Origin of the sequence: Coraliomargarita sinensis (assembly GCF_003185655.1) — a bacterium.
In the GTDB taxonomy this organism is placed as follows: Bacteria; Verrucomicrobiota; Verrucomicrobiia; order Opitutales; family Coraliomargaritaceae; genus Coraliomargarita_B; species Coraliomargarita_B sinensis.
Map to the genome: position 1 here is coordinate 115,081 of NZ_QHJQ01000004.1, position 115,343 is coordinate 230,423.

The 115,343-nt window shown below is 54.7% G+C and carries 91 protein-coding genes and 2 tRNA genes (2 of these 93 only partly in view); 44 read left to right on the plus strand and 49 right to left on the minus strand.

The features are described from left to right. From DDZ13_RS07130 to DDZ13_RS07145, 4 genes are all read left to right on the plus strand, one after another. Positions 1-610, plus strand: partial view of a Gfo/Idh/MocA family oxidoreductase gene (locus DDZ13_RS07130; RefSeq protein WP_110130751.1) — the 3' end only. 830 nt of this gene lie to the left of the window's left edge; the window shows 610 of its 1,440 coding nt (coding positions 831-1,440); its start codon lies beyond the left edge, outside the window; the stop codon is at positions 608-610. Positions 611-627: 17 nt separating this feature from the next. Further along, on the plus strand, positions 628-1,962 hold the full coding sequence (locus tag DDZ13_RS07135; RefSeq protein ID WP_110130752.1) for a 3-keto-disaccharide hydrolase: 1,335 nt from the start codon (positions 628-630) through the stop codon (positions 1,960-1,962). Positions 1,963-2,037: 75 nt separating this feature from the next. After that, the gene (locus DDZ13_RS07140; protein ID WP_110130753.1) at positions 2,038-3,660 is read left to right on the plus strand and encodes a divalent metal cation transporter; all 1,623 of its coding nucleotides are present in this window, start codon (positions 2,038-2,040) and stop codon (positions 3,658-3,660) included. Positions 3,661-3,683: 23 nt separating this feature from the next. Continuing rightward, positions 3,684-4,727: a Gfo/Idh/MocA family protein gene (locus DDZ13_RS07145; RefSeq protein WP_110130754.1), complete on the plus strand. Its 1,044-nt coding sequence runs from the start codon at positions 3,684-3,686 to the stop codon at positions 4,725-4,727. A gap of 224 nt (positions 4,728-4,951) precedes the next feature. Here DDZ13_RS07145 and DDZ13_RS07150 read toward each other — a convergent pair whose 3' ends face one another. Genes DDZ13_RS07150 through DDZ13_RS07180 form a run of 7 tightly spaced genes read right to left on the minus strand, consistent with a single transcriptional unit; the run spans position 4,952 to position 12,562 of the window. Then, positions 4,952-5,929 carry a ThuA domain-containing protein gene (locus DDZ13_RS07150; protein WP_110130755.1) on the minus strand — a complete coding sequence of 326 codons (978 nt, stop codon included), beginning with the start codon at positions 5,927-5,929 and terminating at the stop codon, positions 4,952-4,954. Positions 5,930-5,955: 26 nt separating this feature from the next. Continuing rightward, positions 5,956-6,990 (minus strand): sugar phosphate isomerase/epimerase family protein, encoded by a 1,035-nt coding sequence (locus tag DDZ13_RS07155; protein WP_110130756.1) that lies wholly within the window; start codon positions 6,988-6,990, stop codon positions 5,956-5,958. A 41-nt stretch (positions 6,991-7,031) separates the two neighbouring features. Next, a complete protein-coding gene (locus DDZ13_RS07160) occupies positions 7,032-8,183 on the minus strand; it encodes a 3-keto-disaccharide hydrolase (RefSeq protein WP_110130757.1) in 1,152 nt (383 codons plus the stop codon). Positions 8,184-8,222: 39 nt separating this feature from the next. Continuing rightward, positions 8,223-8,873 (minus strand): ankyrin repeat domain-containing protein, encoded by a 651-nt coding sequence (locus DDZ13_RS07165; protein WP_110130758.1) that lies wholly within the window; start codon positions 8,871-8,873, stop codon positions 8,223-8,225. Between the two features lie 11 nt (positions 8,874-8,884). Further along, positions 8,885-10,072 (minus strand): Gfo/Idh/MocA family protein, encoded by a 1,188-nt coding sequence (locus tag DDZ13_RS07170; protein ID WP_110130759.1) that lies wholly within the window; start codon positions 10,070-10,072, stop codon positions 8,885-8,887. Between the two features lie 27 nt (positions 10,073-10,099). After that, positions 10,100-11,701: an MFS transporter gene (locus tag DDZ13_RS07175; RefSeq protein WP_233246111.1), complete on the minus strand. Its 1,602-nt coding sequence runs from the start codon at positions 11,699-11,701 to the stop codon at positions 10,100-10,102. Positions 11,702-11,725: 24 nt separating this feature from the next. Then, positions 11,726-12,562 carry an AraC family transcriptional regulator gene (locus DDZ13_RS07180; RefSeq protein ID WP_110130761.1) on the minus strand — a complete coding sequence of 279 codons (837 nt, stop codon included), beginning with the start codon at positions 12,560-12,562 and terminating at the stop codon, positions 11,726-11,728. A 269-nt stretch (positions 12,563-12,831) separates the two neighbouring features. On the opposite strand from DDZ13_RS07180, the gene DDZ13_RS07185 reads away from it, so the two are divergent. The 5 genes from DDZ13_RS07185 to DDZ13_RS07205 all read left to right on the plus strand — a co-directional run bounded on the left by DDZ13_RS07185 (position 12,832) and on the right by DDZ13_RS07205 (position 17,683). Then, positions 12,832-13,347 carry a hypothetical protein gene (locus DDZ13_RS07185; RefSeq protein WP_110130762.1) on the plus strand — a complete coding sequence of 172 codons (516 nt, stop codon included), beginning with the start codon at positions 12,832-12,834 and terminating at the stop codon, positions 13,345-13,347. 22 nt (positions 13,348-13,369) lie between these two features. Then, positions 13,370-14,758 (plus strand): Gfo/Idh/MocA family protein, encoded by a 1,389-nt coding sequence (locus tag DDZ13_RS07190; protein ID WP_110130763.1) that lies wholly within the window; start codon positions 13,370-13,372, stop codon positions 14,756-14,758. Between the two features lie 9 nt (positions 14,759-14,767). Beyond that, positions 14,768-15,487: a galactose-binding domain-containing protein gene (locus DDZ13_RS07195; protein WP_110130764.1), complete on the plus strand. Its 720-nt coding sequence runs from the start codon at positions 14,768-14,770 to the stop codon at positions 15,485-15,487. A 446-nt stretch (positions 15,488-15,933) separates the two neighbouring features. Then, positions 15,934-16,009 (plus strand) — tRNA-Thr (locus DDZ13_RS07200). Between the two features lie 174 nt (positions 16,010-16,183). Continuing rightward, positions 16,184-17,683 carry a pyruvate carboxylase subunit B gene (locus tag DDZ13_RS07205; RefSeq protein WP_110130765.1) on the plus strand — a complete coding sequence of 500 codons (1,500 nt, stop codon included), beginning with the start codon at positions 16,184-16,186 and terminating at the stop codon, positions 17,681-17,683. Between the two features lie 170 nt (positions 17,684-17,853). Here DDZ13_RS07205 and DDZ13_RS07210 read toward each other — a convergent pair whose 3' ends face one another. The 3 genes from DDZ13_RS07210 to serA form a co-directional block, all read right to left on the minus strand. Beyond that, positions 17,854-19,185, minus strand: a complete 1,332-nt coding sequence (locus DDZ13_RS07210; protein WP_110130766.1) for a homoserine dehydrogenase — start codon at positions 19,183-19,185, stop codon at positions 17,854-17,856. Next, positions 19,185-19,778, minus strand: coding sequence for a glycerol-3-phosphate 1-O-acyltransferase PlsY (gene plsY, locus DDZ13_RS07215; RefSeq protein WP_110130767.1), 594 nt, complete (start codon positions 19,776-19,778; stop codon positions 19,185-19,187). Before plsY ends, DDZ13_RS07210 begins: the two co-directional genes overlap by 1 nt. A gap of 93 nt (positions 19,779-19,871) precedes the next feature. Next, a complete protein-coding gene (serA, locus tag DDZ13_RS07220; protein WP_110130924.1) occupies positions 19,872-21,458 on the minus strand; it encodes a phosphoglycerate dehydrogenase in 1,587 nt (528 codons plus the stop codon). 184 nt (positions 21,459-21,642) lie between these two features. Here serA and DDZ13_RS07225 point away from each other — a divergent pair, with 184 nt between their 5' ends. Next, positions 21,643-22,524, plus strand: a complete 882-nt coding sequence (locus DDZ13_RS07225) for a YicC/YloC family endoribonuclease (RefSeq protein ID WP_110130768.1) — start codon at positions 21,643-21,645, stop codon at positions 22,522-22,524. A 159-nt stretch (positions 22,525-22,683) separates the two neighbouring features. Here DDZ13_RS07225 and mgrA read toward each other — a convergent pair whose 3' ends face one another. Then, positions 22,684-23,682, minus strand: a complete 999-nt coding sequence (mgrA, locus tag DDZ13_RS07230; protein WP_110130769.1) for an L-glyceraldehyde 3-phosphate reductase — start codon at positions 23,680-23,682, stop codon at positions 22,684-22,686. Positions 23,683-23,773: 91 nt separating this feature from the next. Between mgrA and DDZ13_RS07235 the strand changes: the two genes are divergently transcribed. Together DDZ13_RS07235 and DDZ13_RS07240 are read left to right on the plus strand one after the other, a co-directional pair. Next, the gene (locus tag DDZ13_RS07235) at positions 23,774-24,235 is read left to right on the plus strand and encodes an acetolactate synthase (RefSeq protein ID WP_110130770.1); all 462 of its coding nucleotides are present in this window, start codon (positions 23,774-23,776) and stop codon (positions 24,233-24,235) included. Between the two features lie 12 nt (positions 24,236-24,247). Continuing rightward, positions 24,248-24,865, plus strand: coding sequence for a TetR/AcrR family transcriptional regulator (locus DDZ13_RS07240; protein WP_110130771.1), 618 nt, complete (start codon positions 24,248-24,250; stop codon positions 24,863-24,865). A gap of 117 nt (positions 24,866-24,982) precedes the next feature. Here DDZ13_RS07240 and DDZ13_RS07245 read toward each other — a convergent pair whose 3' ends face one another. Next, positions 24,983-26,533 (minus strand): PhoH family protein, encoded by a 1,551-nt coding sequence (locus DDZ13_RS07245; protein ID WP_110130772.1) that lies wholly within the window; start codon positions 26,531-26,533, stop codon positions 24,983-24,985. Positions 26,534-26,663: 130 nt separating this feature from the next. Between DDZ13_RS07245 and rnc the strand changes: the two genes are divergently transcribed. From rnc to DDZ13_RS07270, 5 genes are read left to right on the plus strand one after another with little or no spacing between them, the layout of a single operon-like run. Beyond that, a complete protein-coding gene (gene rnc / locus DDZ13_RS07250) occupies positions 26,664-27,338 on the plus strand; it encodes a ribonuclease III (protein WP_110130773.1) in 675 nt (224 codons plus the stop codon). Further along, positions 27,331-30,702 carry a transcription-repair coupling factor gene (gene mfd, locus DDZ13_RS07255; RefSeq protein WP_110130774.1) on the plus strand — a complete coding sequence of 1,124 codons (3,372 nt, stop codon included), beginning with the start codon at positions 27,331-27,333 and terminating at the stop codon, positions 30,700-30,702. The genes rnc and mfd overlap by 8 nt, the downstream gene beginning before the upstream one ends. A 47-nt stretch (positions 30,703-30,749) precedes the next feature. After that, positions 30,750-31,679, plus strand: a complete 930-nt coding sequence (locus tag DDZ13_RS07260; protein ID WP_110130775.1) for a Ppx/GppA phosphatase family protein — start codon at positions 30,750-30,752, stop codon at positions 31,677-31,679. 44 nt (positions 31,680-31,723) lie between these two features. Further along, positions 31,724-32,563 carry a class I SAM-dependent methyltransferase gene (locus DDZ13_RS07265; RefSeq protein ID WP_110130776.1) on the plus strand — a complete coding sequence of 280 codons (840 nt, stop codon included), beginning with the start codon at positions 31,724-31,726 and terminating at the stop codon, positions 32,561-32,563. A gap of 40 nt (positions 32,564-32,603) precedes the next feature. Then, positions 32,604-33,323, plus strand: coding sequence for a DUF6901 family protein (locus DDZ13_RS07270; RefSeq protein ID WP_110130777.1), 720 nt, complete (start codon positions 32,604-32,606; stop codon positions 33,321-33,323). On the opposite strand, the gene DDZ13_RS07275 is transcribed toward DDZ13_RS07270, so the two are convergent. The 3 genes from DDZ13_RS07275 to DDZ13_RS07285 all read right to left on the minus strand — a co-directional run bounded on the left by DDZ13_RS07275 (position 33,324) and on the right by DDZ13_RS07285 (position 36,865). Continuing rightward, positions 33,324-35,156: a sodium:solute symporter family protein gene (locus DDZ13_RS07275; protein WP_110130778.1), complete on the minus strand. Its 1,833-nt coding sequence runs from the start codon at positions 35,154-35,156 to the stop codon at positions 33,324-33,326. A 114-nt stretch (positions 35,157-35,270) separates the two neighbouring features. Continuing rightward, positions 35,271-35,537: a DUF4212 domain-containing protein gene (locus DDZ13_RS07280; RefSeq protein WP_110130779.1), complete on the minus strand. Its 267-nt coding sequence runs from the start codon at positions 35,535-35,537 to the stop codon at positions 35,271-35,273. A gap of 62 nt (positions 35,538-35,599) precedes the next feature. Then, positions 35,600-36,865: a diaminopimelate decarboxylase gene (locus DDZ13_RS07285; protein WP_110130780.1), complete on the minus strand. Its 1,266-nt coding sequence runs from the start codon at positions 36,863-36,865 to the stop codon at positions 35,600-35,602. Positions 36,866-37,020: 155 nt separating this feature from the next. Between DDZ13_RS07285 and DDZ13_RS07290 the strand changes: the two genes are divergently transcribed. Together DDZ13_RS07290 and cdd are read left to right on the plus strand one after the other, a co-directional pair. Beyond that, positions 37,021-37,362 carry a DUF4870 domain-containing protein gene (locus tag DDZ13_RS07290; protein WP_233246112.1) on the plus strand — a complete coding sequence of 114 codons (342 nt, stop codon included), beginning with the start codon at positions 37,021-37,023 and terminating at the stop codon, positions 37,360-37,362. A gap of 1 nt (position 37,363) precedes the next feature. Next, positions 37,364-38,248, plus strand: coding sequence for a cytidine deaminase (cdd, locus tag DDZ13_RS07295; protein WP_110130781.1), 885 nt, complete (start codon positions 37,364-37,366; stop codon positions 38,246-38,248). On the opposite strand, the gene DDZ13_RS07300 is transcribed toward cdd, so the two are convergent. Next, complete coding sequence (locus tag DDZ13_RS07300; protein ID WP_110130782.1) at positions 38,245-39,063, minus strand: histidinol-phosphatase; 819 nt, start codon at positions 39,061-39,063, stop codon at positions 38,245-38,247. The genes cdd and DDZ13_RS07300 overlap by 4 nt on opposite strands. Positions 39,064-39,185: 122 nt before the next feature. On the opposite strand from DDZ13_RS07300, the gene DDZ13_RS07305 reads away from it, so the two are divergent. The 4 genes from DDZ13_RS07305 to DDZ13_RS07320 all read left to right on the plus strand — a co-directional run bounded on the left by DDZ13_RS07305 (position 39,186) and on the right by DDZ13_RS07320 (position 46,490). Next, positions 39,186-39,722 (plus strand): DUF5069 domain-containing protein, encoded by a 537-nt coding sequence (locus DDZ13_RS07305; RefSeq protein ID WP_110130783.1) that lies wholly within the window; start codon positions 39,186-39,188, stop codon positions 39,720-39,722. Positions 39,723-39,747: 25 nt separating this feature from the next. Continuing rightward, a complete protein-coding gene (locus tag DDZ13_RS07310) occupies positions 39,748-40,083 on the plus strand; it encodes a glutaredoxin family protein (protein ID WP_110130784.1) in 336 nt (111 codons plus the stop codon). Positions 40,084-40,307: 224 nt separating this feature from the next. Beyond that, positions 40,308-44,963, plus strand: coding sequence for a glutamate synthase large subunit (gene gltB, locus DDZ13_RS07315; RefSeq protein WP_110130785.1), 4,656 nt, complete (start codon positions 40,308-40,310; stop codon positions 44,961-44,963). 39 nt (positions 44,964-45,002) lie between these two features. Beyond that, positions 45,003-46,490 carry a glutamate synthase subunit beta gene (locus tag DDZ13_RS07320; protein WP_110130786.1) on the plus strand — a complete coding sequence of 496 codons (1,488 nt, stop codon included), beginning with the start codon at positions 45,003-45,005 and terminating at the stop codon, positions 46,488-46,490. A 358-nt stretch (positions 46,491-46,848) separates the two neighbouring features. On the opposite strand, the gene DDZ13_RS07325 is transcribed toward DDZ13_RS07320, so the two are convergent. The 14 genes from DDZ13_RS07325 to DDZ13_RS15990 all read right to left on the minus strand — a co-directional run bounded on the left by DDZ13_RS07325 (position 46,849) and on the right by DDZ13_RS15990 (position 59,970). After that, positions 46,849-48,534: an FAD-dependent oxidoreductase gene (locus DDZ13_RS07325; RefSeq protein ID WP_110130787.1), complete on the minus strand. Its 1,686-nt coding sequence runs from the start codon at positions 48,532-48,534 to the stop codon at positions 46,849-46,851. Positions 48,535-49,039: 505 nt separating this feature from the next. Further along, the gene (locus DDZ13_RS07330; protein WP_110130788.1) at positions 49,040-50,650 is read right to left on the minus strand and encodes an AAA family ATPase; all 1,611 of its coding nucleotides are present in this window, start codon (positions 50,648-50,650) and stop codon (positions 49,040-49,042) included. Further along, positions 50,643-53,078 carry a hypothetical protein gene (locus DDZ13_RS07335; protein ID WP_110130789.1) on the minus strand — a complete coding sequence of 812 codons (2,436 nt, stop codon included), beginning with the start codon at positions 53,076-53,078 and terminating at the stop codon, positions 50,643-50,645. Before DDZ13_RS07335 ends, DDZ13_RS07330 begins: the two co-directional genes overlap by 8 nt. After that, positions 53,071-53,397: a helix-turn-helix domain-containing protein gene (locus DDZ13_RS07340; protein WP_110130790.1), complete on the minus strand. Its 327-nt coding sequence runs from the start codon at positions 53,395-53,397 to the stop codon at positions 53,071-53,073. Before DDZ13_RS07340 ends, DDZ13_RS07335 begins: the two co-directional genes overlap by 8 nt. 10 nt (positions 53,398-53,407) lie before the next feature. Further along, positions 53,408-53,926, minus strand: coding sequence for a hypothetical protein (locus DDZ13_RS07345; protein WP_110130791.1), 519 nt, complete (start codon positions 53,924-53,926; stop codon positions 53,408-53,410). Next, on the minus strand, positions 53,923-54,558 hold the full coding sequence (locus DDZ13_RS07350) for a hypothetical protein (protein WP_146209283.1): 636 nt from the start codon (positions 54,556-54,558) through the stop codon (positions 53,923-53,925). The genes DDZ13_RS07345 and DDZ13_RS07350 overlap by 4 nt, the downstream gene beginning before the upstream one ends. A gap of 18 nt (positions 54,559-54,576) precedes the next feature. Then, on the minus strand, positions 54,577-55,011 hold the full coding sequence (locus DDZ13_RS07355; RefSeq protein WP_110130793.1) for a hypothetical protein: 435 nt from the start codon (positions 55,009-55,011) through the stop codon (positions 54,577-54,579). Between the two features lie 5 nt (positions 55,012-55,016). Next, positions 55,017-55,421, minus strand: a complete 405-nt coding sequence (locus tag DDZ13_RS07360) for a hypothetical protein (protein ID WP_146209284.1) — start codon at positions 55,419-55,421, stop codon at positions 55,017-55,019. 116 nt (positions 55,422-55,537) lie between these two features. Continuing rightward, complete coding sequence (locus tag DDZ13_RS07365; RefSeq protein WP_110130795.1) at positions 55,538-56,107, minus strand: hypothetical protein; 570 nt, start codon at positions 56,105-56,107, stop codon at positions 55,538-55,540. Between the two features lie 39 nt (positions 56,108-56,146). Further along, positions 56,147-58,225 carry a tape measure protein gene (locus DDZ13_RS07370; RefSeq protein ID WP_110130796.1) on the minus strand — a complete coding sequence of 693 codons (2,079 nt, stop codon included), beginning with the start codon at positions 58,223-58,225 and terminating at the stop codon, positions 56,147-56,149. Beyond that, on the minus strand, positions 58,226-58,543 hold the full coding sequence (locus tag DDZ13_RS07375; RefSeq protein ID WP_110130797.1) for a hypothetical protein: 318 nt from the start codon (positions 58,541-58,543) through the stop codon (positions 58,226-58,228). Between the two features lie 23 nt (positions 58,544-58,566). Beyond that, positions 58,567-59,025, minus strand: coding sequence for a hypothetical protein (locus DDZ13_RS07380; RefSeq protein WP_110130798.1), 459 nt, complete (start codon positions 59,023-59,025; stop codon positions 58,567-58,569). Positions 59,026-59,030: 5 nt separating this feature from the next. Beyond that, positions 59,031-59,597 (minus strand): hypothetical protein, encoded by a 567-nt coding sequence (locus DDZ13_RS07385; RefSeq protein WP_110130799.1) that lies wholly within the window; start codon positions 59,595-59,597, stop codon positions 59,031-59,033. A gap of 124 nt (positions 59,598-59,721) precedes the next feature. Beyond that, positions 59,722-59,970 carry a helix-turn-helix domain-containing protein gene (locus DDZ13_RS15990; protein WP_110130800.1) on the minus strand — a complete coding sequence of 83 codons (249 nt, stop codon included), beginning with the start codon at positions 59,968-59,970 and terminating at the stop codon, positions 59,722-59,724. Positions 59,971-60,045: 75 nt separating this feature from the next. On the opposite strand from DDZ13_RS15990, the gene DDZ13_RS07395 reads away from it, so the two are divergent. The 3 genes from DDZ13_RS07395 to DDZ13_RS07405 are packed head-to-tail and all read left to right on the plus strand — an operon-like array spanning position 60,046 to position 61,429. Continuing rightward, positions 60,046-60,657: a helix-turn-helix domain-containing protein gene (locus DDZ13_RS07395; RefSeq protein WP_110130801.1), complete on the plus strand. Its 612-nt coding sequence runs from the start codon at positions 60,046-60,048 to the stop codon at positions 60,655-60,657. An 8-nt stretch (positions 60,658-60,665) separates the two neighbouring features. After that, positions 60,666-61,007, plus strand: coding sequence for a hypothetical protein (locus tag DDZ13_RS07400; protein ID WP_110130802.1), 342 nt, complete (start codon positions 60,666-60,668; stop codon positions 61,005-61,007). A gap of 2 nt (positions 61,008-61,009) precedes the next feature. Next, positions 61,010-61,429: a hypothetical protein gene (locus DDZ13_RS07405; RefSeq protein ID WP_110130803.1), complete on the plus strand. Its 420-nt coding sequence runs from the start codon at positions 61,010-61,012 to the stop codon at positions 61,427-61,429. 337 nt (positions 61,430-61,766) lie between these two features. Here the strand turns inward: DDZ13_RS07405 and DDZ13_RS07410 are convergent. Beyond that, positions 61,767-61,842, minus strand: a tRNA-Ile gene (locus DDZ13_RS07410). A gap of 49 nt (positions 61,843-61,891) precedes the next feature. Here DDZ13_RS07410 and DDZ13_RS07415 point away from each other — a divergent pair. From DDZ13_RS07415 to DDZ13_RS07455, 9 genes are all read left to right on the plus strand, one after another. After that, complete coding sequence (locus tag DDZ13_RS07415; RefSeq protein ID WP_146209286.1) at positions 61,892-63,010, plus strand: tyrosine-type recombinase/integrase; 1,119 nt, start codon at positions 61,892-61,894, stop codon at positions 63,008-63,010. Continuing rightward, complete coding sequence (locus DDZ13_RS07420) at positions 63,007-63,681, plus strand: hypothetical protein (RefSeq protein WP_110130805.1); 675 nt, start codon at positions 63,007-63,009, stop codon at positions 63,679-63,681. Before DDZ13_RS07415 ends, DDZ13_RS07420 begins: the two co-directional genes overlap by 4 nt. An 82-nt stretch (positions 63,682-63,763) precedes the next feature. Further along, positions 63,764-63,967: a helix-turn-helix domain-containing protein gene (locus tag DDZ13_RS15995; RefSeq protein ID WP_110130806.1), complete on the plus strand. Its 204-nt coding sequence runs from the start codon at positions 63,764-63,766 to the stop codon at positions 63,965-63,967. A 124-nt stretch (positions 63,968-64,091) separates the two neighbouring features. Next, positions 64,092-64,961, plus strand: coding sequence for a rolling circle replication-associated protein (locus DDZ13_RS07430; RefSeq protein WP_233246113.1), 870 nt, complete (start codon positions 64,092-64,094; stop codon positions 64,959-64,961). Next, positions 64,919-65,254 carry a hypothetical protein gene (locus DDZ13_RS07435; RefSeq protein WP_146209288.1) on the plus strand — a complete coding sequence of 112 codons (336 nt, stop codon included), beginning with the start codon at positions 64,919-64,921 and terminating at the stop codon, positions 65,252-65,254. Before DDZ13_RS07430 ends, DDZ13_RS07435 begins: the two co-directional genes overlap by 43 nt. Before the next feature lie 224 nt (positions 65,255-65,478). After that, positions 65,479-66,513, plus strand: coding sequence for a DUF4062 domain-containing protein (locus DDZ13_RS07440; RefSeq protein WP_110130809.1), 1,035 nt, complete (start codon positions 65,479-65,481; stop codon positions 66,511-66,513). Further along, a complete protein-coding gene (locus tag DDZ13_RS07445) occupies positions 66,503-67,216 on the plus strand; it encodes a hypothetical protein (protein WP_110130810.1) in 714 nt (237 codons plus the stop codon). Before DDZ13_RS07440 ends, DDZ13_RS07445 begins: the two co-directional genes overlap by 11 nt. A 92-nt stretch (positions 67,217-67,308) precedes the next feature. After that, complete coding sequence (locus tag DDZ13_RS07450) at positions 67,309-68,286, plus strand: hypothetical protein (protein WP_146209289.1); 978 nt, start codon at positions 67,309-67,311, stop codon at positions 68,284-68,286. A gap of 71 nt (positions 68,287-68,357) precedes the next feature. Further along, entirely contained in the window at positions 68,358-69,050 is a 693-nt protein-coding gene (locus DDZ13_RS07455) for an SLATT domain-containing protein (protein WP_110130812.1), read from the plus strand. 561 nt (positions 69,051-69,611) lie between these two features. On the opposite strand, the gene DDZ13_RS07460 is transcribed toward DDZ13_RS07455, so the two are convergent. The 4 genes from DDZ13_RS07460 to DDZ13_RS07475 all read right to left on the minus strand — a co-directional run bounded on the left by DDZ13_RS07460 (position 69,612) and on the right by DDZ13_RS07475 (position 73,731). After that, a complete protein-coding gene (locus tag DDZ13_RS07460; protein ID WP_110130813.1) occupies positions 69,612-70,208 on the minus strand; it encodes a thioredoxin family protein in 597 nt (198 codons plus the stop codon). Between the two features lie 219 nt (positions 70,209-70,427). Continuing rightward, positions 70,428-71,162: a uracil-DNA glycosylase family protein gene (locus DDZ13_RS07465; protein WP_110130814.1), complete on the minus strand. Its 735-nt coding sequence runs from the start codon at positions 71,160-71,162 to the stop codon at positions 70,428-70,430. Between the two features lie 114 nt (positions 71,163-71,276). Continuing rightward, a complete protein-coding gene (locus DDZ13_RS07470) occupies positions 71,277-71,564 on the minus strand; it encodes an Rdx family protein (RefSeq protein WP_110130926.1) in 288 nt (95 codons plus the stop codon). A 235-nt stretch (positions 71,565-71,799) separates the two neighbouring features. Then, the gene (locus tag DDZ13_RS07475) at positions 71,800-73,731 is read right to left on the minus strand and encodes a hypothetical protein (protein WP_146209290.1); all 1,932 of its coding nucleotides are present in this window, start codon (positions 73,729-73,731) and stop codon (positions 71,800-71,802) included. Positions 73,732-73,825: 94 nt separating this feature from the next. Between DDZ13_RS07475 and DDZ13_RS07480 the strand changes: the two genes are divergently transcribed. Both DDZ13_RS07480 and DDZ13_RS07485 read left to right on the plus strand, forming a co-directional pair. Further along, the gene (locus DDZ13_RS07480) at positions 73,826-74,437 is read left to right on the plus strand and encodes an inorganic diphosphatase (RefSeq protein WP_110130816.1); all 612 of its coding nucleotides are present in this window, start codon (positions 73,826-73,828) and stop codon (positions 74,435-74,437) included. Positions 74,438-74,570: 133 nt separating this feature from the next. Next, the gene (locus tag DDZ13_RS07485; protein WP_110130817.1) at positions 74,571-76,529 is read left to right on the plus strand and encodes an alpha-amylase family glycosyl hydrolase; all 1,959 of its coding nucleotides are present in this window, start codon (positions 74,571-74,573) and stop codon (positions 76,527-76,529) included. Between the two features lie 128 nt (positions 76,530-76,657). Here DDZ13_RS07485 and DDZ13_RS15630 read toward each other — a convergent pair whose 3' ends face one another. From DDZ13_RS15630 to DDZ13_RS07500, 3 genes are all read right to left on the minus strand, one after another. Then, complete coding sequence (locus DDZ13_RS15630; protein ID WP_199221079.1) at positions 76,658-78,427, minus strand: MFS transporter; 1,770 nt, start codon at positions 78,425-78,427, stop codon at positions 76,658-76,660. Between the two features lie 54 nt (positions 78,428-78,481). Further along, positions 78,482-80,068: a 4-alpha-glucanotransferase gene (gene malQ, locus DDZ13_RS07495; RefSeq protein ID WP_110130818.1), complete on the minus strand. Its 1,587-nt coding sequence runs from the start codon at positions 80,066-80,068 to the stop codon at positions 78,482-78,484. 338 nt (positions 80,069-80,406) lie between these two features. Next, positions 80,407-81,177 (minus strand): PEP-CTERM sorting domain-containing protein, encoded by a 771-nt coding sequence (locus DDZ13_RS07500; protein WP_110130819.1) that lies wholly within the window; start codon positions 81,175-81,177, stop codon positions 80,407-80,409. Positions 81,178-81,497: 320 nt separating this feature from the next. Here DDZ13_RS07500 and DDZ13_RS07505 point away from each other — a divergent pair, with 320 nt between their 5' ends. Continuing rightward, positions 81,498-82,166 (plus strand): PEP-CTERM sorting domain-containing protein, encoded by a 669-nt coding sequence (locus tag DDZ13_RS07505; protein ID WP_233246114.1) that lies wholly within the window; start codon positions 81,498-81,500, stop codon positions 82,164-82,166. A gap of 65 nt (positions 82,167-82,231) precedes the next feature. Here the strand turns inward: DDZ13_RS07505 and DDZ13_RS07510 are convergent, their stop codons facing one another. Beyond that, on the minus strand, positions 82,232-83,269 hold the full coding sequence (locus DDZ13_RS07510) for a LacI family DNA-binding transcriptional regulator (protein WP_110130821.1): 1,038 nt from the start codon (positions 83,267-83,269) through the stop codon (positions 82,232-82,234). Positions 83,270-83,523: 254 nt separating this feature from the next. On the opposite strand from DDZ13_RS07510, the gene DDZ13_RS07515 reads away from it, so the two are divergent. The 3 genes from DDZ13_RS07515 (at position 83,524) to DDZ13_RS07525 (ending at position 97,815) form a co-directional block, all read left to right on the plus strand. Next, positions 83,524-91,959 (plus strand): alpha-amylase family glycosyl hydrolase, encoded by an 8,436-nt coding sequence (locus DDZ13_RS07515; RefSeq protein WP_158279833.1) that lies wholly within the window; start codon positions 83,524-83,526, stop codon positions 91,957-91,959. A 63-nt stretch (positions 91,960-92,022) separates the two neighbouring features. Further along, the gene (locus DDZ13_RS07520; RefSeq protein WP_110130823.1) at positions 92,023-95,919 is read left to right on the plus strand and encodes an alpha-amylase family protein; all 3,897 of its coding nucleotides are present in this window, start codon (positions 92,023-92,025) and stop codon (positions 95,917-95,919) included. 168 nt (positions 95,920-96,087) lie between these two features. Further along, the gene (locus DDZ13_RS07525) at positions 96,088-97,815 is read left to right on the plus strand and encodes a glycoside hydrolase family 13 protein (RefSeq protein WP_110130824.1); all 1,728 of its coding nucleotides are present in this window, start codon (positions 96,088-96,090) and stop codon (positions 97,813-97,815) included. 92 nt (positions 97,816-97,907) lie between these two features. Here the strand turns inward: DDZ13_RS07525 and DDZ13_RS07530 are convergent, their stop codons facing one another. The 7 genes from DDZ13_RS07530 to DDZ13_RS07560 form a co-directional block, all read right to left on the minus strand. After that, positions 97,908-100,304, minus strand: coding sequence for an alpha-amylase family glycosyl hydrolase (locus DDZ13_RS07530; RefSeq protein ID WP_110130825.1), 2,397 nt, complete (start codon positions 100,302-100,304; stop codon positions 97,908-97,910). Between the two features lie 328 nt (positions 100,305-100,632). Then, positions 100,633-101,355, minus strand: coding sequence for a prepilin-type N-terminal cleavage/methylation domain-containing protein (locus tag DDZ13_RS07535; RefSeq protein WP_110130826.1), 723 nt, complete (start codon positions 101,353-101,355; stop codon positions 100,633-100,635). A 216-nt stretch (positions 101,356-101,571) separates the two neighbouring features. Beyond that, positions 101,572-101,886: a hypothetical protein gene (locus DDZ13_RS07540; RefSeq protein WP_146209291.1), complete on the minus strand. Its 315-nt coding sequence runs from the start codon at positions 101,884-101,886 to the stop codon at positions 101,572-101,574. A gap of 348 nt (positions 101,887-102,234) precedes the next feature. Beyond that, positions 102,235-102,642 (minus strand): hypothetical protein, encoded by a 408-nt coding sequence (locus tag DDZ13_RS07545; protein WP_110130828.1) that lies wholly within the window; start codon positions 102,640-102,642, stop codon positions 102,235-102,237. A 346-nt stretch (positions 102,643-102,988) separates the two neighbouring features. After that, positions 102,989-103,429, minus strand: coding sequence for a sulfatase/phosphatase domain-containing protein (locus DDZ13_RS07550; protein WP_110130829.1), 441 nt, complete (start codon positions 103,427-103,429; stop codon positions 102,989-102,991). A gap of 490 nt (positions 103,430-103,919) precedes the next feature. Further along, positions 103,920-104,627, minus strand: coding sequence for a 3-keto-disaccharide hydrolase (locus DDZ13_RS07555; RefSeq protein ID WP_110130830.1), 708 nt, complete (start codon positions 104,625-104,627; stop codon positions 103,920-103,922). Positions 104,628-104,668: 41 nt separating this feature from the next. After that, positions 104,669-105,997, minus strand: a complete 1,329-nt coding sequence (locus tag DDZ13_RS07560; RefSeq protein ID WP_110130831.1) for a Gfo/Idh/MocA family oxidoreductase — start codon at positions 105,995-105,997, stop codon at positions 104,669-104,671. Positions 105,998-106,329: 332 nt separating this feature from the next. On the opposite strand from DDZ13_RS07560, the gene DDZ13_RS07565 reads away from it, so the two are divergent. From DDZ13_RS07565 to DDZ13_RS07575, 3 genes are read left to right on the plus strand one after another with little or no spacing between them, the layout of a single operon-like run. Next, positions 106,330-110,124, plus strand: coding sequence for a hypothetical protein (locus DDZ13_RS07565; RefSeq protein ID WP_233246116.1), 3,795 nt, complete (start codon positions 106,330-106,332; stop codon positions 110,122-110,124). A 10-nt stretch (positions 110,125-110,134) separates the two neighbouring features. Continuing rightward, a complete protein-coding gene (locus DDZ13_RS07570) occupies positions 110,135-110,857 on the plus strand; it encodes a hypothetical protein (protein WP_146209293.1) in 723 nt (240 codons plus the stop codon). A gap of 25 nt (positions 110,858-110,882) precedes the next feature. Further along, a complete protein-coding gene (locus tag DDZ13_RS07575) occupies positions 110,883-111,950 on the plus strand; it encodes a substrate-binding domain-containing protein (protein ID WP_110130834.1) in 1,068 nt (355 codons plus the stop codon). Positions 111,951-112,527: 577 nt separating this feature from the next. Here DDZ13_RS07575 and DDZ13_RS07580 read toward each other — a convergent pair. The 3 genes in view from DDZ13_RS07580 to DDZ13_RS07590 are tightly spaced (at most 31 nt apart) and all read right to left on the minus strand, a layout consistent with a single transcriptional unit that may run on beyond the window. After that, on the minus strand, positions 112,528-113,448 hold the full coding sequence (locus tag DDZ13_RS07580) for a DUF6807 domain-containing protein (RefSeq protein ID WP_110130835.1): 921 nt from the start codon (positions 113,446-113,448) through the stop codon (positions 112,528-112,530). A 31-nt stretch (positions 113,449-113,479) separates the two neighbouring features. After that, the gene (locus tag DDZ13_RS07585) at positions 113,480-114,808 is read right to left on the minus strand and encodes a Gfo/Idh/MocA family protein (RefSeq protein ID WP_233246117.1); all 1,329 of its coding nucleotides are present in this window, start codon (positions 114,806-114,808) and stop codon (positions 113,480-113,482) included. Between the two features lie 16 nt (positions 114,809-114,824). Beyond that, positions 114,825-115,343 carry the 3' portion of a sugar phosphate isomerase/epimerase family protein gene (locus DDZ13_RS07590; protein WP_110130837.1) on the minus strand. Its footprint extends 327 nt past the window's final position, so 519 of the gene's 846 nt are visible here — the last part of the coding sequence; the start codon falls outside the window, past its right edge — the gene reads right to left on this strand; its stop codon occupies positions 114,825-114,827.

The window sequence follows — 115,343 nt, forward strand, 5'->3', positions numbered from 1 at the left end:
GCATATCCTCGATACCTGTCACCACTTCCTCAAGCTCGGCATGCCGACAGCGATTCGTGCACTCGGTTTTGAGGGCATTAATGCCAGTGGCCTGGTCTACCCGCAGGCCAGCACCATTCAGTTTGCCTTCCCCGAACGCGGTCCCGGCCTCCCCGCTTGTGATGTGACCTGGTATGACGGCACGGGCAACAAGCCCAAGCTCGAAGGGGAATACACCGACAGCGGTGAGCCGGAAGAACTCAATACCCCCGGCAAAGTCCTCTACAGCAAGGACCTCGTCTTCATGGGTGCCAGCCATGCCTCGCCTCTGCAAATCGTACCGCGTCAGAAATTCATGGATATGCGCAAGTCACTGCCCCGGTTCCCGCAGAAGAACTCCAATCACTATGAGAACTTCCTGCTGGCCTGTAAGGGCGAAGAAGAATCCCGCTCTCCGTTCGGCATCAGTGGCCCGCTTTCCCAAGTCTTCAATCTGGGAATTCTTGCCCAGCAATTCGGCAGCGACCTCGAATTCGATCCCGAGAGCAAGCAAATCACCAATAACCCGATTGCACAGGAATTGCTGGATCCGGCTCCCCGAAAGGGCTGGGAAGAGTTTTATAACCTTTAAGCCCTGACATGCCTAACATGATCAAACCGATCCTACTTAGCCTCACCGGTCTGCTGGTTTCGCTCAGCGCATTCGGCAACCAAATATCCGAAGATCAACAGCATTTCGTCAAACGCTACGAAAAGCATAAAAAACTGGTGCCGCCGGGCGAGGCTCTAATCAACAAAGATCCGGAGCCGAAACTCTGCTGTGGTTTCACGGAGCTCTACAACGGCAAGGACCTCAGTGGATGGACCGCCCGCGGCGGCGAGTGCACCTTCGAGGCCAGAGGCGATGTCATCGTCGGCACCACGGTCAAGGGCTCCCCCAGCACCTACCTATCGACAGACAAAGAGGACTATGAAGACTTCATCTTCACCGCCGAGCTGAAGTGGGAAGTCGCCGGTAACAGCGGCATTATGTTCCGCGCCCAGCGTAAAGCGGGCAAAAAACACGAGACCGTCTACGGCCCGCAGTGCGAAATGGAGGGCGATTTTGCCGACGATCGCCGGGGCTGGTCCGGCGGCATCTACGGACAAAGCGACGGCGGCTGGATTTATCCCCTTTGGCTGGAAGCTCATGCCGAAGCGCGGCAGGCTTTGAAAAAAGGCGAATGGAATCGCGTCACCATTCAGGCTGTGGGCAATGAATTCAAAACCTGGATCAACGGCGTGCCCGCGGCCCGCTGGATCGATGCAAACGGGGAATATCCGAAAGGGTTTTTCAGCCTGCAGGTGCACTCCGGCAAGCAAGGCGAAATTCACTTTCGAAACGTGAAGGTGAAAGAGCTCGAACCGGGCTGGAAGGACCTCTTTGCGTCCGGCGACTTTTCCCAGTGGACCAAGGTGAACGGTGACCCCGTCCCCCATCAGTGGACCATCAACGACGGGATTGTTCACCGCGAAAAGAATGGCGGTGGTGGCATCATTACCAAAACCCAGTACAAAGACTTCGAACTGCGCTTTGACTGGAAAATCAGCGAAGCGGGTAACTCGGGCATCAAATACCGCACCCGCGGCCGTCTCGGCCTGGAGTATCAGGTACTCGACGACGACAAACACAAGGACGCTAAAGACCCGACACATCGTGCGGGCTCGCTCTACGATATTTTAGCCGCCCCTGACGATAAGCCACTCAACGCCCCCGGCGAGTGGAACAGCGGGCGCATCGTTGCCCATGGCAACCACATCGAGCACTGGCTGAACGGTAGTCTGGTCGCTACCATTGAACTCGGCAGCGACGACTGGAAGCAACGCTTCGAAAAGAGCAAGTATCGCAAGCACGAGGGCTTCGGCACATGGACCGGCCCGATTTTGCTTCAGGATCACTACGATAAAGTTTGGTATCGGAATATCCGGATACGTGAACTGTAGTCCCCAGATCAACAACTCCGTCAGCAGGCTTTCAACCCAACCTGTAACTTATTCCCTAACCTAATATCCCAACAAATGACAGATCAACTCGACCGCATCTCGGAAATTCAACAACGTGGTTTTTTAGGACGCCTCACCGGCTATGCAAAAATGACCGGCCCCGGATGGGTGCAGGCAGCGGTTACCCTGGGCGGAGGTTCTCTGGTTGGGGCACTCTACCTCGGCGTGATCGGTGGCTATCAATTCATGTGGCTCCAGCCCCTCGCTATGCTCTGCGGGGTCATCATGTTGAGCGCGATTTCCTATGTTACCCTTTCCTCGGAAGAGCGGCCCTTTGTCTCGGTTAAGAAAAACATCTCTCCGAGTTTGGCCTGGGGCTGGCTCATTGCCACCGTGGTTGCCAACGTCGTCTTCTGCTCCGCCCAATTTGCTCTGGGTACCGACGCAGCGCAGAACAACCTTGGGGTATTATCCAAGTCCGAAGCCCCTTATTTGATCACTGCAGTGTTCGCAGCCGTCGGCCTGACACTTTTATGGCTCTCCCGCAAAGGCGGCTCCGCATCCCGAGCCATTGACAATGTTCTGAAAGCTCTGGTTGCCGTTGTCGTATTGGCATTCATGGGCGTGGTCGTGGTGTTGGCCAGTAAGGGCGCCATTGCCTGGGGCGCCCTTTTCAAGGGCCTGATCCCCGACTTCAGTGCTCTCTTTAAACCTACGGCGACCTACACCGAAGCGATTGCCGCGACCGGTGAAAGTGCCGGTTTTTGGTCCAAATATATCGCCGAAAATCAGCGTGATGTCATTATCGGGGCATTCGGCTCGGCTGTTGGCATTAACATGACCTTCCTGCTGCCCTACAGCCTAAAGGGCAAGGGTTGGGGCAAGCCCCACCGTGAGCTTTCCTTCTTTGACTTGGCACTCGGTCTTTTCGTCCCCTTTATCCTCGCCACTTCTTTTCTGGTGATTGCCACGTCTTCACAGTTTCATGCACGGGCGGATGGTGTTCACTCCGAGACCGCCTACCGCAATGTCATCGACCAGCGCCTGGCGAATGTAAACGACGAGTTCGACAGCCTGCCCGACGAGGCGAAGCAAGAGCTCCGCGAAACACTGCCACAAGCCGACAAGGACATGGGCGTGATGCTGGCCAAACGGAACGCCCGTGATCTGGCAAGTTCCCTGGAACCGTTTCTCGGAAAGAGCTCTCAACTGATCTTCGGTGTCGGTGTTCTGGCCATGGCGCTCAGTACGATGATCGTGCACATGATGATGAACGGCTATGCGATCTCCGAAGCTTTTGGCCGGCCCGGTGAAAAAGGTATTTTCATGATCGGTGCCGCCATGCCGGCGCTGACGGGCTTCCTCTCCCCCATCCTCTGGAGCGGGGAAACCAAGACCGCACTGGTCGTGCCCGCGGCGGTCATCGCCACCACCCTGCTGCCGATCGCCTACTTTATCTTTATTCTCTTGATGAATTCCAAGAAGGCACTCGGGCCGGAACTCCCCAAGCATCGCGGCCTGATCAATGTATTTATGATCTTCGCGGCCGGTGTCGCCACCTTCGCCTCGGTCTGGAACCTCATGGGCAAAGCTTCCGGAGGCGGCTTGGGAAGCACGATCGGTGTGATCGGTCTCATTGCCCTTCCCTTGCTGATGCTCGTCGGGCTTATCGGCTTTCTCCGGAGTAACCGCGCCTAACATTTTCTCTACAGAAACAAATTATGAAATTCGGAATAATAGGAACAGGAATGATTGGCGGCTTTCACGCCAAAGCAATTGATGCTATGCAGGGCGGTGAGCTCGGCGGCGTCGCCGACCGCGCTGTCGAACGGGCCAACAGCTTTGCCGAGGAATACAACACCAAGGCCTACGAATCCGTGGATGTCATGCTCGCGGATCCCGAAATCGAAGTCGTTACCATCGGCACACCCTCCGGCGCGCACTTTGAACCTGCCATGGCGGCGATCAAAGCGGGCAAGCACGTTATCATCGAAAAGCCGCTGGAAATCACGACCGAGCGTATCGACGAAATGATGGCTGCGGCCAAGAAACAGAGCGTGACCCTGGCTGCCGTCCTCAACCGCCGCTTTCACCCCGGCATGGATGCTTTTAAAGCGGCGGCCGATGCCGGCCGCTTCGGCAAACTCACCTCGGCTTCGGCTTACGTGAAGTGGTATCGTGACCAGGCTTACTACGATTCCGCCGGCTGGCGGGGCACCTGGGCACTCGATGGCGGCGGTGCCCTCATGAATCAATCCATCCACACGATCGATGCGCTCCTCTACCTTGCCGGTCCGGTCAAATCGGTGCAGGCCAATACCGCCTGCCTCGCGCACACCGATATCGAGGTGGAGGATATCGCCGTGGCGATTTTGGAATTTGAGAATGGCGCCCGCGGCGTGATTGAAGGCAGCACCTGCTCGTGGTCCAAGGACGGCCATCCGGCGCGTGTGCAACTCGCCGGCACCGAAGGCTCCGTCTTCCTCGCCGACGAAAGCTTTGAGATCTGGGATTTCATGAACGAAACTCCAGAGGACGACGAGATCCGCGGCAAGTTCATGAAAGGCGCCGATACCGGCCTGGGAGCCAACGATCCAACCGCGATCAACTTCTACCAGCACCAGCGCAACTTCGAAGAAGTCGTCGCCTCCATAAAGGAGGGTCGCGAGCCGAGCACTTCGGCCACGGAAGCGCGCAAGAGTGTCGAACTGATCCAGGCGATCTACGAGTCCGCCCAGAACGACGGCAAGCTGGTTAAGCTTTAGTCAAAAATCGAGTTCACTTATACCGAATTCAGAAAGGTCTGTCTCGGTAGGCTCGCTTTGTAGCGATGGCACGATACATGTCACGCTGTCTTTTCCGGCGTAACCCGGTGAAGAGAGAAGCTTCGTTGAGCGTAGGCGGAGTGTCGTCGATTATCAGCTCGTATAGATCGATCGACCTTGCTCTCGCAAGGTCGGTACGAGGACAAACCTTCTTGGAACTGGTATTAGTGGCCGCCGCAACATGACGGCATGTTGGGCATGGCGATTTTCGCACTGGGTGTGGTGTCGGCTTCCAAGTCGCCACAGGCGAACTGGATACCAGCCAGGTAGTGCTTCAGCAGCATGGGGTTCCAGTAAATGTGGTGGTTGTGGCCAAGGCTGCTGTAAAAGACTTTGCCTTCGCCCACTTGCTGGACCCAGGCAACCGGGTAATCGTTATCCTCGCGCCTCATGCCCTTCACCTCGTCACTCCGTTCGGGGTCCAGATGCAGTAGAATACGCAGTTTTTCCCGCGAGTAGGGCTCGGGCTTGAATTGATAGATCTCCTCGACGATTTGAAAGTCTTTCACCTTGCCGAACGCCGGTTTGTTGGTGGCATGCTCCGGATCCTCGACGACTATCGTCACCTTTGAATTGGCCCCCCAGGGGTGTCCCCAGAAATAGCCGCCGATGGCTTTACCGTAGGCTTCATGATTGTAGCAGCTGTCGGTCGCGGCGTGAATGCCCACCAAACCACCGCCCGCCTTCACGTAGTCGATGAGATTATCCATCAGGCGGTTGTGACGATCTTGCAACCAGGCCAGATCTGCTTCCGAGTAGTTTTTCCGAGCCTTCTTATTCGGCATGAAAAAATCCTGCGTGGTATTGAGCAGGACCACGGAATCAAAGGTCTTCAAGACATCCGGTTCGAAATTTGCCGGATCGTCACTAATAACCGTCTCGTAAGCCCCGGTCGCCGCTCCCATCTTCTCGAGAGCGAATTGACCGGTGGGAATCGACCTGTGACGAAAACCGGCGGTCGCGCTGACCACCAGAATGCGACGCTTCGCAGCGGGCTCGACCACGGGAACCTCGGGTAAAGCAGCCTCTATCTTTTCCGCATGCTCCTCGGACACGGGTTTGTCGTTGAATTTCGGAACAAAATCAACGGCGGCCTGAAGGCAAACGGTCGAGGCAAGAAAAAGAAGAGAGGCTGCTTTCATAAGGATATACTAGACGGTTCGAAGGCTTACTGTTTTTCCTTGTCGAAGGCGGCATCGAAGGCCACGTCACTCGCGGAAAAGTCCATGTCCTTGGTGAAGGCACATGCCTCGGCACCGCCTCTGAAACGGTCCATGCGCGAGTCCTCCCATTCGATGGAAAGCGGACCGTGGTAGCCGATATCGTTGAGCGCCACGATCACTTCCTCGAAGTTCACATCGCCTCTGCCGGGAGAACGGAAGTCCCAGTAGCGGCGATAGTCACCAAAATCAGTGTGACCACCAAAGACCCCGACATCGCCGTTGGAGTGACCCCACCAGGCATCCTTCACGTGAGCGTGGAAGATCTGGTCGCGGAATTCGTAGATAAACTTAATGTAGTCCACCCCCTGATAGCCTAGGTGGCTTGGGTCGTAGTTGAAGCCGAAACGTTTGTGGTTGCCGATTGCTTCGAGCGCACGTCTCGCGCTGGCGATATCAAAGGCGATTTCAGTCGGGTGCACCTCGAGCCCGTAATAGACATCTTCTTTATCAAAAGCGTCCATAATCGGTTTCCAGCGCTTGGCAAAGTCCTCAAAACCGGCGTCGATCTGCCCGGGAACCACTGGCGGGAAGGAGTAGAGCAAGTGCCAGATGGATGAACCGGTAAAGCCGTTCACCACGACACGCTCCGGAGCGCCGCCGGGCTTGGCATCGAAGAATTTACGTGCAGCCTTGGCCGTATCGATCATTTCCTGTGCGGCCCGCTGGCGAACCCCCTCGGGATCGCCGTCACCCCAGATCTCGGGACTCAGAATCGCTTTGTGCCGCTCGTCGATATGATCGCAGACGGCCTGCCCCACAAGGTGATTGGAAATTGAGAAGCAGCTCAGACCATTTGCTTCCAGTTGTTCCCACTTCTTTTCGACGTAGTCAGACTCATTCAGGGCCTTCTGTACGTCAAAGTGATCGCCCCAACAGGCGAGCTCCAGTCCGTCGAAGCCCATTTCCTTCGACTTCGGTGCCAGCTCGGCAATGGGAAGGTCGGCCCACTGGCCGGTGAATAATGTAACATGTCGTGACATAGGTATGATGTTTTTGGGATTTCAGGTTATGGTTATAAAAATCAACGCTTCTTCCAGCCCTGCTCTTTGCAGATCTTGTCGACCTTTTTCAGGAGCTTGTTATCACCATCGATAAACTGATATTTCTTCAGGTAGTGGAATGCACGGTCGAGTTCCAGCATCTTGCCACGATAGGATTCGGCGTCGTCGGCAGAGGCGACCGCGAATTCCTCGAGGTAAGCCTGAATCAGTTGATTCGCATCAGCGCGGGCCTCCTTGTTTTCCAGATAAACGATCGATTCGAGCAGGCGAAGGGCCTTGTCAACTCCTTCCATGCTTTGTGCGTCTTTACGAATGCTGGCGGCAATCTCCGTCCGCTTGTTCATGGTGGCCTCCACACTCAAACGGCCATCCGTACCGCCGTCGAGGGGGCGAGGCCGCAGCGGGCGATACCAGATATTTCGAAACCGAACGGGATTTCCGTGGTCCTGCAGGCGCAGGCTACCTTTTTCCGGAAAGACACGGTCCAGGTCCTGACGTGTCTTGTGTCCGCCGCCACCTTCAAGCGGCGTGCTGTCCTGCACCACGACACCGTTCACCAGAACGGTCAAACGACCGGAATCAAGAACTTCACCATCGCGAACGATCGGACGGCGGAAAATAATATCGTAGCTCTGCCACTCACCGGGAGCCCTTAGAGCGTTGGCGGCAGGCGGCATCACACCGTACACCGAACCGGCGCTGCCGTCCGGATAGGTCGGATTGCGGTAGTTGTCCAGGACCTGAACTTCCACCATTCCGTTCAACAGAAAGACACCACTGTTTCCGCGGCCCTGTCCACTCCCCTGCACTTCTTCGGGAGCCGCCCATTCGACGTGCAACTGGCAATCACCAAATTCCTCCTTGGTCGCGATGTAGCCGGAGCCGCGAACCGCCTGCATGTAATCGTCGGTAAAAATCCAATCGTTCTTACGCTTGTCATCCGGACGCAGGTGCTTCCAATTTTCCTGACTTTGCTTGCCCTCGAACAAGACGATGGCATCGGATGGCGGATCGCCATATTCATCCCCCGGGACCACCAGCGGCGGCTGCGGGCGGTTCATATCATGGACCGCCCAGGGATGATGCTCGTCGGGCGGCTCACCGTAAAAACGGGCGGCATCGAGAGCCGAAAAACCGGCAAGGAGTGTGAGTAAGATCAGGATTTTTTTCATACAGTTATGATGCTAAGAATGAGTCGTGGGTACACGCGTCTACTCTTTTAATAGTTTAATGGCGGCGTCATTTCCAGCTCCGACGGCTACGTCGTAAGCGGAATCACCGTTATCAGCTTCGACAGCGGGATCCACGCCTTGATCCAATAAAAACTGCAACAGCTCAGTATCAGCGCTGGCCGCCGCTTCGTGCAGTGGCGTGCCACCGCGCTCGCTCAATACATTTACGTCCGCACCGCCCGCAACCAATACTTTCGTGATCTCCAATCGATTCTTTGCTGCCGCGTTGTGCAGCGGCGTCCAGCCGGCTTTGTCCCACTCGTTCGGCTTGGCCCCGGCCTTGAGCAATTCGGATGCAACCGTAGGCAAATCGCGATCCACCGCCAGATGCAGCGGCGTGCGCTGGGAAGAATCCTTTACATTTAAATCGGCATCCGCCGCAATCAAAGCCTTGGCGATGTCACCTTTTTTGCGCAGGATCGCCTGGTGGAGGGGGCGCAATTTGGGGTGCTCCCCCTGGTTGGCCCGTTCCGGATAAAGCTCCAGCTGTCGGCGGACATCCTGAAGATCCCCCTGCGCAATCGCCTCGTCTATCGTATCGTATTTTGAACTTTCGGTCGGCGCACAACCGGCGCAGACCAAAAGTCCGACGATCACGAGACAACGGACGACGCACAGGGGGGACTTCATGAATACACCTTCTACCCGAGATCGACCTTGGTCCACTCGTTGTTGTTCTTGTGGGAGGTGACGGCGGCATCGATAAAGGCAAGCCCCATGCGACCGTCGTCGACGTTGGCGTAGCGACTGCCGTCACTGCTCCACTCTTCGCCGGCCTTCCATGCGCGGACGTCTTTTTCGAATTCACGGTGGAGTCGCGCGTAAGCATCGTGGAACGCTTCGACGTGACCGAACGGAATCGTTGGCTCGTCGAGCAACCACTGCGGGACATCGCCGAGGAAGCCGTCGTTGGCCTCGACACAGGCCCGGTAATAGGTGCGGTCCGGTTGACCGGGCAGGCAAATGGTAACCGCCTCGGCATCTTCCTGACGCCACTTGAGCGTACCCTTGGTGCCGATCACGACGATGCCGAGATCATTCTTGGAACCGTGGGAAATCTGGGACGCACGCACCAGGCAGCGACCGCCGTTGGAGAGCTTGCCGTAAACCGTGAAATGGTCGTCGATCGGACGGCCCGGCACCATGCACTCACAGTGCGCGGAAACTTCCGTCACATCCAGACCGGTGACAAAGCGCAGTTGTTCCAGCGCGTGGCTGCCGATGTCGCCACCGGCACCGGATGCGCCGGCCTGTTTGGGGTCGGTGCGCCAGGACGCCTGTTGCTGACCGGTGTCTTCCAGCTTATCGGCCAGCCAGCCCTGCATGTAAGAACTGTCGACCCAGCGGATCTCGCCGAGAAGCCCGCTCTGTACGATGAAGCGGCTGAACCAGCTCGTCCAGTGCCCGACATAGGTGTAGGCCACCGCGAAGGGAATGTTCTTCTCCTTGGCTTTGGCCACGAGCTTGTCGGACTCTTCAAGCTTCAGTGTCAGCGGCTTTTCACAAATAACGGGGATACCTGCTTCGAGCGCCTTGTAGGAGGGATCGAAGTGCACGAAGTTGGGCGTCACGACGACGATGTAATCGAGACGCTCCTCTTCCGGCAGATCCTTCTGCGCTTCGATCATTTGATCATAGCTTTCGTATCCTTTTACCGGATACGGCCAGTTCTCCGCTTCCTCCATCGCGACCTTGGGATCGGGATGCAGGGCCACGGAATGCACCTTACGGGTTCCGTCGAAGTGAATTGCTTTCTGGTGGGGGTTGGCGATGAAAGCGCCGCCTCCGCCGCCAACCATACCGACTTTGAGTGGTTGTTTGGATGCCATAATTTCGTTTCTATTTTTTAGGTTGAATTAAAATGCGGTTTCTTCGTTCGGATCAGGCTTGGCACTTCCCAGCACCTTCGGCTTGTAGCCGCCTTTGCTTTTAAAGTATAGGAACAGAGCGATGTAGCTCAACAGCATGAAGGCCGGGAATATGGTAATTTTCGCCAACGATGACTGGTTGGCCTTTTCCTGGATCACTGTTGCCTGTGCACTTTGCTCTTCCGGCAGAGCAGAGACTCCCAGCTGACTGACGGCAGTGTATTTTGCAATTGAATACCCGCCAAGCTCGAAGTCCTTCTCCTCAACAATCGCGTCATGCACCTCAGGCATTTCCTCGGAAATAGCTTTGTTGGCCGAACTTTCCTGGAAATATCCAATAATAGGGCTGCCGATAATCCCGACACAAAGCATACCAATACCGGCGATTGCATTAAGTGTCAGGGCACCTCCCTTTGGCGTCTGCTCCGCTACCGTGCCGAGCATCGTAGGCCAAAAGTAACTTTTAGCTACCCCGTAAATCGTGGCTGCCGCGAAGATGAAGATCAAGCCATGCGCGAATGACAGAAGGTAAAGACCAATAATAGCTACTGCAGAGCACGCCATCAGCAGACCGAGAGGGGTCATTTTTTGAATAACAGGACCGGCGTTGAAGCGGAGTACCATCATAATAGCGGATGTGTAAATAAGGACGAGCGTCGGGCTCCAGCCCATTTCCTGCAATGGACCAGCCATGAGTCCGGAAATTGCACCATCAGTTCCCAGCTCTGTGATCGCCAGGGGCATCATAATGATAACCAGACAAATCAAAAGAGGATCGCCCAGCTTGCGGCAATAAGCTCCAAAGCCACCTACGCTGACAATGATGAGCACCCAGGTGAGCCATCCCGGCCAATTGGGGATCACCTGACCCAGTTGAAAAAAGATAAGCGTGAAGGCCACGAGCGCACCGACGACACCCAGTTCGCCCAGCATTTCTTTGTAGCTGGAGCCAGCGGCCACACGTTCGTTAACCGGAAACTTTGCTTTCAACAGCATAACCAAGTAGACCAGTGCTGGTGCAAACATAAATGCAATGAGCACACGCCAGTCCGCTTCGATCGCACTACCGAGCACAATGAAGAGGATACCCCCGAAAACCAGACCGGCCGGCCATCCGGCATGAAGAATGTTCAGCCATTTCGATTTTTCGTCTTTGAATAGTGTCGCAACCACCGGGTTGATGAATGCCTCGACCGTGCCATTGCCAAGTCCGAGGACAACCGATCCCCAGTAGAGGTAATTCCAAGCGCTACTCCGAGCCGCTTCGAGGTTTTCCGGAGAGGCCCCGTCAACCAAGCCGTAGGCGATTAAAGCGAGCGCCCCGAAAACGGTGTAGCAGCCAAAACTAAAGAGCATGGCAAACTTGTAACCGACACGGTCGATAATCAGACTGAAAAGAATGATACTTATGGCGAAGGGCCAAATTCCAGCGCCGAAGAGGACACCGGACTGGACTTTATCCAAGCCGAACTCGTTCGCCCAAATGCCGCTGTTGATTAAGTCAGCGCGCATAATAAAGGCCATCGAGGTGGTGATTAGGGCAATAAAGCAGCCCCAGAATACTATCTTGTCGTTTTTACTATGTTCCATGGGTTGGGTTGTAGGTTGAGGTAATTAAGAATGGGCAAAGGCATGGACGCGGGCTTCGCTGTTGAGATAACCGCGCTGCGATGTTTGATTATTTTGGCTACTGAAGCGACGCCGGTAGCGCAACGGTGTAATTTTTAATTCGAGCCGAAATGCGCGTGTCATATTGGTCTGGTCATTAAAACCGCATTGCACCGCGATATCGGAAAGACCGACCTCGGAATCACGCAATAGTTTGCAGGCGGCATTCAAGCGGGTCTTGCGAAGATACATGAGCGGGGTCAGGCCGAAGGTCTTGCGAAAAAGGCGCTCCTGGGAACTCACGGAAATCCCCCCCACCCGGGCCATGTCTGCCACCGATAATTTTTCACGGTAATGCGCACGCACATAGTCCACGATGCGGCGCATTTCCGGGTTATCGGCATAGACCGCATCTGAATCACTGATAATCCGGGCCACGCCTGCCATCCCAACCACTTCTCCCAGCTTGTTACGAAGGGGAAGTTTTGAGGTGCAGAGCCAGTCCAGGGAGCCGTCGGCAGAAGGCACGAGCTCGATTTGATTAAAAATCGACTCGCCGGTGTTCATTACCCTCTGGTCATCTTCAAAAAATGCATCGGCCAGAAAGTCCGGACTGTAATCGTAGTCTGTTTTGCCAATCATGGCTTCGATGCGACTTTCGCCCAAAGTCCGGGCAAAATCCTGACTCCCCCCCATGAATCGGCTTTTCCGGTCCTTCACAAAGAAGTAGGCGCCCGGCACGGTACCGAAGAGTTCCGCTATCCATTCACCCGGTGCCAAAGCGTCAAAGAATGTTTTCTGAACATTCACCGGGTGATCGCTGTCTTGGGGTGTTGGCTCCATTCTAAGCAGAACATTGAAAAAGCATTCATTGACGAAATTTGACAAGAACAAAACTCTTCCTTCGCCACATAAGAATCGATAAGTTCAGATATTTCAGCATAAGTTCTTGTTTTAGGACATAATCATCAACAACTTACAAACAATAGAATCGGCGATAAAACCCGACATGTTCCCAAAAGATCCAGCTTCTTCTCAAAAATTTTGTTTGCAAGAGAGGCAGGATAAATGTCAAATTCAGGCTTTCACACCCAAAATAACACATCCCAGTCATGGCAAACGATAATCAAGAAACAGACCTCGGACTCACCCTCGGCATGCTCACGCTGCGCATTTGGCTCGCCATTCGCGCCATTCAAACCGGCATTGAAAAGTTTGCCGGCACCGGAACCACAGCCAAGGCAGTGACGATGGACGGTGCCCCCAATGACTATGGTTTGACCGAAGCGGCCAGCTACAAGACTTACGCCATCTCGAACTATCAGGGCGTGCCCGGCCCGCTTTACGATAAGTTTGCCAGCGAGCCTCTGATTCCGGATTGGGGCCTTAGCCTGTACAATGTGATTCTCGGACCGGCCCTGCTGATTCTCGGCTTCGCCCTCCTTCTCGGTCTGGCAACCCGCTTTACGCTGTTTGCCATGGGCCTGCTCTACACCAGCCTGACTTTCGGCCTCATCCTCATCAACCAAAGTTCCGGTGTGGCTTGGTTGGGCACACACATTTTGCTGATTGTCGCGGCCCTCGCACTGGCCAAATATAATCGCTTCGCCATCTTGAAAAAGTGGTAATTTCACCTCTTTTATAAGCATTATGAATACCGAGGTTACTTCCACACTCTCCCGCCGCGACTTCATCACCAAGGGGGCCGCAGGTGCCGGCCTCATGATGGGCGCACCATCCATTCTCAAGGCAGGACCCGCCGGAACGGCAGACGATCCGGTTCGCGTTGGTTTTATCGGCTGTGGCAAACAGCACGAAGTTCTTTTCAACGCGATGGTCAACATCCCCGGCATCAAGTATGTCGCTGCGGCCGACATCATGAAAGACCGTCTGGGGCGGACTTTCGGTGCCATTCGCGGTCGCTTCGACACTAGCATCAAACGCTACCTGAGCGTCGAGGAAATGCTGGAAAAAGAAGCGGACAACATGGATGCCGTCTTTGTCGCCACACCTGACTTCTGGCATGCGCCGCATACGGTCATGGCACTTGAAGCCGGGGTGCACGTCTACTGCGAAAAGATGATGTCCAACACCCTCGAGGGTGCCCGCAGCATGGTCGATGCCATGGATCGCACCGGTAAGCTCTGCCAAATTGGACACCAACGCCGGAGCAATCCCCGTTACCAGTTCACTCTGGAGGAACTGATCAAAAAGCACAAAATCTGCGGCCAGATCATCAACATCAACGGTCAGTGGAATCGCGCGCTGAGTTCATCCCAGGATATTGTTTCCAAGCCGTCCATTCTTCCCGAAGCTGACGTGCTCAGGGAGGCAGGCTTCAACAACGGCACGGACAAGAAACTGACACAGGAAGAACTCCGCCACCGCTTCCTCAACTGGCGCTTCTACAAAGCACTTTCCGGCGGTCCGATCTCCGACCTGGGCGCTCACCAGATCGACATCTTCAACTGGTTCCTCGATGCCCGGCCCACCTCGGTCATGGCCTCCGGTGGTCGCAGCTACTTCAAGGACCGCGAACACTTCGATAACGTCATGTGTGTCTTCGACTACGAAACACCACAAGGCAATGCCCGCGCGTTTTATCAGGTGCTCACCACCACCAGTGCCGGTGGCGGTTACTACGAGTCCTTTATGGGCACGGACGGCACCATCGAGATCTCCGAACGCGAAGCCTACACCAACATCTACAAAGAGTCCGGTGCCGACGGCGCAAAGTGGGACGAACTGGTCAGCCGCGGTTATTTGAAGAAGGAAGCAGCCGGTGTCGCCGCCGGTGGCAGCGATGCGATTGCGTCCTACGAATCCGCTCCGCCGGACAAATATGCGCTTCCCGGCGGCCTCTCCAAGCCCCCGCACCAGCCGCACATCGAAAACTTCCTCGACGCGATTCGCGGAAAGGCCAAGTTAACCTGTGATGCGCGCCATGCTCTCGAATCCGAGGCCCCAATCTATTGGGTCAACCCTGCTGCGGAGAGCAAGGAAATCATCAAATTCACCGACGAACATCTACACACCTAAACAACACATATGAAGTATCTGACACCTCTTACACTTGCACTCAGTGCTCTGCTCTTTGCCGCATGCGGCGATAAGGGCGGTGCTTCTGACGAATCCGCTTCTTCCGGCGGCAATGACGGCGCATCCGCCTCATCCGGCGGCAGCACAGCGCTGAAAACTGACATCCCACCGGAACTGATCGAAGGTACACCGCAACCGATTAAAGTGCCTAACCTCGAGCAGGCACCATCCAGCGCGCCCTCGCTCATGGTACCGGAAGGCACGGCCCTGCTCTCCGCAGGCAAGCCGGTTACCGGTTCAGACGACTGGCCTATCATTGGCGACCTCGCCTACATCACCGACGGTGACAAGGAAGCCGGTGAAGGTTACTTCGTGGAGCTTATGGACGGTCTACAGTGGGTTCAAATCGACTTGGAAGCTCCTGCCGACCTGAGCGCGATCTGGATCTGGCACTACCACTCACAAGCCCGCGCTTACCATGACGTCATTGTTCAGGTTTCCAACGATCCTGAGTTCAAGGAAGGTGTCACCACTCTCTTCAACAACGACTATGACAACTCCGCTGAAATGGGTAAAGGCTCCGGCAAACCCTACGTCGAAACCCGCTTTGGTAAGCTGATTGATGCCAAGGGCACAAACGCGCAGTACGTCCGCCTTTACAGCAATGGTAACACATCGAACGACATGAACCACTACATTGAAGTGGAAGTGTTTGGTGTCGCCGAGTAATCGAGTCTTCACGTTATCTTTTCAAAGCCCGCTGTTCGCAGCGGGCTTTTTTGTGTGTCACTGCCCAAAAACTTTTTCAAAACGTTATGATTCTATCTTAACAGCGAACTTGCGCCAGCAAGGTCGAAATAGCTCCCGTGTTGACCAAGAGACGGCACTGGCGTGCCATCACTAAGAGCTATATACCGCCACATCTGGGTAGCGCTAAGTTAAGGACTATAAACGTGTACACGATTCGCCATCGTCGGCAGCCTGCTTTAGCCGGCTGCCCGCACGTGCAAACAATAGAGCCGACTCGATCGATTGCACGGCTAAAGCGGAACGAAGCCATCACACTGTACGTTATTCAAAAAGTGAGTTCTCACAAAATTATTGGACGAGCCTTCATTTAATAATTGATAAGCCGGCCGCTTTTCTTTCTGAAGATAAGTGCAAGACAACAATATGCCGAAGTAGCTCAGCTGGTAGAGCAACTCATTCGTAATGAGTAGGTCGTCGGTTCAAATCCGATCTTCGGCTCCACCTCCCCGACCTTTGATGGAGAGCGCCAGTCGCCCGGTTATACCGGACGACTTTTTTTGTGTCCAAACCGTTCAATTGTCGGTAGTTTTTTGTGCAGTAATCGTTCAAATTCTGTAAAGAATAGACTTGCTCAAAGCAGCTGCTTGTATTAAGAATTACTAATATCTCATAAGAATGGAATCAGTTATACTTAACAACAACGTCCTTCGTGACGGTCACCAGAGCCTCGCCTCCACCCGGATGCGGACTGAGCAGATGCTCCCGATATGCGAACAACTCGACAACTGGGGCTTCGGCGCTTTGGAAACCTGGGGCGGGGCCACCATCGACTCGGGGCTGCGCTTTTTGGATGAGTTTCCCTTCGACCGATTGGATGCTCTAAAGAAAGCCTGTCCGAAAACCCCGCACATGATGCTGTTGCGCGGGCAGAACATTGTGCAATACGCCCACTTCCCCGACGATGTGGTCGAGGCCTTCGTCAAAACCTCGGCCGATCACGGGATGAATATTTTCCGGATCTTCGATGCGCTCAACGACACCCGGAACATGAAGTGTGCGATCGACGCGGCCAAGGCGGCGGGCCAGCAGGCGCACGGCACAATTTGCTACACCAATAGCCCCGTTCATACGGTGGAGAAATTCATCGAGATGGGCGTGGAGCTGGAGAAGATGGGCTGCGATGCCATCGTGATCAAGGACATGGCGGGCCTGATCCCGCCGATGGACGCCTTCTACATCGTCAAAGGACTGAAGGAAAAGCTGAAGATCCCTGTCTGGATTCATACCCACGACACGGCCGGCCTGGGGGCCAGCACCTACATGTCGGCCATCGATGCGGGCGTGGATGCGATCGACCTCTCCATCTCCCCTTTTGCCAATGGCACCGGCCAACCGGACACCACACGGATGTTGGCGCTTCTTAAGGGCCACTCCCGATGCCCGGAAGTCAGCGAGGGGCAAATGGCCTCACTCCGGGAAATGCGCACCCATCTGGAAAAAGCGTATGGTGAGCTCAGCGACTTTACCGGACACAAGAACGAGGTGATCGATGTCGACACCCTTGAATATCAAGTGCCGGGCGGGATGCTCTCCAACTTCCGCACCCAACTCAGGGAGCAGAAGATGGAGGATAAGTTCGAGGAGGTTTTCCGCGAGATCCCGGTGGTGCGTGAAGCGCTCGGCTGGATCCCCCTGGTCACGCCGACCTCCCAGATCGTGGGCATGCAGGCTTTCCTGAATGTGAAATTCGGCCGCTGGAAACAGATCTCGCCACAAGCCGCCGATATTGCACTTGGCTACTACGGGCGCTGCCCTGCACCGGTCGACCCGGAAGTGCAGAAACTTGCGGCCAAGCAGGCCGGCAAGGAGCCAATCACCTGCCGCCCGGTCGAAGCCCCCGGAGCTGAGCACAAGCACATGGACGACCTGAAGAAGGAGCTTGAGGCCAAGAACTTCCCAAGCGATCCCGAGCACTGCGTCATTCACGCCATGTTCCCGCCACAACTTGAAGCTCACCTCAAGGGCACGAACAAGCCGAAGCCGGTCGCCAAACCTGCAGAAACACCAAAACCGACCCCGGCACCTGAAACGGCCACAAGCGCCGGACCGCAGAAGCGATACGGTCTCACGATCAATGGCAAACGTATTGAGGTCGGCGTCGAGGAAGTGATCTAGTGTCACCTAAGCGGAAGCGCTTCGGCTGCGTTGAAGACTTACTGACCAAAGCGTAAGCGCTTCGGCTACAAGATACTACTACCTACTGACCAAAGCGGAAGCGCTTCGGCGACAAGATACTGCGCTCGGGCTCAGGCATGGTGGACAGGAATGTCCACACTCCGTTTTGATCAGCCTTCTTCCGGCTTGAAGATCCGGAAACTGACGGGCTGCCCCACAACGGCACCTTCTGCGGCCAGAGCCTCCTTGGCACTTTGCATGGCCGCCTCGCTGATCTTGTGGGTGGTCACCATGACTGTAGCCATGCCGTCCCCGAACTCCTTCTGGTTCACCGAGGAAATGCTAATGTGTTCCCGGGCCATGATATCGGTGACTTTAGCCAATACCCCTTCCTCGTCCCTGACGCTTATGCGGACATAATAACAGCCTTTAAGGTCTTCAGCCTTGGACAATTCCAAGCCTTCGGCGAGTTGGGCATAAAGTTCCTCATCCTCTTTGGAGATCGCCTGTGGCGGTGCGCCACGGAGCATGAAGACCGCATCTGAGATGTCACTGATCACGGAACTGGAAGTCGCATCCTGCCCCGCACCGCGGCCAATCAAAAAGGTCGTGCCAACCACATCCCCGGTCACACTGACGCCATTGTAAACACCATCCACCCCAGCGATGACTTCTTTCTTGGCAATCAAGGCCGGGTGCAGGCGAACGGACAATTGATTGGCCTCGAAATCGCGCTTAATCACCGCAAGCAATTTGATCTTAAATCCGAGCTGCCCGGCGATCTCGATATCATCGGTGGTGATCTTACGAATCCCCTCGCAGATTATATCCTCGAGCTTCACCCATTTGCCGTGGGCCAGATAAGTCAGAATGACGGTTTTATGGGCCGCATCAATTCCATCAAGATCGAGTGCTTCATCCGCCTCGACATAACCGAGCCGTCGGGCATCCACCAGCGTCTCTTCGAAGCTGATGCCCTCCCGCTCCATTCGTGTCAGGATGTAGTTGGAGGTGCCGTTGAGAATGCCGTAGATGAGGCTAAAGCGATTGGCCACCAGAGCTTCACGTATGGTCTTGATAATCGGGATCCCACCGGCCACCGACGCTTCGAAAAAGTAGTGCGCTCCATTCTCCCGGGCGATACGGAAGAGTTCTTCACCGTGCTCACAAATCAGGGCTTTATTGGCACTGACCACAATCTTGCCCCGTTCGAGCGCACGGCGCGTCAGATCCAGCGCTTCCTTCGTCCCGCCCATTAATTCGCAGACAATATCAATCTCCGGGTTATCCACAACCCGGGCCGCATCGGTTGTCAGCAGTGATTCCGAGACCTCGACTTCGCGCTTACGGGCGAGATCCTTGACCATAATATCGGAAATGACCAACTCGGCACCGAGACGATATTCGAGGGCCTCACGGTTCCTTTCAATATTCTTCCAGACCCCCTGCCCCACGATACCGAAACCAAGCAGTCCGATACGAATTTTGCGTTTTTCTGACATTATTTTTTAAAGCTGTTTTCTTTACCTTGCAGCAGGCGCCTGACGTTGGAGCGGTGACGGAAAAAGATGAGGATGCAGAGCATCAGGGAGAGAGTAAAGCGCGGGTCGGCCGAGCCGTAGAGGTTTAACGCACTGATCGGCAGGCTGAACGCAAAGAGGATCGAGGCGAGCGCAACAAACTTCGTCAGGTAGAAGGCGACCACCCAAACCAGCAAGCCGATCAACAAGCTAAGCGGCATGATGGCCAGCAGCCCACCCATGGTCGTGGCCACGCCTTTGCCCCCGCGGAACTTCAGAAATACGGAAAAGCTGTGCCCGATGATCGCGGCAATCAGACCGATGACGGCGAGACGAATTTCACCCAGAATCAGGACCGGCCAACCGGCGGCGACGAGGCCCTTGAACGCGTCGAGGGCAAAAACTGTGTTGCCCCACTTCGCCCCGAGAATGCGTTTCACATTTGTCGCTCCGGGGTTGCCGCTCCCCTGCGTAAAAATGTCCACGCCCTGCCGCTTCGATAGGATCACCGCAAAGCTGATCGAACCGATCAGATAGCCGGCAATGCTGACGACGATGATTTCTAAGGTGGACATATTATTCAGAAGACCGAGGCACGAAGTCAGAAGCCGGAAAGTTTACGTCGGCCAGATTCAGTTCCCCATGGATTAAGCGGCTATTGAACGTACTTACAGTTTGATGACGCGGTATTTTTCGATCGCGTCGTGATCGGTAATCTTTTTCGCAGCTGCCTCGGAGGGCGCAGTATCCAATTCAAAAACAGAAACGGCAAATCCTTCCCCCTTGTCGCGGCTGAGCGACATGTTGGCAATATTGCAGCCATCCTCGCCGAGGGTCACCCCGATGAAGCCGACGATACCGGGCACGTCCTTGTTCTTGAGCACAAGCAGAGTAGCGTCAGTATTGACTTCGACCCCGTGGCCGTCGATCAACACGATACGTGGCAGTTGATTCTTACCCACGAGTGTCCCGGCGATGGTGCGTGTCTTGCCGCCTTTGCAAACGACCTGCACCTCGATCAATTCATTGAACTCATCGTGGTTGCGGTTCTTGATCTCTTCGCAATCGATCCCGAGGCGCTCGATTTTCTTGGGCGCATTGACGTTATTCACGTTGTCCGAGATCTCGCGGAGATAACCGCGCTGCACCGCATTGGTCAGCGGTAAGGTATCGAGTTCAACCATCTTGCCGTAGTAGCGGATACTGACCTTCTCCACACCTTCAGGAGCGAGTTGTTGTGAGAAGGTGCCGATTTTTTCGCCCAGCGTCATGTAGGGCGCCAGTTTCTCCAGAACCTTGGGATCAACAGAAGGCATGTTCAGGGCATTGATTACTATACCACCCTTCAAAGTATCGATCATCTGCTTGGCCACGTCGATACCAACATTTTCCTGAGCCTCTTTGGTCGAGGCCCCGAGGTGTGGTGTCAGAACCAGATTTTTGATGCTGCGCAGCGGACTGTCTTCCGCGGGCGGCTCGTCTTCGTAAACATCGAGGCCGGCGGCGGCGACTTTACCCGAGTTAAGTGCCTCAATCAGGGCAGCCTCCTCGATGATGCCACCACGCGCACAGTTAAAGACGCGAACCCCGTCCTTCATCCGGCCGAATGCATCGGCATTCAGCATGTGCTTTGTTTCCGCGGTGAGCGGCATGTGGACGGTAATGTAGTCCGCCTGCTCGATGACTTCGTCCAGCGTGGCCAGCTTCACACCTAGATTGTTGGCGCGGGACTCGGTCAGGTAAGGATCGTAAGCCAGCACTTCCATCTGGAAAGCCTGGGCGCGCTTCGCGACTTCGGCACCGATACGCCCCATCCCCAGGACACCGAGGGTCTTCTGGTTGAGCTCCGAACCGGTGTAATCCTTTCGGCCCCAGCCGCCGTCACGCATGGTGGCACAGGCTTGCACGATCGGGCGGGTGCCCGCCAAGAGATGGGTAAACGTCAACTCAGCCGTGGCGATGGTATTACCGGTCGGCGTATTCATGACGATCACGCCGTTGTCGGTGGCGGCTTCGATATCGATATTATCGACACCCACTCCGGCCCGGCCCACGACTTTCAGCTTCGGGGCTGCGGCGATCACATCCGCCGTCACCTTGGTGTCGGAGCGGACAGCAATGGCGTCGACATCCTTGACGAGATCAAGGATCTGCTCCGGTGAGGATCCATAGGCTTCAACAACGTCAAAGCCGTCTTCAGCTTTGAATAGATCAACTCCAATGGGCGAGATGCGGTCTGCGATGAGTACTTTCATGAATAAAAAAGAGCCTGAGTAAGAAGTCCGAATGCCGGATTGCAACGAAAACTTGGTGCCCCCCTGGACGTAGCTTACCGTAGCGGCTCCGCTTGCGGATGCCATGGCTTCGTCCAGAAGCCGATCCTATCTCGATTCAAAAAATAGATCGCGCCAGCCCAAAATCATACCATAGAACTCACCTATGCGCAGTATGACAGGCTATGGCTCCGGAATGACGGAAGCTCCCACCCATAAACTCAAGCTTCAGGTCGAGATCACTTCGGTGAACCGCAAGACGCTCGATTTAAACTTATCGAGCCCGCGGGAGTGGAACGGCCTCGACCAGAAATGTAATGAGTGGCTCAAAGGAAAATTCGAGCGGGGCCGCCTCAACGTCGCGATCAAAGCGCAGTCCATCGACTCGGAGAGCAACGGCCCGGAATGGAACGAAGAACTAATGGAGCAAACGCTCAACCGGTTGAAGGCATTTGCCGTAAAAAACGGTGTCTCCCTGAATGCAGACGGCAGCCTCATACTGAAAATCGCCCAGAGCATTCAGGAAAAAGCCGCCCTTCCCGATTGGCGCGAATTGGAGGAGCCCCTGCAGAAAGCTTTCGAGCAGGCGCTCAACGACCTCAACTCCATGCGGGAGAAAGAGGGCCAAGCCTTGCAATCCGATTTGCAGGCGCGCGTTGCCGATATGAAGACGCTCCGCCAGGAGATCGCCGGCCATGCTGAGGGCACGGTTGCCTCCTATCGGACTGCATTGATGGAACGCCTCAACCAGCTTGAACTCGAACTCGACGCCAGTGATGAACGTGTCCTCAAGGAAGTGGCGCTTTTCGCCGACCGTTGCGACATTTCCGAGGAGATCACCCGTTTGGGCAGTCACTTCGAACAATTCAACGAGCTCAGCCGGTCAAAAGCAGGCAGTGGACGCAAAATGGACTTTCTCTGCCAGGAAATCCACCGCGAGTTCAACACCATTGGCAGTAAAGCCAATCAGATTGAAATCACCCGCGCCGTGATCGAAGGGAAAAACGCCCTCGAGCGAATTCGGGAACAGGTGCAAAATGTGGAATAACCTTTTAGACCGTACACAGAAGCATCAACCTTGGTAGGGGCTTTCTTTCGGGAAGCCCGCGAAAGTTCGGGAAGGCACACGAGACTTTAAGGTTCAAAACATCACTCTCGGGTGGCGACTAGCACCACTCCTACGCAGAAACTATTATAATAATTCCAATTAGCTTAGCCCGCAGGCCTGGTCGATGGCCTGCAGTTCTTCGTCACTGAACTCAGCGGCATCAACCGTTGGCAGGAGATCCTCGATCTGTTCCACCCGGCTCGCCCCGATCACCGCGGACGTTACCGCTGACTGCCGCAGCACCCAGCTGATCGCCATCTGCGCCAGGCTTTGGCCACGATCCCGGGCAATCTGATTCAATTCCCGGACTATCAGCATGGTTTCCTCGACCTTGTCCGGCTGTAAAAACGGGCTATCTGAACGACCGGCCCGCGAATCTTCCGGAATCCCGTCGAGATATCGACCGGTAAGAATCCCCTGCTCCAGCGGTGAAAAGACGATCGAGCCAACCCCGAGTTTTTCCTGGGTCGCCAGCAACTGCCCTTCCACCTTGCGATCCAACATACTGTAGCGGGGCTGATGAATCAGACAGGGCGTGCCGAGCTCCTGCAGGATCCCGACGGCCCGACTGAAGACTTCCGGATCGTAGTAGTTTGAAATTCCGGCGTAGAGCGCCTTGCCCGACCTCACCGCCGTGTCGAGCGCTCCCATCGTCTCCTCCAAAGGCGTCTCAGGGTCGTAACGGTGGCTGTAGAAAATATCAACATAATCCAGCCCCATCCGTTCCAGGCTTTGGTCCAAACTGGCCAACATGTATTTGCGAGAACCCCATTCACCATAAGGACCGGACCACATGTGGTAGCCTGCCTTGCTCGAGATGATCAACTCGTCCCGGTAGGACCCAAAATCCTCCGCCAGAATCCGCCCGAAATTACGTTCTGCCGAACCGGGAGGCGGACCGTAATTATTGGCCAGATCAAAGTGCGTGATGCCAGCATCAAAAGCATAGCGCAAAAGCCGGCGCGAATTCTCGAGCTCGTCCACATCTCCGAAATTGTGCCATAACCCGAGTGAAAGCCTCGGCAGCTTGAGCCCGCTGTGGCCACAACGTTTGTAGGACATAGTCTCGTATCGCTCGTTTTTGGCTTCGTAAGTCATGTAAATGATAACTGCCAGCTAGAGAGAAAACATCAACACGCTTTCATAAAAAGTCGTGCATTGCCCACTCTCAGTCCTATGCTCTTGCAGCATGTCAGCGGAAATTATGCGTGATCCGGGTCGCTTTGAGCCCATCATCCAATTCTCGATTCACGCCGATAACAAAGTCGGTCGCCTCAACGAGATTGTTGGCTTACTCGCGGTACACGAGGTCCACGTCATGGCGATCTCCATTCTCGATACCACGGACAGCTCTATTATACGGGTGATTGTCGATTACCCGCAGGAAGCACAAAAACTGCTTATCGAGCACCAGTTCTCCTACGTTCAAAGCGAGCTGGTTGCCGTGGAACTGAAAGAGGAGTCCGACCTTAAAGTCGTGACCTGCGCTCTCGTTCAGGCCGAAATCAATATTCACTATATTTACCCCTTTCTGGTGCGCCCTCACGGACGCTACGCTCTGGCCATCAGCCTGGAAGATAACGAGCTCGCGGCGGACACCCTAAAGCGCAATCAGCTCCGGGTCATCGGGCAGGACGATATCGCACGCTAACGATCTTTGCTTATGCCCAAAGCTCGAAAACGCTCGCGCAGCGCAACCGAACAACGCTTCCAGGACGCCGCGATTGAACTCGTTGCCGAGTCCGGATTCGCCCAGATCGGGGTCAACAGCGTGGCGGAGCGGGCCGGGTCCGACAAAGTTTTGATCTACCGCTATTTTGGAGATTTTGAAGGACTGCTTCAGAGAGTCGCGCAAAGTCGCAGCTGGCTCCCTGCAGCCGATGAGCTTGTCAACGGTTCCAACGTAGAACCAGCACATGTCTTGAGTCACTTGGCGGGATCACTGTCCCGCCACATACGCGGCGATGCGGCGACCCGGCAAATCTGTCTCTGGCGGCACGTCGCCAACAATCCGCTCACCCGGTCCTTCACGACCGAATGGAAATCACTCTGGAAGGAACTTCCGGAAATTCTCGGCGGAGGACTCGGCTACGAGGCGCGGCAAAAATGGGCTCAAGCCTGCGCCCTCCTCGCATTGACAATCGAAGCCGACCTCGCCGGCGAAACGGTCGACCCGAAAAATCTGGACTCCTTGAGCGCTCAACTGGAACGCCCGATAAGCGCGGAGAGCGACGACAGCAGCGACCAGAAGAGCGACGTCCTCCCGACAAATCTGCTCTAATCTGAGGTAGGACAGGCGTCTCGCCTGTTCCTTATTCCGAAATTAACCGGGTTTACAGGTCATGTTCTCGCCCACCGAAGTTTGTAGCGATGGCACACAGTGCCGTCGATTGCCGTCTCAAAGCAAATCCGCTGCCAGGTCGGCGAGCTCGGAACGCACCCCCGTCGTGAGCTCAAGATGCGCGGTGATATCCGTCCCTTTGAGGCGCTGTGCGGTATGAACGAGACCGTTTGACCAGGCATCGAGAAACATACTGTCCACCTGATAGGGGTCCCCCAGTAGGATCACCTTGGAGCCCTCGGCCATACGACTAACGACGGTCTTGGCCTCGTGCGGCGTGAGATTTTGCGCCTCGTCGATAATGAAGATGGTGTTGGAGAGAGAGCGCCCGCGAATGAAGGTCATGGCCTCGACCTCGACCATCCCATAATCAAAGAGGAACTGGTAAGGTTTGCGTGGCTTGTTGGACTCATCCTCGTCCTGCTCCTGCTGCGAAGGTTGTTTGGCCAGCTTGGCCATGGCCTTCTTGCGCTTGCGGGTCGACGTGATGCGGTCGAGATGAGCCTGATCATCATTGGGCTCGTCCTTCTTCGTAATCTTGCGGTTGCTGAAGAGCACCTCGAGATTGTCGTAGAAGGGTGCGATATAGGGGGCCATCTTCTCGTCGAGCGTACCGGGTAGTGCGCCGGTATCCTTGCCGATGTGAACGAGCGGACGGGTGATAAAAACCCGCTCGTAAAGGTTGTCATCGCCGAGCGTCTGGAAAAGCGCCATGGCAATAGAGACCAGCGTCTTGCCCGTGCCGGCCTTGCCGGAACAGGTGACCAGCTTGATGTCCTCGTCCAGAAGCGCGTCCATCAACATACGCTGCTCGTCGTTCAGCGGGTGAATATTGATTCCCTTGGGAATCTTCACACCGGTCTCGTTTCCGAGAATGAGCGCATCGATTTGCCCGTCACCACGATAGCGCGCCGGTTCGCGGAACTCTCCGTTCGTGATGTAAATGTATTCGTTGATGAAGAGGTGGCTGGTCACGTCCGGCGAGAGATCCACGCCGTGCTCTTCCAGGAACCGCTCATAGTCCTCGTCATCGATAGTGATGGTCTGGACACCGCCGCCGATTTTAGCCCCGGTCACCTTGTCGTTCATGTAGTCCTGAACTTCGAGACCGAGAGCGATCCCCTTCAGGGCCATGTTGGCATCCTTCGTCACGAGAATGACGCGGCAATCCTCGCAAACCTCCTTCAGGAAGAAGACCGACGCGAGTATACGGCTGTCCATTTTCTCCATATCGACCAGCGTGGCCTTGAGGCGGTTCATGCCCTCACTGCCATGATCCTCGCCGATAAAGTAATCGTTGATCACCACGATGAGGCGGCCACCGTTGGGCAGGTCACGACTGAGCGCGGAGCTTCCCTTCCCTTCCAATTCGGGTGGCACGTCGAGTTGGTCGTCGAAAAGCGCGCGGAGGTCGCGGTGCACCTTGCGGGCGGCAAAGCCCAACTCGCCGGGAGCCGACTTCTTCCGGTCCAGCTCCTCCAGTACTTCCACCGGAATAGCAATGGTGTTATCCTCAAACTTGTAGAGACACTGCGGGTCGTGGAGGAGAACGTTGGTATCAAGAACAAATATCTTTGTCTTGGCGGGCTTCGTTTTTTTCTTTGGCAAGGGTCGGAAGGAAAAGATCGGAATACAATCTGGCGTTTGCAGCCAGTGAATTAACAGTTATGCATAGGCTTAATCGTGCAGACTCGACTGGCGCAAGTCGGAAACCTGCCTACCCTGATATTTTACTGAAATGGAAGAAAATCACTCGAAAATCGGCTATAGCTTCAGCGATCCCTCGCTGGAATCGCTCGCCTATACCCATGCCAGTTGCAACGCTGATCACGGCGACAACCAGCGCCTTGAATTCCTGGGGGATGCCGCGCTCGACCTGATTATTGCTGACGCGCTGTACCACCGCCTCCCGGCTCAGGACGAGGGCGCACTCGATCGGACCCGGGCCTCCCTGGTCAACGGACGCAGCCTGGCCGCCAAAGCAAAAGAACTGGATCTGGGCGCACACATTCGGGTCAGCGAAAGCCAGCGCCGGCATCATCCGGAGCCTAGCGAGTCCATGCTGGAGGACGCGTTGGAGGCCCTGATCGGAGCCATCTATCTCGATGGCGGGTTGAAAGCGACGCGGGACTTTGTCAGTCGGATATTCAAGAACGAGCTGGAGTCGATCGAGGCCAGTTCCGATCAACGTAACCCGAAGAGCGAACTACAGGAGTGGGCACAGAAACACTGTGCCGGCGCCCTGCCGGAGTATACACTGGTCCGTTCCGAGGGCCCGGACCACAAACGTCGCTATACCGCCAGTGTTCAACTCGAGGGAAAGCCGATCGGCAAAGGCGAGGGCAGCTCGATCAAAGTAGCTGAAATGGCCGCGGCTGAGATCGCGCTCGAAGCGATTGAGAAAAATGCCTGATTCAGAACGCAGGTTATACAGCGGCGTCTGCGCGGAGGCGCGGGCGGCTCTGCTCTACTCACTCGCCGCCAAGGAGGTCCCATCCACCAGTATCGCCCTGGTGGCGAACCCACGCCGGGCGGCGGAGTTGACTGCGGAAGTCCGAAACTATGCGGACTGGGATGAGGCCGAACTGCAAATCCTGCATTTCCCGGAAGATCCGCCCCCGGACATTGACCCCAACCGTCGCATGGATCGGGTCTGCGAACGCCTCAGCGTATTGAGTGCTCTGCTGCAGGAACAACCCCGCCTGATCATCGCCACTCCGGAGGCCTTAATGGGCCCGTGCCCGGAACGAGAGATTTTCCAGAGCCGGCAGATTGAACTGCGGGTGGGCCATGAAATCGACTATATCGGCCTGCAGGAGCAGCTGACCCGAAAATTGAATTACGATTCGGAGGCTCTTTGCGAACACCCGGGGCAGATCGCCGTACGCGGGGGCCTGATCGACATCTACCCCTTTGACGCCACCCGCCCCTATCGCATTGATTTTTTTGGCGACGAAATCGAGAGCATCCGCAGCTTTGACCCCACCTCCCAGCGCAGCGCGGAAAGTGTCTCATCCATCACGGTCCCGGTAGCCGGCAACTCCGGAGAAACTGAATCCCGTGAAGGCGCCCTCAGCGAGTACCTGCCCGAAACCGGCCTGATCTGGATATTTGAGGAACCCTCCAATCTGGTACGGGAACACCCTTATCGCTTCGAAAAAGTAAAAAAACGACAATCACTCCGTTCCATCTACCAACTGCTGGAGCATCGCAGTGCCAAGAATGATCAATTCAATTGTATTTGCGAGCTGGATACAGAACACGAACTTTTTAGAAGGGCCGAACGTATCCCGCTCGCAACCGAGGCAACCGAGAACTACCGCTTTCATTCGGAAGCCGGACAAATCGGCCAGGACCGCTTCGAATCCGAACAAAATCTTCGTCTGAAATTCGAGCTACAGCTCAAGGACTGGCACAAGGAAGGGCTGGAGCTTATTTTCGTTTCCGCCGGCGAAAGCGAGACCAAGCGTATTCGGGAGCTGTTGGCCGACAATCCGGTCACGGAGGGGCTCAAGCCGACCTATCTTTCGGGCACGATCAGCGGCGGCTTTGTTTACAGGTCCAATGCTCAGTTTCCAGTCTCAGCCTTCCCCTCCGCTGCAAAACAAGGCTTTGTCGTCATCGCTGACACCGAATACTTTGGCAGGGCTCACCGAAAGCTCTCCGCCAGAAGAGAGCGGGCCCGGCCCACCATTTCCCAGGTCGACCAATTACTCGACTTCACCGAGTTGGCGGATGGCGATGCCCTGGTGCACTTGCAGCACGGGGTTTGCCTCTTTCGGGGGCTCACGCAAATCGAGATTAAAGGTGGCACCAAGGAAGTCATCTCGGTCGAGTTTGCCGAGCAAATGACGATTCACGTACCGCTGCACGAATCGCACCTGCTCACGCGCTATGTCGGGCTGACAAAAGCACAACCGAAACTGGGTAAGATCGGCGGCACGACCTGGGAAAAAACCCGCGCCGCCGCCGAGCGGGCGACGCTGGACTACGCCGCTGAAATGCTCCATCTGCATGCCCGGCGCGAGCAGTCGGGGGGCTATGCCTTTCCGCCGGACCACCCATGGCAGAGGGACTTCGAATCGGCCTTTCCTTATAAAGAAACCCCGGACCAACTGCGCGCCATTGAGGCCACCAAGGAAGACATGGAAAAAGATTTGCCCATGGACCGGCTGATCTGTGGCGACGTCGGCTTTGGAAAGACGGAAGTGGCGATTCGCGCGGCACTTAAGGCGGTGCTGGCGGGCAAACAGGTCGCCATGCTCGTACCGACCACCGTGCTCTGCCAGCAGCATTTTGCCACCTTCTGCGAGCGGATGGCGCAATATCCGATCATTATCGAAATGGTCAGCCGCTTCCGGACACCGAAGCAAAACAAGGAAATTATTGCTCAACTGGCCGAAGGGCGGGTCGACATCGTGATCGGCACCCATCGGCTACTCAGCCGCGATGTACACCTGCAGGACCTCGGCCTACTGGTGGTCGACGAGGAACAACGATTCGGCGTCAAACAGAAGGAAGCGATTAAAAAGCTCCGCGCCGATATCGATATTCTCACCCTCAGCGCCACCCCCATCCCCCGCACGCTTTATCTCGCCATGGCAGGTGCGCGTGCCATGAGCGTCATCGAAACCCCGCCCGTCGACCGGCGACCGATTGAAACCATCGTGCGAAGCTACGACGAGGCTCTAATCAAAAGTGCGATTCAGGCTGAAACCGACCGGGGCGGCCAGGTCTTCTACCTGCATAACCGGGTTGCCACGATTGAAGGCGTCGCCCGTAAAATTGAAGAAATGCACCCGAGACTAAAAGTTGCGGTCGGCCACGGCCAGATGGAAGAGCGTCAGCTGGAAAAAATCATGACTCGATTTGTGGCCGGTGAATTCGATGTGCTCGTTTGCACCACGATTATCGAATCGGGCATTGATATCCCGAACTGCAACACCCTCATCATCGAAGGCGCCGACCGATTCGGCCTCGCCCAGCTCTACCAGATTCGGGGGCGGGTCGGACGTTTCAAACGACAGGCCTACGCCTACCTGCTCCTGCACCGACATGCCGCGCTCGTTGACCAAGCCCAAAAGCGCCTCAACGCGCTGAAACAGCACAACCAACTCGGGGCCGGCTTCCGCATCGCCATGCGCGACCTGGAACTACGGGGTGCGGGCAACCTGCTCGGCTCTCAGCAGAGCGGCCACATCGCCGGCATCGGCTTTGAGCTCTACTGCCAGTTGCTGAAGCAAAGTGTGGCCCGCCTCAAAGGCGAAGCGGGTGCCGACCGTATCCGCGCGGAAGTCAAACTCGATTTCATTGCCACCGGCGAGGGCGGCGGCAAATCAAGACAAACTTCGGGCACCTTCAGCTTCGCTGCGATCAAGGAAGCGGAAAACACCGGGACAGGAAAAATCATCGAAGCGGCCCTGCCAGCCGACTACATTGCCGAGCCCAGGCTGCGCATTGATCTTTATCGCCGCCTCGCACTGGCCGAAGAACGGCAGACCGTGCGGGATATTGCCGTGGAATTGAAAGACCGCTTCGGCCCCCTCCCCCTTGCGGTTGAGGCTCTCATTGCCGTCAGCGAAATTCGCGTCCTCGCCGAGTGCGCCGGGGTTCGCCGGGTGGAGAGCGAGGGCGAACGGCTCATCTGTAAACTGGCCCAGCCGGTGAAAGGGAAAGAATTCCTCAAATCCGGCACACGTTTCCCACGCTTGAAATCGAAGGAACCACTGAAGCGCCTTAAAGAAATCCAACGTTTTTTGAGCCAGAAAAAGAAGTAGCACAGCTCAATCCTTGACGGAAATTTCTAGTCGGATTGCATGCTGGCATGTCCGGTGCGGTAGCAGTCATAGATGTGGGGAGTAATTCCATCAAGTTGCTTGTGGCCGCTTCCCGGGGCGAAGCGGGAGTGGAAGGGCTGTTTACCGAAACGATTGAGACCCGGATCAGCACGGGCATCAGCAACGATCTGCCCAATATCAGCGAACACGCGATCGAAGAGGGCTGCAAAACCGTCGTCGAGCTCGTTCGCATCGCCCGCGAATATGAACCGAAGGAAATTGCGGTCGTTGCCACCAGTGCCGTGCGGGACGCCTTGAACGGGCAGGACTTCATCGACTGCGTTTTTGACAAAACCGGCATCAGGATCCGCGTGCTCACAGGCACGGAAGAAGCCACCTACATTGGGCATGGCCTCGCCTGTGATCCACAACTCGCCGGGGCCGAGAATTTCATCCAAATGGATATCGGCGGCGGCAGTCTTGAACTGATTCGCTTCAAAAAGGCGCGGATCGAGCAGGCGATTTCTTTGCGATTGGGGGCCGTACGACTGAGCGAACGATTTGTCACTGACCGGGAAGCCCCTATTTCCAGACACGTGGAAACGGCAATTAATGCCTTCGTGCATGCTGAACTCGCCCAGTGCGATTTCGATTTCAACCCGAAGAAGGACCCCTTGATTGCCACCGGCGGCGCCTTCGTCGTTAGCCGGGCCATCCTGGCCGCCAAACAGGGCCAGAAAATCGATGAGCACTACCCCGTACTCAAAGTTGAGGAACTCAAAGGGCTTAAGGAAGAGCTCTGTGCCATGCCGCTGCATGAGCGTATGGCGGTACCCCACCTTCCGGCTTCCCGGGCGGACATCATTCCGACAGCATTGATTACCATTCTCGCCCTACTGCATCACGCCGGAAGAAATAGCCTGACCCATTCCTTTTGCAACCTCCGCTACGGTATGGCCGCCGAACTGCTCAAGTAATTTCCTCTGCCTTCTGTCTTCTGTCTTCTGTCTTCTCATATAATATGAACGAATACGAACTACTGGATAGCGGACACGGTCGTAAGCTGGAACGTTTTGGGCAAATCGTGCTGGACCGTCCCTGCGCGCAGGCGGTTTGGTCCCCCAAAAACCAAAATCAATGGAAGCAGGCCGATGCTTTCTTTACCCGGAAAAAAGGTCTGGAGTGGCGCGGGCGCGACCAATTGCCCGACTCCTGGATCGCTACGGTGAACGGGATCAAAATGAAGCTCTCGACCACCGACTTCGGCCACCTCGGGGTTTTTCCTGAAACCCGTGCCATGTGGGACTGGATCACGGAAACACTCGTGACTGAGGCTCCCAAGCGTAAAGAGCCGATGAACTTTCTTAACCTGTTCGCCTACTCCGGTGGAGCCACGCTGGCAGGTGCGAAAGGCGGCGCCCATTGCTGCCACGTGGATGCTTCTAAAGGCATGGTTCAGTGGGCTCGTGACAATGCCAAGCTGAACGGACTCGAAGACCACCCGATTCGCTGGATCGTCGACGACGTGAACAAATTTCTGAAGCGCGAGAACCGTCGCGGACGCCGCTATGATGCTATCCTGCTCGACCCACCTTCCTTCGGCCGGGGTAAAGGCGGCGAACTTTACAAGATCGAACATGCACTCCTGGAGACGCTTGACCTCGTTAAGGGCGTTCTGAGTGAGCGCCCCTGCTTCGTTTATTTGACCAGCCACACACCTGGATTCAGCCCGATCGTATTGAAGAATTTGATACAGCAGCTCCTGGGTAAAGGATCTTTCGAGTCCGGGGAAATGCTTTTAACTGGAGCCCCCGAGACCTACCCTGTCCCGAGCGGCACATGGGCACGCTGGAAACCGTGATATAACTTGCGGACCACAACAGCTTGATTAGCTTAAGTAAATGTCCATCGCACCGAACATCGTCCGTTACTCCTACAATATGGGGGAGAAGCAGCTGGATTTTGATATCGGCACATCTGAAAGCGATGTCGTCACACCGGAGGACATGGCAGCCCATAATTATCCGGAATGGACACGGCTCGACCACGAGCAGTGTGCCTGCTGTCCCCTGAAGACGGAGACACACAGCCACTGTCCGGCCGCGATCCGGATGCATGAGGTACTGGAAACGTTTAAAGATTTTCAATCCGTGGAGCGGGTCGAACTGACCGTGGAGACCGAACGGCGCACTTATCTTCAGGAATGTGATCTACAAAGTGGTTTAAACTCCATGCTGGGGCTGCTCATGGCCACCAGTGGCTGCCCGGTCGTCGGGAGGCTGCGTGCCATGGCCACTTTCCACATGCCGTTTTGCTCCTTCGGCGAGACCCTGTTTCGTTCAGTTGGTGCCTATCTGACCAAACAGTATTTCGCCAAACAAGACGGAGAAGAGCCCGACTGGGAACTGGAAGGCCTGAAGCAATTCTACGAGGAACTGGAGCAACTCAACCAGGCTTTTTCGGAACGCATTCGTGGCATTGAACAAAGTGATGCTATCTCGAATGCCATGGTCATGTTCTTCGCCGCATCGATTGTGGTCGCCGACGCACTGGAAGACCGCCTCGATCAATACAAGGACTACTTCACCGGAAACGCGGTGATGCCGCCCAAGGGCGGGTGATTAAATTTCGAAGTCCTGCTTTTCCTTTTCGGTCGAGCTGCTCGGAATGTGGATGTTCTCGACCATTTCGATAATGTGCTCCGGCGGACGCGGGGTGAAGGCGTTGACGGCAAAGGCGACGGCGAAATTAACCAGCATACCGACAAAGCCGATGCCCTCCGGCGTAATACCGAACAGGTATTGGTCCGGGGTCCCGTCGAGAAACTGAAAATAAGTGATGTAGCTGAAGGTAAAGAGTATGCCGGCGATCATACCGCTAATGGCACCCTGCTTGTTCATGCGACTGGAAAAAATACCCATGAGCAGTGTCGGGAAGAAAGAAGACGCCGCCAGACCGAAGGCAAAAGCCACGGTTTTGGCGATAAAAGCCGAGGGCGGATTAATCCCGAAATACACCGCAACAGCCAGAGCGACAAAGGAGGCAAAACGTGCGTAGTTGACCTCCTCCTTATCCGTCAGATCCGGCTTGAGGATTTTCTTCATCAGGTCGTGGGAAATCGAGGTGGAAAGGACGAGAAGCAGCCCCGCAGCCGTGGATAGCGCGGCCGCAATACAGCCGGCCATGAGCAGCGCGATCACCCACATCGGGAGCCCGGCCATGTGTGGATTGGCCATGACCATGATGTCGTTACCGAACCACAGTTCGTTGGGATTGGAGTCGTCGGCCTTGTTTGCGAGCAGACGTTCCCCGTGCTTGCCGATGCGCTGGTTTTCCGGAGCTTCATAGGTCGGATAGTCCGGGTTCTTCCCCTGAAAGACGGAAAAGGTGCCCGCTTCGGACATTCCCGGGCCGTAGTATTGAATTTTGCCGTCGTCGTTCTTGTCGACCCAGGCCATCTGGCCGGTCTCCTCGAACTCCTGGAACCAGGCCGGGGCTTCCGTGTAAGCCGTGTCATGAAGCTTCTCGATCAGATTGACCCGGGAGAAAGCTCCGATGGTCGGGGCGGTCAGGTAAATGACGGCAATAAAGGCAAGCGTCCAGCAGGCCGACTTACGCACCGCGCGTACATCCTTAACCGTAAAGAAGCGCACAATCACGTGCGGTAGTCCGGCGGTACCACACATTAGAGCCGCGGTAATGCAGAACATGTTGAGCGTGCTCATCTTGCCGGAGGTATATTCACTGAAACCAAGCTCAGTGTTGATGTTGTTCATCTTCTGCAGGAAGGGAACGATTTCATCCCCCGCCGTATAGTTTCCGATCAAACCCAGTTGCGGGATGACATTCCCTGTCAGCGCCATAGCAATGAAGATAGCCGGAATCGTATAGGCAAACGCCATGACGCTGTACTGCGCCACCTGCGTGTAGGTAATCCCTTTCATACCGCCGAGCCCGGCATAGAAAAAGACGATCGCACCCCCGGTAATCACACCGGAGGTAATGCTGATCCCGAAGAGCTGGGAGAACACCACGCCGACCCCGCGCATTTGTCCCATAATATAGGTCATGCAAATGAAGATCGCGCAGCCCACCGCGACCCCCCGGGCCAGCTTCGAGTAGTAGCGGTCGCCCACAAAGTCGGGCACGGTCGCCTTGTTAAACTTGCGCAAATAAGGCACCATCAGCACCGTTAGCAGCACGAATCCGCCCGTCCAGCCCATGAGGAAACGCGAGGCGTCGTAACCGGAAATCGCCACCGTACCGGCCATGGAGATGAAAGTCGCCGCCGACATCCAGTCGGCCGCGGTGGCCATGCCGTTGGCAAACGGAGAGACTCCGCCGCCTGCGGTATAATACTCTTTGGTCGAGCCCGCCTTGGAACGGAAGGCGATCCCGATGTAGAGTGCAAAGGAGAGCCCGATAAAAATGAAGTTGAGGGTATCTTGAGTCATGTCGTTTGCAGTGGGAAGGTGGCAGGTAGAAAGGTATGAAGGTGAAAAAGTCGGCAGCTAAAGGGGTGGATTACCTTCCACCTTCACGCCTTTGACCTTCTCACCTGTCGTGCGCTACTTTTCCTTGGTGTAGCCGTGCTTGTTATCCAGACGGTTCATCAGAAAAGCGTAGGTGACCAGAATCAGAATGAACCCGATTATGGAGCCCTGCTGGGCCATCCAAAATCCGAAGGGCGCATTGCCGACACTGGGGAAATTCACATCCAGCCAATCACGGAGCAGGATACTGCAGCCGTAGCTGATAAAAAACCAAACAGCCAGCAGCGCCAGAGTGAGGCGCAGACAGGACTTGCGATGGGCACGAGCGTTATCGTTCTGCATGTTTTGGGGTAGTAATCGGGGTTCGTATGTTAAGCAGTATTAGTTTGATAAAAGATTATCGTCTATGGAAGCGAGACTTCATTCGCCCAGATATCTTCCGGCTGTTGACGCCTACGAATGAGGTGGGCCTGGCCCGCCGTGTCGATCAAAACTTCCGGAGCTTCGGGGAAGGAGTTGTAATGCTTGGTCGACATGGACGCGCAATAGGCCCCGGCCCCGTCGATCACGCAGAGGTCACCAATTTTCGCAAGCGGAAGGCTACGGGTGGAAAGCAACTCCGGGTCCCCCGGGGCCGGCGTAAGTATGTCACCCGACTCACAGCAGTGCCCGGCGATCATGTAGTCTTTCCCCTCCAGTGCTGGCTCTGCCTGTAAAATGGCAATCGGGTGCTGGGCTCCGTAAATCGAGGGCCGCAACACCTCGGTCATGCCCATATCCAGTTTAAGAAACTCGTAACCGTCGGGGCCGGTGGAAACGACATCCTGCACGGAAGCGAGCACGGCACAGGCATTCGCCAATAGATAAGTACCCGGCTCGACTTCGAGATGAATCTCACGTCCGGTCTCCTCGGCAAACTCCCGGAATTTGTCCGCAACCGGCGCGCCACACTCCTGCAGGTCGGTGCCGTCTTCGTTGGCCATACGAGCCACCTTGTAACCGCCACCCAGATTCAGGCGGGTGACATCGGGAAACTGTCGGACAAGCTCCAGGCTCATCGCGGACACCTTCTGCCAGACCGAAGGATCACTCCCGGAACCGATGTGGGTGTGAATGCGCACGGCTTTCAGGTCGGCCGACGCGACAATCGCCTTCACCTGATCGATCCACTCGTGCCAGATACCGAAGCTGGAAGACGTCCCGCCGACGTTTGTGCGGTTGTTGCCGCCTGAGCCCGCACCGGGGTTGAAGCGCAAGCCGATCTCACGCCCCGGGAAAACCTTGGCGAAGCGCTCCAGTTGGTTCAGCGAGCAGGCGTTAATCTCGATCCCGAGTTCATAAAGTTCCGCAAAATCGTCCGGCAACTCCTGGGTGCTCAGACTGATTTTGTGTGGCTCGATTCCGGCGGCAATGGCGCGGCGTACTTCAAATCCCGAACTCGCATCGATCCATAGGCCCAGCTTATTGAAAAGCTTGAGGATGGCCGCGTTGGGCGAAGCCTTCATCGCGTAGCGGGCGGTAAGGCCAAAGGCATTCGGAAAATTGAGCACGTCCTTGGCCGCCGCTTCCAGCGTGGCCTGATCGTAAACAAAGACAGGCGTGCCAAACGCATCGGCAATCTGACGTGCGGATTCGTATTTGAGAAAATTCGGCTGTGGGAAGTTTGCCATGCCCGTAGCAAAGAGCCCTCGCCCGCTCTGGCAAGTGCCATGTAAAAAATAAACCCTGAAAGTCGTTATTGTTTGAACGCTGACACCCGACTGCTTTTATCCGATCCATCATGGATAGCGAGCCGACATCACCTTCAACCGAGTCAAGTCCTCCGGTGGATAGGGACACTCATACGATGGGCATGCTCTGCCATTTGTTGGGATTGTCCGGCTTCCTCGGCGTCCCATTCGGCAATATACTCGGACCACTTGTGATGTGGCTGATCAAGCGCGAAGAATGCGCATTCGCCGATGCCTGCGGTAAAGAGGCCCTGAATTTTCAAATTTCCATGACGATCTACTCAGTCGTCGCACTCTTATCCATATTGGCATTTATCGGTATCGTCCTCTTCCCTGTCATTCTCATTCTGAACATTGTGTACACCATAATTGCCTCAATTCGGGCCAGCGAAGGCACGAATTACCAATATCCTTTCACCATTCGCTTCATCAAATAAAATGGCGCAGGATTGGATCGACGCCGCCCGGAGCGGAATGGGGCTGAAAATTGCCCGGAAGCTGGATGCTGATATTCTGGAAACGCTCGTCCGCCCGCAGTTCACCGGTTATTTTGAACACAAGTTTTGCCGCGAAGAGCCCGCGCGGGAAAAACTGATTACGCTGGCCCGCGAGTTCGCAGTCGTGCCGATTTCGGGCTTTCAGGTTGGCGCCCTTGCCATCGGCAAATCAGGAAACGCCTACCTCGGCGCGAACATGGAATTTACCGGTGTGCCCTTGCATGCCGGCCTGCACGCAGAGCAATCCGCCGTGATCAATGCCTGGATGCATGGCGAGCCGGCGGTCGAGGCGCTGTATGTCTCCGAAATCCCCTGCGGGCACTGCCGTCAATTTCTGCTCGAGTTGCATGCGGCAGAAGAGCTTCCAATCCGCGTCCGGGGCGTCCAAAAAAACCTGGCCGAGCTCATGCCGGAACCATTCGGCCGACGCCGGGCCAAGGGACAGGGACTCCTGGACAGCTCACCCAGTGAAGTCGTCAAGATTCACCCGGACGACGGCAACCAAACCCAGCGTGCGATCAATGCGGCCAGCCGCAGCTACGCCCCCTACAGCAAGTCGCCGGAAGGCTTTATCATTGAGACGATTAACGGCCAGCACTTTGCCGGTCGCATCGCGGAAAGCTTCGCCTTCAACCCAAGTGTACCGGCCGTAACGACAGCCCTGAACCAAATGAACCTTTCGGCGCAGCGCAAAGTTTCCATCAGCAGTTGCACCCAAGCCAGACTTGCCACCGCACTCACTCAATCAACCGCCTTTTCCGAGGCGCTGATGCGAGGTATTTGTAATGTCCCGGTCAAGAGTGTGCTGATGGAAAGTGCCCACTAGTCCGCGGCTTCGGCCGCCCCTTCCGGCATATCGATACGCTGCCGCTGGCGTCCCCGAAAGTAGTGTAAATCCTTAAATCCTTTTTCACGCAGCATCGGTTGCACCCAGTTGAAAAACTGTCCCACCGAGGTTGGGCGGTGTGAGTCGGACCCGATAGTCAGCTTCACGCCCAGATCAGCGGCCCAATCCAGAATCAACGGATCGGGGTGTACTTCGTAGGCCCCTTTGGTCAGGCCACTGGTATTCACCTCCATACAAATGTCTTCATCGACCAGGGCCTGAAGAAATTCACGAATCACATCCTCGTGCTCTGCCGGATTGAACTCCCGGACCACCCCGTAGGTTCGGATTACATCCGGATGTGACATGCTGTCATAACGGCCGGACTGAGCCCCATCCTTTAAATGTCGAAAGTAGCTGTCGATGCGCATGGCGTCATCCTTGACCTTGTGATCGGATAGCCAGCTCAGGTAGCTCTGGCACTGCGCATGCAGGGAACCGAGCACAAAGTCCCAGTCATGAGCCGCCAGCACTTCGTCCATCGATTCCATATGCGCCTCATCGGGAAAGACTTCAGCCTCGATCCCACAGAGCACCTCCACTCCCATCGGCTTGGCGGCCGCAGCGGTCTCCTCAACCAGTGCAATGTAATCATTCAGTTGGTTGCGGTGCATCCGTATGCCTTCCTGTCCGAATGCCGACCAATCCATCGGGATATGACAGGTGATCGTGATTAAATCGAGGCCACGCTCTCTGGCCATCATGGCATATTCGATCGGTTCGCCGATCGCGTGGCCGCAAAGAGGGGTGTGCATATGACAGTCAACTCGCATGCCTCATGTCTAAAACGACCGAAGGCGCCGGAAGGAAACAAAAAATGTAGAACCTTTTCACCAGTTATTTGTTTTTTTACGGCTCTGTGCTAATCTTTTCACATATGGACTGCTACAACTATCAAACATCACTGAAACGCATTTGGAAAGATGCACTAGCCAAGTACGAGGCGGGCCAGCGAGAGCCTGATGAATACTTTGACACCGAAACGCTTGCCGAACTGGCTTCCGTCGGACTGAACGCGATGGATGTCTACGATTACGTGGAAGATTATGCCACCCGCGACGAGCCGGATTTTGAAACTTTTCTCATGATCTGTGAAGCTCGCCGTGACTATTTCCTGACCGAGCAAAATGCCAAACCATCCGATAAACGATTGGACAGTAACACCCTGCCCGCGAAGACCGACGAAGTGGAAGGTATTGTCTGGCTCCCTCGCCTGATGCCGAAGGCCCTGGCCAAGCTGCGCGGAGAACTGCCCCCGGAAACAATGTATTGCTGTGGGGGCGACCGAAAGTTCTTTAAAGAAAACGACATTCACCCGGCTGAATTCCTGCGCGCGATCTGGGCTTACCAGGATAATCCCAGCCGACTCGTGGAATGGGTGATCACTCGCAAAGGCGCAGAGTTGACAACCTGATCATATTCAACAACAGAGACGAATTATGAAGATTATTGCATATTTGAAACCCACTTGTGGCTGGAGCATGGGCGTGCGCGCCATCATGAAGAAATACGGCCTCGAATACGAAGACCGTGACATCATCAACAAACCTGACCAGTATGCCGAGATGGTGGAGAAATCGGGTCAGCCGCTTTCTCCCTGTGTTGAAATCGACGGACACATGCTGGCCGACGTCAGCGGTGAAGAAGTTGAAAACTACATGCTAAGCAACGGGCTGATCGAAGCCAGTGAAGAAGCGCCGGACGCCCCCACCAACGCGCCCTGCACGGATGAAGAGCATGAGGCCATGCGCACAAAGACCATTCGCTTCTTCTGACACGCCGCTGCGCGCCACTTGGGCGGTATAACCTTCAAAAGGCGCATAAACGCTTCAAATTTAGCGCTTTACAAAATACAGTCTATTTAAGGGGCATTTATCTCTAGACAGGTGCCTTTCGATTGCTACTTTCCGCTGTTCCTCTAGATTGGGGGCAGCTCTCTACAAGCTGTTCCTGACCTCTCTGGAGCACTGATCTTGCAAAACTAACAAGCTTTACTGATATGGACAAACAGAACATCCAGCCCAAGGCACAAGGACTTTACGACCCACAGAACGAACACGAAAACTGCGGTATCGGCCTCATCGTCGATATGAAGGGCCGCAAGTCCCATGAAATCGTCAAAGGCGCACTTGAAATCTGCGTGAATCTCGACCACCGCGGTGGTTGCGGCTGCGACCCGATCACGGGGGATGGTGCCGGTCTCTTTATCCAGCTTCCCCACAACTTCTTCAAGAAAGTGTGCCCCCAGGATTGCGGCTTTGAAGTACCTGAAGCCGGTGACTACGGTGTTGGATTTGCTTTTCTTTCCCAGGATGCAGAGGAGCGAAGTAACGAAGAAGACACGATCGCCAAGATCGTTGCCGAAGAAGACCTCGAGCTGCTCGGCTGGCGCGATGTGCCTGTGCGCAGCGAAATATTGGGTAAAGCATCCGCCGCTTGCGAGCCGGTCATGCGCCAATTCTTTATTAAGCGCAGCGAGCAGATCGAGCGCGGCCTACCCTTCGAACGTAAGCTGTACCTGATCCGCCGCCTTGCCACCCACCGCATTCGCTATAGCGGCCAGGATGAAGATTCGCTCTTCTATATCAGCTCGCTCTCCAGCCGTACCATGACGTACAAGGGCATGCTCACCACCGAGCAACTGGAGCAGTATTTCCCGGACCTGGGCGACCCAGCCATGGATTCCGCGCTGGCGCTGACACACTCGCGTTTCTCCACCAACACTTTCCCCAGCTGGCCACGCGCCCAGCCTTTCCGCTACCTTTGCCACAACGGCGAGATCAATACGGTGCGCGGTAACGAAAACTGGCTCTACGCCCGTCAGATGGAAATCGCCAGTGAAGTTTTTGGGGATGACCTGAAGAAGCTTCTGCCCATCATCCGTGAAGACGGTTCCGACTCGCAGAAGTTCGACAATTGCCTGGAATTCCTGATTCTTTCCGGCCGAAGTCTCGCGCACGCCATGATGATGATGATTCCCGAGCCTTGGGAGCGTCACAAAAGCATGCCACAGTGGAAGCGTGACTTCTATGAGTTCCACGCCTGTCTGATGGAGCCTTGGGATGGCCCGGCCTCGATGGCGATCTCCGACGGCGTACAAGTCGGCGCGACACTCGACCGCAACGGCCTGCGCCCCTCCCGCTACTATGTCACTTCCGACGACAAAGTCATCCTGGCGTCTGAAGTCGGTGTCCTCGAAGGTGTCGAGCCCAAGAATGTGATCAAGAAGGGCCGCCTCGAGCCGGGCCGTATGTTCTTGATCGACATGGACAAGGGCCGCATTGTGGGCGACGAGGAATTGAAGAAGCAGATCGCTTCCGAGCAACCTTACGGCGATTGGCTCAAGCAAAACCTGATCGACGCGAAGACACTTCCGGCACCCACCAAGGAGGAAACTCCGGTCGACGACTTCGATACGATCAAAACACGCCACAAGGCCTTCGGTTACACTTTCGAGGACCTGCGCTTCCTCATCGCACCCAGTGCCGAAGCGGGCAAGCAACCGCTTGGTTCCATGGGGAACGATGCCCCGCTTGCGGTGCTCTCCGACCAGCCGCAGCTTCTTTATAATTATTTCAAGCAGCTCTTTGCCCAGGTCACGAATCCGCCGATCGACCCGATCCGCGAGGAACTGGTCACGGCCAGCGTCACTTTTATCGGCTCCGAGGGTGACCTGACCCGCCCCGGACCGCAGAGCTGCCGCATGATCAAGTTCGACTCCCCGCTGATCAACCGTCACCAGCTGGCTCAACTCCGTAACTTGAACGAAGACGGCTTCAAGTCGACGCGACTGTCCATCACTTTCGAAGCGGAAGTCGGCGGTCTGGCCGAAGGACACAACAGCATCGCCGAGCCCCGCATCTCCGGCAAGGGTCTGGAAGCGGCCTTGGAGCAACTCTTCGATAACGCCGATGCCGCGATTCGCGACGGAGTCAACGTCCTCATTCTGTCCGACCGTAAAGTCGGATTCAAGAAGGCGCCGATCCCCGCTCTGCTGGCCGTCGCAGGCCTGCACCACCACCTCGTGCGTCAAGGCACCCGCACCCGCGTCTCGCTGGTGCTGGAATCCGGCGAACCACGCGAGGTCATGCACTTTGCCCTACTACTCGGTTACGGAGCCGATGCGATCAATCCCTACCTCGCGCTCGAAACCGTTCGCCACATGGTGGCGGAAAAGGAAATCGACATGGACGGCGATACCGCCTGCCAGAACTTCCTCAAGGCCAACCTCGGCGGCGTGATCAAGACCATGTCGAAGATGGGTATCTCGACTGTCGCCTCGTACCGTGGCGCCCAGATATTCGAGGCCATTGGCCTGAACCAGTCGGTCATCGACAAGTATTTCACCAAGACCGCTTCCCGCGTTGAGGGTATCGGCCTCGGCACGATTGCCAAGGAGACGGAAGCACGCCACACCAAGGCTTTTGCACCGCGTGACGACGAGCGTGCGGGCGAGCTGGATCCCGGCGGCATCTACCAATGGCGTGCCGGCGGTGAGCGTCACCTCTTCAATCCGGTCACCATCCACAAGCTGCAAAAAGCGACCCGCCTGGGGGACTATGAAGTCTTTAAGGAATACTCTAATGCGATCAACAACCAGTCCAAGGAGATGTTTACCCTCCGCGGCCTGATGGATTTCAAATTCGACGAAGCGAAGTCGATCCCCATCGAGGAAGTTGAACCGGCCTCCGAGATCGTAAAGCGCTTCAAGACCGGTGCCATGTCCTATGGCTCGATTTCCAAAGAGGCCCACGAATCCCTTGCCATCGCCATGAATCGTCTTGGCGGCAAGTCCAATACCGGCGAAGGTGGCGAGGATATCGACCGCTTTACACCGGATGAAAACGGTGATTCACGCCGCTCGGCGATCAAGCAGGTGGCATCCGGCCGTTTCGGTGTGACCAGTTACTACCTCGTCAACTCCGACGAGATCCAAATCAAGATCGTTCAGGGTGCGAAGCCGGGTGAAGGCGGCGAATTGCCGGGCCACAAGGTTCTGCCGCAAATTGCCAAGACCCGCGGCACGACCCCGGGCGTCGGGCTCATCTCCCCGCCTCCGCACCACGATATTTACTCAATTGAGGACCTCGCGGAACTTATCCACGACCTCAAGAATGCCAACGTCAATGCCCGTGTGAACGTGAAGCTCGTTTCCGAAGTCGGCGTCGGCACAATTGCCGCCGGTGTGGCCAAGGCGAAGGCGGACGTCATCCTCGTCTCCGGTTACGACGGTGGCACCGGTGCTTCACCGCGTTCCTCCATCCAGCACGCAGGCGCTCCCTGGGAGCTTGGCCTGGCCGAAACAAATCAAACTCTCCTGCTCAACGACCTGCGCTCACGCGTCGTGGTTGAGACTGACGGCCAGCTCAAGACCGGTCGCGATGTGGCCATTGCTTGCTTGCTCGGTGCGGAAGAATTTGGCTTTGCCACGGCTCCGCTCGTCACGCTCGGCTGCCTCATGATGCGGGTCTGCCACAAGAATACTTGCCCGGTCGGTGTGGCGACGCAAAACCCTGAGCTGCGCAAGAAGTTCAAGGGAGGCGCGGATGCCGTCGTACACTTCATGAACTACGTGGCCGAAGAAATGCGTGAAGTGATGGCTCAGCTCGGCTTCCGCAGCATCAATGAGATGGTCGGTCGCGTCGATAAGCTGGAAATGCGTAGCGCTATCGACCACTGGAAGGCCAAGGGCTTGGACTACAGCAAGATTCTCTACCGCCCACAGGTCGAATCCGATGTCGGCACCTACTGCCAGATGAAGCAGGACCACCTCCTCGACAAGTCCCTCGACATGACGAAACTGCTGGATCTGGCAAAACCTGCCATCGAAGAAGGCAAGTCCGTCGAAATCGATCTGCCGATCGTGAACACCAACCGCGTGGTCGGTACCATTACCGGTTCGGAAATCTCCCGAAACCACGGCCCGGACGGCCTGCCGGAAGATACGGTTAAGATCAACCTCACCGGTTCCGCCGGCCAGTCACTGGGTGCGTTCTGTCCGAATGGGATGACCTTTACCGTGACCGGCGATACCAACGACTATCTCGGTAAAGGGCTCTCCGGCGGCAAGATCATCGTCCGCCCACCGGAAGACTCCCCCTTTGTGGCACACGAAAACATCATCACCGGTAACGTCTGCTTCTACGGCGCGACCAAGGGTGAAGCCTACATCGCGGGCATGGCCGGCGAGCGCTTCTGTGTACGTAATTCGGGTGTCGAAGCCGTCATTGAGGGCGTGGGTGACCACGCACTCGAGTACATGACCGGTGGCATGGTGATCAACCTCGGTTCAACCGGACGCAACCTTGGTGCCGGTATGTCCGGTGGTGTGGCCTACATCTACGACGAACTCGGAGATTTCGTGGAAAACCGCCTCAACCCGGACATGGTCAACGTCTACCAACTCATCGAGTGTGGTGACGATGAAATGGCCAAGGTCAAAGCCAAGATCGAGAAGCACGTCATGCTAACGGGCTCGGCTCGCGGACGCGACATTCTGGCTGACTGGCCTGCCGTTGCCGGCAAGTTCCTCAAGATCATGCCTCAGGACTTTGAGCGTGTCCTCCAAGCCCAAGCTCGTGCCGAAGAGCGCGGTCTCCAGGGCGAAGAAGCCATTCTCGCCGCCTTCGAAGAAAACGTGAAGGCAGGACACTAAACCACCTTCACATACACTTTCACTCTCACTTTAGTAATTATGGGTAAAGCAACAGGATTTTTGGAATTCGAACGAGCACCGATCGCCGACCGCGATCCGATCGAACGTTTGAAGGATTGGGAAGAAACACACGAACACCCCGACTACGAGAAAGTGCAACAGCAGGGTGCCCGCTGCATGGATTGTGGTACGCCCTACTGCCACACCGGCATGGAGCTCAGCAACATGGCGAGCGGCTGCCCGATCAATAACTTGATCCCGGAGTTTAATGACCTCGTTTATCGTGGTCGCTGGCACGATGCCTACCTGCGTCTGGCCAAAACCAACAACTTCCCGGAATTCACCGGTCGTGTCTGCCCCGCTCCCTGTGAGGGCTCCTGCGTACTCGGTGTCATCGAGCCGCCGGTCACGATTAAAAATATCGAGCAGTCCATCATCGACCGCGCCTGGGATGAGGGTTGGGTCAAACCAACGGCTCCGGAAGAGCTTACCGGTAAAAAAGTTGCGGTTGTCGGCTCAGGCCCAGCAGGTCTCTCCGCTGCCGACCAGCTCAATCAAGCCGGGCATCTGGTCACGGTTTACGAGCGTGCCGACCGTATCGGGGGCCTCCTCATGTATGGCATCCCCAACATGAAGTTGCAGAAAGAGATTGTGAACCGCCGCGTCGACTTGATGCGCGAAGAAGGTGTCACCTTCCAGACCAACACCGAAATCGGCAAGGATATCTCTTCGAAGCAGCTGCTCGACGATTTCGATGCCGTTGTCCTTTGCTGTGGCGCCACCAAACCGCGCGACCTTCCGATCGAAGGCCGTGAACTCGGCAACATCCGCTTCGCCATGGAGTTCCTCACTCCCAACACCAAGGAGCTTTGGGATGTGCGCGAAGAAAAGTCGAAAGAGTTTACCGAACTGGCCAAGGATAAGAACGTCGTCATTATCGGCGGCGGGGACACGGGTACCGACTGCGTGGGCACCTCCCTGCGCCACGGCTGCAAGAGCGTGACGCAACTTGAGATCATGCCCAAGCCGCCGGAAGAACGCGCCGATAACAACCCGTGGCCGGAATGGCCCAAGACCTACAAGGTCGACTACGGCCAGGAAGAAGCCGCCGCCGTGCAGGGCGCAGATCCGCGCCAGTATCTCGTGAGTTCCAGCAAGTTCGAGGGTGACGAAAACGGAAACGTGAAAGCGGTTCACGTCCACGACATCGAATGGACCAACGAAAATGGCCGCTTTATTCCCAAGAAAGTTGAAGGCTCGGACCGCGTGATCGAAGCCGAGCTGGTACTTCTCGCCATGGGCTTCCTCGGACCGGAAAATACCATCGTGGAAGAGCTTGAACTCGAGCAGGACGCACGCACCAACGTGAAGGCAGAGTACGGTAAGTTCACCACCAGCATCGACAAGGTCTTTGCGGCCGGTGACATGCGCCGCGGCCAGTCCCTCATCGTCTGGGCCATCAACGAAGGACGCGCCGTCGCCCGCGAATGCGACCGCTTCCTCATGGGCACGACCAAACTTCCTTAAACGAAGTAATGAGCTTTAATATGCAGGCCGCGTTCCTCTTCGGGAGCGCGGCCTTTTTTTGGCGTTTCGATTCAATACCAGATCCACACGAGATGTAACGATGGCAGCCTGCCACAGCGTAATCCAATGAAGGCGGGTCCTCTGCCATCCATCCGGGATCTAGCTATTGGGATCCTCTTGCCCTAAGGGAGGGAGCCGGAGGACTGGCTCGAAAAACTATGCCGTGGCACACTGGCTATGCTACATCAATCCGGCAGCGGCACCGTGGCGTGCTCGCTTGTCGAGCGCCCGAAACTTGCGCGTACTTGAAAACCACCGCCCCCCTGATCGCAAGGAAGGATGCGGTTACCACTCCGGACTAGTACAGCTCTTGGCCATCTTCAATAAGCTGTGCTTTCAACTTACCGTAGTCCACGTTCTGAACGCTAACATTGCCATCAATCGCCAGTACCGCCGCAGTTCCGGCGCTTTGGCCCAGCACCATGCCGACCGGCTCCATTCGAATAGAGCCAAAGGCGATGTGGGAAGATGACACACACCAGGGCACGAGAAGGTTCTCACACTCACCTTCCGCTGGCACGATGGATTTATAGGAAATCGGGTACGGCTTGCCGTTGAAGTGCTTCTGCACATCCCCCTCGTTGCGCACATTACCCTTGTAGACGACGCGCTGCACATGGTGCGAGTCCATGGTGTAGGCGCCCATGCCGACCGAATCCTCGACCTGCGGGAAGTCCTCTTTTTGAAGAATCTGGTTCTCCGTCATGACAAAGTCCGAAATCATACGGCGTCCCTCGCGGACGTAAATATTGTAGGGCCAATGATCGTTATCCACGAATTCATCCTTGGGTAAGCCCCAACCGGAATACTGCTTGCGGACACCTTCGGGCATACGTGGATGGTTTTGCAAGGTCCAGATCAGGCCGAGCTGCCAATCCCGCTGAATAGCGGCGACTTTTTCGCGCTCTTCGTGGGACAAAGTAGTCCAGTCCCAGTAATCCGGATGCTCGGGCGGCAAATGACTGTAGTTATTGCCGATCTTATTCATGGAAATCCCGCCGTTGTTATTCGAATCCGTCTTCTTGTTCGGGATCGGTGAGAACTTGTAGAATGCGCCCCATTGCCCGCGATAGCCGGCGTCAACCGCGCGGAAGAGTAATTCATAAGTCGCCTCGTCGTAGTTCTCCGGCTTCGCGATGGGGACCATATTGTCTTCCGCACTCGTCAGGCAGACTCGATAACAATAGGCCTGCATCCGGTGGTCTCCTTTGCCCACATCAGCCTCGTCAAATGGGTTCACATCCGGCAGCAGTCCGCTTTCCGGATCGCCTTCGACCACATAGGGATCCACCGGCTTGGTAATGTTATTTTTATTCACAGGAAGTGTGATGCCGTTGACCGTTTCATCGTATGTAGCGTTGCTTTCGCGGCCCACTGTAAAGGTCACATCGGCCGCCGCCAAAAGATCACCTTCGTAGGAAGCATCGATGAACATTTGACCCGCCACTTTTCTTCCGTCCTGCAAATGAAGCTCGGTGATACGCTGCCCCTCCATTGTGGTCCCGTTGTCCAGGTCAAGGCGCCCCTCAACCACGGTAACGCCCGCTTCTTCCACCAGCTGGTCAAAAATCATTTCCGCCACCTTGGGCTCGAAAACGGAACCCAACTCAGTCGCGTCATTAAAAGTCGGCGCGCCCTGCCCCTTCTTGGGAAAGTCATCCTTCGATTGATGCACCCAGGCCTCGTCATTCTGGTAGTGCAGATAGACTCGATGATAGAATTCACGGGAAATCCCGCCCAAAATTCGGGAATTACCGATATCCGTCCACCCCAGTCCGCTGCTGGTCATGCCACCGAGGTGCCCGTATTGGGAAACCAGAATCACCGATTTACCCATCCGGGCCGCCTGCACCGCGGCGGAAACACCGACGGCTGCATCGCCGTAAACCACAACGTCGGCCTCCAGGGTTTCGGGCTGGCTGGACTCTTCAGAGTTGCAGCCGCTGCAAACAAATAAAACGAAAAGGGAGAGAATATAACGCATGGGTTGGAGTTAATTAAGCCCATCAGCGGGGTAAAGGATGAAAGGCTTATTCCTGGCATGCCGCGAACCGGCATGGTACTTTGGGGAAGTCAGGCAGAACCAAGGAAAAGACGAGCGTGGTGTGCTCGCTTGCCGAGCGCCGAGACAAGGCAACGGTTAAGGCGCGCGAAATCTCTCCCGCAAGTTTGAGCGCAAAAGAACTGTACAGCCTTCGCTGTGCTCCGCGCCACTAATCTTCCCCTCTGGCATGCCAAGCCGTTTGATCACGCCGTAGTCGCAGGGCGCGCAGGCGGTAGTCAGGAGCGAGAGTCACTTGCCATACGGTCCACCTTCGCTTCACGGGGTGAAGTCTACGGCGTGATAGCCTTCGCCGTTGCTCCGCTCTGTAACTTTGCGGATAATTTGTCTTAAAATCGTAGGGAACTCGATGAAAGTATCCGTACAGCGAAAAGCCCCGCTGAAAAGGGTATTTTTCTCAGCGCGGCGAATTTCGGCCTGATTAAGGCTATGTCGTGACGGGTTCCTCTACTGTGGATTGTCGGATTCTGTTTCGTGAATTGCCGCCTGCTTTCACAGGCTCTGAAATGTCTTTGCAGCGGTTGTGATAGCCTCTTGCAGAATTGGCTTTCGGCGTCCTTTTGGGCGCCGCCTTTGGCTGCTCTGCCTGTTGCGGTTCTTCAGGGATGATCTCTTCCACGGCGGATAAGATCTGAGCTGGCCCGGCTCCGTCTTTACCCTGCTTCTTTGCGAAGTAGTTTGCTCGCGTGACGACGCGCTCGATGCCTGCAACGTAATCTTCAATGCTCTCGGAGACCTCACGAAGTAAGCGGATCGAATCGTTGTCAGCGTCTGGAAGCTTGTGCCTGGCAATCGCTTCGAGGTCCTTGGAGCTTAGTTCGGCTGGCAACAACTCGTGGTGCTTGACGCGCCCTTTAAGCTGGCGGGAGTTCCAGCCGATGGACTTCTCATATTTATCGCATTGCTGATAGAACTGAGGCGTGGAGACAAGCACGACCGGAACGCCTTTATCAACGAGCGAGAGACGCAACCAGTCGATCCGCTTGGGCGCGGACCGGACCCGGTTCAGTTGCGGCCATAGCGCCCAGGCTTCGTCAATTACCAGGACGATGTCCCCTTGTTGAAGCATATCTTCGATCCGGACACGCATGTCGATTGCCTTGAGCGCCGAAGAGGAACTAACACCGATTGCTTTTGCGATGGAACGAAAGAAAGTCTTCTCGTCGAAACCAGACTCCAGGGACATGTAAATGGCTTTGCCTGGGTGACGCGCACAAAAGTTCCGGGCCGTAACACTCTTACCCATGCGTTCCAGCCCCTCAATGATAACAAGGGTCTTCGTTTCCAGTGCGTAGTCCATGGCATCGAGTATCCGCTGGCTGATCTCGGTTTCTGCCAACTCGGATTCAGCAGCCTCGATTTTCGAGCGCCGGTAGAGATAGAGCGCTTCGACGAGCCCGCAAAAATTCCAGAGGTTGGTATATGAAGACAGGTTGGGACGGATTCGCGGCCGGGCCAGAGCCGTCTTTAATTTGGAATACGGTTCATCGAGTTTTTTTGAAGGATCGAGGCAAAGGACCTTCAAATGGTCCGCCAACTCGGAGGCATCGAGGCGGGCCTGATCATGGAAGTCGCGCACCGGATAAGAATCGGGGCAGCCGGTGTGGTATTGCGCGCCGGACGGCTCCTCGTCTTCGTCGTAATCGCGAGGCATGAGTATTTGGCTAAAGTCCGGGTCGATTTCATCGCCGTCGAGTGGGAATTCTTCCCGGCAGCTGTCCGGCATTTCATCGCGAATCAAGCGGACTTCATCCGGCGTGTAGGTATCATCACCCGCTTTTCCGAGTTTTACCATGGTAGGGGTTCCGACGCGCTCCGGGAACATCTCCAGGAGTTCTTCTGCAACCCGCTCAAGGCCCCCCTCCTTGTGGGACTCTTGTTGAAGAAAATAAATCAAGGCGCGGTCTTCTGGGTCCTCGATCACCCGGACCCGCTTGGTAACGTGATTGCCCTTCAAGCCAGTGTCGTAAGCGCTGCTGGAACAGTAGCGCTCTTGCTTGAAGGTATTTGGATCGGAAGATTTTCGGGTGCTACTCATGGTTCAATTTCTCCTTTAGTTTTTGCCGTGTCTTTTGCAGGGCCGAGAGTGATTCGGCGGCGCGTTCCGGATTGCGGGGCTGACTATTCCTCCGGATGCCCAGGCGGGATTCTTCACGGCGCAGCTTGCGGGTGGCACTGACCGTGCGTTTTCTTTCGGATTCAACTTTCGAGCGATCCTCTTCGATCTGTGTCCCGAGCTCGTAAGCACTCCGCTCGGCCATCGTGCGACGGAACATCTTATCGTGTTGTTTGAAGTGAGGCTTGATGGTCCGATAGAGCGTTCTGGCGTATTTGTTGTGCGCCTCGGCCTGGGCCAATGCGGCAGAGAGTGTTTCATCGCCATCTTCGGCCATGGCGGGCGCTTGTAGTTCCAGCGGCACACTGACAGGGCTCTGCCGCTTCATGTCAGTGATCGTGATTGACTCGGGGACTGACTCGCTCGTGTCGAACCAGACCAGGACTTCTTTGCCTTGCAGCTGGCCGGTGGCCTCGTTGCGGTAATAGAATGACTGGCCTTTGAAAGTAAGACGGATGCCGTTTCGAGTAACACGCATCGGCTTGCGGTGATTCGCGAGGAGGTAACGCAGAGAGCCATCGAGGCGCATCAGAGGATCGCTGAAGTCGAACAGGCTTTCAAATGCTTCAGCCGGGCTCATTCCGTTCAGGCGGCCTTCTTGCGGTTCGTTGTTGTGGGCCTCGCAGGCTTTCTCCAATTGCTCGATCCATTGAGCGCGGGACATTAGAAAATCAGAATACTCGATCTTTCCAGCCTGGGCCTTGAGCATCTTCTTTTTGAATCGCTCATAACCTTCTGTCATTTCAGCGCGGCCAGCATACCCCGGCAAAGGATCGGTTCTGTTCTGGATATCGCCAATCACCCTTTCCACGACTTTGGAGCGTGGATTCGTCGCGTGCTTGAACTGGCAAAACTCGCGAAGGCCTTGCTCTGTATCAGCCCACGGAGTTTCATCGCCGTTGCGGTCGCCAGTAAGTAGCCGGGCGCTCTTCCAGATTCCCCGCTCAAAGTAAAAGCCCTTTCGCGGCAAGCCGTATTGGTCATGAATATCGATGACCGTCTGGCGAATGATCCGGCCATTGTAGTTGCGTTCGGAATGCAGGCAGAAGCCTAGAACATAGTCGGACCGGATATCGACAAATACGAGGAACTGCCCGCGCATGGCGCGAATGCCTTCCGGCGTCTGCTCCCAGTAATAATGATTCATGGTCGCATCGTCGCCCTGGAACCAATCGCCAGCGGAGCAATCGCTCCAATCACGCGTCACATAAGCGCCGTTCATCTTGTGCCGGTGCAGGCCGTGGTGAATGTTTTTCAGGTTCCGGACATCGTTTGAAATATCCTGGCGGATGGAATGCGGCACATGCGACTTGCTGGCCGGATTGTTTAAGAAGCGCTGTGTGGTTTCGTAGCTGAGTTCACCGGCTTGAAGTGTTTCGCGCCATGCCTGAGAGATGCGGCAGCCACGTTCGACAGATGCCGCGATCAGCTTATGGCGGTCTTCTTCCGGCAACTCAGGGGCGCGGCGGTTGCCCGAGCGTTCCGCCCGCTTGTCTTTTACGGCTTGCAGATCCCCGCCGCTTTCGATCCAGGCTTTCAGCTTCCGGTCGAAGTTGCGACGGAGTGCTGGCAGGTTTTTAGAGAGCACGACGCCGCTTCGATGAATGGTATTGATGACGACTTTCCGGGCCTCGGCTTCTTTCCAGCCTTCTTCGACCAGGCATTCCAATTCGCTGCAAGCGGAGTCCCAGATCAGGGTGCGCTCTGTGTTGCTGGGCCGTGCTGGCGTTTCACAGCCTTGCAGATGCATTTCCAGCCGGGCCAGGGCTCCATCAGGCAGGCTCTTCTTCGGCTTGCCTGGCTGCTTTAGGGAGAGCTTCGCTGAGAGGTAAATCTCGGTCCGGTCGAATTGTTGAAAGCCTCTATCCCGGTCCAGCGAGCGCTTGGCGAGCTTCCACCAGTGGCCTGGGGTGATGGTGTGGCCGAATGCTTGCTTGTAGTCGCGCAGGCCCAGTGCCTCGATCTCTTCGCTCGGCAAAGTGCCTTCGGCAACCATCGGCAGGATCTCGGAAAGTGCGCGCTGCAGTTTCTTTGCATCTTCGATGCAGTGGCCTTTCAACTCACCCAGGGTAACGATCTTGTCCCGGTGCCTTGGCTGCCATTGCTCTTTCGGGAACTGCATGAGCCGGTCTATGCTAAGGTGCCCGTGCTGCTCGGCCGCTTCGTGTAACGCGCCTTGCAGGGCCTTGGGCAGGCTCTCGATCTTCCAGGCGGAAGTCTCCTTGCCTTTTACGATCACCACGGAATCTGCTTCGATCCCTGCCAGACTCTTGCGCACACCACGGGCCGTGCGATTCAGAGCGGTTGCGATATCTGCGGCGGTATAGGCATTTGTCTGCGTCCTATCCATCTGTGCCTCCTTTCAAGTGGGCTTTCAGCCGGTTGTATAGATTCTCCAGGGCTGGCTTTGGAAACTCGAACAGAGGCGAGCAGCCTGCGTCCGCCAGAAGGCGGGCCGCGATAAACTCTTCGTAGCTCTCGACCGGGATGCGGTAGTGGACCCGTGGTGAGCCCATCTTTGAGATGTTGACGGCATTGAGCTGCCCGGCCTCGATGAGATTGATCAGGTGACGCTTCGTCACCCCTAGCTTGGCCTCCACCTCCGCCAGTTGGAGGGTGGAGCGCCCTTCGAATAAGAGCGAGCGATATGCATTTTTAGGGAGGCTCATGACTGCATCTTTACTTTTTTAGTTCCTCCAGTTTGCCTGTCGCTCTCGACGCCTCGGCAATCGTCTGCTCGCTGAATTCAAGTAGCCCGCATTTGCCGGACTTGAAGGTCTCGTAGCGTTTCAATAGTTCGCTCGTCTCTTCGATCCACAGAGATTCGCGTCCGGTTAGTTGCAGATACTCACCCGCCTTGATATAGCACTCGGCATAATGGTCGTAGGTCTTCGCGATGTAGCATTTAGCAGTGCGCTCCTTTAGGCTCTGCTTGAATTCTTCTATGCTTTGCTTGGAGTTACGCTGAATGATATTAAAGATCTCCAGCCAAATGGGCCCGAGGGCTTTGATTGATTCGTGCACCGTTTCCCTCAGTTCAGTTTCGATCTCCCCTAGCACTGTTTGTGCCTGGAGGATTTCGGCCTCCAGTTCGTCGGAAGGCGTGTGCTCCCTGGCTCCGCGAAGTTCGGAGAGACGTTGTAGCGCGTCCGTAAAGGACTCATTGAGTGCCTGCAGCTTTTTCTCGATTGCTTTCATGCTTCGTGGGGGGCGATTGTTTCTTTGCAGTATCTGGAGTCTTTCAGGTCGAGCCGCGCGCAGACGCTACGCTTCAGACGTGCCGAGCGGCGTTCGATTTCGCGTTTCGCCCTGTGGATGGATTGAATCTGGGCGAGTTCTTCACTCGTGAATCGATGCCCGGTCAGGCTGTTGAGGTTGACCGGGAAAGCTTTCGTCTCATCCGCTTGAAGCTTGTCGCGAAGTCTGCCGATGCCTGGTATCGCCAGTCCGGAAGCCCATTCTTCCTCGATGTCGGCAAACGCATCTACGTTGCGCTGAAACTCCAGAAGCTTCGAGAGCAGGTAGGGAACGACTTCGTCTTTGGCCCGCTGCTTTGGGTTCCGGTAGCGCGGATACAGCTTTGCGAATTGCGGCCCCCTGCGCCAACCGGAATAGTGCCGATACAGCGTGCTTACACTTGGAGTGTAGGAGCGGCCGCCTCCCAGGTCTAAAGGTTTTTTCTTCAACCGCTTTGAAACGAGCTTACAGGCCGCACCGATTGTCTTTGGTTTTTTGCCCGTTAGATGTTTCTGGATCTCTCGCATCAGGCGTTCCAGATGCTGCTCTTTTCGTCTCATCCAGTGGCACTTCTTGTATGGTCGTGTTGGCATAGTTTTAGCGGGTTGATTCTATTTTTCGCGGTTATTGGCACCTTCGGAGCGCTGCCTGGTTGCAGGACCCTTTTGCAATTCGACGGAATCCTTTTGCAAAATCGCTTTCGAGCCGCGCGCGGCTCTAGGGTCGCTTTTGGCGGTGCAGGCATTTGTAGGCGATTTTAGCGCTTCGGTTGAAGGGTCGCTCAGTAAATGTAAAGCCCGCTCATTCGGCTTGCCTTCGGCCTGGCCGCGAAGAGTCAGAATTTCGCGGTAGAGTTCTCGGGCCGGGTCGGAGCACTCGGCGATGACGCGGCGCACATCCGTATCGGCGTAAAAAGGTTCGAGCCGGGCTTCCAGTTCCAGGACCAGCTTCACGTATTCGGCCTCGGCCAGTTCGAGCTTTCGCGCGGCATCACCGATGCCCTGCCGCGGTCGCTCCTCGCGTTTGCCTGTGCTTGTCTTTTCCATGCTGCTCAAAAGATCTCAGTAAAGAGCCAGACGAAGAAGGCCCATGCCGCTCTCATCGACTTGGCGATGGCCTTCAGGACGGCGCTTCTTTCGGTGGGTTTCGAAGTGACCGGCGTCGCTTCGCTGGTGCAGGTTGCCTCGACGGTGCGCTTGTTGGACTCAAGATAGTCGGTTCCTTTCTCGCTGATCGTGTAGCGATTTAGCGAAGGTTTTAAGGTCTCACGGATGCTGCGTATCAGCCCTCGATCTTCCAGGTATCCGAGGTGTTTTTCGATCTCGCCATGACCAATGCATTCGGCATCGATTCGTGTTTGGATCGTTTCCGAATAGAAGCCCGTTTCCGGGCCGTTCCGGAGCATCCGGAGGATCGATTCCCGAATCTGTAACGATTGATGCGCTGTAGTTGTCATCCGTAAATTTAGGGCAAGAGGTGCCCCGAAAGAGGAGTAGAACTCATGATTTTAAACCATCTCCTCCCACGGGGCAGGTTCTTGTCTTGGCCATCGATAGCACCCAATGGTCAAATTCAGGCGCTCTTCTTCGCCTCCTTGGTTAGCTCTTTGTGCAGTTCGAGCACGCGGTTGATTTCTTCATCTACGGCATCAAGATCTGAGGGGCTGAGGTGACTATCCTCTGCCAGGATTTCGAGACGGAGCCTGCTATTAGGGTAGATACTCTCTTTGTAAATTTTTGTCTCTCTATAGTGGCGGCGCTCTGCGCCGTTAACACCTTGAACAGCCTCCTCACCCATCGTATCGACGAGGATCTGCCGGATTCTGGGATTCAGGATTTCCTCAATCTCGGAATAGTAGGGCTGGAGCGCTTCGCGTGCGCGCCTCATGGCACGGTGGACCCGAAAGCGCAGTTCACCCTTTTCCTTTTTGGCAATTTCCAGAGCGACCGGGGCCAGCTCGATGCGGGTTCGGTTCCGGGTCAATTGATCGACCTTTTCCAGATCGTTAAATGCTCCCGACTGCAGGATAGAGAAGTTCTGCTCTTTTAGATTCTGCACTGTTTCTTCGATCTCTTCGATTTTCTCATCAATCGCGACAGCATCGCAGCGTATTTCTTCGTTATCGTTGAGTAGATTTTTCATTGTGTCTTTTCATTGGTGGTTGGTTTGTGGTGAAAGTGTTCAGTTGCGCAGTTGCTCGATCTGTGAAGCCAGGTTGCTGATTTGGGTAGCAAAGCTTTGTATCGCAGCATTATTGGCCTGCTGCATATCGCGAATCGCTTCCATTGCAGGTGACAGGTCGATGATGCCTGAGCGGATGGCTTGGCTGAGTTGGTCGACATTCGCCGTGCCCGGTTGCCCCGCTGGCACTGTTGGTGACGGCTGTTGCTGCGGTTGAGACTCTGGGCCACTAGGGGCCGGATCACCAACGCGGCCGAACTCATCGCTTGTGCCGATCACACGACCGTTCTCGATAAAGCGCTGCTTACGCTCGCCACCGGTACCGATAAAGTCTTCCGCCCGCACGCCCTCACGCAGTTTGCGCGTATTCTCCTCCTGGGCTTGTCCGATCTCCCGGACCGTGTTTAGGCGTTCGCGGGAGGATGAGGCCGCTGCGGCCTCTGCAGCCGCACGTTCCCTGGCCATGCGGGTGGCCTCTTCATCGGTAAATTCGGCCGCCTTAAACTGGTTGATAAGTTGCTGCTCTCGCTTTTGCTGCTCCAGTTGTTTGACGAGATCTTCATTGTCCGCCTTCTTCGCGCGGAGGATGTCCATCTCGATCTCGTGCATCTTCACGATGCGTTCCTGGCGCTCTATTTGCGAGAGTGTTAGGCCCACGCCTTCGAGCATCAGCTCGACCTGAAGTTCCGTCTTTTCATTCAGCTCATCCTGTGCGGTGATTCGCTCCTGATTGACGGTGAGCACCTGATCAAGAGATCCAAGCAGGCGGTCGATATGCCCGACATGCTGGTCGAATAGCGCAGCGGCCTCCTCATTACCCTTAAGCAGTTCGGCCTGGTATTCCTGGACGTAGACTTTGCGCTGCTGCACTGCGCGGTTCCACAGCTGCTCTTTGTCGGCTACCGTTTCGATCTCTTTTGCGATATCGACCAAGCGGGATCTCTGGCGTTCCAGCTCAGCGCCTATGCCCGTGCCGCCATCCGTTAGTGTGTTGTAAAATTCCGCGATCTTATCCGATGCTCCAGTGGCATCGTCGATCAGTGTGCCCAGTGCGTAGCTGGCTGCACCTGCTGCGCTCACCAGACCACCCTTGCCAAGCGCTAGAGCCAGCCTTGGTGCAAGCTTATGGAGCGCTCCAAGCCCTTTAAGGGCTGGTCCTGTAGCCGCTGCCAGAGCCAGTAAACCGAGGCCCGCATTCCGGCTGGAGGGCTCCAGCTCGATCAGAAACTTAGTCAGGTCTACCCCGGTTTCAAGCAGCTCGCCCACCGCATCGCCCATGGCTTCCAGATCGGAACTATCCATGCTTTCCAACGCTGCGGAAAGGCTGAGCGCACCTTCGGAAAGCGCATCGAATGCGGGCTCGGAGATCCTGCCCGCGATCTTGTCCAGCAGGTCCTGAAAGTTCGAAAGGCGGGTCGTCGTATTGTCGGCCGCCTCGGCCATGCCGCCGAGTTGTTCGACCAGGAAGCCGTAGAGGTTGCCCTGTTCGCGGGCCGTCCGGATCTGCTCGTTTGTCACCTCCAGCACCTTCGCTAATGAAGCGTCCAGAGTGATGTTCCCCGTTACCAGGGCGCGGCCTTCCTGCACGAGCTGCCGCTGATCCAGCCCGAGGCGGCTCATCGCCTGGGAGAGGCGCACGGTCAAATCAATCGTTTCTTCCAGCGAGAGCCCGGCACCAAGCGCCGGACCCGCCAAAGCGGTAAAGCCCTGGGCGAGATCCTGAATCGTGCCCGGTGCCGTTTCCGCCTGGCGTTTCAATTCCTCCACGCCACGGGCCGCGCCGGCCAGTTGCTTCTCGGCCGTATCGAACTCGGCACCGCCGAATTTACTCAATATGGCCGCCACGGCCGTTTCGGTATCCTCCAGAGTCTTGTTAAACTCGATCCCGCGCTTGATCAGCGAGCCGAAAGCAAGGCTACCGACACCCACAAGCGGGGCTGTCAGGTAGAGCGACATTTTATTGCCCACCGATTCCGCCCGCCTAGCCAGGCCCTGCAAATCAGTTCCGATTTGCTCCACGCCGGAGCTATCACCCTCGGTGAGTATCCGGATCAGGACATCTCTGGAAGAACGCGCCATTTAGGAGTTTTCTTTCTTCGATTGCTTTCCAAACCACCCGGCATTTACGGCCGCCTGAAGTACCGCTTCATAGCGTTCGTCCTGCTCGGTCAGTTCGTCCACCAGCATGTCGGCCGAGGGGTAAGTTTTACGGCCTTGTTCGTCCAGGGCGGCCCAGATGAGGATGATCGTTTGAAAGTAGTCCTGCCCTGGAATAGTAAGCAGCGCGTTCAAGTTTCCGCCCATCTGTCCGTAGCGGTAACGTGCGTGACGGTCGAAGCATAGCTCGGCTTTTTTGCCCGCTAAGGTGATAATTGCTGTGTTTTGTTTCTGGTCCATTTTTTTCTAATCTTTTAGTTCTGCTATAAGCCCCACTTGCTGATTATTCCCGGCTCTGCTTGTCGCTTGAAACGTGTCGGTTTTGGAAGAGGGCGACTTGGCTGAATAGGTTTGTCTTTCGGGCTTCCCGACTTTTCTACGGCGGGTTCCGCTTCGTTGCTGCCGGATACCGAATCCGAAACGAAGGCCAGCAGCGCGCCCGTTCTTACAAGGTCACCCACTGTTTTACGGATCGCCTGCAGGTCCGTATATCCCAAGTGGAAAGAAAGCTTCTGCGGTCGATCAAAAGCCGCCCTGGCCTCATCGTTCATCGCAGCCCAGATCAGCGTCTGCGCCTGCATTGAATCGTGTTGGTTTGAAGTTAGGCGAGCATAGTCCCCATCGTTTTCTTGGAAGCGCTTCCATGCCGCAGCATCGAAGCAGAGCGAATACATTCCCCCTCTCAAGATGATTTGATGACTATGCTCGCTTTCGTTTTCCATAACTATCAATCAGCTTTAGAATAGGCCCGCGCGGTCATCACTTCTGTGACAGCATGCGGTGAAATGCCGTCGAAATCGCCGTGCTGAATCGCAGTTGTCAGGGACTCAAATTCCCGGATGAAACGAGCGCTAGCCTGGCAGATAAAGACCTCAGCCTGGCATTTCCGCGAAAGCGCATCCTCGGTCAGTTCTGGCATCGGCGGAAGAATGTCGCTAACGCCCCTCAGGGAATCTTCGATTCCTTCCATAACCAGCGCAAACTGGTGAAGGGGACAGTCGCGAAGCGACGAAAGCGCAACCTCGATCAGGTGCAGCCCTTCCGGAAGTGCTCCCAACAGGTGCATAGGCACAAATTCAGCCGTGTATTTGGAGATTTCGGCTTTCAAGGCCTCACCCTCCTCAAGCAAAGCCGCACTACGGCCTTTGATTTCAGGTTTTTCGGTGATAGCAGTGGTTGAAAGCAGTGCCTTCAAGTAGCAGTCGAGCGGCTTGCCCCGTGCCTCATTCAAGGCGAAGTAAAGCAGCGCGCTAGAGCCGCATTTCGGAGCCGTATATTCTTTGGGTGTATTCATGTTTGTTTCTAGGGTTACTTTAGATGCAGCTCACGAATGAGCCGGAGAAAATGTCCCCTGCCGGGGTGTTTACTGGAGGGGCAACCCAGACACGGCGCATGAAAAAAACCTACTTTTTCAGTCATCACGAACGGCCCCCCTTTCCCTTGCGAAGACCCTCTAAGTAGCGGTCCACAGGCGACTCCGACCAGATCGGCACGCCCAATCTAAATTCAATTTTCTCATTTAAAGCGGATGAGAACCCTGGGGCACCATTCAGTAGCTTGTTTATAGCGCTAACACTTTTGCCAGTAGCTTCTGCGAGCTCCGCTCTGCTGATTTTCAGCAGGGCTTGAGCCATTTTCGGTTTTTCTGATAAAGCTGTCGAGGGCATTACACAATAAGTGAATTCACAAAATGGGAATTAAGTCAACTAGACATTTCCCATTTTGTGAAATAATACGTAACAATGCCTAAGAAAGGTAAAACAGTGGTAGTCCAGTTGCCTGATCGAGAGGAAGCGATTTGTCAGCGCTTCAGAGAGATTAGGAAGTATAAACAGTGGACTCAAACTGAGTTTGCGAAAGAGCTAGGCATATCAAGAGATAGAGTAGCTAGCTACGAATACGCAAGGGCACCCGTGAAGTATTACCTCGGGATGATTGCCTGCATGCGAGCGGATGTCAGCCCGCGATGGCTGGCTGACGGTAGTCAGCCAATGTTTGGGTATTATGACAGCCCTGATGAGCCAAAAGAAGAAAGATATGCCCACCTTCCATTCAGCCAAGTATATGACAAATTTTTGAGCGCCACCTTTAGCGACACTTCAGAAGATGCTATTCGCTCTCTTTTAAGCCAAACAGATCTACGAAATGCGGCACACTTGCTAGCTGAGTCATGGGCTAATGTCTTAGAGAATTTAGGAGCTGATGACGCCGAGGATCTTTTACTGGATTTCGCCGTTCACGCGGCCTCAATGATTGGCTGCTATCAGAGCGACAAACAGATTTACAAAAGCTGGAAAGCTGAGTATGAAAAACTTCTCTCAAGTCAGCAGGAACAGTCAGACATCCAGATTTAGCATAACACATGATTAGTCAGCTTCAGCGCATTAAAGATTCGGGCTGCATGCGCGTTAAAGTTCTCGGCCCAGGCGAGGGAAACTATTGCTGCGCGGCTTGCTCGCTCCTGGTAGACCGTGAGTTCTCTGTCGATAACGCGCCCGAGCTGCCGCCCTCCGACTGCAAGTGCGACGGTGGCAGCAAGATCATGTATATAGCCGTGGAGGAGCCAAAAGAGCAGACGTCCCAGGCTGCCCTGTCCGAAAAAACCAAGGACGCTGGCGACAAGATGCAGGCTCTCGGCTGTGCCCTCACGATCTTTGTCACAATCCCCATCCTTATTCTGTTCTTACTCCTCTTCGTCTTTTGAGCATGTCCTGGCAAACTGTAGTAACTCACGGTGGCACTTTACTAGTTGGAATCTTTATCGGTGCCGCTGGAGCTTACTATGCCGAACTATTCACAGATCGGAGAAGGCAGAAAGAGGCAGGGACTTCAGAGGAAGAACGGTTCAGGGGAATTGCAGCGAAAATGCCAGACCTACTAGGCGAGATGAAAGAAGATCTCTCCAAGCCAGGTCTGGAACTAGCCCGGAAATTTTACTTTCTTCCGAACCCGGTCGCAATTTGGCCTGCTGAAGATGTCCGCCTTCACTATACCGGAACCAAGGAGAATGATTATAGCCACAAAATCGCCATCTTGGAGAGTGAGGGCTACATTATCGACGTATCAGATAGCAATTTGGATAAATACCAGATGACAGAGGGATTCGTTGAACTACTCATGAATTAGTTCTGCACGCTACCTGCATATAGTATGCAGAACCTCTTCAACAGGATTTGAGTTCCCCGTTCCCCACGATGCTTTCCGCATAACTTGTCTCAAGTTCCTCACCTTTTAGTGTCAGGATCAAAGACAATCCGCATATTTTAGCCGATTACGGCTCATCGCTCATAATCGCGCCAAAAGTGGGGAACTCGGACATACTATCCGGAACCGCGACATTTTATGGTCGATAATTGACGGCTCTAACTTTCTTAAGTCCATGATTTTCGGGCTTTTTCCGTCTTTTTCCTGATATTTCACCTTTTGGACAATTTATCCGGAAAGGGACAGCTCCTGCGAAGGCTGGTGGGCCCGGTGGGGTTCGAACCCACGACCAAGGGATTATGAGTCCCCTGCTCTAACCGCTGAGCTACAGGCCCTAAAGCTTTGCCCTATAAGGACTTATGACTGATTTACCATGGCCGATATTTGCGACTTGTAACCCAGTGTTGTAACCCAATACTTCAGAGCATGAAAAATTCATCTGCTGCCACAGAGAAAGAGAACACGCCTGAGTTTGTTCGGGTTGCTGAGTGTCTGTATCGGAATACTTCATCGGGTCGTTATTACGCTTTGGTTAAGCGAAGCGGTAGACAAATTAGAAAAAGCCTTAAGACTCAAGACAGAAAACTCGCTGAACGTCGACTAAAGGAATTTCATGCCAGTATTGGGCGAACTGACGTCGACAGCGGCTCACGCCAAATCCAATTTGAGGAGCTTGGGCAGCAATGGCTGGAAGTCCATAATGCGAGCCTTAAACCCTCCTCGGCAGATCGAAATGAACGCTGTTTCAAGCAACTGCTCCCCTACTTCAAAGGCTCCCGTGTGGCCGATATCAGGAGAGCCGATTGTCAGACGTGGGAAGTGAAGCGCGGCAAGCATCTGAATAGCTCGACCTACAATAAGGAAATGGAGGTCCTAAAGGGCATTCTCGAATACGGGATTGAGCGCGGCGTCATTCTCGAAAATCCGGCCAACATTCTAAAGCGGCGCAGGATTCAATCCAAAGCTATCGTCATTCCCACGCATGAGGAATTCGAAAAGCTGCTCGCAGGGATCGCCAAGCTCGACGGGAGAGCCAAAGAAGCGGCCAACCTCGTGCAGCTGCTCGCCTACTCCGGAATGCGTCTGGGGGAAGCAATCAATATCCAGTGGAACGAAGTCGATTTTAAGAAAGGTCGTTTCACTGTTTCCGGCGGTGAGGTCGGGACCAAAAACCATGAAACCCGAATTGTCCCACTTTTCCCCAGGCTGAAAGAATTTCTAAAAAAGCTCTACCATCAGAAGCAACCGCAGGGCGGCGAAAAGATCATCGGAATTGAAAGCGCAAAAAAAGCCCTGATTGCCTCCTGCAAAAGCCAAAATCTCCCGCATTTCACCCATCACTGCATGCGGCATTATTTTGTTAGTAACGCCATAGAGAAAGGAATCGACTTTAAAACGATTGCCGCTTGGGTAGGCCATAAGGATGGCGGACTGCTGGTTGCCAAAACCTATGGGCACTTAAGAGATACTCATTCCTTTGAAATGGCGAAGTTAATGACATGACAGATATTGATGATGAGCAAATACCAGAATGGTATGCAAAGAACCTGATAAAGCTATCAAACGCGCTTTTAGCATATGCGGTCGAAAAGAATAAGGTCCAAGGTCTTGTGGCTGACACCAGAACTTACACCTATCCAGAGGGCTCATGGCAAGAAAAGGCCTGCATCAGCCTTTCAAAAACAATGTTTCGTGGCCTATCGGCAAAGAAGTTAAACAAAGAATCTGCGCACTATAGATTGGGCTACGTTGAGGGCTTCTTGGAAAGTTGTTTTAGCGCAATGGCGGGCTGTGAAATAAGCGAATCAGATGGCAAGGAAAGTGCGCTCCTCGAAATCTTGAATCCAGCCAGTGAAGAAGATGACGAAATTAGAACTAAGCAACTCGAGCAATTCAAAGATCAGAGTAAATTAGCTCAAAAGCACGAGCATGCAGAGGGTTACGCAAACGGCTTAAAGTCATTCCTAGTCGATGAGGAAACGCTTCGATACGATTCAGACAGTTCAATGGCATACTTCTATATGCTGTTATTTGAGGATCAGATTAAACTTTGGAAGTCATGGAAAGAATTTCACGATTTTATCTCAGAGTTTGTTGAGGGGTATTCGGGAGAAAATAGATTCGATGCCTGCAAAAAAATGGGACAGTCAATTGGCTTCAGCCCGAATTCATAAAGTGTGCCAATAATTCGGGAGAAGTTCAGCCGATTGAACTCCCGATACAGTTGAACGAATAAGGGCTATTGTCTGCGGCGTCATGAAGACCGCAGACCAAACAAACACATTCCGCCTTGCCTACACCCGCAAGGAAACCGCTGAAATCCTCGGCATTTCGGCTCCATCCGTAGACCGTCTCACGAAGCGCGGCCTACTGCGTCCTTCAAGGGCCACTCGTCGACCCCTCTACTCAAAGACCGAAATTGAGCGTTTCTTGCGTGAAACTTCGGAGGTGATCGGATGAAGGGCCCAAGTAGGCAGAGGGAGAAACCGCCCTACCCCTCAAGGCAAGGCCACTCCAAGCTGTGCTTGGCTAGTGTCCTCCGCTGGGCGGTGTCCGAATCCGCGCCAGCCGTCTATCAACTTTATTGTTTTCCACCAAACTCTCAAAGGGAGATAGCGCAATGAGCCTAACCTATCTAAAACCTTACGTCCCGGCTTCGTGGTTCCATCCTTTGGGGATTCACAAGGTTCTTAAACGATTCTGGCATCGACTCCCGAATGTCGCCGGCTGCTTGTTTGTGACCTTCACAATAGATCGGGAAGCCATGCGCGCCCTGGGTTACGGCCCATCCGAAGCTTTCGACCTTACGCGCGACCGTATACGCCGGATTTTTTACCTGCTACGCAAGGGCGTAGAATGGAACGGTATCATCTACCGAATACCCGAAGCCTACTGCACAAAGGTCGAATTCCACGCCGATGAAGAAGGCTGGCCCCATTTTCACTGCATCTGGCTCACACGCCGATTCATTCCCGCCGAACTCCTCGCCCACCTTTGGAGCTATGGTCGAACCAACGTCAAGCGGATCACAAACGACGATTTTCACTACCTCCTGAAATACGTCTGCAAGTCCAGCCGTGTCCCCGAGTGGGTGCAGGATCGCGAACGCATGCGAATCTTTCAGCCGTCAAAGGGCTTTTTAATTTCTGAGGACAAGCCCGCTAAAGAAGAATCAGTACCTACTGGGAAAAAGCGCCCAGTGTCTACCATCCGCGAACGCCTCCACAAGTGGTCATGTACAGCTACGATTGTCACTGAGGATGAGAACGAGCCTTTCGACAGAGTAAGGCAAGTATCCCTCTACAAACCTTTTCAGGAAATTTTCGACCGCCTCGTTTACGCCGCTGCGGTGGCTGGTCGATACTTAGGAAGCGGCAAAATCCAAATAAACAGAAAGGAACAGTTATATCCATGGCTGACATATCAAAACCAACACGTATCACTTCCCGATTGACCGAAAACGGTCTATTCATTCGCGGGGTGGTCATCTCAAACAGCGCCCGCAAGATCACCAAAAAAGACGGTGGTATTCTGGCACTCGTAAAACACGAACTCGCCCTGCAGCCAGGTGTTGCGGTGCTTGAACGCTTCCTCGACCCAAAGGACAACCCAGAAGTCGAGATTAACGGTGATGAAGTCACCAAATATCCCGAATTGAAAGCCTTCCAACCTGTCTCGGTCAAAGCGACACGGATTCAGGAGCGTAACGGCCAGATTTCATCTTCCTCATGGGAAATCGTAGATTAGGGAAAATACTAAGATAAAAAGGGCCCGATGGTGGACGCGCGAGAGCGCGGCCGCTATCGGGCCTTTTCCTTGTTTACACAGTTAATAACTGTCCATCTTAGACAAAACCCTGCTCATTAACATCGATATTACCTTTGAGCTGTTCAAAAACGGGAAATAATATCATTGCTATTATAATACGTTAGGGAAAAGAATTTAATAGAACCCAAACATCTTAAAATATTATGGAAGAACGAAAAAAATACCAAGTGTTCGTCAGTTCGACCTATGAAGACCTTCAGCCTGAGCGTCAGGAGATTATGCATGCCTTGCTTGAACTTGATTGTATACCTTCTGGCATGGAATTGTTTCCGGCTGCAAACGAAGATCAATGGACTCTAATTAAGGGAGTCATTGATGATAGCGATTATTACATTGTTATCATAGGTGGTCGCTATGGCTCAGTTGGTCCAGGAGGAATCAGTTACACAGAAATGGAGTACCGCTATGCAGTTGAGCAAGGAAAACCGGTCATCGCTTTTCTGCACAAGGACCCGGATTCGCTAGAAAAAAGAAAGACCGAGACATCAAAGAAAGGACAAAAAGCACTCGAAGCGTTTAGAGATCTGTGTAAAACACGTATGTGTAAATTTTGGGAGACCCCACAAGAATTGGGATCAATAGTAAGTCGCAGTCTGATTATGCTTCAAAAGAAACACCCAGGTATTGGCTGGATTAGAGGCGACGCAGTTGCCTCTAAAGAAGCATCAAAAGAAATTTTGGATCTCAGACTGAAGATAGAAGATTTAAATAAAGAATTAGAGAAAGTTACGACACACGCTCCTGCTGGATCAGAAAAGCTGGAGCAAGGCGACGATGAATTCGGAATTTCAATTCATTTTCAAGCTAGTGACGATGAACATAATAATTACAGATGTCGGATTACTGTTAAAGAAGCGTGGGACGACATATTTTATATCATCTCGCCACTGATGATCCACGAAGCTACCGATCTGCAACTCAAGCGAAGGCTAAATGAAACTTATTCGAAGATTGCAGCCACCAAGGCAAAAAAGGATAAAAATTTTAAAGATCTGAAAAGATACAGGAATTTCGAAATAGATTCTGACAATTACGAAACTATAAAGATTCAACTAAGAGCACTTGGTTTGATTACTCAAAGTATCAAACAAAGGAGCGTTAAGGACACCGCTTCATATTGGAAATTAACACCATACGGAGACTCTGTAATGGTAAGACTCAGAGCCATTGAAAAATAAGAAAGCCAACCAGACGAGTGAGGCAACTGCGTTTGCTCCCGCTGACTTGCACCTCCTCTCGACGTTGGGTAATCAAATGAACTCATTTCAAACATTTCTAGACGTCCTGAGCCAGATCTTAACGCTGTTTGCACTGATCTGCGCAGGACTAGCCTTTGTGTTCAAAGAGGGAATAAAAGCTTACTTTAAGAAAATCGTCACTGACACAACTCTTGAGAAGAAAAAGCAAATTGATGAAGACCTTGAAATCCACAAGAATCGCCTAGTGGGTGACCTTGAAAGACTAAAGTATCAAATTGAACTAGAAAAGCAGCTCGAATTTAAGATCCTCGATGCGAGAGTGGAGGCGTATAATGGTTTGATCTCTGCATATTTTGATGCGTATCAGGAGCTGATTAGATTTAATGCTCAACAGAATAAATACCCTGAAATTCGAGATCAGCTTATAGATAAACTCCTAGAGCATTTCGAACGCATGAACGATGCTTGGAAAGGGAATCAACTCTTTGTAACAGAAGAGATGAATCATAACCTTGTAATGGTAGACGTGCATCTAAGAGGTTTTTACAACCGAATAGTTAAAGGGCAGCAGACTATCGAAAAAGAAGAATGGGATGCACTCATTCACGAGTTCGGCGTTTTGAAAAATCTAATGAATGAAGAGCTAAAGCAGACTGCAAAGAAGACCAACCAGGGTGAGTAGACAACCCGAGTGACGCGCCAGAAAATTCTAAAAACCATTTGCACGACTAAACCCACAGGTCGGGTCGTCTATCACCTACGTCTATGTAAGAAATGCCTCGCCCACCAAAACTCACAGACACTCAAAAAAGAAGACTTTCGGTTTTAGAACCAAAACTGAGGCGTTGTGCTCGCATTGGCGACCTTGAGTTAGCAAAAGAAATCTGTGTTGATCTTCAGAGAATACTCAGACCAACTGGGCATTTAGCACGGCTATATCAGAACAAGAATTACATGTTCGAGGCTGCTATGGAAGCTGGCGAGCTCTCGTTCGCAAAAGATGGATTTAGTGGAATTCGCAAGTCAGCTAATGAGGGAACTCGTGTATATCTCGAAGCAAGTGCACTTCTGTCAATTTGCTATCTACGTGAGACAAACTTCGAGTCTGCGAAACCACTGATTTCAGAAGTCCTTAGTGACGAGACCTCAATTACTTCTGTTCAGGGACGGCGTGATTTTCGTAGACGAGTTATCGAGCGCTTCAACGAAGAAGGGGCACTCGCGACCCTAAAGATGGTCGGAACAGACAAACTCGAAGGTCATAAGCTTGAAGAGGACGCGGGACGAGTCGTTGCGACTCAAAATGAAGATGAGATTTTCGAGAATTTCGGAAGCTCTGTACCTCAGAGAACGATTCAATTTTTATATGAGATCGATTCGTACTCTCATAAGCAACTCCCAGGCAGTGAACAGAAATTGCTGCCCAGCCCTGAAGAGAAAACTCAGAAGAAAGAAGTTGGAAGGACACTATTCTCTGCAGTCCGTAGAGTTCTGTGGAAATCACTCTGCGACAAAGAATCCGACATTTATAAGGTTTGGTTTAACGAGGGAATGGGAGCTGTTTTGAACAAGAAATATATTGGTGGAGCTGTCGCGGCGGCATTGGCCGGATTGGGGATAGGCATTCATGCTCTGGGGGTTGCAGCAACAGCACTTATTATAAAACTAGGAATTGAAGTATACTGCGAGAGTTTTGCCCCAGAGGATATTATGTCATCTCGCAGGGTCAGGAAAAACTCAAAGAAGAGCTAAAAAACGGTGGTATCAATTTCGTTACGGCTCAGCCTCTACTCCATGCATACACCTCTACGCAGCAGAATAACATGAATAAAGAAGCAAGCACAACTGAAAGCCCAATTCCGAACTACGTTGCTGATAACGACTGGGAAAAGGAACTAAACTACAAGACATGGGTAACCAAGGCTGCTAGATTCCAAGCAAACAAGCGACTTTTGGAGACACACAAATTGTCGTCTATAACTATCAGTGTTTTGTCGTGTTGCCTAATAATCGCAGCGTCACTTCCTATCTATGTTGGAAACGCAAGTTTACCTTTTCCATCCTATTGGATGAATTTTCTGATTACATCTATTGCAGTATTAGTGCTTGTATTTACCCAGATAGAATCTTCGTCGCACTATAACCTAGAAGCGCATAAATTTCATACGAATGCACTCAAGATCGCGAATATATACAATGAACTACGAATCGCTAAACATATCGAGGATGACAAAGAGCGCTTTGAGGCAATTATCTCGTTAACTCGGAAATATGAAGCAGTCCTGGCAGAATGCGAAAATCATGATCCAATAGATTATGCTATCAGTAAGACGAAGAAATCTGAATACTTTACTCTAACCGAAAAAGAGAAGAAGGAAATTTTCAAAGAGTATGACTGGAAGGTTCGAAAAAAGTATCATATCCTCATAGGAGCAGTTACACTATTTACACTCGTACTTACCGCAGCAGTCATTCTCTCTCCGGTAATCTCTGAGGTCATGCCCGATGCTAACTAGGCACAGGTGGTAACGCCATAAGGAGGACACCCTTCGACTTTAATCCCTTGCTCTAGCCTGAAAACCTGTAACCCGAAAGTTGTCACCTTAACCGTTAGTGAGTCAAAATTGTAATACAAATTTAACCCGTTGGCGCTTTTCTCTTCCCTTGCTCTATAATAGTAACCCTTTTTGTAACCCCGTTTCAAAATTTGGGACTTTTCGGGATAATTCAGGATAACAGGCCGAAATCAAAAAAGTGTCTAAGTGCTTGATTGCGTGACACTAGATGACTCGCGATAACTCGCGCAAACTATTGGTGATTAACGACTTAGCGTTATGAGTCCCCTGCTCTAACCGCTGAGCTACAGGCCCTAAAGGAGGAAAAGGGATAGGTGCTTTGCTGCGCACGTCCATACTTTTCCGCAAATAACTCATCAAAATACTGCCAGCGCTTACCATTTCCCTTCTGCGAGAGGTTAACACATGTAACCGATAGATGTAACCCAACCGGAATTTTGCCAAAAATTAAGGCCACTTCCGGAAAAGTGGCCTTAAGTGAAATTTAATGGTGTTTCGTATCTAGTATTTTACGCCACAGCCATAGGGTGTGGTGGTTGGGCTCTCCACCGGCTCGCCCTTCTTATGAGACATGTAGGCCGCCTTGACGTAGTTGGTGGCCTTTTCAATGTCTTCCACCTTGGTGGACTTGATGCTGTCGATAGCGCCTTGATAAATGAGTTCACCGTCGGGGGCGATGACATACATGTGCGGGGTGACGCGGGCGTCGTAAGCGCGACCGACTTTGCCATCGGTATCGAGAAGCATCGCGGTAGCTTTGATGCCCTTGTCAGCGATCTGTTTGTTGCCTTGTTCGGGAGTGACTGAGCCCTGCTTGCCGGGAGCACCGGAATTGACCACCAACCAGACGACGCCCTGATCCGTCATTTTTTCCTGCAGGGCCTGCATATGCCCCTCGTTGTAGTGCTTCTTGACGAAAGGGCAACCGTGGTTGGTCCATTCGAGAACAACGTACTTGCCCTTGAAGTCGGACAGACTGTGCTCGGTACCATTGGTATCGGTCAGAGTGAATTCAGGTGCCTTCGCACCGGTTTCGACACCGGCGTGCAGACTGAGTGAAAAGAGAACAGCGGAGAGGATGAGTGGTAGTTTTTTCATAAGTACGCTAGTGAAACAGCGTATTCCCGCATTTTCAAATAAGCCGTTACGTTTTTTCGCGACGCTCACATATTTATAGTCGAGACACCCGCCGTCAAATAAGTGGACTACTTAAGCCGTTGATGTATATTAATTTACGATAAGTACAACACCTCCTGATACCCGCATAATCATCATCACGACTTCGTCCACATACATTAACGTTCATTACGGTTCAAATTATTCTGCCTCCCAAATCCCCAAATCAACCAGTTGCCGGGTGGCCTGCTCGGTCCAGCCGCGATTGGCCGCAGGGCTGGCCGGGCTGGGGTGCAGAATCCGGCCGAACTTGATCGCCATGCCATCCAGGGCCTGCTTGGCCCGTCCCTCGGCAAAGGCCCCCACCCCGATGAGCCACTCCGGCTGGAGCACTTCCACCAATTCGCGCAGGTGTTGATCGCAGGCGGCGTATAGTGGTTCCGTCTCGGCAGCCGGCATTTTATCCGGCGTACGGTTCTTACCCGAAGCCTCCATAAAAACCAGTGGGCAGTAATTGACGATAAAATGGTCGGCAAAAAAGGCTTCCGATGTACCGAAGCGCTCTTTTAAAGCCCCCCACAAGCGTCGGCCACTCACTTCACTACGGGTACAGGCAAAGCCTTCGATCGGCCGCTTGGGATGCTCATCACCGGGCTTCAAGACATTGGCTTCAACACCGACCCAATCGCGCACCAACTCGATCTCGCCAAAAGGCACGCCGGTTTGCGCCATCCCAAAGGGCCCCGGATTCATGCCCATAAAAACGACCTTCTTTCGTGAGTTACCGTGTTTGCGAATGTACTGCTCATGCGGCGCCCAGGCATAGCGCAGCGGGTTGTACACATGGGTGGTGGGCTCAGCAAAGTTGAAACGGTCCACGGTATCGGCCAGACGCTGGGCCGCGGCGGCAAGTTCATCTGAAATTGATGGAGACATGTTGCGAATGGTTTGACTGTTGAGGCCAAAGACGAAGGCCTTCGGCTACGGTTCAGGCAGGTAAAAGTAAGGTAACAGCCGATCAGAAGGTAGCCGAACGCCTTTGCGTTTGGATCATTGTCGTTCAGGCGTGTCGCTGTGCCCAAGGTCATGCTCGGGCGCGATACGGTCGCGGATGATTTGCTTGAGTTCTTTCATTTCCGGAAAGCGCCCCTCTGTCTTTCGATCCCAAACAACGACACCATCCACCGTGACGGTAAAACGTCCACCCGTCTCGGAAGGCCGAAGCGTGACGGCTCCAAGCTCTTGCTCGAAAGTGGTCAGTAATTCTTGTGCCGTCCACCCCGCACGCAGCAGCCAGCGACACCCGGGACAGTATTCGATTTGGACCTGAGGTTTCATGACAAATAGCAGAGAACGAATGAGGTGAGCTGCCAATACTGAAAAAGCGACAGCCCGTGAAATCAGCGGGGCTCACGTAGAACAGCCGTCCCGACTGTTTCCTATCAATCGGAAAGCTAATCACGGTATTCTTCCCCCGCGCTCCCCACCGCAAGAGAGTTTGTCGAATTTTATTTTCTTTCCATCAGACAGATCGTCAGCCTCAGCACAGTCGGGACGCCTGTGCGACGGAAGTTCAAGGTATGGTCTCGCTCTCCAGCAGGACAAGTTCCGGCCGGTCCTCACCCACGCGAAGCGTATACACCCCGGGCTCGTATACCGGTGCCTTAAACCTGGCCCCTTTCACACGATAACAATAGACCAGTGCTCCACTCTTGGCCTCGGTTAATTCAACCACCGCGTTCTCTACCGGTAACTCGACTTCATCAAGATATGCGACCGGTTTCCGACCATCGTTTTGCGCGAGATCGAGCCTCATGGGCCACCCCTCGTACTGGGCACGGTCGCCCTGCTTCAAATTCGCAAAGCGCGGCCAGCACTCAAAGGTAGCTTCAACGCTCGCCTTGTTGAACCGGACAATGCCATAGCCATCACCACGCTGCTTCACATCACTGCGATCTTCGGGATTGGCATAAGCCAACATGGTGATGCGGTTGCCCAGTCCGTCGCGATAGTCTCCTACCCAGGGAAGAGACGATTCGATTGCCGGTTCGACAGGTTCGGCCTCTTCAAGAGGATGCCACCAACGCCCGTAGATGGTGTTGACCAGTGCCGGACTGGTAAAGGCGTACGGGCCATCCCGGTAGTCCTCAATTCCATGTTTGACCATGACCGAGAGGTGCTGGTCCCCGCAGAGGTGCGTTGCGCGCACCGCACGCAGTCGTTCCAGAGCGCGATTGCGACCGGACTGGGGCCAGCCGTTGCAATCGAGGTCGGCCAACAGTCGATTATTTGGATGACCATGCAGGTGGACGGCACCGCAGAAGGCAGTCTGGGAAAGCGCGACTTTCAGCTCGGCCCCCTCCCAATCGCGTGTCCAGTGGTCAAGAAAATCGAGTTGTCGCTCGCCCAGTAGTTTCAACCCGGGCAGGTCGACCGCAGCGCGGTCATATTCCGGATCGTTGATATGATCCTGACGGGGTCCCATTTTAGGTACGTTGCCGGGTCCCGACTTGAATTTTCGGTCTTCCAGAATGGCAAAGTTAATCCCTCCCAAAGTGAGGTCCGTGTAGTAAACGGTGATCCCCTGCTTGACCGGCTCCGGGTCAAAAGGATCGGGTAAGTTTGCTGTCTGCTGACGCTGCACCATGTTCACAAAGGAGGCCGGATAGGCATAACCGGCACCGGTTGAGTTGGCCTTGGGGTTGTGCCGCCCGCCTTCGCCCCAAAGGTTGCCGTGTCCCACATCGTGATCGTCCGGAATACAAATTGTAGGCCGGTCCTTCATCAGCTCGGCAAACTGCACACCGAATTGCAGCCAACCGTAGGTGGCTTCGTCGTGCGTGTAATTTTGATCCCCTGCGAAAAAGAGAAGGTCCGGGTCCTGCTGCAGCAATTTGCTGACAATCTCATGCCGTGTATCGCCCTGCATATCTCTGGGCGAATTGCAGGACATCGAGGCCACCACGATGACTTCCTTGTCAATCGGATCCTTGCGAATGAGCCCTTCAAATGAAGACAAGTCGCCCAGGCGCAAGCGGTACGGGACGTCGACCCGGTTATTCCAGCCTTCGACTCTGAATTGACAATCCCAGCCCGGATAGAGCACAGGCTTCGTATCTACGGCAACCCATTCACCGTCACGCATGAACTCCAATGTAATCTTTTTCGGTTCGTCCGGCAGCAGGGGAAAGCATTGCGCGGTCATTTTCAGAACCTCGTTGTCGTGAGTGTAGAGCGCAAAAGCCAGTGTTTCATTACGCGGACGCTCCCGGAACCACTGCCCCGCCCTTTTCGCCTCTTTTCCCTGCAACTCCCACCACTTACCCGTCGCGAGATTGTCGGAATTCCGGGCTTTGTTATAATCGTCGCCAAAGGGATATGGCTCGTAATAATCGACTTCTGCTCCGGCGGAAAGTGCCAGCGCCATGACCGCGAAGCAGCAGACATTGACTTTGCGAATTTCGAGGCAAAAAGACTTTGTATTGAACATCAGGGATAAAGACATTCGCGCAGCTTGATACACCTTCCATAACTCGGCAACAAAACTCGGCAACGAATCCGTCTTGAGCAAAACGGTTGGATTCCTAGGCTCGCTATCCGTGGACCATTCAAAACATAATTTTCAGCCTTACAAACCCCACCCCTGGCATGGTATTGAACCGGCGACAAATCACGCAGGCACCGTGCGGGCCTTTATCGAAGTCACACAGTATGACCGGATCAAGTTCGAGGTCGACCCTGACACTGGCTATCTCTGCGTCGACCGTCCGCAGCGTAATTCCAGCCTGCCACCTGTCCCCTACGGCTTCATTCCCAAGACCCTTTGCGGCAGCAAGACCGGCAACCAGGTCCGCGAGGGTGTGGAGGGTGACGGCGATGCCCTGGACATCTGCGTGCTCTGCGAGCACGAGATCACCCGCTCCGAAGTCGTTCTCAACGCACGCATCGTGGGCGGGTTCCTGACTTTTGATTCAGGTATGGCCGACCCAAAACTGATCGCGGTACTCGATGGTGACCTTCTCTGGGGAAACATCCAGGATCTCAGCGATGTGCCGCCGCGCTTGATTGATCGACTGGAGCACTACTTCCGGCAGTACAAGGTCGAACGCGGACGCGAAAATCCAGTCGAGATTGAGGGGCGCTGCGACCGCAAAAAAGCCATGCAATTACTCGAAGCTTCACTGGAAGATTACACCAAGCAGTTTGCATAAGCCCTTACACTTCGCTAAGCCGATGCAATACTTTTAGCCGGCGCCCTCCATTTCCAGTAAGCAGTAAACTGTTGATCGGCTTCGGTCATTGCCGAGGCCGACCTGATACATTCGTCTGCCTAACAACTCCTGCATGAATTTCTACCTCTACCTCTTTACCGTCTTCATATTAAGCCTGCAAACGTCTTGCGCGAAACAGGACTTTGAGCGCCCCTGGAATAAGGATGTCATCTATTTCGTAATGACCGATCGTTTCTTTGATGGCGATCCGTCCAACAACCGCCCCGAAGGTAGTGATCCTTTACTCTACGATCCGGCGCAGGCCCACATCGACCGATATCACGGGGGTGACTTTCGAGGACTCGAGCTCGCACTGGAAAGTGGCTACTTTAATGCTCTCGGCGTTACCACCATCTGGATCACCCCGCCGGTGCGTAACGTCTGGAATTCTTCATTCGATTTGCACGATGCGCCAAAAACTGGCTACCACGGCTACTGGGCACAGGACTTTCTCGACATTGATCCCCACCTTGTGTCGAAGCGCTCATTGGACGGACACGTAAACTATCCCGACTCACGGGAGGGACGGATGCAGCACTACAAGGATCTCGTCGAACGGGCCCACAGTAAAGGCATCAAGATCGTGCAGGACATTGTCTGTAATCATGCCGGGCCGGTCTTTTATTATGACGCCAATGGGAACGACGCCTTCGACCACCAGCTCAAGAGCGAGTGGATTCAGCCTTACAACGATTCCAGCAGGTACGGGAATGCCGCTTGGACTGACATCCCGAAGTGGAATCTGGCGCGCACCGAACCCGGCTCGACGCAAACCGTTCTCGGTCAGCGCTTGCCCTTAAACGGTAGCCTAGCCCAACTTTCCAGTTATGGTCGCAAGGGCATGTCGCCCGGAAGCCTGGGTGCCTCGAACGGCGAAGAAGTGTTGTGTGATTTCTTTTCGCTGCGGGACTTCAATACCGCTCCGGACAGTCCGCACTTCGATGCGCTGGTCGACGACTTCGTGGAAATCTATGCGTTCTATATTGAAACCATCGGGGTGGACGGTTTCCGCATCGATACGGTCAAGCACGTGCACCATGGCTTTTGGGATGCCTTCACCCATCGCCTGCGTGAACGACTCGGAGCAGAGCAAGCAGAGAAACTTATCCTTTTCGGAGAAGTCTACGACGGCAATCCGGCAGCGCTCGGCCAATATACTTACCGCAGCGATTGGCCCGAGGAACAGGGACCAGCCATCGACTCGCTGCTCAACTTTCAGTTCTGCTACGCCGTGCGCAGCTATCTGCGAACAGGCAACGACAGCTTCGGTACAGCCCACGGTATCGAAAATGCCATCCGGGCTCTAGGTTCGAGGCCGCAAGATGGGCGTGAGCGCCCCTACTACAATCAGACCGCTGGCCCGGATGGTCTCAATGCCTCAGAGAAAATCGTCAACTTCGTGGAAAACCATGACGGGATCAACCGCTTCCGGGTGCGGGGTGTGAGTCAAGCGCGGCATTTTCTCGCCAACGCACTCACCCTGGCAATGCCCGGCATTCCCTGCCTTTACTACGGCAGTGAGACCGCTCTGCAGGACGAACTCGCCGGGCCCAACGAGGATGCCGAAACCGGACGTATGACATACATCCGCGCCGATAATCCACAAGCGCTGGAGGAGAATCCCCAAGACGAGCACTTTCAAGCCATGGCTGAACTCATCCGTTTGCGGCAGACTCTGCCAGCGCTGCATGGCTTCGAGATTCAACCGCTCTGGGTGGACAGCCCTGCCGCCGAAACGGACGATGGCATTTTCGCTTTTGCGCGGGGTGGCCGGGATGCCGCACCGGTCGTCGTGGTGATGAATGCAAGCGACAAAAAAGCCAGCACCTCGATTCCCGGCCACCGGATGCAACTGATCGATAGCTCCGGTGCGCCGCTTCTTCAACCGGGCGAGCGGTTGGAGAGGGTTCCCCTCCTTCGGGATGAAGGCGACACCGCATCAGTGGAGCTCGTTTGGGAGGGGGATCAACCGAAAGCCAGTATCAAGGCGAACCCGGAGAGTTTCCACTTGTTTCGAGTGATAAAGGAATAGGTCAATGCACGTAGGGGCTTTCCTTTGGGAAGCCCGCGAAATTTCGTGAGCGTTAACGAAAGATCTTTAGCCGCAACAACGCGGGTGGTGACGAGCACACCCCGAGGGGATGGCCATCCCACCGGCCGTCACGCCTCCACCCGGTCAGGATCATCCACATCATCCACGAACAGCGTCAGAATGGCGGCGACCACCCATGTAGCCCCTCCGAGCATCAGAGCCAAAACCGTTTGCCCGCCAAACAAACCAGTGACCAGAAGTCCCAGAATCGTCGCGGCCAACATCTGCGGGAGCACAATAAAGAAATTAAAGATCCCCATGTAGAGTCCCATCTTCTCCGCAGGCAGCGCCCCGGAGAGAATGGCATAGGGCATGGAGAGAATGCTCGCCCAGGCAATCCCCACACCGAGCATGGAGAGTAAGATCCAGTTCGGCCCCGGCAGAAAATAGACCGAAGCCAAACCCAGCGCGCCACAGATGAGTGCAACCGCATGCGTGATCTTGCGGCTCGTCCATTTCGCAAAAACCGGCAACGCGAAGGCCACCAGTGCGGCGAATCCGTTGTATACGGCAAAGGCAATACCGACCCAGTCCGCCCCGGTGTTATACTCTTTACGAATCACAGTCAGCCGCTCGCCAAGTGCAGCCGGCAGGTCGCCCTTTTCCCCGTAGCTGATGAAAAAGTTCACCGTGCGCATGCTGCCGACGACCTCATCGGCCCCCGCCTCAAAGTCCGAGCGGTAGCTCTCGAGGTCACGAAGCACTCCGTTGTAAGCGGCCTCCCAATCCGGATTGACCCCCTTGGCCTCGATCACCGCTGCACTTTGCTCGAGTGCCCCCACCTCATCGACGGTCAGGTGCATATCGTAGAGATGACTCGTCACTCCGGACGTGGTGTAGATCCACATGGAAAAAAGCGCGAACCAGGAAAAGAACTGAACCGCGGCCAGTTGCTTCATTGTTTTAGGCATGGCGTAGAGATCGTTCATCACCACGACCAAACCGTTCTTGGTGGAGCCCTTCTTTTGCAGGGCCACTGAGATGAGCAGCAAGGCGCCAAGCGCACAAAAGCCCCCGGTTACGATGTAGAGCTCCTTCTCCCATCCACTGAAATAAACCGCGGCCGTGAGCAAGAGCCCCCCAATCAGGAAAATCGGGCCGTGCGTGGCTTTCTTCTTCAGGCGTGCATCGGCAGCGGCACTCTCGTTCTCCATGCGGGCGCGTACGGCCAATTCGTCTTCCGCAACATCGGCCCCCTCAAAAGCAGCCAACTCCTGCGGGCTGTACTCTTTGCTCTTAATGACCGTCCAGAGAACTGCGGCCAGAAAAACCGCGGCGCCGAGGTAAAAGGACCATTTCACGGAATCGGGAATCACACCCTCGGGGGCGACGTTGGAAACCCCGAACCAGTTGGTCAGCATGTAGGGTAATGCCGAGGCAATGACCGAACCGGCGCCGATAAAAAAGCTCTGCATGGCAAAGCCCTTCGTGCGCTGCTCGGAAGGCAGCATGTCACCGACAAAGGCACGGAAAGGCTCCATGGAGACGTTGATCGAGGCGTCCATGATCCAGAGCATCCCAGCCGCAATCCAGAGGTAGGGTGAATTCGGCATAACCGTCAGCGCTAGCGAGGCGCACACCGCACCGCCGAGAAAGTACGGCCTCCGGCGCCCGAGCCGGCACCAGGTGCGGTCACTGAAATAACCGACGATCGGCTGTACGATTAAACCGGTTAAAGGCGCCGCGATCCACAAGAGCGGGATGGCGTGCTTGTCCGCGCCGAGGGTTTCGAAGATTCGGCTGACGTTGGCATTTTGCAGGGCGAATCCGAACTGGATCCCGAAAAAGCCGAAGCTCATATTCCAGATTTGCCAAAAAGATAGCTTGGGTCGTTGCATGATAGTTTTTTTTGGGGGGGGGCTAAAGCTTGACTGAATTGTCTGTGGTTAGGTTTATTTTGACGAGCAGAATTGCCCTCCTTCGGCTGCCCGATCCGCCTGTAGGCCACGGCGGGTTAAGCGGGTCAGTTCAGCCAGCTCATTTATTTCCGGGAGCAAGGGGGTCAAAGAATCAAGGCGCCAGCGCCAGCTGCCCGAGCAAACCCCGGGCGTATTCATACGGGCTTCCGAACCGAGTCCAAGCACGTCCTGAACCGGCACGATCGCAGCTGAACATCCAGAGCGATAGAGACTGCGGATGAAGTCCAAGTGAATCCGGGAACCGTCGCCGCCATAATAGCTCATGGCCGCATTCCTTTCGGATTCGATCTCCTCTGCACTGCGGGTACTGCCATTGCCGGGCTTACTATTGAACCAACCCACGACAGTATCGTTATCGTGAGTGCCGGTATAGGCCACGCAATTGTCCTCGTAAGACTCGGGTAAGAAAGTATCACGCATCGGGTCTGTGCCGAAAGCAAACTGCAGCACGCGAATGCCGGGTAATTGAAAGTCGTCACGAAGGGCGGTCACTTCCGGTGTGATCACTCCCAAGTCCTCGGCAATCACCGGAAGCGGTAAACCGTAGTCGTCCACAAAGGCTTCAAAGATGTCCTTTCCGGGTGCCTTCACCCAAACTCCGTCAGCCGCTGTTGCTGCCCCACCCGGCACTTCCCAGAAAGCTTCAAAACCTCGAAAGTGATCGACCCGTACAACATCGACCCAGCTCAAAATCTTGCGCAGCCGGCGACGCCACCAGCTGAAATTGTCTTCGCGGTGACGCTCCCAATTGTAGAGCGGGTTGCCCCAAAGCTGGCCGGTCTTGGAAAAATAGTCGGGGGGCACGCCGGCTACCACCGAAGGACTTCCGTCTTCGTTTAAACGAAAGAGTTCACGGTGGCACCAGACATCCACGCTGTCGTGCGCCACGAAAATCGGCAGGTCACCGACGATACGTATGCCGAGTTTCCGGGCCGTCCGCTGCACTTCGTCCCATTGCAGGCGCAGGAGAAACTGCTCCAGCTTGGCGCGCCCGATTTCCGGGGCCAACTCGCTGGAGGCGGCATCGAGTGCCACCGGATCACGATCACGGAAATCCTCCGGCCAATCCGTCCAGGCGACTCCGTCAAAACGGTTTTTCAGGGCATAATAGATCGCGAAATCCTCGAGCCAGTCCGACTCTTCCTTTAAAAAGGCTTCATATTGTTCACGCAGGGGATGCTCCGGAATGAGCTTGGAAAAACCGGTCTGAGCAAGTCGCCCGAGCTTAAGTTTGTTTTGATAGACCTGAGGGTAATCGACCGTATCCCAACAAGGCATACGCAGCGAAGCCAGCTCCTCATCCGTGATCAAACCGATCGCATGAATATGCTCCGGACTCAGCAGCGCCGGGTTCGCCGCAAAGGCCGATAAGCCCTGATACGGTGAATCACCGTAGCCCGCCGGGTTCAGGGGTAAAATCTGCCAGAGACTTTGATGATGCTCCGCCAGAACCTCCAGCCACTGTTGCGTGCAGGGGCCGAAATCGCCAACTCCGTAATCGTTCGGCAACGATGTCGGGTGCAGCAGGAGGCCACAGTCACGATGGAAAAGCTTGGGCATGGTAACTTATTTTTTAACGAAGCCTTACAGGTGAGACACAGGACCTGAAAATAAAGCTTTGAAAATAGTGATGCGAATACAGTTGCTCCTCGCCCGATTCGCTAACCCTAGCTGATTTGACAGTTGAACGATGACCCTGCGGATCACGTGACTTGGGAAAACGGAGCGCGGACATTCCTGTCCGTGTAATACGAACTTGTGAAAGGTAAGGCCCGATTGGTCGGCACGTGTGGCATTTCGACCTTGCTGGCGCAACGTCAAAGAGGATTGATAATAAAGACAAAAAAGAGCCGGACAGAAATGTCCGGCCTCAGATAAAAGTATGAGACGTGCAGTTTCTAAAACCGACGCCGCAAACATATCATGGCCAAGAGTCCACCGAGGAGAGCCAGAGTACTGGGTTCGGGCACTTGAGTTACGGACAGGTTGTTGAAATAAAGATTATTCTGCGCATCACCACTATCAGTCCCGCTGTTGTAGAGCTCTATATTATCCAATGCACCGCTAATACCGGTGACGGTACCTGAAAATAAAACGTCTTGCGTGCCCTGACTGGAAGTACGGCTTACTTCATAAGAAAGCGAATTCGCGGAAATCACGGTTATCACCGCCTGAAGCAAAGCGTCACCGCCATAGTCGTAAACTGCCGTTGAAGGATTATTGGTGAATGCAGTGTTCACTTGAGCGCCACCGCCGACGTTCAGACCAAAGGCAGTCGTACCACCCGTCCTGAGATTGAAACCTTTGTTACCGTTATCAAAGTTGACTCCCAAATTGATCGTAAATTGATCATTGACGGAAAGAGCGGATGTAAAGGAGCGGTTGGCCGTGGCAAATGCAGATCCGGGATTGGCGTAGATCCCGAAAGATTCACCGCCGGTGTTGATGTCAGCGGCCCCGTCAGTTGAATCTCCTATAAAATAGCCAGCGAAAACATCAGTCCCGTTGTTATTATTATTCGTGAGGTCCCAGGCACCGAAACCGGTACCGCCATTGTCTCCGTTTTGCCAACCGTCATCATAGGCGGCGTTGGAAGCAATATCGGCAATCTGTGCAGTGACGCCCGTGACGAGCGCCAGAGAAGCAAGTGTTAGGAGTGTTTTTTTCATGGGATAAAAAGAAGAACATAATCAACCTAACCATCTTACCTTCAAACGGAAACCATCGGATAGTAGACAGTTGAATCATGCGCACAACAGAAACGGAAGTGACTTCGAATTTCAATTGAACTGTTGAATTTAAAAACGATTTAAATCGCGACTCGGTGATTATTTATTGGTCACGTTTTCGACCCCCCCCCCCCATGCACTTATCTAAATTCCTCATGATCTCGCGCATTACCTCATTCAATATAGTTAGCCTAGCTTTAGTTAGTATTAGTTCTCTCTTAATCGCTAGCACTGCCCAGTCACAAATTTCCGCGTTTAACGTGAATGCTGATGCAGATGGCTTCACCGGTTGGACCGAGCAAAACACTTCAGGCACAGCCAGCCAAAATGGTCGTTTCATAGGCTCGTCTGGGACTGGGCTCGATGTGAACGGGGACGCTTGGGGATTGTATGCAAACAGCAATCAAACAGCAGCGAATGTATATACCTTTGGTGGTTCGCTTGGTGTCGGGGAAACTGTTTCCATTGATATATCGCTTGGATTTATCGACACTGGAGGCACTGTAGGTTTTGGCTTACAAAACAGTTCCGGAACGAACCGTTTAGAGACCTACTATATTGGAGGTTCTACAGACTCCTGGAAAATTAACGATGCTGGAGGACAGGAAGACATTACCGGGCCTTCCACAAGCTTTGTTAATTCAAGCTGGTCGAATAATAATTTTCTCGAGTTCCAGTTTACCCAACTTGCCAGTAACGAATATGCCCTTTCCATTGGCGGGTCAGCCATTACGAACTCCAACCTGACATTGGCTGCTTCTGACATTAGCCAAATTCGCATATTCAACTTCAATGCCGGTAGCAACGGGGTTGGAGGACATGACCAATATTTTAATTCACTTGAGGTCGTGCCTGAGCCGAGCAGCTTCGCGCTCATCGCTGGCTTCCTTGGTTTTATCTACATAGCTGTGCGTCGACGCGGCGTCTGAGCGTTCTGACAATTTACTCTAAAAGCCGTTGGAGAAATCCAACGGCTTTTTTATTTTCCACTCACCTACAGCTTCACACTCCCCCCATCGATCCAGACGCTTTCGATCTGAACCACCTTGGGAAATTGCTGGGAACCATATTCATTCTTTTGTAATTGTCCGACCACGAGGTCGACACCGGCACTGCCCACCACGCGGTTGTTTTGGCGCATCCCGGCGAGATGGCTGATGCCGTCGTGCCAATCGAGATGGATCACGCCCAAGTCATCCGGGATGCGTATCCCCTCCTCGATCAAGGCATCATAGACCTCGACCTTGTTGGTGATAACCACATCCGGCTTGAGCTTCTGAATACGGGCCGTGGCCTTGCCCGGTGTATTTAAATCGAAGGGCACAAAATCCAAGCGGTTTTTCACCGGGAGGCTGCGGGCCCCACTGTAAAACCCGGCACTGAACTTATCCTCCAGCAGCGCATCGTCGGCGGACGGCACAACCAATAAGGGACGTCGATAGCCCAACTCAATTGCTTTGAGCGCCGCATTACGTGACGTAAGATATTGGTCATTGGAAGCGCAGTTCAGATCGTTTTTCAGGTGGGTTACCCCCACCACGGCGCAGGCAAAGTCATACCAGAATTTCACGTAGCCTTCACCAATCGTATCCGGGCTCAGGGCCGCAATCAAAACCAGACCACGGATCCCCCGCGTCTCCACGATTTGTCGCAAACGTTCGGGGCGCATGTCGGGTTGCTGCAGCCAAAATTCCTCCACCCCGTAGCCGAGTTCTTCAGCACGCCGCAAAGCCCCCTCGCGCAAACGGCGGAAAGTATGATTCTGCGTGAGGTCTTTCAGGGGAGAACAGTTGATCAATCCCAGATTCGCTTGGAAGGAAGGTTGCCGACCGGCCCGCAACTGCGTCATCAGGGAGTCCACCACCGGATTGCGGCGATAGCCCAAGTCCTGAGCCGTCTTTTGGATACGCAAACGGGTTGCCTCCGAGATACGCGGATCGTTGCGCAGGGCGAGTGACACAGCTGACTTGCTGACACCGGCGGCGTCGGCAATTTGCTGCATATTGGGGCGGCGATCAGGGGTATTGGCCATTTAAACAGTTGAACAATACGCCGGATATTGAGCAAGCGAAGCAATTATTCAACAGTTCAATCATACTGAAACTTTCAAATCATCTGGAATGAAGTCCAATACCAGGCGCTCAAACACTTGTGTTGCGACACCTGAGTAAACTGTTGAACCACGCTCAGAGTTTCGCGGTGAGGAAATTAGACTAGGCTCACTTTCAATTTAATTCATTAAGCCTATACTTTTAGGTATATTCCCCGATGTCTCCCCTTTTTAGAATGTTTCGCAAGCTACTGCTTTTTTCGGGCTTATGCGGCCTAAGCCTCGCTACCAGCTATCAGCTCAAAGCCGAGGCTATGCTGCAGTATTTCAATACCGACTGGGCGGAAATCACCCGTAAAATGCCGGAACTGGCGGAGGCGGGTTACTCCTCGCTCTGGCTGCCGCCCCCCACGAAAGGCAGCGGTGGCCTTTCCGTAGGTTATGACCTCTGGGACCCATTCGATTTGGGCAGTAAAGATCAACGCAACACCGTGCGTACACGCTATGGCACCGAGGCAGAACTGCTTGATCTCGTCAAAACAGCGCACCGTTTCGGCATCCGCGTCTACTTCGACAATATCATGAACCACCGGGCCTTCGATATTCCGGGGTTCAATGAAAATACTCCCATCGACATTTATCCCGGCATGGTGCCGGAGGACTTCCACCTGCGGACGACACAGGAGGGCTTTTACCGCAAATGGGATAACACCCGCGACTGGAACAGTGCCTGGCAAGTGCAGAACCTCGGCCTGGCCGACCTCATCGATATTGCCCAGGAACCCGGCACCACAAACTTCAATTTCGGACCGAGCGAAGGATCGACTCACCCCAAAATCAAATTAATCCGCGACCTGGACCGCCCGGAGCAATATCACTTTGATAAGGACTACAATTACATCGGGTTTGGCGGCCTGCTTGATCTCGCCCGCGCCCCGGAGAACCTCGGGGCCGGCGCCTCTGATGCCGCTGCCAAGGCCTGGGCGCAGCAATACCTCCAGGACAATGCTTCCGTCTATGAAGAATACGTTCAGGACTATCTCAACCGTGCGGCCCGCTGGCTCATGGACCGCACCAAAGCCGACGGCTTGCGACTCGACGCGGTCAAGCACATCCGGGCGGATTTCTTCGGCGCCACCTTCGGTGAGAACAAGGATTTGGACGGTTACGGCTACCTCGGACAGGTTCAGGAACAATTTAACAAGACCCGCGGTTTTTCCGACCTCAATCACCGCGACACTGTCTTTGATACCGAGAAGCCCCGCGACGATGCCATGGTCTTCGGCGAACACTTGGGTGAGCCTCCCGGGTATGGCCCCTACTTCGACTCCGGCATGCGGCTGGTGGACAATCCACTGCGTCAGCAATTCAATGATCGTCTGGGCAGCCCATGGAACGGGCTGAACGGTTTCGACAGCCCCGGCGCAGGCGGCTTCGCGCCGGAGCTGACCGTGATGCATGCGCAGAGCCACGACAACGACTATGCCGCCCGGCGCGAGCTTCAGCATGCCATGTATTTTACCCGGGCCGGTATCGGCCTGCTTTACACCGACGGCAATTATCAGGCGGAAACACTCGGTGAATCCGGCGGGGCCTTCCCCCGTCATGCCAACACGTCCTTTCTCGGTCAGTGGGACGACCCGCGCGTCCCCAACCTGCTGCACATCCACGAACAATTTGCCCGCGGCTACCAACAGGGCAAATGGTCGGACGGCGACATCGTCGTTTATGAACGGATTGATAAGCGGGAGGAGAATGGCAACATGGATGATGCCAACGGGGTGACCATGCTCTTCATGCTCAATGACAATTATTCGGCGGGACAAAGCACCCACACGAGCACCGGACGGAACATCACAACGAGTTTCCCCTCCGTCCCTGGCGGTTCTGACGCCTACCTCTACCAGTACGCGCGCGGTGTCGAAGGCAGCAGTCAAGTCGGCTTCTATAAGTGGGCCTCCGACATAGTCGGTAACGGCGATGCCCAGAACGCACTGATCATTCCTCCCGGACAGTATTTCATTTTCTCCTGGAAAAACCCGGACCCCTCGGACTTGTGGGCGAATGCCGGAGGTCGCCCGATCACGATCTATGAGAACGGCGATGAAGTGGACACGGTTGATGTGTTGCGTCGCGACGGCCCCAATGGTGATGCCGATTTTTTTGGTGATACGCTGCCCGACGAAGGCCGCCCGATTATCAGCAACGAAGAATCGGACGACTTCGCTTACACCGCATCGCTGCCGCGTGTGACGGACGGGACCGACCTGAGCTTCGTGGCCCGGGTCGACGGTTCTGCTGAAAACGTTCTCTTCCGTCTGGACGGAGGGATCGACCTCAACGGCACAAAGCCTGCCTCCACCAACGTTGACCTGCCCAACGAAGATCCGGTCAACCGCGACAATCCCCCCGCGCTCTCCTGGGATATGTTCCTCGGCTACGAACAACCCACCTTTGTGCATCGGATCCACCCCGAACTATTCGCCGCAGCCGAAACCGGCGCTCGCGACACCACCGGTTCTACCGGCGCAGAGACATTTACCAGAATCATCGGCGACGTGGATTTTACCATCAATCAGGGGAGTGGCACGCGCTTCATTGATGGCGATACCGCTCAATTTCTCTACCACGATCCGGAAGTCGCCGTCACCGGCGACGCCGGCGTTTCCGACAACATGTACGAAAACGACGGCAGCAACATCACCTTGTGGGCCAAGACCAATTCAGTCGGCGGCGGCTACCTCATGCATGTTTACTACACCACGGACGGCAGCTTTCCTGAAGGTGCCGGCGGTGAAGGCCTGGGGAGCACACAGGTCGCTTCCATGAACTTCCAGCACAATGATGACGGTGGCGACACCGACTGGTGGCTGTCCGCGACAATCCCCTCGCCTGCCAACGGCGAAACCTTTCGCTACAAGATCGGGATATACAAGGAAGGCGCGCCAAGTTGGTTCCCCGCCAGCCCTGGTGCCGTCGAACGCAAATCAAAGATGCTCTCGCAATATGAAATCGACGGTTTCGACGCAACTTCGGTGGAATACTTCCCGCATTACGATTACGCAAAGGATCCTAATGACAACTTACTGACCACAACCGGTCTTGAAGAAGGCTTTCACATCATCAGCGCCCGCGCTTTTCTCAAGCGCGACGGCCAGGCCTCCATCTACAATACCTTTAAGCAAACCTTCTACTACGACACGGAGCGGCCGCAGGGCGAAATACCTTTCCCGGAAAATGACGGGGACAGCGTAGGCGGTTCGAGCTACGGAGTCGTCGTACGCACAGACGCCACCGTCGATGAAGTCTGGTACCGAATCGAAGACTCCGATACAACCAATGATGACAGCGAAACCGGCGCACGTAACGGCAACGGGGTCGGCTTCGAGCCCTTCACCGACTCTAATCAAAACGGCGTGCACGACCCGGCTGAACCCTACGAGGACCTGAACGAAAACGGGAGCTACGATGCGGTCCTCACCGAGAACTGGGTTCGCGCGACCGAACGTACGCCGAACTTATCAGTCGAACCTTCTGACCCTTCTTATCGCAAAGAATGGCGCTTTGATTACGTTAATATTCCCGCATCCACCTTTGGCAGTGCCGATATCAAGGTCCGTCTCCGCGAAGTTTCGTCCGCGGAATACAAGGACTTCACCCTGAATGATAACGACGGCCATTTCACCACCCTGACCCGCAACGTCAATGTCGACGGCCCCGACGAGCGTGTCTTCGTCGCCTTCCCGGCACAGGACCGGGAGATCGTGGGCGACGACTACGACATGAAGGTCTACTTCAGTAAGTCGCTGGCCGACGGCCTCAGCGAACAGGAATTGATCGATCGCTTCCTTATCCGGATCGGCTCCACTGAAAGTGGAGACCCCGGCCAGGCGCAAAGCCGTGAGATGTACGAGATCAATTACGACGAAACCGACACCTACCACGCGCTGGTCTTCAATTTCCCCAACCTTTACAACGATGTGCCGGATTACGATCATCTGGTCACAGTCACCTTGGATCAACCACCGGGTGAACCGGACTTCGTGAGCACACGCATCGTTCGTGCCTTACCGGTCACCACACCCCGTGTCTTGATTGTCAATCCACCCGAACTCGGTTCGGACGGTCGCCCCTTTGAAATCATCCTGCCCGACATCCCCTCACCCGCCCCCGAGGACCGGCAATTTACCATTCAAGTCGCGACGAACACCGACGCGACGGACGTCACATTAAATTTCGTCAATCTTCGGAGCTCCAATATCGGCACGCCGGAAACCTCCATTTCCGGCAGCAGCAAGTTGTGGGATTTCCCCTGGTCCGGAATTACCGAAGGTAGTTACAACTTCACCGCCACCGTAACCGCTCCTGGTGGGAGCGCTTCGGCGACACGCAGAACGACCGTAATCTTCCGCGAAACTGTCGAGGAGGATAATGACGATACCGACGACGATGACGACGGCCTCCTCGACGGTGACGAAAACACGCCGCAGGAACTCCCGGAGGTCAACTCCGACCAATGGACGAACGGCGACATCCACACCTACTTTGCGTTTGGCGAATCCAACCCCACATCTCCCGATACAGACGGTGACGGCCTGCCCGACGGACTGGAAGTCGGCTGGCGTGAGACCACGACAGCGGATACCGACACGGCAGCGGACAGCGATGGAGACGGTTTCTTTAACTTTATCGGCGACCTCGACCCGCCCTTCTACAACACACTGGATAACCTGGGAAGTGTTCCGGGGATCAACAACGCCTCCGAAGGCGGTGACCGCACGCGTCTGGTGCGCGGTTCTGTCACCGATCCGACCAACCCGGATACGGATAATGACGGCATCCCCGACGGGATCGAAGACACCAACCGCAACGGCTGGGTTGATGGCGATGGCGAGACCCTGCCCACCGATTTCAATCCTTACCTGGAAAGGGACTGGCCCAACGGCGTCATCGATCCCTCCGAGACATGGACCGAGACCGATCCGAACAATCGCGACACCGATGGCGACGGGGCCAGTGACGGTTACGGCGAGGACAAGAACTTCGACGGCATCATCGCAGGCGATACCAACGCGAACCGTGTTTACGACACAGGTGAGGAATGGTCCGAAACCGACCCCCTCAACAGTGATACCGACGGTGATGGAATGCCTGACGGTTGGGAGGTGAATAACGGGCTCGACCCATTGGTCAGTGACGGCGAATCGCTTCGCACGGCTGTAGCCGGCGACGGCGATCCGGACAACGGCGCTACGGGTGATCCGGATAATGACGGGTTCACTAACTTGCAGGAATTAGTCAACGGCACCAGGCCACTTGAAGATAACACGGTCCCACCTCCCCCGGCCAATTCCATTATCATCGGTCCCGGGGCGAACGAAACGGTAGGCAATGCCGAAAATCTCAACGAGTTTACCGACTGGACCATCGACGACCTTCTCGTGCTCGACGAATACGACGGCAACGGCACCAACAACCAAGGCAGCGATATATATAAGGCCTACGACGGCTTCGACAGTTCACGCGACATCGTCGCCTTCTACTTCCGCGACGGTGGGGGTGACGGCAAACTGTATTTCCGAATTGATTTCCACGACCTGCGCCCCTTCGCCGAAGAGGGTAATCTCGACGCTTATGTTGTCATCGATACCGGCAACACCGATATCGGCGAATCGGCTCTTCCTGACGAGGTGGATACACGCACCGAGATGAAATGGGAAGCGATCGTCGCTCTCTATGAAACGAGCAGCGGCGCCGTCTATATCGATACCGCCCCGGGCGAGAACACGACAGTCATCGGTGAGGACCTATTCGCCAAGGGTGTTGTTCGTCGCGACCAGGCAAGCGTGAACGGTTTTGACAAGGCCTACTACAATGCCGACCTGGACGCAGTCGAATACTCCATCAGCCGTCAGGCTCTATTGGACGCAGGATGGAACGGCGATGCCGAAAGTCTCAACTTTCAGGTATTCACCACGCGTGACGGCACGCAAAATTCACCGACTCCCGGCGCGGGCGATATCGGTGGACGTAGTGATATTCGTGATACAATCTATGACGATTTTCTGGCTTCGGCCTATTTCCGTGACCAAAGTAACATCGCCGGGGACAAGAGTGTGCTTCGCTCCTGGTTCAGCCGCAGCGGTTCGAACGATCGCGGCAAACGTGCTAAAGTCGCCATGCTCACGCACGACAATCAAGCCATCCTTCCCGCCAGCGATATGCATGGTCGTATCAATGACGGTGCCGGCGCCGGTTACTTCCGTCTCATCGATGCACACGAAAGCTTTGACGTGCCCGTTAACCTGCATATCACCCCGACTCTCGCCTCCGCACTGCAATGGGCTGCGGTCGACCCGGCCGTCAACAGGCCGTGGCGCGACGGCCCCACTCTGAACGGTCGTATCTCCGGACTTCTGCTTTCGGATAACGCCATGCTCTTTGGCACCACCTTTGCGGGGCAGGTCACGCCATACGCATCACAGTCCTTCACTGCTGACAGCATTGCTATGGCCGATGACGTCCTCTCCGACATCTATTCCACTCCCCCCTCACAAAACATATTCTGGCCCGCCGAGCGCGTGCTCGACGATGCCACTCTGGGTGATATCGCAAATATGGGTTTCACCTATGCCATGGCCGATCAAATGAGACACCACTTCAGTTGGTTCGGCCGCACCAGCGCTCTGGGTGAAGGAGGCTACCGCATCAATCAGGTCAACGGTATTGGCCTGCTTCCGATTCACGACTTTGCCAGTGGCTTCCTCTTTCAAACCGAAGACAACGGCCTGAACATTCCCCTGCGTGAACTCCTCAGCCGACGCGCCCGCAGCGAAACCCAGGACCAGCTGCTCAGTCTGCTCGCCGACTGGGGATCCTTCAGCACAAAAGCCCAGGCGGACGCCTACGATACCAACCTGCGCTGGCTCGCCAACCGTCCCTGGATCGAAATTGTTTCGCTGGAGGATGTCATTTCCGGCGATGTCGACCTCTCTGAGCCGGCCGACAGTACAGGTGACGACTGGGGCGTGGTGGACCGCGGCACCGGTCAGACGCTGGAAAAGACCGCCAAGGACTACATCGACTACGCCACACAGGGCAACTACGACAACTGGTACTACGGTCAACCCGGTCGCGAGGAAGGTCTGTTTGATAAAGTCTTCGACATCCGCAGCGGCATTTCACTCCCCGACAATTTCGGCGAGATCGGCAGCACCGGTATCGCCGATGACGCCTGGACCGATGTCGGGACGATCGCTTCGGATGTTTCCGGTCAGGGTCGCCTCGGCCGCTCAACAGCTCATGCCGCCATGTTTGTTACCGCCTTCCACGATCAGCCGACTGCTGATCTGCGAAAATTCAGTACTGGTGACTACATCAACCCGGACAGCGGCTTCAACAGTCTCGCTAATTTCTCCAAACGCGCCCAGGCACAGATGCGCTTTGCCTCCATCTATCAGAGAGTCGATGTATGGTCTGCGGCTCCGCCGCTCACCGCGACCGCAGTGCAGGAGGATGTCGATCTGGATGGTGAAGTAGAATATCTCCTCTACAACGAAACCAGCTTTGCCGTCTTCGAAGCCATTGGTGGGCGCTGCGTAGCCGCCTTCGCCCGCAAGCCTTCTACCGGAGAGGTCTATCAAATTATCGGTACCCAACCTGCCTATGCCGGATCGGCAAACGAGGAAGAAGGCATAGCCAACGTGGTGAATGGAAAACCCGGCAGCCACCGCACCTCAGCGTTCAAGGACTGGTTTGCCGACGGGCCAGGCGGCGGCACCAGCCAGTATGTGAACGCGGTGTACACTGTCACTGCAGCCGGCGCGAACGGCTGGATGTTCACTGCTCCGGGCGGACACATTGTGAAGACAGTGACGCTACCTGATGACAGATCCGTTTTGACCGGAGATTATAGTCTGAGCGGCGATGTGAATAAACTCTACGTCCGCTTTGGACTTTCGCCCGACCTCTGGAATCTGATTCGCCGCGGCCAATATGACCTCGACAATTTAGAGGTGGATATGGGCAAGCGTTCACTTTGGCTCATCAATCGTGGTGAGGGTGACCCCGTGACGGCCAGCGTGAGCTATGATGCCAATGCCCAGTATGTTGCTTCCGCCACCGACGATGAACCGGGCACGACCGAATGGGATGCACTGAACATGCGAAACCAGGCCCTGGTCCATCAAACAGAGCTGACCAATGCAGAGGGGCAAAGCACGTTCCAAATCAGCCTGGCTCTCGAAACGTCGGACTCCGACAACGATAATGACGGCCTGCCCAATTGGTGGGAGCGCGATGCCGGACTCGACCTGGAAAGTGAATTAGGCGACGATGGCAGTACGGGCAATCCGGATGGTGACCCTTACGACAACTATGATGAATACGTCCTGGGACTGAACCCTGAGGTTCCTGAATATGACGGACTGCCCCGTGGCACCATCGCCCCAACGGAGACCGGCGGATTCACCGTGACCTTCCCCCTACTGGCAGGCCGCACCTACCGCGTCTGGTATGTCGACGATTTATCCGAAGCCTGGCAGCCGGCCGGACCCGCCTTCACCGCGCTCGCCGACAATCCCGGATATGTTTGGACCGACGATGGCAGTGCGACCGACCCCAATCCCGACGAAGTCCAAAACCGCTTCTATTACATCGAAATCACCCGTTAGCGGGAGTTTTCGATCTCAACTATCTGACTTCTGGAAACCATTAAGCTGCTCTTTTACATTCCCATGAAAATACTCCGATACCTAGCGGTTCTTGCGTTTCCCATCGCGAGCTTTGCCGCGCCCGGCATTGTCTGGCACGAACCCGCCTATGCCCATCCGGACCTTGGTGGCCCCACCATGCGTGACCCTCTCTACGAAGCGGCTGACAACGACCTGACCATCTACCAGGGCTTTTTCAAAGACGGCGGCACCAACGGCGACCAGGACGGTGGTAATTTGATCTACCGCACCATTTCCCGGGACGGGGTTACCAGCGTATGGTCCTCCGTTCCTCTTGGCTTTCATGCCAATGTTGGCGGCAACCAGTTCTGGAAAGCCACGCTCCCCTCAGCCGCACTCGGCGCGACCGATGTGATCGAGTATTATATCGAAGTCACATTCTCCGGTGCCGAACCGGACACGACCTACCTCTACGGCGGGGACCTCAAGGACAACTTTACTGCAGACACGAATGAGTCGGCTGCGCAAGCCGCACCCTACTCTATCCGTAACCGCCCCGGCTGGATCTTCCATGCCAGTAACACGACCATCGCCGAGGACGACCTGCAACTTCGGGTGAAGACCGGCTACATCGGACCGGGCAATGATCCGGATACCCTATGGACAAACAGTGGCGCGGTTTATTATACGACCGACGGATCCGAACCCGACGGTGGATTAGGCGTGCCTTCGGGCAGCAGCAGCGTTGCCCCACTCGTCTTCGACGGCACCGACCGGGACTACTCCGGCAATGGTAATGCCGCTTATTTCAAAGCTACGTTGACCGACGTGCTGGCCGGCCTCTCACTCGGCGACCAAGTGCGCTACAAGATCGGGCTCTGGAACACGACCACCAACGAGGAAAAATTTGCCGAGCATGCGACCGGGGATGACGAAGTCGTTTTCACCTACCAGAACGGTCAGGTCGGCGATCCGGTCCTTACGGTCAACGGACTCAATGCCAACTACACCACAACGAAACTCTTCGTCGATGAAGTGGCGGGCGATGCCATCGACCTGAATATAATTTTTGAACCGGGTGAAGCCAATGTCGTCGACGCGGAAATCTACACCAACGTCAACCGGCGCGACCGGGCGGACGAGGATGCCAATGGTGACGGCTATGACGATGGGATCAGTGCTATCGACGGCAACAGTTTGGTGGCTGGCGACGACAGCCACTACTACAAGGCTTACGACATGACCGAAACCGGCCCGGGACAATACTCGCTGACCATTCCTGCCAGCAGAACCGGTGCTTATCGTTTAACCGCCCGCTGGAAAGTGGACGGCGACCCGAACTGGCGCTGGTATACCAACCAATCCGCCAACCGTCGGGATCACGCCATCACGATTTCACCGGTCGATGCGCGCGACATCGTTCTCTACGAAATTAACGTCCTCAATATCGAGGCCAGCGGTGATGACTTCGCAAGCCGCTCGACCATTGAGGACATGCACAATGCCCCCGGCGCACCCCATAATGGCAATAACCGCTGGGACCTGGACTACCTCAACGCGCTCGGTGCCAATTGGCTCTGGTTTCAACCCGTCCACCCTCCCGCTCGCGACGGTCGCGAACCCACAGGCGGCTATGATACCGCCACCCCGCTCTATGAGCCCGGCAGCCCCTACGCGGTGAAGAACTTCTTTGAGATTAGTCCGATCATGACGAAGGACTTTTCCGGGGACCACACTAACAGCGTCGACCTGCTGAATCAGAGCAACCGCGATGCCGCCATGAACGCCTGGCAAAACTTCGTCGCCGCCGCCGACACGAAGGAAGTCGGTATCATGCTCGATGCGCCCTTCAATCATACCGCCTTCGATGTCGAACTCGGCCAGCCGGGAATCGACCTACTCCAACCCGACGGTGCTTCCTGGAGCAAGACGGACGAGATCCGAAACCGCGAGGCCCGCTTCTTTTCCGCTGACGGCAATTACGGGGATCGTGCCTCCTCCGCCGCCAACATCGCCCCCGGCCCCGACCGATTCGACTTCGGCAAATGGCGCGACGTCAAAGATGTCTTCTTCGGTCGTTATGACGCCTTGGTTGAATTTGATCAGGAGCCTGAGCGCTCGAGCTACACCAGCGAAGGCGATTGGTTTGATGCCACCGATCCAGACTGGACCAACATCGACTTTGTTCAGGGAGATGTGGATAAAAACGTTACGCGCCAGACCTGGAAGTATTTCGCCAGCTACGCCACCCACTGGCTCGAAAAAACCCGGCCTTCCGGGGAAAACATGAACAGCGGCGAATGGATCGAACTGGGCAACACGCTCTCGCCCGAAGAACGCTACGACTGGGACGAGCGCGGCATTGACGGTCTCCGTTGTGACTTCGGCCAGGGGCTCCCGCCCCGCGCCTGGGAATACATCATCAATGTCGCCCGCGAGCGAAAATGGAACTTCGTCATGATGAGCGAGTCGCTCGATGGCGGCGCGGTCACTTATCGCTCCAATCGTCACTTCGACATTCTAAACGAGAACATTGTCTTCCCGCTTAAGAGCGCCTCAACCGACGACGACTACCGCAATATCTTTGAAGGCCGTCGCAATGCTTACGGGCAGGGCCTCGTTCTGATCAATAATGTTTCCCACGACGAGGAGAACTACCAGGACCCCTGGGAGGCCCTCATCCGCTACAGCGTGGCCTCCAGCCTCGACGGCGTCCCCATGATCTTTCCGGGACAGGAACTGGGTATCGCCCGAGACTATGGCTACGAGCACTATGAAACCAACTTCGGCAAGCTCATCCCCCACTTTAAAAAGTTTAATTCGATGACGCCGATTTGGAACGACAGCGACTTCGGCAATGATCAGCTCTTCCCCGTTTATGCAGGCATGGGAGCCGCACGCAACTTCAGCCCGGCCTTGCGCAGTTCGAATCGCTGGTTCCTCGATGGCGATGGCTTCAATTCAAAGATCCATGCCATCGCGAAATACGAAACCGCAAATGCCTCCCCGGCGTCCAGCGATGTGGTACTCGCCTTCGCCAACCTGGACCGCGATAACACCCAAAGCGATAACTTCAGAATCCCTGGCGCACTTGCTCCGCTCCTGGGTCTTCAGGATTCACGTACTTATAACGTAAAGAACATTGCGGCCTATCAGGGGCAGGACAATACCCGGCGGGATCAATGGCTCTGGAACGGAAGCGCGGGATACACCGGTTCGGAACTGAAAAACAACGGTTTCTTTGTTTCGATGAACCCGGTCCCCACGACGCCGGACAACCCCAACACGTCAGGAGTGAACGAAGCCGCCCAGGCTTGGGCCAATGCGCCATTCGAAGCTCAGTATCTGAAAGTCTACGATATTACGGCACCCTCGCTCACGCCTTCAAAGCCTTCCAAACCGAATGCCTACCAGTACGAAATCGGAAATTCCGTCACCTTCGATTGGGACGACGTGCCAGCCGATGCGGGCGGTGTCGTGCCCCATTACGAAGTTACGGTGATTATCAATAGCGGTGATCCGGTCACTTATCTGACTGAAGACAGCGTGTTTACAGCGACCGCAGAAATCGGGAACCAGGTTTCCATTTCTGTCCGAGCGGTAAACCCCGATCAGCCCTCCAACACAGGTCCTATCAGCACTCAGAGCGATCCGGTCACGCTGCTTTCTTCCACCGGCGATGAAGATGGTGACGGGATGACAAACCAGGACGAGGACATAGCCGGCACCAACCCGATGTCTGCGAGCTCCCTTTTCAAAATCGCCTCCAATGCCTTCGATGAGAGCGGTGATTTCACAATCACCTGGACTCCTGTCCCGGGCCGGACCTACGCGATTGAAACTCGACCTGACCTGACGGCAGGATCTTGGAATCCGGTCGCCACCGGTCTGACTTCAGGCAGTTGGACCGATGACAATCCGGCAGAGGATAAAATGTTTTACCGGGTCGTCGTGGAATAAACTTTCCACCAAGCCATTGCCCGACGTCGACTGCCGTGTTCTTCCATCAGATACAGCCTTTCATCAGAATACGCGTACGTAAGACGTGCTTATCTGCTCATCCCGGAGGGCACCCCTCTCATTCACCTTTAAAGGGGCTGCTCCATTTCCGTTCAGCCCGCGCTTCGTGTGGTTCATAAACTCTTATTCTTTTTCCTGCTTTCCGTCCTCTCAATAAGCGCCTCAATCAGTCCCGATTGGGCAAAGGACGTCGTCTGGTATCAAATTTTTCCCGAACGTTTTAACAATGGGGATTTAAACAACGACCCAACGCGTGCGTCGCTGGATTACAGTGAGCACGTCCCCACAAGTTGGGAGGTTCGGGAGTGGCAGTCCGAATGGTTCGAACGTGACGAATGGGAGCATGAAATGTCGCCCCACTTTCATCAGACACTGCAGCACCGCCGTTACGGAGGCGACCTTCAGGGCGTAATCGACCGACTGGATTATCTCAAAGCGCTTGGGATTAACGGTATCTATTTTAATCCATTATTTTACGCCAACTCACTGCATAAATACGACGGGAGATCCTTCCACCATATCGACCCCTACTTCGGCCCCGACCCGCAGGGCGATCTGGCGTTGATCGCTCAAGAAACCAGTAGTCCGAAAACCTGGCAGTGGACTGCCGCCGACAAGCTCTTCCTAAAACTTCTGCGCGAGGCCAAAGCCCGGGGAATTCGAGTGATCATCGACGGGGTCTGGAATCACAGCGGGCGCGACTTCTTTGCCTTTGCCGACATAAGGGAAAAGTCGCGACAATCGATCTATACCAGTTGGTATAACATTATTTCATTCGATGATCCCGGCACCGCCGGGAATGAATTCGACTATCATGCCTGGCACGGCTTCAAGAGCCTTCCTGAATTTGCAGACAATCGCTCGGGCGACTCTTTGTCCCCGGGCCCGAAATATTACATTTTTAAGGCGACCCAGCGATGGATGGATCCCAACGGCGACGGCGACCCCTCCGACGGGATCGACGGCTGGCGACTGGACGTGGCTGAAGAAGTGCCGGATGGGTTTTGGCAGGAATGGCACGCCTACATCCGAAAGATCAATCCGGAGGTTTTTACCTCGGCCGAAATATGGGGCAGCGCCGCCGGTTTTCTGGAAGACACCCGCTTCGCCTCGGCCATGAATTACCGTGGCTTTGCCATTCCGGTCAAAGGCTGGCTGATTGACGAAAGTATTTCCGCCACAGAATTTGCCGGACGTCTTGAATATGAGAGAGAGAGCTACGATGACGATACGGCATTCGTCCTGCAAAATCTGGTCGACTCCCACGACACCCAACGTGTCGCCTCCGCCATCGCCAACCGTGAGACATGGGAGTATTACAAAAGTGACGACTGGTTCGACTATGACGATGGTGAGCGCGTGAATGCGCGCACCCCCGGCTATGACAATGGCCCGCCCGACGAAGACGGCCGGCGTATCTGGAAAATGGTCGCCCTCTTCCAGGCCACTTATGTGGGGGCTCCAATGATCTACTACGGGACGGAACTCGGCATGTGGAGCGCGGACGACCCCGAAGACAGGATGCCGACATGGTGGCATCGAAAAGATGATGAGATTTTCACAACCTATCAAAAGGTCTTGCAGTTACGCCATGACCGGCCCGCCCTACGACGTGGCCACTATCGTGTTTTGGAAACCCGCGACGATGCCCAGGTTTTTGCCTTTGAGCGCAGCCTGAAAGATGAACGCATCGTGATCATCATCAATCGCGGCAAGGGCGATGTGAACCTCAATGTCGACTACCTCGACGGCCTGCAACTCCTCTACGCCACCGACCCCGATGTCTCCAGCTGGCGCCTGCCCCGCCTGAGCGCTGTCGTTTACGGAACGCGTTAGGAGTGTCCGAATTGCTCCTCGTAGGGGCCGTGCTTGCGCGTGCCCGTATCGCCATCAAGGCGATACCCTTCTGCGTCAGTGCATGAACAATCCTACTTCACCTTGATCTCCCAATAAGCCGAGCTCAGCGGCGGCAGATCTCCGATGCGAATGCCATCGTTCAGTGCTTCCCTCACCGATGTCGTGATGACCGAGCTTTGGTTCAGCCGATCTTTTAGCAGCAATTGCCCATCCGGTTTTTTGCCCAAGTCCAGCGCTTCAATCGCCTCGTCCGTCAAGCGCACAAGAAGGTTTCGCATCGTCACACTACCGTGAAAATTTGAAGTCACCAGAAAATGGGAACCACTGACCGGATCACTTCGCAAATAGCTGTAAAACCAGTGCCCGGACCAGTCCACATCATCCACCCGCCCATAATCGGGGTTCTTTAAATTCGCCTGATTGAGCTGGAAGGTATTGCCCATGGTAAACGCGGGCTGCTGCTGCACTTTCAGTAAGCGCACATACCATTTGCGTAACGCTCTTTGCTCATTCGACAATCTGGTGCCGTCGGCTGCGCCCTCATTCCACCACTTGTTCAGTTCCGGCATCGACCAATAATCGAAAATTGTCGTCCGCTGGTCATCCCCGCCGAAACCTTCCCGGCCCAAGGCAGGCTCCCCCACCATTTGGCCATGGTAAATCATTACCGGCCCGCGTGAGAGGCCGAACAGAGTGCCGGTCACCGGACGGCCAACTTTCATGCCGTGCCCGCCCCAGGTCTCGGGGTGAGCCAAACGTATCTCGTCATGGTTCTCGGTATAGCGCAGGGCACGGTCGAAGAAGAAAGCGCCCAATTGCTCCTCCACCTGCTGTAAATCATTCGTCCAGGCCGTGCTCGTGTAAACGTGTTCCAGCGTATCGTAACCGGGGTCGTCATAAACGGAATCAAACCCGGCATCAAGGAGTGCGAGCATAACATTGTCGTCTTCACGCATCGCTGGATCGTGCCCGGGCACCTTTGCCGGGTCATCATTGTATGCTTCTGCGCAAAAGAATACCTCTGGGCTTCGCTCACGGGCCCTGTGGATCACCCACTTCCAGAACTCCGGCGGCACCATGTGCGCCATATCCACACGGAAACCGTCAACGCCCATTTCCTGCCAGTACGCCAGAATTGCATCCATCTTTTCCCAGGTATCCGGCACCGACTTATAAGGAGTGATCGCGGTGGGATAGTTCGGCTCGCCATCACGATTCAGAAAATCAAAACCGTAGTTCAGTTTCACCGTCTCATACCAGTCCCATTCGGACGGAGTCCAACTCACCACATTATTGCCTGTCACACGGCCATGTTCCCGCTCAGGCTCAAAGAAACCATCGGCACCACCCGCCAGACGCGCCGTTTCGTTGATCACTTCGCCGGTATCATGATTCACAGTTGGAAGGCGCAGCGGTGCCGCCCCGTCCGTAATCTCCGAAGTCAGGTAAAAGAAATTATTGTCGGGATGGAAGTAGATGTCTCTGCGATCATCCACTCCGAAGGCCAGACTGGGCCTCACATCGGAACGATAACTGCGTGCGACGTGATTGGGCACGAAGTCAATCAAGACCTTCAACCCCGCTCCTTTCATCCGCTCACAAAGGGCTTTAAATTCCTCCAGTCGTCGGGCCGGATCGTCCGCATAATCGGGAGAAACATCAAAATAATCTTTTATCGCATAGGGGCTCCCCGCGATTCCTTTCAAGAGATCGGGATCGTCGGCGGATTGGCCATATTCGCTATAATCCGTCGAGGTGGCCTGTTGAAGGACACCGGTCAGCCAGATGTGGGTAAAGCCATCCGCTTTTAGTCCGGATAAAACGGAATCACTCAAATCACTGAACTTGCCTGTGCCGTTTTCAGTCAGGGTGCCATTCACTTTCCGGGCTTCGTTCTCATTCCCGAACAAACGGGGCAAAAGTTGAAAGATCCGGGGCTTCGCCTGAGGATCACCAAAACGTCCCCGCTTCAATAGCTTGCCTCCTTTCTCCACCGCATAAAAAAAGGGCAGATACACCTCACTTCCGTGACGTTGCGCATAATGGTGGTCGCCCGCGAGTTGCCCGTCCCGGGATTCAATGAACCATTGCACGGCACATACACGGTCGACGCCTGTATCCGTAGGCAGGGTGAGCATCATCGTTTCGCCCAACTCTAATGCGGAATGACGACCCGCTGAAACCGATTGCCATTTAAAATCTTTAAAGTGCTGCACGGACCTGACTCCATTTGAATCAACCTCGACCAGGACATCCGCTTGAAATGGAAGAAACACCCGGCGTCCTTCATCCATCTCCAATAGTGTCGAACCAAATCCTTCTCTGGCATCCATGGCGACCCAGAGTTTTTCACCCGGCACGGTCTCAGGTGGAGATATCTCCAAACTTAGAACTCTTGCCTGCAGGCAGAGCGATGAGAGAAGAAACAGGGCGAGAACGAAAGCGTAACTGCGAACAAGTGAAGTCATGACTGAAATTTAGCTGATACCAAATATGCCTGCATCCACTCGGCGGGACAGAGCTAGACTTGTTTGATAGTTGAACAAATAATACGAGCTTCACCAACGCGTCCGCGATGAATCTTTAGCCTATGGGAGCGGGCCTAAACGATGGCTAAGGCCATGTAAGGTTCTGCAGCTTATATCAAATCCAGAAAGGTCTGCCTGGGTAAGCCCGCTTGTAGCGATGGCACGATAGTGCCGTCGATTATCGCTCGAGTAAATCTATCGACCTTGCTCTCGCAAGGTCGCTACGAGCACAAACCTTCTTAAAACTGGCATTATGCCGTATTTGTAACTACTCACCGGAAAAAATGATGCCTTCGGCGTCGGCAACCTCGCGAAAGCCATCCTCTAAAACACCCTCCGTACCATCAATGTAAGCTTTGATGGCATCATTGGCCTCTGTACCATTCGGGCCGGTTGAATAAAGATGATAGCCGAACTTGTCCCAGGCATCCGGAGTATTTTCCCATTTATACCAGTAGATATAAGGATTGCCCCATGGGTCCAGCAACGCACCTGGATTACCGGGAGTATCAGGGTTACTGGAATCAACGGAGTAGTTAAACTTGTCCAAATCAATGAAACTGGGAGCATTCTCCACTTCAGAATTGTCCAGACTGTCGGCGACTTTGTAAACCGGGTCAGCGGCTCTGCTGGGATCGAATTTCAGGCGCCCGGTTAATGCATAGAGCAGCATGGTGCTTGTCACTTCACTGGGCACAGGCTGTCGGGTCACGCTATCATATTGATCAGACGGATAGTTGCCGTCGTTGGAGTCATGCCTCGGATAGTCCCCGTAACGGGCCTTGTATTCTTCCAGCGCTTGCGAAATGGCAGCAAGCTCAACCTTCGCCTTGGCCCGGTTTTGGGCGTTACGAACACCACTCGTAATGCTGAATGTGATCGCAGCCAAAATGGCGATCACGCCGAATACCATAATTAACTCAATGAGCGTAAAGCCACGCAGGGACTGTTTGGCTTCTAAACGTTTCTTTTGTGCGGATAATAACATCATGGGGTCAGTAAAGTAATTAATTCGAGTGGTATTATCCGACCGCACTCGTAACCTGTCAACCACACCTAGGCACTGTTTTGCCGTTCTCGTCTATCCCTATTCGCTTCCGGGAGACCGGTGTACTATCCATTCAATACCATTTTGCAGAAGCTTTGGCTTAATCCCCTGTCCTGCGGAAATGTTAAGATAGCACGGTCGCAGTTTCCCTCCGGATAATTAGGTTAAAACCTTTTTAAGACTGACAAAAGGCGAACGGGTTTTTGACCACTTGCCTTTGCCGGATGACTTACGCTGCCAGATGAACAAGTCCAGGCAGCTCTGCCGACAAAACTGGTCATCGCCCTCCACAATCAATTCGTCCTGCTTGATAATGCTCAGGTTTTTACCGCATTGAGCGCAGTGGGGTATCGGGTCAGATAATGAATTATTTTTGTTCATAGTAATCCAACGAATGATGTTAAAATCTTGTGAAATTGACATCAGATCAAGAGATATCTTTTCAACACGTTTAATAAACAGGAGCGCCAGCACCCGAATCCATGCCCTAAGTCTCTCAACACTAAATGCTTACGTATTCAACTGTAGAATAAAACAACCGACCGCTATCGAATGATCTGCAAGCTGTAGGGATGATGCGGGGACAATCCTAATAAACCGGTTGGGCGAATTCGGCTTGGGATCGATATGCGGACTATCTCCCTGCATCAATTCCTTGATCAGTAGCCCGGTGGCGATAGTCAAAAGGTCTTCTAACCGGACGCGTTTACACATCGCCCGCCGTCCACTTTTTTCGATCACGCCGGTTTGAGGCCTAACTTCCGGGCTGTCTGGTATAGGAGTCACCCGTTCTGTTGCAGACACCTTACCGTTTTCTTATGATCAATCCGCCTCAACGACCTCAACGATGAAGGAGCCGCTAATTTGAGACGGAGGTTTTTCAAAGATACGAACTACATTTCCATAGTAGGCCGTCGTCCGTCCGGGTGCAACACCGAGCAAATACGTGCCCGTGTAGAAACTGTTCTCTTTTGGAACGGCTTTGGCAATCCCGGGGTCTGCAGTTGCCACCGAGAGCCACCAACCGCCCACTCCTCCCTTGACCGGAGTGGTCATCAGCCGCTTCTCGCCGACCTTCAACTTAATAGCAGGATATTCGACCTCAAGGGGTTCGTATGGATCGGTCTGTTCTGATAAAGCCTTTTGCCGAGCTGCGAGATGGGACGGCTCATGGTATTTCGCCTTTTGATGGAATGGAAAAACCACGCAACCGGAAAGACCAAAGAGCATTATAAGTGAGAATAGACAGCAAGATGATCTCAGTAGTTTCATTACAGTATGTTGACTCGCCCCCGGCAGTCAGATTTTTGTCACTCAAATGCCTCAACCGGATATCGATTGATTACAAGACATCCTGAATCATAAATATACCTTCAATTGGCCGCACGATTGGGCGACCTAACCTTCAAAAAATTAAAACCTACTCCTCACTTTTATAAATCAGTCAGTCACAACATTGGAATATATCCGATGAAAGGGGATTTAGATAATAAAAAATATTTGGCCTTCATAACAATCAGCGCAAAGTGGTTAACAGCTCCAGATTCCTTTATTGTAGGGAATCCGAGTGTTTCGATCATTTTGATTGAAAACGGAGACCACCGGTCACACATAGGCCGGAAGTTCCTGCATTATTTCGATCATTGTTCACCTGCGGTGGCATTTCATGGACGATCACTTCCAATTGATTGAAGTTCACCCATCCAGCCAACACGCCTGATACCGAAGCGAAACCGACACATTCGGAGAATACGGTCCCGTAATGCGGAGCGCCGGTATCCTTAAGGAGTGGCAAGAGCGAACTTCCCATGATCGGCTCCAGCGGCTTTGATGCTCCGGAAAGCTCGAGTAATGTGAGATATAGGTCGAGTGTTGAGACGAGCGCCTGCGTTGTTTCTCTCGAAGTAACGCCCGCACCGAAGACGAACATCGGCATCCGAACAGATTCCTCATGCATCGTAATCTTATTGCCGAGAGCGTGAGAGCCGAGGTGGTATCCGTTGTCGTAGAGAAAAATACCACTGTATTGTCAACAAGACCCGTCTCGCGCAATAGCTCTGTGAATTGGCCGACTGGATCATCAAGGTGACTGATCATGCTGTTGTGGGAAACGCCCTGTCATCATTGAGGCGCGACTGGCAGCGCAGATAGGACACGCCACTTACGCTCGATCAAATGTAATGCCGCTTGCTACGAGAGCATCAAGATGCGGAGTCTTAACAGCTGGGTCATTGTATCCAACGCGCAGATAACTTTGGAATGTCGCTAGGTTAAGACGACTTTAAGCTTGCGGAGAAATATTTTGGTAGGGCGCGACTCGCGGTTCGACAAGCTCACCGCCCTGAGTTTATCGAAGGGCCGAGCGCGCCGCCTTGCAGTCGGCCCCGCTTGCCCATATGCAAGGTTATTGGCGTACAGTACCGCATGCCGAACGGCGGTCTTGGTAACACCGCCCTACCTGCCTCAAAAACGCCTTAACCTAGCGACATTCCTGGATATCAGTGCATTCAAGGCAACTCCCGTATATGTAGATTGCGAAAGTCGATCGGCGAACCCTCGCTTTCAAGGCAGAGATAGCCGGTAGCGGGATCACAGTCGGTGCCACCGGACACCTCCCGTCCATTGACCCACAAGCGCACCTCCCCGTTGACCGCACGGATATAGTAGTGATTCCAATTGCCGTGATCCTTGGAGCGGTCCTCGCGGGGGAAGCTACGGCTACCATTGGGGGAGGTTTTGCCGATGGGCGTCATCCTGACCCCTACCGGGAACACGTCGCCATGGGTGGTAAACCATTCGGTGTTTCGACCCGCTTTTTCCATTTTATGCCTGAAGGCGTTGTCGAGCACCTGCACCTCGATCCCCTTGGGCAGGCCCGGCTTGCCGGACTCAGTCAGCTTGGCAATGGACTCCGGCGTGGCCCAGACAAACATTCCGGAGTTGCCGGCCGGCTTGTTGTGGCGCCATTCAAGGACCATCTCAAAGTTCTTGTACGTTTTAACGGTGCGCAGCACGCTAACCGGCTGACCCGTACAGGACAGCACTCCATTCCGCCATACCCAAGTGTCCTCAGCGCTGTTGACCCCGGTGAAATCCTCCTCAGTCAGGGCACGCCAGCCTGGCTGGTTCATGTCGATGGCGATTCTGAACTGCTCCTCAGCATATGCCGTTAGAAAAACTCCTGCCAGAGAGAAAAGGGTGAAAAAAAGTTTCATAGCTATGCGGAAAAATAAAGTAACACGGTGCCTCATAAGGCTTATCCATTGAGCACCCACCCCGGCCGATACTTCTTCCGGAGCAGGCTATTCGCACCATCGTGGTTGGTGATCCTTCCCACCCTGCCGTCGTAGTCAAGGGGCTCGCCAACCTGATGCGCGACGAGACCAAGCAGCATCTGTTCAATGTACTGGCTGCTGTATTCGAAATCGCAGCAGGTGGACTTGGCGGGGTCCTTACAGGCATCGAGCCAGTTCTGATGGAACTTGCCGATTTCGGGAAGTTGGTCTTCTATCGTGCGTGGCGTGTAGTAACTGAGATCCGCCTCCTTACCTGAGGGAATCAGGAGACGTTTGTAATAGTCGGCGATGATGAAGCCCTTGTCGCCTTTGAACATGGCCCCGTGGCCAATGGCATCAAGATCGATACCACGGTAAGGACTTCGCGGCAGGGCACCTCCCTGATACCAACTCAGGCGGATCGGGCCGCGCCAATCGTTGGCAGGGTGCTCGAAATGAGCCTCCAGCTTGACCGGCGTGACCTCGGGATTGAAAGGGCCTCCGCTCGCCCGAATCGAAGTGGGAAAGTTGGCGTCGATGCCGTTCCAGCACAGATCCATCATATGACTGCCCATGTCGCCCATCTGGCCAATGCCGAAGTCACGGAACATGTTCCACTCCAGACAATTCGAGCCCCGGTCCCCACCAGCGAAATACTTCGGGCTGTAGGCATGCTTTTCAGCGGGGCCGAGCCAGAGATTCCAGTCCAGATAAGGCGGTGGCTTACCTTCGGCGGCATAGTAGCCCTCGCGTGGGATCTTGCGGTTGCCCCATCCGATAACGCCCTGCAGATCACCGATCGCGCCGTCGAGAATCATCTCCTTCATCCGGGCGTAGTTGGGTTGGGCGTGCATTTGGGTACCGACCTGCGTGGCCAGTTTCCCCTTCTTGCCGAGCCAGTTGGCGCGCACAGTGCGGGCTTCTTCCACCGTGATGGCCAGCGGCTTTTCACAATAGACGTGAAGATCGCGGTTGAGCGCCCAATTGGAAATAAAGGCATGATGGTGGTCCGGCGTGGCGATAACCACCGCATCCAGATCCTTTTGCTCAAGACACTTCCGCCAATCCGTGTAAGTCTTGGCCTTGGGGAACTTCTTCAGCGCCAGACCCAAATGCTCCCCATCGACGTCGCAAAGTGCTACCACGTTTTCCTGAGCCAGCCAACCGTGGTGGGCGGTGCCGCGACCCCAAACGCCGATCAGCGCAATATTCAGCTTGTCATTGGCGGATTGGCCACGAAGCAAGCCGGATGGAAGGATAGTGAGGCCAGCGGCAAGGCCGGTCCTGGAAATGAAATGACGACGGTTCATATTTAAGAAAAATTCGTGCCGATAGCGCCATGACTCTGAGAAAATTGTCAAGAAGTGATACCGCCCACCCCATGCGCTTGAATCCCCGCGGAAGCAATCATGTGCATGGCAATTCCTGTGAACATGCGCCGGAACAGCCCCCACACATGATCGAAAAGAGACTGGCCGTGGCGCTAATTTTTCAGATCATAAATTGCTATCAACCCTTCCACTCATACCGTGACTTTCATCGTACCACGAACTCCTACCCCCCTTCACCTATCACTCCCTTAATGCAACCGGAAGCTTCCATCCAAGCGCGGCGAGGCAACAATCAGGGCTTCGCCTTGATATTGTCATTATCCATACTGGCTTTGGTGACATTGATTGGTCTTACACTGATGTCGCTGTCTCAGGTTAGCGTGCGCTCGGCGGCCATGGAATCGAGCAAAGCCCAAGCCCGCGCAAACGCTAAAATGGCCCTTATGGTGGCTCTTGGAGAACTTCAGGAGGAAATGGGGCCCGACATGCGTATCAGTGCCGAAGCCGCAATTCATGATACCAAACCGGAAGACGAGGCCATCGACGGAGTCGCCCAACCTCATTGGCTGGCCGTTTACGACTCTTGGGGCAATTGGCTCAACGCCAGTTACACGCCTGACGGTAAAGAAGCCTCGCAGGTGTCGGCCATCGGCGACACCTATGTCGACAAACGCGCCCCCATGTTCCGCCGCTGGCTCGTTTCAATGCCCAGAGACCTGCGGAGTAATGTGAACAGCGCTGAAAACCTTCCGAACATGAATGATTCGGTCGTCATGGTTGGTGAGGGGACGCTGGGGCAGGCTCATGCCCAGGCCCGCCCCGAAAAGGTGACGCGCGCGTACCGGATAAAGGCCAGCGAGCGCGATGTCTACGCATGGTGGATTGGACCGGAAAACCATAAGGCCAAGGTGGGTCTGGCCGCGCAGGAACGTGAAGAACTCAGCGCCGATCAGTGGGCCGTCGGCCAGGGCGTCTCCTCCGAAGTGGCGATCGGTGCCATCGATGGGTTTGGGAGTCTCGACATCGGCAGCGAGGAGGCCGCCGAAAGGGCGAGCCGCATCCCCAACTTTGAATCCTTGCCCTTGGTCGATGTGGAAGAAAGCAAGACCAAGGAAATGTTTTTCGATCTGACCGGCGTCAGCTCCGGAATACTTTCCAATACCCGAAGCGGAGGACTCAAGAAAGACCTCAGCCTGCTGTTTGAGAACAGCGACACCTCGATTCCGCAGGAGTATTCTCAGGTGAATCGCTACGAACCTGAACCCTCCGTCCGCCCCCTCAGCAAGGATATCCTCGAAGAGGACGCCGAACTGCCAAGGCGACCCTTCTCTTCGTGGCCGAACATGCGGCACTACTACCGGATGTACCACGAAGATAACGATACAGAACCACCCAAGGACGGGCGTTATACCGAATACGAGGTATACCGGGAATTGCAGTACCCCTCGTCCTCGGGCCAGCCCTACGCCCAGCCACTGGTTCCCTTCCAAACGGCGGGGTCTGGAGACACCAAATACAGTAATGATTGGTGGTTCGGCGAAAATGCCTACAAACGTTTCCCGCTTATCTCCAAATTGCTGATTATCCAATCCTACAAGGCGGAATACGTAGATGCGGACGAGGATCCAGCAACCCCCGATACCCTTGAATTTTTCCACTACGACACCCCGATTGTCACGTTCTGGAATCCCTACAATGTCCCCCTGATTATTAACAGCAGGGATCTGGCTATGTCGGCTTCCTCACGCAACATCTGGCCCCACCGCTTCGCGCTGTACGATGAGAGCGGGGAACGAAACTCAAACTCGAGGGTAACCCGCACTTCAGAATCCAGCAGTCCAGCGGATCTCTCAACACTGAGCGGCGACCCGATCGTCTTTGAACCCGGTGCCTTCCGTGTCTTTAGTTTTAGAAACGAGGTGGTTTCCAGTTTTGGTACCAACGAAGGGGATTATACACTGTACGAAGGTTACGACCCGTTCGGTACGAGCGCATTTCGAGCCGCCGATACCACTAACGTTAATAATTTTGATTGGTTCGATGTCCAATACGATCATGGTGCGGGAATTCGCGGGCGTCCCGGCTCCGGCAACAACACCGACGGCAATGTTCCCGGCTCGCTAAGTATCAAGAACCTCGTCTACGCTAAGAATCGCTACTGGGGGCGCTCCGGCATCCCCGCCTACTACCAGGTCGATTGGTTCCAAAAGAGCCAGCAACACGAATCCCTCCTGAACGGATCCTTGGAGCTCATTCAAGTCGCCACGGATCCGTTGAACGTCGCTTATTCGCTGTTCACGATCAAGGGGGTGAACCAGCTCGATCAGGCCGCTCCCTGGGCCGAGGATTGGCGCAACCGCAATTGGCTGTTTGCGCCACCATATTACTACGGCAGCGGGCTGTTCATGACTGAGGTCTCGGAAAGGCGCGCTCACACCCAGCGCCTTGACAGTCCTTATTGGGTCGGCTTCGGCGCGCTTTCGACAAGCAAGTTGGGCCAATTGACCGCGGGTGACCCCAGCACCGACAGGCAGTGGCTGGGCGGCGGCTCTACGCCCTACGAGAGAGTTTCTGCCGCACCACTCCTGGAACTGCCGACGGCGCCACTCAGCAGTATCGCCAGCTTTGCGGGGATGCGGATGACCCCGGGCTATGTCTGGTTTCAGGATCTGAATCCGGACTGGAAAAATTGGAAAGGCTTTGCCAGCCACTGGCACACATTACCGGCGGGCGACATCATTACCCAGTATAATGCGATCAACAAGATGTATGCCTACCAGAGCGGCATGACAGGCCCCGGCATCGGCAACTCATTCGTACATCCGATGATTCCCCGCGAGGACGTTTATCACTATTACAACAACTCCATCAGCCACGTTCAGAAAACCAAGGAAATGAGGGACAATAGGCTTGAACGGAACGACCTGGAGGCAGAGGCCACGGAAGCCTACGACACCAAGGCTTACGCGGACTACTGGGATCACGTCCTCCTGCTCAACGATGCCCTGTGGGACGAATACTTCATTTCTTCGATCGCGGACCAAACCCGCCCTTGGGCCAGTGCGTCCGACAATCTCCAAGCCAACCTCGAGGCCCTTACCGCCGGAGAAGCGCTGCCCATCAGCCGCTATCAATACTATGATGGCGGATTGGATGCGGCCGAAGTGCAGGACAAACTCACCGGAGACGATGCTTTCATGAAAGCCGCCGAACATCTTAGGGTGGATGGCGCGTTCAACGTCAACAGCACCTCGGTGAATGCCTGGTATGCCGTGCTCAAGGGCATCCGCGAGCGCAAGCTCTTCTACCGGAACGCATCGGGGAATCTGAAGGAAGTGGACGTGCCCGACGACCACATCGCTCTCTCGCGTTTCGACACGCCCACGACGGATAAGGAGATGGCGGATGCTTCTAGCGGAGTGACTCGGGATGACGGCCTCAGCGCATGGAGCGGAGTGCGCTTTCTCGACGACGACCAAATCCGCTTGCTGGCCGAGAAGTGCGTCGAGCAAGTGAAGAAGCGCGGCCCCTTCCTCAATTTCTCCGAATTCATCAACCGCCGCCTCGAAGACAGTAAGCTGGGCTTGATGGGTGCCCTGCAAAGCGCGATCGACTATGACGACGACTCTCCTGAGCCCGGCTCCATCAACTACCGCTTCAAAGATAGCCCCTTGCTGAGAATTTCCCCCTCGGATTTGGGTCCAAACGAGTACCCGACCCCGGAGGCCGTTGAAGGGTCGCGACTGGCAGGCATTCCCGGTTATGTGGTCCAATCCGATGTCCTCAAACCCATCGCCAACACTCTGCAGGTGCGCGACGACACCTTCCGCATCCGGGCATACGGAGAGGTCCTCGACCCCAAAGGCAAGGTCATCGGCCGTGCCTGGTGCGAGGCCGTGGTCCAGCGGAGCCCCGACTACGTAGACCCTGCCAACCAAGCTTACGAGGCCAACTACGTCTACGAGGGCGCCCCCCCGAATGACACTTACGATCCGAGATGGGATGGCGAGTTTGTTCCCAATAGCAACCTGTCCGAGCTCAATCGACGATTTGGTCGAAGGTTTGAAATCAAGAGCTTCCGTTGGCTGAATTCGGATGAAGTTTAATCCAAACCTTATGAAATATTTTTTCTCGATCGCCTGTTTCACGCTCCTGACATCGCATTGGATAAGTGCGCAAGCACCGACTGATGACGAATCGGAAGTTAAAGGCCGGAAAGCGTGGCTCGTGGCAACCACGATACCGGATGATGTGCCCAACCCACTCAAGATTATTGCAGACGACAAGCTGCAGGAAATAAGACTTTTAACGCGCTCCGTCGGGGCGCCGTTCAAGGTCGGCGAAACCGGTGTTGTCCGGACGGTCAAAGAGGTCATAGGCGCGGACGGCGAATTGGCTTATGAAAACCTCTCTATGACCACCGTCCCCGAGGGTATCCGCGAAGCACTCATCGTGCTGGTTCCACGCAAGAAGGACGCCGAAGGCCTGCGCTTCAACTCCAAGGTGATCGATCTTGCGGAATTCGAGCTAGGCGGATTCCTTTATGTGAATCTGGTAAACACGAAAATCGGCATCGCCCTCGATGATCATAAGGCGGTGGTGGAACCGGGAGGGATGAAGTACATCAATCCGCTGGATGGAAGCAGGAAAAAGGCGGTGCGCACGGGCTTCTTCTACGAAGTGCCCGCGAATCCCAAAGCGGAGTGGGAGTTGATGACTTCCTTCAAGATGGCCGTCTACGATTCCAGACGTGAAATTTGCATCTTTTTCTATAATGAACGAATCGAAAATGTCGATTTCCGCGGCATTTCATTCATCACGGAGCAGCGCCTCCGATAAGTCAGAGTCCTAAACCCGCTCGACAATGTCACGCATTCAAACAAGTACGATTCCCGAACAGACCGCAGTTCATTTGCGCGAAGGCATTGCAAGTGGCCGCTGGCTGGATGAAATGCCCGGGCGCGATCATCTGGCCAAGGAGCTGGGTGTCAGTCCTCGAAGTATCCAGAAGGCCCTGGATATCCTCAAACGGGAAGGCTTGCTCGTACCACAGGGACAGGGGCGCAGCAATCGGATCCAGGCGTCGAGGGAAGGACTTGAGGTCAAGCCGATGCGGGTCGCCGTGCTGCTCTTCAAGCAAATGGACCGTAACGACCCAATCGTGATTGAGCTTCGCCACCAACTAAACGATGCCGGCCATTTCACAATTTTTCCAAACGAGGGCGTGCAGGATCTGGGAATGGACGTAAAACGGGTGGAGCGCCTTGTCAAAAAAACAAAGGCCGATGTTTGGGTCGTACCCGGCGGCTCAAGAAAGATTCTACAGTGGTTTGTGGAACAGAACATCAGAGCCTTTGCCCTGGCGGGGCGAAGATTTAATGTCCAGATTGCCGGTACCGGCCCGAACAAGCCTCCCCTCTATGCCGAAGTGACGCGCAAGCTGATTGAGCTGGGACACAAGCGCATTGTCATGGTATGTTCTAGAATATTAAGAATTCCCGAACCCTCGATGACAGCACGAGTGTTTATCGATACAATGGAGGCACACGGCATACGCACGGGACTCTACAACCTTCCGGAATGGGAAGAGAGCGAGGAAGGTTTTCATGAATTATTGGATTCCCTATTTCAAACAACTCCACCCACCGCGTTGATCCTGGACGAACCATTTCAGTTCCACGCGGCCTACCACTATTTGTCGCATCATCAATTGAGGGTACCCGAGGATGTATCCATGGTTTGCACCGATGCGGATTTGGGATTCAACTGGTGCCGCCCTTCAGTGGCCCACTTTTACTGGGACTATCAACCCGTCGTGCGCCGAATCATGCGCTGGGTCAACAACGTCGCTCGCGGCATCGACGACCAGCGCAAGAGTTTTACCAAGGCGGAATTTATCGACGGAGGCACCATCGGACCGGCGCCTGATTGATTAAATACAATACCCGGACTTGGTTCGAACCATTGATCCCACCTCATACCAGTGCGTGACTTTTACTGGTGGCTTACCCGGCCTCGCTCTGCGAGACTTCCGCCTTCGCTCTGCGAGACTACGGCGTGACAAGACGGCGTGGTATACAGGAGGTTGGATAGGAGTGGTAGACGGAGTCGGGACATGCGTGGCCTTGTCGCTACGCTCGGAACGTGTCCCCATTGATCGCTTAGGAAGAACTTTTCTAAATTCGAAATGCCTCTCAATTTGCGAAAGGACGGATGGACAAGAATGTCCATACTCCGTTTCTGGGCTTGGATTCGATGATATTGCCAATAAAAGTCGGTGGATGGCAACATACAGTTGCGTGACTTTTTCCGGTAAAAAGACAAATTCCGCATTTTGCCTGTTCTCAACACAAAGACAGCCGAGGCGGATGTTCCACGTAGTAGTCGCCGCATGAGTTTTTTAAAACTGCATCAGGCTCTTGCCGAGTGGCTTTATCCCACTATAGGGAGGCGATCAAAACGCCGTGCGGCACCGAACCATCCGATCTTATGAAAAGCGGGGTGAGGACTTATTCAGAAGACCATTCCGGGTAAATTGAGCTGACATGATCCGCAGTTATCGCTTCGGGGCTCACCACAAGTCGATAGCGCAAGGAAAACGACTCCCCTTCTCTCATTGTATAGGGCGCATCAAAAAGCACGGCGGGGCTGAAAAAAGGCATCATGGGTGCCACATACCACGTTGTCGGCACACGGAAACTCTCCGGGTGTTCCATGATGAGAACACTCGCGCCCTGTGAGCTGTTAAAGCTCATCCATTGAGCTTTATAGCCCTGAATGCCCCCTCCATCAATAGCTTGATCTCGCGTTAAAAATGTTCCGCCGGTCAATGACTTGGCGAGGCGAATGGATAGGCCTGCGTACCCACCGTATTGCTTCCCCTTCGGTTCACCCGGAACAGGCGTTCGATCCAACACCACGTCCTCAAGGGCACGAAAGTCGGAAGACCAATCAATCGTATAGACCCCCGAAGTATTCGGGGGCGTGATGACCAGTTGGCGTGCCTCCTCCAGAAGTCCGGGCCCGTCTTCGGTCGGTGCGTAATCCAGCCTTTGTTCGATGGTCACTCGCTGCGATTCGTCGATTCGCTTCCGGGTCGCCAAGAGGCGGGTCGAACCGTCCGACCGCCCCGTTGCCTTGTTTTCCTCCCAGTAATTCACTCCGTTGAGGTACTTCCAGGAAAACCAAAGGCCACGGTGCCAGACGTGATCCTTCGGGCGCAGTTCGGTCAGCAAGGCTCCCTTTGTTGTCTTCAACGGATGAAAATAGGGCTTACCTTCACTAGCATCGTGGTGGTAAGTCCAAAGCACCTTACCGTCGTACTGCAGCGTTGTGGCATCGGGAGATGTAATCACCTCGACCGGAGGCTCCGCTCGCAGCGTCCCGCATAAGAGACAGGCAATGAGGTAAATGATTTTTAAGCGTTTCATCGCATAATTGACAAGGGGCTTCGAAAGGCCGCTACGACAAGGCCCAGGGGGCACGCATCGGGCGGTGCATCATCTGAACCGCGTCGTCACTACCAAGAACGGCCTCTTTCACCGGATCCCATTTTAAAGTCTCACCGGTACGGATGCCGATGTCGCCCATATGGGATATTATGTCCGACTTGATGGCGGACTCAAGTGTGGCCACGGGTTGACTGCGACGGAGTACGCAATCGACAAAATTGCCACGATGGTTCCGGCTTACCGGAAGTCGTATGGGGCCGGGGTCCTTTGCCCGGCGACGGATCTCTTCCGAAGAGGCTTTCAAGGCACCCCGCGAAACACTGACCCAGCCCTTCGTCCCGACGAACATGGTACCATCCCCATGCGACAAAATAGGTTCTCCGCGCCCCGTGGGCAATTTCCCGGCGATTTCACCCGCAGTTATGGAGTCCTGGAAAGTCATTTCCATTCCGGTCGCGTAAGTCGCTTTCATATCCCATTTGTGGACGGTATTGAAAAGAGGCCCGGTCGCGATGGCCCCCTCGGTCTTGTATTCGACCGGGATATCAAGACCGACGGCATCGGCCCACCACTGCAACTGATCCAGCGGATGCGCGCCCCAACCGGCAATAAAGCCGAGGGCATAATCGTAAATATACCAAGCCCCTTTGTTACTCACACGGTCGGGGCTGTAAGGCTTTTTCGGAGCCGGGCCGAGCCACATATCGTAATCGAGATCCTCGGGCACAGGCTGCGGTGTGGGGTCGCCACCCTCGGCAATCCCACCGGGTGCCCAGACATGCACTTCCTGCACCTCACCGATGTGCCCGTTCAACACCAGGTCGATACCCATTCGGCAGGCATCGGAGGAACGCTGTTGGGTGCCATACTGAAAAATCCGGTTATGCTTTTCGACAATCTCGCGGGCCGCCAGATTCTGCTCGATGCTGACACCGAGCGGCTTTTCGCAATACATGTCCTTACCCGCCCGGGCGGCGGCAATCGAAATCGGCACGTGCCAGTGATCGGGCGTCACCACATGGACCGCATCGATGTCGTCCCGGGCGAGGAGATCGCGAAAGTCGGTGAAGCGGTGCGTCACGCCCCACTGGTCACCCCGCCTATCCTGGCGGCTCTTAAAAGGGTCGCAGACGGCCACGATCTCCGATTTGGGATAGTTCACATAACTGACAGCCGCCCCCGACTGGCCCCCACAACCGATCACCCCGATCGTGACGCGGTTACTCGGTGCCACCTTGCCGTTTTGCCCCAGCACGGTGGAGGGTATTATAGTAGGAAAGCCCAAAACCACACCGGCCCCTGCGGATTTTTTAATAAAGTCTCTTCGTGTTTGTTTCATCATTATAATATTCTCCCTACGCGAACCACTCCCGCAAACGCTCGGCGGAGGTTTTCACGGCTTCATCGCCAAATATTTCCAGAGTGGTTGGACCGTCAAAGCCACGCCGTTTCAATTCCGCTGCGATCTCCGGCAGACCGATCACGCCGTCTCCCAGCGCCAACAGGCCCATGCCACATCCGAATTGCTGGCCGCGCTTGGGCTCCCACTCCGCGTCGAGGTCCTTCCAGTGAACATGCTTGATGCGGTCGGCGAAACGATCGATGTACTCGAGATTGTCGCCGCCACCCAGCCAGAGATTCCCTGTGTCCAAATTGAGCCCGACTGTATCCGTGTGCCCGATACGCTCCAGCAGCTCAGCCGTGGCGACCATATCATCCGTCACCATGCCGTGCGGTTCGATCAGTAATTCGATGCCAAGCTCCTCCGCCCATTGCACCGGCCAGTGGAGTTTTTCAGCAATGGTGAAGATACGCTCCTCATAACTCAGGTTGTGACCGAAGTCCGTTTTCGGGTCCCCCTCGGTGGTGATCAC

What these genes read in the sequence shown, in the direction of transcription:
- DDZ13_RS07135 (WP_110130752.1), top strand. Translation starts at nt 628, where the DNA reads ATGATCAAACCGATCCTACTTAGCCTCACCGGTCTGCTGGTTTCGCTC.
- DDZ13_RS07140 (WP_110130753.1), top strand. Translation starts at nt 2,038, where the DNA reads ATGACAGATCAACTCGACCGCATCTCGGAAATTCAACAACGTGGTTTT.
- DDZ13_RS07145 (WP_110130754.1), top strand. Translation starts at nt 3,684, where the DNA reads ATGAAATTCGGAATAATAGGAACAGGAATGATTGGCGGCTTTCACGCC.
- DDZ13_RS07150 (WP_110130755.1), bottom strand. Translation starts at nt 5,929, where the DNA reads ATGAAAGCAGCCTCTCTTCTTTTTCTTGCCTCGACCGTTTGCCTTCAG.
- DDZ13_RS07155 (WP_110130756.1), bottom strand. Translation starts at nt 6,990, where the DNA reads ATGTCACGACATGTTACATTATTCACCGGCCAGTGGGCCGACCTTCCC.
- DDZ13_RS07160 (WP_110130757.1), bottom strand. Translation starts at nt 8,183, where the DNA reads ATGAAAAAAATCCTGATCTTACTCACACTCCTTGCCGGTTTTTCGGCT.
- DDZ13_RS07165 (WP_110130758.1), bottom strand. Translation starts at nt 8,873, where the DNA reads ATGAAGTCCCCCCTGTGCGTCGTCCGTTGTCTCGTGATCGTCGGACTT.
- DDZ13_RS07170 (WP_110130759.1), bottom strand. Translation starts at nt 10,072, where the DNA reads ATGGCATCCAAACAACCACTCAAAGTCGGTATGGTTGGCGGCGGAGGC.
- DDZ13_RS07175 (WP_233246111.1), bottom strand. Translation starts at nt 11,701, where the DNA reads ATGGAACATAGTAAAAACGACAAGATAGTATTCTGGGGCTGCTTTATT.
- DDZ13_RS07180 (WP_110130761.1), bottom strand. Translation starts at nt 12,562, where the DNA reads ATGGAGCCAACACCCCAAGACAGCGATCACCCGGTGAATGTTCAGAAA.
- DDZ13_RS07185 (WP_110130762.1), top strand. Translation starts at nt 12,832, where the DNA reads ATGGCAAACGATAATCAAGAAACAGACCTCGGACTCACCCTCGGCATG.
- DDZ13_RS07190 (WP_110130763.1), top strand. Translation starts at nt 13,370, where the DNA reads ATGAATACCGAGGTTACTTCCACACTCTCCCGCCGCGACTTCATCACC.
- DDZ13_RS07195 (WP_110130764.1), top strand. Translation starts at nt 14,768, where the DNA reads ATGAAGTATCTGACACCTCTTACACTTGCACTCAGTGCTCTGCTCTTT.
- DDZ13_RS07205 (WP_110130765.1), top strand. Translation starts at nt 16,184, where the DNA reads ATGGAATCAGTTATACTTAACAACAACGTCCTTCGTGACGGTCACCAG.
- DDZ13_RS07210 (WP_110130766.1), bottom strand. Translation starts at nt 19,185, where the DNA reads ATGTCAGAAAAACGCAAAATTCGTATCGGACTGCTTGGTTTCGGTATC.
- plsY (WP_110130767.1), bottom strand. Translation starts at nt 19,778, where the DNA reads ATGTCCACCTTAGAAATCATCGTCGTCAGCATTGCCGGCTATCTGATC.
- serA (WP_110130924.1), bottom strand. Translation starts at nt 21,458, where the DNA reads ATGAAAGTACTCATCGCAGACCGCATCTCGCCCATTGGAGTTGATCTA.
- DDZ13_RS07225 (WP_110130768.1), top strand. Translation starts at nt 21,643, where the DNA reads ATGCGCAGTATGACAGGCTATGGCTCCGGAATGACGGAAGCTCCCACC.
- mgrA (WP_110130769.1), bottom strand. Translation starts at nt 23,682, where the DNA reads ATGACTTACGAAGCCAAAAACGAGCGATACGAGACTATGTCCTACAAA.
- DDZ13_RS07235 (WP_110130770.1), top strand. Translation starts at nt 23,774, where the DNA reads ATGTCAGCGGAAATTATGCGTGATCCGGGTCGCTTTGAGCCCATCATC.
- DDZ13_RS07240 (WP_110130771.1), top strand. Translation starts at nt 24,248, where the DNA reads ATGCCCAAAGCTCGAAAACGCTCGCGCAGCGCAACCGAACAACGCTTC.
- rnc (WP_110130773.1), top strand. Translation starts at nt 26,664, where the DNA reads ATGGAAGAAAATCACTCGAAAATCGGCTATAGCTTCAGCGATCCCTCG.
- mfd (WP_110130774.1), top strand. Translation starts at nt 27,331, where the DNA reads ATGCCTGATTCAGAACGCAGGTTATACAGCGGCGTCTGCGCGGAGGCG.
- DDZ13_RS07260 (WP_110130775.1), top strand. Translation starts at nt 30,750, where the DNA reads ATGTCCGGTGCGGTAGCAGTCATAGATGTGGGGAGTAATTCCATCAAG.
- DDZ13_RS07265 (WP_110130776.1), top strand. Translation starts at nt 31,724, where the DNA reads ATGAACGAATACGAACTACTGGATAGCGGACACGGTCGTAAGCTGGAA.
- DDZ13_RS07270 (WP_110130777.1), top strand. Translation starts at nt 32,604, where the DNA reads ATGTCCATCGCACCGAACATCGTCCGTTACTCCTACAATATGGGGGAG.
- DDZ13_RS07275 (WP_110130778.1), bottom strand. Translation starts at nt 35,156, where the DNA reads ATGACTCAAGATACCCTCAACTTCATTTTTATCGGGCTCTCCTTTGCA.
- DDZ13_RS07280 (WP_110130779.1), bottom strand. Translation starts at nt 35,537, where the DNA reads ATGCAGAACGATAACGCTCGTGCCCATCGCAAGTCCTGTCTGCGCCTC.
- DDZ13_RS07285 (WP_110130780.1), bottom strand. Translation starts at nt 36,865, where the DNA reads ATGGCAAACTTCCCACAGCCGAATTTTCTCAAATACGAATCCGCACGT.
- cdd (WP_110130781.1), top strand. Translation starts at nt 37,364, where the DNA reads ATGGCGCAGGATTGGATCGACGCCGCCCGGAGCGGAATGGGGCTGAAA.
- DDZ13_RS07300 (WP_110130782.1), bottom strand. Translation starts at nt 39,063, where the DNA reads ATGCACACCCCTCTTTGCGGCCACGCGATCGGCGAACCGATCGAATAT.
- DDZ13_RS07305 (WP_110130783.1), top strand. Translation starts at nt 39,186, where the DNA reads ATGGACTGCTACAACTATCAAACATCACTGAAACGCATTTGGAAAGAT.
- DDZ13_RS07310 (WP_110130784.1), top strand. Translation starts at nt 39,748, where the DNA reads ATGAAGATTATTGCATATTTGAAACCCACTTGTGGCTGGAGCATGGGC.
- gltB (WP_110130785.1), top strand. Translation starts at nt 40,308, where the DNA reads ATGGACAAACAGAACATCCAGCCCAAGGCACAAGGACTTTACGACCCA.
- DDZ13_RS07320 (WP_110130786.1), top strand. Translation starts at nt 45,003, where the DNA reads ATGGGTAAAGCAACAGGATTTTTGGAATTCGAACGAGCACCGATCGCC.
- DDZ13_RS07325 (WP_110130787.1), bottom strand. Translation starts at nt 48,534, where the DNA reads ATGCGTTATATTCTCTCCCTTTTCGTTTTATTTGTTTGCAGCGGCTGC.
- DDZ13_RS07330 (WP_110130788.1), bottom strand. Translation starts at nt 50,650, where the DNA reads ATGAGTAGCACCCGAAAATCTTCCGATCCAAATACCTTCAAGCAAGAG.
- DDZ13_RS07335 (WP_110130789.1), bottom strand. Translation starts at nt 53,078, where the DNA reads ATGGATAGGACGCAGACAAATGCCTATACCGCCGCAGATATCGCAACC.
- DDZ13_RS07340 (WP_110130790.1), bottom strand. Translation starts at nt 53,397, where the DNA reads ATGAGCCTCCCTAAAAATGCATATCGCTCGCTCTTATTCGAAGGGCGC.
- DDZ13_RS07345 (WP_110130791.1), bottom strand. Translation starts at nt 53,926, where the DNA reads ATGAAAGCAATCGAGAAAAAGCTGCAGGCACTCAATGAGTCCTTTACG.
- DDZ13_RS07350 (WP_146209283.1), bottom strand. Translation starts at nt 54,558, where the DNA reads ATGCCAACACGACCATACAAGAAGTGCCACTGGATGAGACGAAAAGAG.
- DDZ13_RS07355 (WP_110130793.1), bottom strand. Translation starts at nt 55,011, where the DNA reads ATGGAAAAGACAAGCACAGGCAAACGCGAGGAGCGACCGCGGCAGGGC.
- DDZ13_RS07360 (WP_146209284.1), bottom strand. Translation starts at nt 55,421, where the DNA reads ATGACAACTACAGCGCATCAATCGTTACAGATTCGGGAATCGATCCTC.
- DDZ13_RS07365 (WP_110130795.1), bottom strand. Translation starts at nt 56,107, where the DNA reads ATGAAAAATCTACTCAACGATAACGAAGAAATACGCTGCGATGCTGTC.
- DDZ13_RS07370 (WP_110130796.1), bottom strand. Translation starts at nt 58,225, where the DNA reads ATGGCGCGTTCTTCCAGAGATGTCCTGATCCGGATACTCACCGAGGGT.
- DDZ13_RS07375 (WP_110130797.1), bottom strand. Translation starts at nt 58,543, where the DNA reads ATGGACCAGAAACAAAACACAGCAATTATCACCTTAGCGGGCAAAAAA.
- DDZ13_RS07380 (WP_110130798.1), bottom strand. Translation starts at nt 59,025, where the DNA reads ATGGAAAACGAAAGCGAGCATAGTCATCAAATCATCTTGAGAGGGGGA.
- DDZ13_RS07385 (WP_110130799.1), bottom strand. Translation starts at nt 59,597, where the DNA reads ATGAATACACCCAAAGAATATACGGCTCCGAAATGCGGCTCTAGCGCG.
- DDZ13_RS15990 (WP_110130800.1), bottom strand. Translation starts at nt 59,970, where the DNA reads ATGCCCTCGACAGCTTTATCAGAAAAACCGAAAATGGCTCAAGCCCTG.
- DDZ13_RS07395 (WP_110130801.1), top strand. Translation starts at nt 60,046, where the DNA reads ATGCCTAAGAAAGGTAAAACAGTGGTAGTCCAGTTGCCTGATCGAGAG.
- DDZ13_RS07400 (WP_110130802.1), top strand. Translation starts at nt 60,666, where the DNA reads ATGATTAGTCAGCTTCAGCGCATTAAAGATTCGGGCTGCATGCGCGTT.
- DDZ13_RS07405 (WP_110130803.1), top strand. Translation starts at nt 61,010, where the DNA reads ATGTCCTGGCAAACTGTAGTAACTCACGGTGGCACTTTACTAGTTGGA.
- DDZ13_RS07420 (WP_110130805.1), top strand. Translation starts at nt 63,007, where the DNA reads ATGACAGATATTGATGATGAGCAAATACCAGAATGGTATGCAAAGAAC.
- DDZ13_RS15995 (WP_110130806.1), top strand. Translation starts at nt 63,764, where the DNA reads ATGAAGACCGCAGACCAAACAAACACATTCCGCCTTGCCTACACCCGC.
- DDZ13_RS07435 (WP_146209288.1), top strand. Translation starts at nt 64,919, where the DNA reads ATGGCTGACATATCAAAACCAACACGTATCACTTCCCGATTGACCGAA.
- DDZ13_RS07440 (WP_110130809.1), top strand. Translation starts at nt 65,479, where the DNA reads ATGGAAGAACGAAAAAAATACCAAGTGTTCGTCAGTTCGACCTATGAA.
- DDZ13_RS07450 (WP_146209289.1), top strand. Translation starts at nt 67,309, where the DNA reads ATGCCTCGCCCACCAAAACTCACAGACACTCAAAAAAGAAGACTTTCG.
- DDZ13_RS07455 (WP_110130812.1), top strand. Translation starts at nt 68,358, where the DNA reads ATGAATAAAGAAGCAAGCACAACTGAAAGCCCAATTCCGAACTACGTT.
- DDZ13_RS07460 (WP_110130813.1), bottom strand. Translation starts at nt 70,208, where the DNA reads ATGAAAAAACTACCACTCATCCTCTCCGCTGTTCTCTTTTCACTCAGT.
- DDZ13_RS07465 (WP_110130814.1), bottom strand. Translation starts at nt 71,162, where the DNA reads ATGTCTCCATCAATTTCAGATGAACTTGCCGCCGCGGCCCAGCGTCTG.
- DDZ13_RS07470 (WP_110130926.1), bottom strand. Translation starts at nt 71,564, where the DNA reads ATGAAACCTCAGGTCCAAATCGAATACTGTCCCGGGTGTCGCTGGCTG.
- DDZ13_RS07475 (WP_146209290.1), bottom strand. Translation starts at nt 73,731, where the DNA reads ATGTCTTTATCCCTGATGTTCAATACAAAGTCTTTTTGCCTCGAAATT.
- DDZ13_RS07485 (WP_110130817.1), top strand. Translation starts at nt 74,571, where the DNA reads ATGAATTTCTACCTCTACCTCTTTACCGTCTTCATATTAAGCCTGCAA.
- DDZ13_RS15630 (WP_199221079.1), bottom strand. Translation starts at nt 78,427, where the DNA reads ATGCAACGACCCAAGCTATCTTTTTGGCAAATCTGGAATATGAGCTTC.
- malQ (WP_110130818.1), bottom strand. Translation starts at nt 80,068, where the DNA reads ATGCCCAAGCTTTTCCATCGTGACTGTGGCCTCCTGCTGCACCCGACA.
- DDZ13_RS07500 (WP_110130819.1), bottom strand. Translation starts at nt 81,177, where the DNA reads ATGAAAAAAACACTCCTAACACTTGCTTCTCTGGCGCTCGTCACGGGC.
- DDZ13_RS07510 (WP_110130821.1), bottom strand. Translation starts at nt 83,269, where the DNA reads ATGGCCAATACCCCTGATCGCCGCCCCAATATGCAGCAAATTGCCGAC.
- DDZ13_RS07515 (WP_158279833.1), top strand. Translation starts at nt 83,524, where the DNA reads ATGTTTCGCAAGCTACTGCTTTTTTCGGGCTTATGCGGCCTAAGCCTC.
- DDZ13_RS07520 (WP_110130823.1), top strand. Translation starts at nt 92,023, where the DNA reads ATGAAAATACTCCGATACCTAGCGGTTCTTGCGTTTCCCATCGCGAGC.
- DDZ13_RS07530 (WP_110130825.1), bottom strand. Translation starts at nt 100,304, where the DNA reads ATGACTTCACTTGTTCGCAGTTACGCTTTCGTTCTCGCCCTGTTTCTT.
- DDZ13_RS07535 (WP_110130826.1), bottom strand. Translation starts at nt 101,355, where the DNA reads ATGATGTTATTATCCGCACAAAAGAAACGTTTAGAAGCCAAACAGTCC.
- DDZ13_RS07545 (WP_110130828.1), bottom strand. Translation starts at nt 102,642, where the DNA reads ATGCTCTTTGGTCTTTCCGGTTGCGTGGTTTTTCCATTCCATCAAAAG.
- DDZ13_RS07555 (WP_110130830.1), bottom strand. Translation starts at nt 104,627, where the DNA reads ATGAAACTTTTTTTCACCCTTTTCTCTCTGGCAGGAGTTTTTCTAACG.
- DDZ13_RS07560 (WP_110130831.1), bottom strand. Translation starts at nt 105,997, where the DNA reads ATGAACCGTCGTCATTTCATTTCCAGGACCGGCCTTGCCGCTGGCCTC.
- DDZ13_RS07570 (WP_146209293.1), top strand. Translation starts at nt 110,135, where the DNA reads ATGAAATATTTTTTCTCGATCGCCTGTTTCACGCTCCTGACATCGCAT.
- DDZ13_RS07575 (WP_110130834.1), top strand. Translation starts at nt 110,883, where the DNA reads ATGTCACGCATTCAAACAAGTACGATTCCCGAACAGACCGCAGTTCAT.
- DDZ13_RS07580 (WP_110130835.1), bottom strand. Translation starts at nt 113,448, where the DNA reads ATGAAACGCTTAAAAATCATTTACCTCATTGCCTGTCTCTTATGCGGG.
- DDZ13_RS07585 (WP_233246117.1), bottom strand. Translation starts at nt 114,808, where the DNA reads ATGAAACAAACACGAAGAGACTTTATTAAAAAATCCGCAGGGGCCGGT.